Origin of the sequence: Chryseobacterium sp., from assembly GCF_008831505.1 — a bacterium.
Taxonomy (GTDB): Bacteria; Bacteroidota; Bacteroidia; order Flavobacteriales; family Weeksellaceae; genus Marnyiella.
Map to the genome: position 1 here is coordinate 1,902,867 of NZ_CP044507.1, position 114,673 is coordinate 2,017,539.

Sequence of the window (114,673 nt, forward strand, 5' to 3'; positions counted from 1 at the left end):
AGGACACAAAGCACGGATCCAACTCTAAAGAACAGGCATCGCAGAAACTTCTTTCTAAACTGGTTCTTGCCGATATGGCAATGGTTGAAATGTACATGAATACGAAGGTAATGCCGGCGCTTGCACGCATCGGCGTTGTTCCGGCAGATTATGTATTTCAGTGGGAAATTTCTGAGGATCTCGGTACACTGTGGGAAAGAACTGTTCAGGCTTTACAGCATTTTGATGTCGATCCGGAATGGGTGAAAGACAAATTCGGTATCCAGGTAACCGGCATAAAACAGAATCCTACACCGGTACCGGGAACCAATCTTAATGTAGCTGAAAGTTTTTTCGTTTAAGGGCTGCTGGACATCGGCCTGTCAGCCCTAAACAATATTTTAACGGACTTCATTCCCGGTTAGGATATATTTATGACTGTAGTTGCGAAAGCTGTCTGAAAATCAATCTTGCTGCGAAGTCGGACGGACCGGTTTTTAAATCTGTTTTAAAGGCTGCTGAAAAAGCGTTTAAGTTCCTGCACGAAAAAGGATCATACAGCCCTGAAGATCTTACCGCCAAACCATACCAGAAACTGATTGAGGAAACCAACAAGGTTTTTAACTCGGCAATAACTGATAACGATATCCCGGCTGAAATGCTGGCGAAGCTTGAAAATGACACCTTTGTTTTTTCCGGACTGCGGACCCATGCACAACTTTTAGAAGCCTCAACCATGCTTATGGAAGACGGTAAGATCCGCGGATTTGATGCTTTTGCCAAAGATTTCAACCAGGTTAATACAAAGTACAATCAGAACTATTTGGAAGCCGAATGGCAGTTCGCCCTGTCCAGTTCCCAAAGTGCCGGAAAATGGGCCGCGATAGACCAGGAAGGCCGGTATAATTTACAGTATCGGACTGCAAATGATGACCGGGTACGTGCGGATCATGCCGCCTTACAGGATATTACACTACCAGTAGAAGATCCGTTTTGGCTGACTTATTATCCCCCGAACGGTTGGCGGTGCCGCTGCGTGGCCGTGGAAGTACTGAAGACAAAGTATGAGGTATCTGATTCTGATAAAGCCAATGCAGCGGGTGATCGTGCAACGACTAAAATAGGCCCTGACGGTAAAAACAAAAGTGAAATTTTCAGGTTTAATCCGGGAGCGGAACAGAAGGTGTTTCCGCCGAAACATCCATACAATAAAGTGAAGGGTGCGGATGATGTGAAAACCATTTTACAGCCTGAATTTACGCCTGAGAAGCTGAAGGATTACGAGAAGAAATTAGGCATAAATGTCAATACGGAGATATTTGAATTCCTTAAGAAAAGTACTCCATTGACATTGACCAATCCGCCGGAACTTAAGGGTACTACCGGTGCCTATTTCCAGCCTGACTTAAACATCGTACGAATACCAATAGATGAGAGGAGAAAGCAAAGTAAATGGAAAGCTGAATCGGTTGTTTATCATGAATTCGGTCATGCAGCCGACTGGCATTCCGATTTGAAGAAAAGAAAAGAGGTAACGGACCTGATGGATAAATACCGTAAAGAACTGGACTTTGCAGCCATTGAAAAGCGTCTGGAAAAGATGGGATACTGGGCGTTTACAAAGGGGAAATTTGACCTTCTGGAGAAGGTAGGCGCAGCGGAAGACACTATAATGTCACTGGATCCAAACTACGGCAGCGGACATTCTGCAAACTACTGGAAAAGGGAAGGAAATAAAGAAGCGGAATTCATCGCTCATGCATTTGAAAACAAATTTGCAGGGAATGAAGTGTTTAAAAAGATAATGCCGGATTTGTACCGCGAATCGGTAGAGCTGATAGATAAACTTAAACCAAAACCAAAGAAGTAATGTCATACTCTTCTAAGGAATGGTCTTTAAGGTCAATTTTCTTGCCCTGTTCATCAGCTTGCTTCAAGAGTTCAAAGAACTCATTTCGCTGTCCCGAAAGTGTGAGCGACCTGTACAGTGTACGAAGAAACTGAGCATACTGATCCTTTTCACTGCCTGAGTGATCACGTATGGAAAGCCTGTTGTATATTTCTTCGCCAGTCATTATGGAACTATATTCCACAAAGTTACAAACATTTTTAAATTGACAATGGATTTACAAATTTTTCATCAAAACATCATCAAAGACGTAAAAACTGAAATGATGGATGAGTTCGACCGGAACTTTGAGCGCAAAGCATTCTTTGACCAGGCGTGGCCGAAAACCTCGCTGATTAACCGGAAAGGCTCCATGATGGCCAGAACCAACAATCTGCGACGTGGATACCAGGCAAAGATCCAGGGCGAAAAGATTGCTTTCACGAACTCAATGCCTTACGCTTCAATCCACAATGAAGGTGGTGAAATTACGGTTACAGCCAAAATGAAACGGTATTTCTGGGCAATGTACTACCAAAGCATTGGTTCTGTGAAAACCAGTCAATCCAAGACAATGGGCCTGCATGTAAAACTAAATGACAAAAACAGAGGTATTGTTATTGAAGCGCAGCAGTTCAAAGCTTTGGCCATGATGCCGATCGGGAAAAAGATAAAGATTCCTTCCCGGCGGGTGATCGGGAACCACCCACGAATTAAGGAAGTTATTTCCGGTGTGGTAGACAATCACCTGAAGGAGCTTAATGATATTATACTGAACAAACTACAACCATAATGGATACACTATTACAGGCCATACAGGCCAAAATAGCCGAAACAGTGACGGCAATAAAGTATGTAGATGAGAATTGGGGTCAGCTGGACCTATACGGTAATGAGATCCCGGTACAATGGCCATGCGCGCTGATTAGCCTCAGTTCTGCGGTATTCAGCAACCTCGCAACCGATTTCCGCGCGGTACCGGTGAACCGGCAGGAAGGAACAGCAACTGTGGAAGTGACCTTTGCTAAACTGAAGCTCTCCAACAGCAGTTATAAAGCACCGGCAGCGCAAAAGGCAAAAGCCTGGGAAATTTGGGATATTGTAAACGATGCGCATAAGGTACTGCATGGATGGAACCCAGTATCCGGAACCGGCAAACTGATAAGAACCGGTATTTCTCAGGTTAGGCGGGATGACGGTGTGCAGGAAATAAGGGTGGTATACACTATTGGACTTCACAATTGTTAGCCTCCAGTTCGGCCAGCTGCTTATCAATTGGAGTGCTCAGTATGGTATTAAGTGTTGTGCGGGAAATGGGATATTTAGGGTAGATGTACCGCTTTAAAATACGAGTATCCGGAATATCTTCTGTTTTATGTTGCAGATAGATGTCCCGGATATTTTTATATCGTAAAAGAGTGTTACGCTGTAAACGTTTGGTCATTCGGTTATTAGTAATACAAATATATGGAAGTAAATTCCATATTTACAATAGTTTATAAAGTTTTCGCACAGAAAACATTATCAATATACCAATAACCTTCATCCAAATTTACAAATTTCACTAACATTTGACCCTTTCGCAGTTCTCGCATCTGATAATCTTTGTAATTTTCGGTGGTAGCCTCAGGTACATAATACTTTTGCCAGAAGGGGAATATATTAAGAAACTGACCGTGAACCCTTTCCATTCTGTACGTTTTCACACCAGGAATTTTCAGATCAGCGTTTTTCCCATCCATAAAAGTCTTATAAACAACTTCTACTGTTTCAAAATTCATATAATTATGACCGGTACCTATGTCCGCATCTGTTACTTGTGCGGGGACGTAAATATAATGGTCTGTGTCCTGCCTGTTTTCAATCGTAAAAAACCTGAACTTGTCTTTTGATAAAGCAACGACTTCGTCAGCATACTTCCGCGCTTCATTTTGACTTAAAGCACAGGTTTTGTCAATATTTATCTGTGTAAATGCCAAAAAAGGAAACAGCAGAAATAATAATAGTTTTTTCATCAGATTAAAATTTGGTGTTCTTCAAGTTCCTTTAGAAATTCAGAGGCTTTGTGCGCAACCTCCATAAGCTTTTCCAACGCTTTCTCATCCATAACATCATCTATTTTATATAGTTCATGATCCTCATTATAGTAGCCTGAAGCTATAAGCTTTCCATATTGTTCATCGCCAAATAAAGTTCTCAATGTCCTACTAGCATTATTATTCACTTCGGATAGTTTTGATTTTCCAGTAATATGAGAAATTTCCCGAGCCTTATCCCAAGAGTACCTAACCAATTTTCCATCTTTTTGGGCTATAATAATTCGATCCAAAGCCTTTCTTCCCTCTGTCTTGAGTTTTACGTAACCAAAAATCTTTTCGCCTGTAAAGTTCATCAGCGGATCAAACGGCCATTCTGATTTGAATTGATCTATCAAACTTTTTGTAAGTTTTCTACCGTTAACTTTCATAACATTGATCTGGATCGTGCTTTGATCCTGAAAATAATCTTCGTATTTCATTTATTAATTTTTTTTATAAAACTACAAAAAAAACCGCACGCTTATACAAGCGGCGGTTTTACAATCGGTTTTTCAAATTCTTTTTTAGCTACTTCAGCCCAGTAGGTTTCTTCTGTTGGTTCCTGGTCTCCTTTCACTGCACATTCCAATTCATAGGGATGCTTAATGAAACGGCTCCCATGTATATGCTCCTCATGGTAAAAGGAATGGGAAACTATGCGGTAGCCTACTTTCTTCAGTGCTGCCACAACCTCTTCTTTGGGATACTCAAAGCCGTTAATCTCCATCGTTTAAAAGTTTTTCCAGCTCATTTTCTAAGCACTCAATTTTATAATTAAGACTTTCCAAATATTGCGATCTTAAATCACTGAAGGGAATTAAATTAAGATCAACATTACTGTATTTAGGATTCATTCCAAAAACTTCATCTTTAATCTGAATTTTAGAAGATCCGTTAAACGCTTTTGCAGTTTCCCAGCTATTCAGTTCCTTGGTAAGTTCTTCTATTTTAGTTTCCAATTCCGCAGCCTTCTTTAAATTTTTTCTTTTCATTATTTCCAGTATTTAATATTAAAACCAACGCCATATGCGTGGCATGAATGCGATTAATAGACCTGATAATGCACATGCTAATATCTGGTCCGGGGTTTCAATATTGTATTTTATAATAAAAGGCAATGCTATGACCGTACCCAACAAACCTCCAATTTCCCAGCCACTTAATTTTATTGATCTTTTCATTGTTTCCAGTGTTTTTTAATTAAATAGGCCTCCAGTGTGTTGGTTCAATATTGTTTTTAATTTGCTCACTAAACGCATCGTTATCGTCACATTCACTGTGTGATATCGTCATGTAACAGTCTTTATACCACCAATAGTGGGCTGTTACAAAATCATCTTCGTTTTTAAATCCGATCCGTACACCTTTAGGATTCACATCTTCGTCTATCCACTTGGGGTTAAAACAAATTACTTCCACGCCGTCCGCGGGCTTTTGTTCGTTATAGTCAATATATCCTTCCATTATTTCCAATATTTTTTGTTTAAATAAGTTGCCGGGTAAGGGAACGCGGTTCCGTCCGACTTTAGTTTCACGAGCTCCGGAATGGAAAGTATGGCTTCCATCTTATCCACGTTGCCCAATTTGTTCCAGGCTTTTTCGGTGACTTCTTTAGGGCCCACTTTACGCGGGTACTGTTTATAGAAGTTTTCAAAACTCACATCACTAAGCTCAGCGAATATCCAACCGGATTTCATATCCTGGGTTTTAATTCTTTCCAACATGTGGGTAGTGTCACTGGGTAGATTGGCCGTTACTTTTTTCACCTTCTCACTTTCCCAGTCGCCTTCAAATTCAATCAGCTGTAAAACGCCGTTTAAACTGTATTTAAAAGTGATTTTAAGACCGGTCTTTTGGTGTTTTGCTATAAAGGTTCTCATAACAGTTTTTGGTGTAATTCGTTCTTCAGCATTTCAATTTTGTTAGCTTCATACACTCCGAAGTTTCCGGCACTGCAAAGAACTTCATACAGCAGGTTTGCGAGGTGGTATTTCAGAGTGAGGGATATTTGCTTACCATTAGGATTACAGCTGTAATTAAGGCACCGCTGGCTTAACTGGCTGAAGAGTTCAATGCGCATGGATTTGCCGGATCTCCTTACTCTGTCAGTTGCCAGTTCCTGGCACCGGTCACGTATGATCCGGTGGATCAGGAACAGGGTTTCAGGATCTGTTTTTACGTTTATTTTCATTGGTCTTTTGTTTTTGATAGTCGCGGATCACTTTTTCTGCGGCAATGCTTCTGGCAATATGATCGGGTGTAAATGATTTGTAACCGGTCAGGAAATCATTGATCACTTTCCTTTCAATATTCAGCCGGAACTCCTGGACAAGATCCAGCGCGTCCAGGCTGCTTTTGCATTTGCCGCTGCTGTCCGGAACCCGGCACTCTGCCAGTTCCCGTTTTAGCAGCTGTAGAAATTGCAGATCTGTCATTGCTTAATATTCACTGTAATCTATGAAGTGAGAAGTTTCACAGTTGAGATAGAATCTTCTTAAAATGTCTTCATCGGATGAAGACGGGCCAATATTCAAACTTTCAGAAATTCCTGGTAAAATTACCGGTAATCCAAAACTGTTCAGGCTAAAGAAACCAGCGGAATACAGTTCCAAGCTACCTTCCCATTCGATTTTTACCTGTGAATGTGTAATGTGATCAGGGAAAGTTACTGGCAGAAATAGACCGTTACGCTTGTAGATGACATATTTCATGACAGAAGGTTTCTCTTACTATTGGTTACCTGCGTATGAAATTCACCGCCTTTCACATTGCCCAGGATCTGACCCTGTTTGTATGTAGCTTCACGCTCTTTATTGCTCATGCCGGAATAGTCAATTTCTTTAATCTGATCCGGATGGTAAATTTTAGAGGCTATTACATATTTGGAAAAGAAAGCATTTTGCAACTCAGCCCGTTTGGCGTTTTTGGTTTTGGCAGATCTGCATCGCTTTACATGCGGTAAACAGAACTCTGTAAATTGTGCAGCTGCGTGCCGTCTGAAATACTCATAAGCGCTGTCCAGTGTCACCCAGTCCAAATATTCCAGATCAACCGAAAGATTCCGGCCATTAACCGTACTTAAATAGATCTGCAATCCTTTTTCGTTAAAAAAGTATTGTACCAGCTGACAGAACAGTTTTTTATCCAGTTCGGTTTTGTATTTGAAATAATACCGGGTGAGGTTTATTCTGCTAAGATCTTCGTCAGACAGATCATATTTTTTCACCAGGCGGTTCAGTGCTATCTGTGCGGCTTCCTTTTCTCCGTCAACACCACGGTTGGCCAGTTCCAGCACTTTGGCGATTTTGTCTCTGATTTCTGTGTTCATATCAATCTTCAATAATTGTTGAAATTGTAAGCAACTGATCCATTTCCCTGCGCATTGCAGCCTTACTGGCAAAGTCTTTTTGCAGTGTATGCCATTCGCGCCGCGTTGCTGTTTTGCATTTTATTGCAAGGCGTTCCCTGTCTTCCCGGATAATTGTAAATCCGGCTTTTAAAATTTTTTGTACGTCTCTTGTGTGTAGTCCCATTTCATTCTTTTATTTAATTCCTGTTCCCCTGGCAGGGGTCGAACCTGCGCCCACCATTTGCGGCTGGATCCAATCTTCAGGGGATATCCAACAAACTATTTCCTGAGGTGCTTTTTAAACTCTCTTTGAGCGATCCAAAAGATGACAGCCTGTACAAGTAGCATTACCAGCCCAACTAAGGCAAAGATGACAATGGGAAGCCACAAGGGCATTAATACGTACCACCAGGACCAGTCTATGACCTGAGTCAGTTTAAGAGTTATAAAAACGATGGCTAAAAGCCCGAGGAAACTGATTCCTCCATACTCACTTTTCTGCATAAAGTATAATTTTAGGTTAATGATTTCTTGAATTTTTCTGGAATCCGGAACTTATTACCAGGGCACCGAGCAGGCCCATAAAAAGTCCCATGATGAAAGTGGATATACCCACTGCAATTGCTAATTCTTCCATATTATTTGTACTGTTTTTGGATAATGTTCTGAAGTGCTGAAATTATTTTAGACAGCTCAGCCCTGGTCATTTCCTTTAGCGGCGTTTTCACAGGGCTTCTGTCGGATTTAAGCCAACCACCCAAACGGTGTAGATCCACAAACTCCGGTTTTTCTTCCTGCACCCAGCCCAGCTGATGGCATAAGGACAGAACTGTGCGGTGCTGTGAATTGTTCCGGTCGAACAAGGCCCACGTAGAGTGATTAAGCGGTTTGCCAGTGTTGAAAAAGTGTATCAGCTCATCTGCCTGCAACCGGCTTAAATCTTTAATGGAATTAAGTTCCACGCCCATCATTTCAGATAAGGCTTCTAAGCGCTCTTCGCGGTTCCGGAACTTACCGCTGCATATTGTTTGCAACTGCGTTATTTGGGTGGTGGTAATGGTGCTCAATTTAATCTTCTTTAGGCAGTAAAAAAGTAAGGTCTACATCTTCCGGTAGGTTTACTGCGGTAATGGAAAGCGGAAGGCTTTTTTCCACGCCTGTGCTGTCCACTTGCCAGGCTTCAACAAACCATTTTGAAAGTTTGGGGCTGTAGTTGTTCTGGATGATCTCAACACCTCGCTGCAAATCAGTATCCGGATAATCACGGTCTGCGATTTGCCTAAGCTCCAGTACTTTTTTGCTGTCCAGGTCACCCTTTCCGTTTTTCTGTAGCAGACGGTTCAGGGCACCGATCAGTTTTTTAGAATTGTCATCTTTGGCCAGCGTGCCCAGGAAGCGGTGAACCATTGCCAGTCCGTAGCCGGCATCATCATTATAACCGTCGGTTATGCGGTAACCCAGCTTAACAGACTGATTGTTGAAACTGACTGTGTGTGTTTGCTGATTGCTTTTTACGCCCATGGTTTCAATCTTAAGCAGCAGATAATCGCGGAAATCCCGAAACACCTGCGCTTTCGCTTTGGCCAGATTGTCGGATGCTTCCTGAAGTAATGCAAATGAGGCGGGAACCACTTCTTTTGCGATGTCCTCCAAAGCCTGCATATCCTTTGCCCGCTGTTCCTTTTCCTGTTTTTCCAGCTCGCGCGCCTGTGCGATAAATTCTTTTTTTTCGGTTGGTGAAAGGTTGGTAATGTCTATAGTCATTGGTATTAATGCTTATAAATTAAACTGGGTGAACTAAAATGGTGTGAACAATTGTTTTGTTGCCAATCCGCTGAAATACTTTCTTGTATTTGTAGTTGCCCACCACAACCATTTGAATTCCTTTTTTGTTGTTGAATTCTCTTTGTGGTTTCTGACGGCGTTGGCGTCTGTTCATTGTTGGATTAAGGTTTCCATAACCGTAGTTTCCTGAATTGTGCATTTTTAATAGTGTTTATTTAGGTTTGATCTTGTGTTAAAAACTGAATGGCGGGAAAAGCCATAGTTTAATGGTCTCAATTAGTTTTTTCACTTTGTGCTGTTTCAATTTCCCGCGCTGCTAAAGCTTCCAGTTCCTCTACAAATACTTCTTTCATGCTGTCAGTGCTTTCAACCTGGTTTATAATCAGCTGTGCGGTTTGCTGATCAGAGCAGTTTCTAAGGCTGATCACTTTCTCTTCAGAAAAGGCCAGGAAGATTCCCGGAATGTTTGCTGAGCTCATTTTTTGTAATACCGATTTTACTTCGGCTTTTAATTCTTCTGTCATAATTTTTAATTTAGGTCGAAATGATATTTAGGTTTTGTTTTCACTTTGGGTTTAGACTTATTCAGCAGTGAGGCCGGATAATAATTTTCGAGCTCCATGGCAAATTCATACAGGTACTTGTAGTACGTTTGTTCCGCATCCGGCAGGTGGTTCATCATGTAACCGCCGTACTCAGAAATCATTCTGGTTTCAACCAGGATCTGCCATTGCTTTTTATAGTAAGCGAACAGGCTTTCATTCGTAATCAGGTTCCGGTCCTGGTGGTAGAACTTCAGGGCCATTGCTTCGCACCAGGTAACGAAAAACTGATGTATCAGGTTGTCGTAACCCCAGTCATTGTAACCCAGTGCCTTTTTTACCAGCAGGCGGTTCGGGTTTTGGTTAACTTTCTTCATTGTTGTGAATTGTTGTGTTACTTTATTATTTCAGATCCGTGAAGGATCATTGCTTTCTCCTGGTCTATGATGAACTGTCCGCCGGTGGTTCGGCCGCCTACTGTGGCTACCAACCCCTGAACCCTGACTATTCTGTCTGCCATTCGTTTGATCATCTTTGCAGTAGCGGTGTACGGTTCGCCGCGTTCTTCATGAGCTAAAAAGAAAAACATCTTATCCGGATTTTCTTTTATCAGTTCCTGAAACCCGCCGTTCTTCAGTTCGTCACTGTAAAAAGTCACGTTATCTATGAAAACCAGTTTCGGTGCATAACGCTTTTTTAGGGCCTCCCGAAGTTCAGCCAGTGGTAAGTACCCGTAGGCTTTAAACTTCTTGTTTTTAGGGTCGAAATTGGCCCGCTGGATCACTTCCTGAAAGGTGAGGCCCAGACCCTCTTCAGCTGATATGTACAGGACCGCTTCAAGTGTGCTCAGGTACTGAGCGAACAGCATTGCAAACCATGTTTTTCCCTGCTTTTCTTCACCATAGATAATCCAGACCTTGCCTGTGCGTTCCGGCTCCCCGAATATGGTAAGCCAGATTCCTGTAAGCACCAGCGTTTTCATTTTCCTGTTCAGGATGTTGCTTACTGTGTAGGTCCTCATACTTATGCAGAAATTTTAATGAGCGTTTCCAGGTGCCGCAGCGTAGCTTCTTTTTTAAGGCATTGTTTCACCAAAGTTTCAACCGGTTGGGATCCGGTGTGGTTTGCGGTTGCAACCTGCGTAAGCAATTCGTTATAGAATGCCTGTCTGTCCAGTACACCATTAGGTGTAAGCTGTATGAATTCATCAGAAAAGCGGCTGAAGATCTCAGCAAAGCCTACCTTTTTATTATTGATTCCCTTTTGGATCTTGTTTCTTAATCCATCAGCTCCCATCATTAACCATCCCGCAGTTCCATCGGCCGCGTTCCACAGTTCTTTCAGTTCCAGAAAGGCAGTGTATTCCAAGTCTCCAACTTCATCCAGGATAAACACCGGGTTTTCGAGCTGATTGATGTAATACTTCAGGTTTTCCTTTACGTCGATGTATTTGCCTTTGTTATCAATACCTAGTGTTTTAGCAAAATGGCGCACAAACAGCTGCTTACTTTTGGACTGGGAACAGTCGATATAAAAGGCATTGCGCATGGTTTTCACGATGTTTTTCGCGCTGAAAGTCTTACCGATACCACAGGCATCCACCAGCACCATGGAGCGCGCAAAAGTCTGGCAGAACTGGATGCTGCTTTCTATTTCTGTATACACTTTTGTGCGCACGACCTTCCAGCTGCTTTTTTTATTGTTTATACCCAGTTCGCGACCGATCTGAAGCCACTGAGACGGTGAAATAAGACCTTCAATTTCGCCTTTGTTCAGCCTGCTGAAGACCGCACCGTTAATTCCGTAGATCTTAGCAAACTGTCCGTCCGTTCCGCCAAAGTTGGGGCGGCGTTCCAGTAGTGCTGTTCTTACCTGCTGCTTATATTCAATTGATAATTCCATTGTTGTGAGTTTTAATGATTATTTAAAAATGAGTTTTTCCAACTGGTGGACGGCACCACAGCCATTTTCTCCTGTTCATCTGTATCAATGACTTCCACCGTTTCAGGCTCCGGTCTGAACCCTTTTAAGTTCATTCCAGGGATAAAAAATCCGTTTTGCGGTACCGGCTTTGGCTGTTGGTAAATGCTAACTTTCATCAGTGCTTTTTCCTGTTTTCTGATGAAAGCCTCAACCGTTGCTACATAGCTGCTTTGGATCTCACGCGCCTTTTCAGATTCGGGGGTACGCTCTATGACCGCTCTATTATATTTCGGCATTTCCTGAACTTCACAGATAAACCTCCCTTCGCAGAATGCCAGTGCTTTCAGTACATTCCCGGCATGGTCATCGAGCCAGTAAACGTCGATATCTCTGCCCTCAATAGCCTTCATAGCTGTAATTAAACTTTCACCGGTGCAGATTTCGCCGTTCTGTGCAATTGCACGAGGTTTGCCCTGAAGTTTGATGTATCCGGCGTTACATGAAGTCTGTGTGTGATATCCAAGGTGTGGCAGGATCGCTTTCCAATTGGTAGGCTTCAGTTCCGGATGCTGGTTCTGTAAGAAATATTCCCAACGCGTTACAGACGGATCCTGCGAGTGCGGACTGTTGTTCCAGTCGAACAAATCCTGAATCGCATTTTCAACAATCTGATCATATGGAATCTGAGGAACTTTGGCAGCGCCGGACTGATTAGATTCTGATTTGGCGTGCGGTCTGGCCAACCATCCTTCACGCTGTTTTTCCACTTCGTATCGCAGCGAACCGAAATAACGTTCAATCCGCTTACCGCGCGCGTTATTGGCTTCAATTCTTACGTTTTGGAACATATATCCTTCCTGAAGGAATGTGTTGGTAAAACTGCTGTTTAACGCGCTTTCCGCTTCCAGTCCGTCCGGAAGATTGAAACCCCATTCGGTGTAGTTCCTGACCATCTGGCGGTAGAACTCAGTAATAATTCCGTCTTTGGTCTTTCCGTGTACGAATACTGTAAAACACTCACTGGCCAGATCAATTCCGTTGTAAAACCAAACCCTGTTTCCGTCCAGATCTTTGAAAGGTGGGTTCCGGTCATCAATTGATATGAGGGATCCGGCAAATTTTGGCCTTTCGAGCTGATGATATGGTTTGAATTTCTGCATGTACTTCTGGCGGTCCCCGGAACGCTGCTTGTGCGTTGCCGCCTGATTTTCCCATTTCGTGAGGAAGTTGCGAACCGTGCTTTCCGAAAGCTTTTTAAAATCTTTAGGATTGAAAATTTCGCCTGTATCCTCATTATAAACCTGTATATAACCGCTTAAAAATGCTTCATAAGATCTGTGAATCTCTGTAACCGTAGGCTTATGGCTGATGTTAGCGAATAGACCGTTCAGAACGGATTCTGTAACATCATCCACTTTCCGAGGGTTCAGTTTGCGTTTCCCTGCAACGTCTTTGATGATCGACAGGAAATTGTACGGCCACTCCCGTTTATTATGATTAAATGACGTTTCAAACTCGTTTAAAGCTTCTTTAAATCGGGTCGGATGCGTGGGCAGATTGTGCGTTGGCAGGTTTTTGCTTTCCAAATAGCGGCTGAATGAATTGCTTTCATCACAAAGGAAATTGTTCAGACCTTTTAAAGACATTCCTACTTTAATTCTTTCAGCCTGGTGCTTTTGCCTCAGCTGTAAAACACTGATCAGTACACTTGCATTGGTGATATACCTTTGCTGTTCATCAGGATTAAGGTAAGACCCATCCGGACGGCAGAATGAGGTGTAAAAGTCCACAGCCACTGAATCTGTTTTGTAGAAATAAAGCAGGTTATGTTCTACATTCCGGGGGTCACCCAACTGCTGCTGTATGTGGTTAGGAAGTGAATCGAAATCAATCAGTAATTTGCGATTTTTCCCACCTCCGCGTTGAAGTGCCTTTATGCCATAATTTCTTTCTCTATTACGGCTGATCTCCATGGAAAGTGTGTTTTGACTACTCCAGAATTCCGGAACGAGTTCCGAAACCTCTACAGCGACTTTATTTGTATGTTCCCAAAAATGAGGCATATTAGTTTAAGTTTTTTATTGTTCCGGCTGCGGTTACGAACCGCACCAGTGAGAATACTGGGAGCGTATCGCCGGAAAAAAACTAAATTTGAAGTGCTAACAAAAAAATTCAGTTTATGGAAGATGATTATGCTTTAGAACATGATTTTGCCGTTACAGAGATTGTTCTGCTTCGCGCTCAGGTAGAGGCTTTAGAATCTGCTGTAATGCTACTTGCAAATCATTCACTTTCTGCTCAAGATGAAGCAACTCTGAGAAAGGAATATCTCGAACGTTTCGCAAAGGTTGTAAACGATCTTTCACACCGTATGCGAGTTTATGATGCACAAGTTGGTCGTAATAAGATTCGGGAAGCTGTTCGGCTGAAATCTTTGGAGTTCCAGTAGTCTCAACTTTGTATCCAAGTTTTTTTAGTGTGTGGAAGATTCTTTCACTTTCGGAGGCTTTAGCACTACCTACCTCCCTGGGATCTTCAATTAATATAATTCTCATGCTTAGGCAGTTTTTTGGGTTACAATTTTGAAGGTCCCGAAAAAGATCCATTCCTCCTGTATCATCTTTTCGCTGTAGATGAAGGATACTGTGCGTCTGAACCTCAGGACTTTGTTTATAAGCTTTTTCATGTTAATATTTGTTTATTGTTTCTTAAAGTTTTCCACTGCTTTGGTTTTAGCGTCATCCAGCTGCTTGCAGATTTCTTTATACTCCTTGCGGATCTTATCCGGTACCACACCATTGCGGTTACCGTTCACGCTTTGCCGTATATAATAGGCGGACAATCCAAATTTTTCAACCAGTGCTGTAATCGCATCTACATTGTGCTGGTTGTATTCTGCTTTTTTTGTTCCTTTGTTCATTGCTCTTTTTGTTTCAATTATTGAGCAAATATAGAAGATAATTTTCAACTTCACCAAAAGTAATGGTGATAATTTTCATCGCTCATGGAGAATATTTTAAATAGAATCAAGCAAGTGGCTGAATATGAGAATGTAACGATTACATTTTTGGAGGCCAAAATCGGAGCCAGTAAGGGCGTTTTATCCCGTGCTATCAAAAACAACACGGATATACAAGCCAAATGGCTTACTAAAATAGTTGAAAATTATCCCCGTTTAAACTCTTGTTGGTTGTTAACTGGTAAAGGTGAAATGCTTAATGATCGGAAATCTGAAGCACTACAGGATGCAGCCTCAACAAATTTACATGCATTAGGCACACGCTTTTCTGAATTCTTGTTACATAAAGGCCTAAGCGAGAAAAAGGCGGGTAACTTATTAGGAGAAACCGACAGCCAGATCAGCAATATCATTAACGGCCATAATTTCGGATGCGATAAAATGTATAACATCCTAAATGTCTTTAAAGATCTGGATGCGAATTTTTTGTTTAGGGGATCCAATCCTATGATTATTGGCAATTCTGGTAATATAGATTATCAAAGTAACGCCACGCACACGATTAGTGAAAGCCTGCTGAATGCGCAGCAGGAATTGTTAAAATACAAAGACACAGAAATTAAAAACCTTAGAAAAGAAATTTCTGAATTAAAAAAAGACTACAAACAGGGCATTCCTTATACAAGAGTTGCTGAAGAAAGAACAAAACTGAAGTAGTACACATGTTTTTTTGTGACCAACTGACGCATCACCGTGCAAAAGCACTGTTTTACAGTATTTTATATATATTATTACTTTGTAGCAGGATGCAATTAAGACGGTTATTCAGGGGTTTTTATGCTGTTTTAGTGGGGTTTTTTGCCCTTCAATGCTCATTTCAACCACATATTTTACTGTCAATTGATAATCCAAATGATAATCCAAATGATAATCCATTACTTATTAAAGGATTTTTTGAAAGCAGTGCTGCCCACAGGAAAAGTAATCAAGAGCTGAGACCATTGGAGCATGCAAAAAGCCCTATAACGTAGGTTATAAGGCTTAAATGGTAATAATTGACCTGTTGAACAGGCTGTATTTGGAAAGTGATTTAAACGAGCTTTAAAAGATGTTTAAAATAGTAGTATAATGGTAGTAAGCGGTGATAAATTTACATTTCGATTCATCCAATCCAAACCGCTTAAAAGACCGCAAACGCCTTCTATTATTGGCTTTTTTGGCTTTTTTGTTTATATTCTATTTATTACATTTAGTTAAGAGGGGTATATAGAAGATATGAAAAGAAATAAAAATAAATATATTTTCGTTTCATTCGGCAAATCATCCAGAGAAGATATTATCCCGACGGCATTGTTTGGAACCGATGTTTTAGATTTAAAAAGAGATCAGGACAAGAACGCATTTAATGCACTTTTTTCCAAAATTAAAGAAGAAAATATTATAGAATTTTCAGAAGTCAGCAAAGATGAAATTCAAGTTCAGAAAATTGAAATAAAGCCTTTCAAATTGTAAAGGCCTAGAATAAGACCATTACTGCACGGCAAACGGCGTATGAATTTTTTTTTCCTTAAAGAATCTCAGAAAAAAGAACTAAGCGAAGCTCAAAAAGCGTCCGACACCCGCGATACTGCTCTTGATCAGCTTCATCCATTCTCTGAAGTCTCCCGACCACGGTGCTTTCTTTTCAATCGCTGAAAAAAGTTACCTCCTCAACCTTATTGATTCTCCATTCCCCTCCACCGGAGGGGTGTCCGAAGGACGGGGGGCAGCAAAGTGAAAACGCGTAGTTTGTTATCGCTGTAAAATTTTATATTGAAATCATTTATTATAATATTTATCATGCCTCGGATTTTAATTACTGGAAACGGTTTCGACCTTCATCATAACCTTCCTACTTGGTATGAAGATTTTATGAAAATAATAAAGTTTGTTTCGGAAAATAAGGAAATAGACTTTGAGTCTTTGTATCAAAATGCCAAAAATTATGAGGGTATAAAGCAAGCATTTACCAATGCGATTTCTATTAGTCCTAAAACTATCGATGAAATAAGAGAAATTACTGGAAAAAATCTTTTATATCAGTATTTTCAAAAAGAATACAATATTGACACGTGGATTGACTTCGAAAGTAAATTAGAATATTTGCTGAATTGTGTGTATAATTCGACAAAGCTGCTCCGCATGAATATTTTTAGTGCCGGTACTCTCCCACATAGTGCTCGTATATCTGTTAAAGAGAAGCTTGACGGGAAAGTGGAGTATGCAAGCGTTTTAAATGTATTAAATGTTGTTCAAACTAATTTTGAATTTATTATTATAAACGAAAAATTTTTGATTAAGAAAGAAAATTTCGTTGTTGATATTGATGAACAAAAAATCTTGGATTTAATATTCTCACAATTAATGGAGTTCAAAAAACTTTTTCATATTTACCTTTCAACCTTTGTCACACCTTTGCTTGATCAGCGTACCGACACGATAACAAACATAGATTTTTACAACTTATTTGATTATCATTTTACATTTAATTATACTGCTACGGCAAACAAAATATATGAGGGTAGGGCAAAGCTATTTTATTTGCACGGAAAGTCGGAAGAAGGTACGGAAAACATTGTTTTTGGTATTAATGAGTTGTTTAATAAAGAGGAAAACGCTGATGACTATTTAAGATTTACGAAATATTATCAAAAATATGCGTATCGAACTGATTATCATTTCTTAAATGATATACAATTTAATAGATCATCAGATTATCAAATCTTTTTTTGGGGACATTCCCTCGATAAATCAGATGCATATTATATCAACGAAATATTTGATTATTTAAAAGATATTAGAAATTTAAAGAAAAAAATTATTGTTATCTATCACAGTGACGAAGCCTATAAGCGACTTCTAAAAAATTTATTCTTTATTAGAGGCCGCACCGATATTGAAAAACGAATGCAAGAACGTTCTCTAATTTTCTGTGTATTAGACTCGCCAGAATTGAAGAAAGAGTTAGCCGTAAAAATAACTCATCCTACATCAGATCCAACGGTTTTTTAATACTACTAACTGTAAATAATTAGACCATGTTCTCCGAAGTCTCCCACTTCGGACTTTTTTTCCCCAACCAACAAAAAAAAGATCTCACCCATTCCGAAATAATTTCTAAATTCACTTCTCAACAGCCTAAAAAACAACAAGATGGCATCACAATCACAAGTAGGGCACGCGCGCAATGTCGCGAACCTGCAGAAACTCATCTAGCAGATCACCACCTACACACTCTACAATCCGCCCGTACCCAACACTATCGACCACATTCCCGGTACCCACAAAAAAACCACCGAATCATCGGTGGTTTCATTATTATTTATCTGTTAGATTAGAATCCTTCCGGCTTCACATCGTCAGTATTTTCACTTTCGTTCAGTGGCTTGAAGGTATGTTCGCCCGCTGGTTTCTCGGTCTGGCGGCCGCTGTGCTCCGGTCTGCCATTACCACCGCGGTTGTTCCCTCCCTGTCTTCTGTCGCCACCGTCTCTGCGGTCGTTTCTTGGGCCACGGTTATCGCCATCGCCTTCCTTACGTTCCGGTCTTGGAGGTCTTTCAAGTAGTACTTTACGCGAAAGTTTCATTTTCTTACGGTCATCGTAACCCATGAATTTCACTTCCACCATATCACCTTCGCTGTATGGGACTTTATCCAAACGGCTCCATTCAATCTCAGAGATGTGAAGCAAACCTTCAGTACCTTTAGCAATCGCTACGAAAGCACCGAAATCCATTACTTTCACCACTTTACCGTTGTAAACCTCGCCTACAGTAGGTACGAAAGTAATTTCGTTAATCGCAGCGATGGTCGCGTTGATGTTTTCTCTGCTAACACCTGAAATCTCAATTCTGCCGATCTCGCCGATCTCTTCAATCGCGATAACCGTATCGAAATCTTTCTGCATCTGCTGGATAATTTTTCCGCCAGGTCCGATAACCGCACCAATGAAGTCTTTGGGAATTTCAAGCACTTCCATTTTCGGCGCGTGCGGTTTAACGTCAGTTCTCGGTGCATCGATGGTCTTCAGCATTTCCCCAAGGATATGCAGACGGCCTTCTCTGGCTTGTTTCAGTGCAGTTTCCATGATGTCCATAGAAAGTCCCTGAATTTTGATATCCATTTGGCAAGCTGTGATACCCTCTGCAGTTCCTGTTACTTTGAAGTCCATATCACCCAGGTGATCCTCGTCCCCTAAGATATCCGAAAGTACGGTAAACTTACCTGACTCTGGATCTGTTACCAATCCCATTGCAATTCCGGAAACCGGTTTTGTAATCTGTACACCTGCATCCATCAGAGCCAATGTTCCGGCGCAAACCGTTGCCATTGAAGATGAACCGTTGGATTCCAGGATATCCGAAACGATACGGATGGTATACGGGTTTTCTGCGGGAATTATTTTTGAAAGTGCACGCTGTGCCAGGTTCCCGTGCCCCACTTCTCTTCTGGAGGTTCCTCTTAATGGTCTTGCCTCACCCGTAGAGAACGGCGGGAAGTTATAATGAAGGAAAAATTTCTCGTCGTAATTAATCGCAACGGAATCTACCATGTTGGCATCTTTAACAGAACCTAAGGTCACCGCTGTTAGAGACTGCGTTTCACCTCTGGTGAATACCGCAGATCCGTGCGCACCCGGCAGATAATCCACCTCTGACCAGATCGGACGGATGGTTTCCGGTGTACGGCCATCCAGACGGATCTTTTCGTTCAGAATCATCTGACGCATTGCCTCTTTTTCCACATCATGAAAATAGATCTTCGCAAAAGGCTTCACTGTTTCCAGTTCTTCCTCTGAATATTGAGCCAAGAACTCCTCAAGAACTGCCTTGAAGTTTTCATGTCTTTCTTCTTTTGCCGATGGTGTTTTGGCCACCTCATAAACTTTGTCGTAAGTTTCTTTCCACACCTTCTCACGAATTTCCTCGTCATGTGTTTCGTGGCTGTATTCTCTTTTTGGCAAGGACTTGCCTACTCTTTCAGCAAGTCTTTCCTGAGCTTCAACCTGAACTTTAATTTCTTCGTGGCCGAATTTTATTGCTTCAATCATTTCCTCTTCGGTAATCTCGTCCATAACACCTTCCACCATTACGATAGAATCTTTGGTGGCACCTACAAGGATATTCAGGTCAGCTTTTTCCAGGTTTTCTCTGCTTGGGTTTATCACCAACTGCCCATCGATTCTGGCTACTGTCACTTCAGACATAGGACCGTTGAAAGGGATATCGGTAATGGCGATGGCAGCAGAAGCGGCTAATCCAGCCAATGCTTCAGGCATACATTCTTTATCATAAGAAATCAGGGAAATCATCACCTGAACCTCAGCATGGAAATCATCCGGGAAAAGCGGACGCAATACCCGGTCTACCAGTCTCATTGTTAAAATTTCCTCGTCAGACGGTCTTGCCTCTCTTCTGAAAAAGTTTCCGGGAATCTTACCGCCTGAATAGAATTTCTCTCTGTAATCTACGGTAAGCGGAAGGAAATCCACACCCGGGCTAGCATCTTTATTGGCTACAACGGTGGCAAGAAGCATCGTCCCGCCCATTCTTACTACTACAGATCCGTTGGCCTGCTTGGCCAGTTTCCCTGTCTCAATGGTAATCTCTCTACCATCCTTTAATTGAATTTTTTCAATAATTGCTTGTGGAGCATTCATAAAATCTGTTCGTCTTTGGCACTCCGTATTGAGTGCGGTTACTGTATTTAATCTATTTAAATTTTCGGCAACAAAGATACATGTTTTGGATTAAATATATCCTGCAGCAACTTCATATCGTAACACATATAGGCCCATGCCGACAAATCCCGCAAAACTTAACCTATGAAAACTGTCTTACAACTGGAGTATGCTGCACTGCTGCTTCTGGGAACCTTCGCATTTGCCGCCACAGGCTGGTCCTGGTGGTGGTTTTTAGGCCTCTTCTTTCTGCCAGACCTATCTATGTTTGGCTATATCTTTAGTCAAAAAGCCGGCGCCTGGACCTATAATCTTTTCCATCATCTCGGACTGGCCGTGATTGTTTATTTTGCAGGAAAATACTTTTCTTCAACAGAACTTGAACTGGCAGGCATCATCCTTTTTTCGCATTCGGCGTTTGACAGGCTGCTGGGATATGGCCTAAAATATTCGGACAGCTTTCAGAATACGCATTTGGGTAGAATTGGAAAGAACCGGGCATAAAAAAAGCAACTCTTTTCGGAGTTGCTTAATTGCTTTGGCAGAAAGATTATTTTCTGATTCCCAGTTCAGCGATAATCGCTCTGTATCTCGTAATATCTTTAGCTTTCAGATAATCAAGAAGTCTTTTTCTTTTACCTACCAGCTTCACCAGTGATCTCTCTGTGTTGAAATCTTTGTGGTTAGCCTTCAGGTGACCTGTAAGGTGGTTAATTCTAAAGGTAAAAAGTGCAATCTGACCTTCTGCAGAACCTGTGTTCTCTGCTTTTCCTCCGTGCTTAGCGAAGATTTCTGCTTTTTTCTCTGATGTTAAGTACATGCAAATATTATTTAATGATTATTATGTATCGAGGTGCAAAAATACATCTTTTTTGTTAAATATCAATCACCCTCAGCAGCCTTTTACAAGAGAAAGACAAAAAATGTTAAAATTATCTTAAAAAAAATAATTTCTATGTAGAGGTTGGCTGTATATTTGCACAGTTTACCGTATGTATTACAAATTTACACTTTCCACCTTTATATTCATACTCTTTTCCGGTTTCACCGAAGTGGCGGCACAGGATATTGTAAAAATTACTGAACAGCGCGCCGGCAGCAGGGAAAGCCAGAATATTATCTATTTCACACCCTCAATTTACCCGGATGTTGCCGAAATCAAGGATGCTACCAATGAAGCTTTCTTCTCTGCGGTGTCCGACAGCTACGTAAATAACCGCAACCGCCGCATGGTTCGCGTAGACATGCCAGTGACCTATGAGGATGCCGACCGCAATACCATTCGTGAAATCTGTATAAATAACAATGCTACCCATGCAGTGATTCCGCACGTGAAGTTCTTTAAGGTGGGTTTGGGACAGTTCGTTTTTTCCAGCCAGGTGGTGGTGAGTATGAAACTGTATGATGCCGATGGAAATTTTATTTCTGAAAGCTCTTATGACACTTTCCGCAAGAATGCCCGCATAATGGGTTCAGCCCAAAACTCGATACGAATTGGCACCAATGGCGTCCTGAAACAGCTTACTCAGAATATGAAACGGAAGAAGTAAATTTTCGGTATTTCCTGATAACACACCCTTTAGACCAGTATACTTTATCGGATTTTTTCAGCTATTTTTGCAGCAGTGAATACGACTGCGAACGAAACTGAAATTTTAATAAACCCCGCGGATATCGCCGAAAGGTTGAGTAACCTGCGCGCGGACGAACGTTTGCTGGAATTCCTGAAGGTGCCCAAGAAATTTAAGGCCGCTGTTTTCTCTCATCTGGACGCTGATTTTCAGGAAGAAACCATCCGCAGTATCGGAAACGAAGAAGTATCCGAGATTCTGAACGGCATGACGCCCGACGACAGGACCGAACTTTTTGAAGATTTCCCCGACGAACTTATCAAGTATTCCATTAACCTCCTGAATCCGCAGGAAAGACGTATCGCACTGAAGCTGTTAGGCTATCATGAAGACAGCATCGCAAGGATGATGACGCCGTACTACATCCAGATACGGAATGAGTGGACTGTCAGGAAATGTTTTGAGCAAATTAAAAAGGTGGGCAAGAAGGTAGAGACACTTAACTACCTCTATGTGGTGGATGAGCGCAACCATCTTATTGATGACCTCGACATCCGCAACCTTCTTCTGGCCGATGAAGATCAGCTGGTTTCCGAACTTACCGACCATCATTTCGTAGCCATCAAAACAACTACATCGCGTGAAGATGCTGTACAGTACTTTGAAAAGTATGACCGCAATGCTCTTCCCATCATTACTGAGGCAGGTGTACTGGTGGGCATTGTAACCATTGACGACATCCTGGATCAGGTAGAGCAACAGAATACGGAGGACATCCAGAAATTCGGGGGTATGGACGCTTTGGACGATCCTTATATCCAGACCCACTGGTTTGAGATGATCAAGAAAAGAGGTCTGTGGCTGATCGTACTTTTCTTTCTTCAGCTTATTACAGCTACTGTGATGGGCTTTTATGAAAATGAAATTGAAAAAGCGGTGGTCCTGGCACTATTCATTCCATTGATTATTTCAAGCGGCGGAAACTCGGGTTCTCAGGCTGCTACGCTTATCATACGGGCAATGGCGCTCCAGGAAATCACACTGAAAGACTGGTGGACTGTTATGAAAAAGGAAGTTACCACCGGCCTGGTGCTGGGTACCTTCCTGGGCATCATCGGCTTTTTCAGAATAATGCTCTGGCATAAATGGGGTTGGTTCGATTACGGCGAGCACTGGCTTTTTGTAGGAATAAGCGCCGGGATCTCTCTGGCAATGATTGTCCTTTGGGGAACGCTTTCGGGTTCCATGGTTCCGTTTATCCTGAAAAAGTTTAAACTTGATCCCGCCACTTCGTCGGCACCTTTTGTAGCCACGCTTGTGGACGTCACCGGACTGATCATCTACTTTTCCATCGCAGGACTCTTCCTTACAGGTAAAATTCTTTAAAACCAGTTTATGCGGATTGTTTCACTGGTTCCGTCAATTACCCAAACGCTTTTTGACTTCGGACTGGATCATAGTGAAATTGTGGGCAGAACCAAATTCTGTATCCACCCTTATGACAGGGTGAAAAATATTCCCATCGTAGGCGGCACCAAAACCCTGAAGCTGGACAAAATAACAGCGCTGAAACCCGATCTCATCATCGCAAATAAGGAAGAAAACGTGAGGGAGCAGGTGCTTGAACTGGAAAAAGTTTGTAAGGTATGGGTCACAGATATCAGTACTCTGGAGGATCAGGTGACTTTTCTGTTCCAGTTGGGACAGCGGCTGAACAAATCAGAGCAGGCCACCGGCTTCATAAACAGGACTAGGGCTGTTTTTACAGGATTGCACCCTGCACTGACAGTTCCAACAGTATATCTGATCTGGAGGAATCCTTATATGACGGTTGGTGGAGATACCTTCATCCACAATATAATGAAATGTTTAGGCTTCAGAAATATCTTTCAGGATCAAACAAGATATCCAACTGTTGAAATTTCCGAACTTAAAGGAGCCAGACTCATACTGCTGTCGTCCGAACCCTACCCTTTCCGGGAAAAACATATCGCTGAACTGCAGGAACACCTTCCGGACTGCACAATAAGGCTTGCTGACGGAGAAGCTTTTTCCTGGTACGGCACGCGTATACTGGAATATGAGGCATATTTGCGTCAGCTGATGGGCGAAGTACATGACTCCCTGCACTGAAACAAGATTACTACAGAATTTTGGCCACTTCAGCACACAGCCACTCAAGCATTTCCCGGTCTTCAGCAGTGAAGGGGTCCAAACTGTGGGAATCAATATCAATCTGGCCCACGTTTTCACCATCTTTAAAGATAGGAACCACGATCTCAGCTTTGGTATCAATGGAACAGGAAAGATAATTGTCCTGCTCATGGACATCAGGAACAACAAATGTTTCTCCGGAAACAGCCACCTGACCGCAGATTCCTTTTCCGAAAGGAATAACGGTGTGATCGGTGTCTGCACCTGCATAAGGGCCCAGGATAAGCTCCTCCTTATCGCCATTCCGGAAATAGAACCCCGTCCAGTTGAAATACGGAATTTCCTGATCCAGCAGATGACAGACTTTCTGAAGTTTTTCTTCAGTTGGGAAATGTGGGCTTTCCAGAATAGTGGAGAGACGTTTCTTTATTTCAGACATGGCAGTTTTATTAAGTAAATTCTTTTAGTTCTACTTCGTTCTTGTATCCAAACATTCCGCGGTCTTTTATAAGATCGGCCACGCCGTCCGGCACCTGATCTTCCCAGCCGCTTTCGTTTTCAGTAATCATCCGCAATATCTCACGGGAATAAATCTCCGCATATTGGGGCTGATAGGTTACAATATCCTTAATCCGGTTATTGTGCTTGAAGAACTTGTAAAGCTGCTTCAGGTTTTCATTAACCCGCAGGTTATTGGAAGTCAGGATCTCATGGTTTTCCGGATCTTTATAAGGATAAAGATAAACGGTCATATCATTCCTGAAGAATTTGCCGAAGGCTTCCAGGATTCCGCCTGACAGATTTTTGTAATAATTTTCATCAAAAACCATCAGAAGGTTATTCACCCCCATTCCGATACCGATTTTCAGTCCGGTATAACCTGCAAAATAATCGATAAGGCGGTAATATTCAGAGAAATTGGAGATGATTACAGTATAACCCAGATTGGCCAGGACATCTACCCTGTCCAGGAAATCGCGTTCATCAATATCGCCGTCTCCTTTCAGGTTAGAAATTGTGATCTCAAACAGCACTTCGGTTTCCTTTTCAGTACAGTCGGCATCCTTCATAAACATTTTGAGTCCGCTTTCGAACATGTCGATATTCACCTTCGTAACAGGCCGGAAACTGCCGCGTACTGCAAAAATATTTTTACGGTAAAGCAAATCTGCGGGCAGCATATTTTTACCACCTGGCGTAAAGATCACGGCATCGGTCATTCCGTTCTTTACCAGCTGCAGACTCATCAAACGGTTATCTACATAGGCAAAGGCAGGACCCATAAAGTCGATCATATCGATCTCCAGGTCGTCCAGAGCAATGTCATCATATAAAGAAGAAATCAGTCTCCGCGGATTGTCATTATAAAAAAACGCACCATAAATAAGGTTAACTCCCAGATTTCCCAGGGTTTCCTGCTGCAGTGTGGTGTTATTCTCCTTGAATTTTACATGAAGTACAACTTCACTGTAACCTTCTGTCTCATCACGCTGAAAACGTACACCTACCCACCCGTGACCTTTCAGGGTTTTGTCGAAATTAATAGTGGTAACCGTATTGGCATAGGAAAAAAAGCGGCGGCCGGGATTATCTTCGCGTGAGAGCCTCTCCTCAATAAGAGAGACCTCATACCTCAGCATTTTTCTGAGACGGTGCTGGGTAACATAGCGGTTATGTGCTTCCTTGCCGTAAATAGCGTCCGAAAAATCCTTGTCATATGCCGACATGGCCTTCGCAATGGTTTTGGAGGCACCACCGGCCCTGAAAAAGTGGCGCACAGTTTCCTGACCTGCACCTATTTCCGCAAAAGTACCGTATATATTGGAATCCAGATTAATGGCTAATGCTTTCTGCTTTGGAGTTAGTTTTTGCTGGATTAAAGACATCGTAATTTTTTCGCAAAATTACATATAATTAAGGCATTCTGCAAACCGGTTACGCCCGCCGCTGATAAGTCTCGTAGCCATGTCAGAATACACTTAAATTAAACATTTTCAGCAAGTTTAACCATCTAGCACGCAATTTTTCAGATGAGTACCGGCTAAGTCGGGGAAACTTCAGTATCACTTAAGTTTTTTTCGGTCCGGAGCTTGCGATCGGTTCCACAGCATCACCGCCCCTGCTGCCAGCAATCCGGACAGCATAATCAGTTTTGATGTTTTGGAGGGTGGCGGAAGCATCGTCTCGCCATAAATACGATGCGGTTCCGCGGAAGGTGTAAGGATATTTCCGTTTGTACCTTCTGGCGCATCTTTCTTCATCATCATCATCCGCATAGCTGCCGAAGCGGTATTCACGACTGTTTTGGGGAACATCCCGTATACCGTTTTGAAAAGTACGGACGACCAGTCTGTGTACACTTCCTTACGCGGGTATTTAGCAGTTTTAACCATGGCAGCCGCCAGTACGCGCGGGTCAAATGATAGTGGTGGGATTTTGGAACTGAAGCCGGAATACTTTGCAGAATGCATATTGCCGGTAGACCGTTGGATAGCCGGATACATGGCACATACGTGGATGTTCGGAAAGTGCGATACTTCACCCTGCAGACTTTCCACCATACCGCGTACACCGTACTTTGAGGCAGAATAAGCAGTTCCGTAAGGAGCCGGCATCCATCCGCCAATGGAAATATTATTAATCAGTACCCCATCCTGCTGCTTCTTGAAAATCGGCAGGACGGTATGAGCGCCATGCAGGTAGCCCAGAAGGTTCGTTTTAATAATTTGGTCCACCGCCTCAATGGGCATATCTTCCAGCATTCCTGTAGCCATTACACCTGCATTATTCACCCATACATCAATCCTGCCGTTAAACTGCAGGGCGGTCTGCGCAAGTTGCTGCACATCGCCAGCCACGGATACATCGGTGGGCACAACCAGAGCCACCGCACCCAGGTCACGGCATAACTGTGCGGTTTCATCCAGTGCTTCACGACCCCGTGCAGCCAAAACAATATTGCAGCCTTCGCGTGCAAAAGCCTCTGCCGCTGCTCGCCCGATACCGCTGCTCGCCCCTGTGATTACAACGGTTCTGCCGTTGAGTGTTGAAGTGTACGTTTCTTTCATAATTCCTTTTTTTAGTTAATGCGGTCCGGCCAGATATCGGGTCTTTCTCCACTAAACCCTTGTGGCTGCATATTTGTAACAGCGGACATTTCATCCCTTGAAAGTTCAAAATCAAAAATGTCTATATTCTCTTTGATACGCTGCGGTCGTGAAGATTTTGGAAGCGGCAGAAGACCTTGCTGAACGGTCCACCTTAAAATGATCTGGGATACAGTTTTGCCATGTTTCCCTGCAATTTCATTTAACAATGGATGATCATGAAACCGTCCTCTTGCCAGTGGCGACCACGCCTGAAGCGCAATATTCTGGCTTTGACAATAATCCACTACCGTAGTTTGCTGGTAACCGGGATGATACTCAATCTGGTTCACAGTCGGTGGCACTTTGGCGGTATTTAACAATTCTTCCAGATGTTCCGGCCAGAAATTACTGACACCGATGGATCGGATAAGTCCCTCATACTGCAGCTCTTCCATTGCACGCCAGGTTTCAGCATTTACTTTTACCCAGTCTTTATAGTTTTTTGAATTCGCAGGCCAGTGAATCAGGTAAAGATCAAGATACTCCAGTGACAACCGTTTCAAAGTATTTCTAAAAGCCTTTCTGGTGGCATCATAACCCAGGTCGGTACGCCAAACTTTTGCCGTGATATAAAGATGCTGCCTGGGCACTCTGGTCCGCTTTACCGCCTCTCCCACTTCCTTTTCATTTCCATATATGGAAGCGCTATCTATAAGTCTGTAGCCGGATTCAATAGCAGCTTGAACTGACATTAGCGTATCTTCAGTTTTATAGGTTCCAAAACCGATCAGCGGTAATGAATATCCGTCATTCAAAATTATGTTTTCCATAAAATCAAAAACCCATTATGACTACCCGAATCTGTTCCGGTGCCCCGCTGGCCGTTGTAATCCGAACCGAATTCTCGTCTACAATGGTTATTCCGCTGTTCAGTTCGTTGCCGGTAGCCGGATTACACAGAGCGACAATAATATCGGTGGTTCCCAGTTATGATTAATGGTCGTGCTCTCCCCCGGTATGGTGGCACACATACCACGTGGCGTTCTAATTTCTGAATTATCCATAGTCCAGGTTATAGTTGTTTCAAATTTTCCTGAGCAGGAATTGTTAAGACTGTACCATCAGTTCCGAAGCGTGATCCGTGACACGGACAGTCCCAACTCTTTTCCGTTTTGTTAAACTTCACCACACAACCCATGTGCGGACAATGTGCATCAAGAAGGGTAAGAGCACCCAGTTCATCACGGTAGGCAGCTACTTTCTTACCGTTATAATCTATTATATGGCCATCCCCTTTCTCAATGCTATCCAGTTCGGCTTTTTTATCGCTGCTGAACTGATCTTTGATAAGGTGGAATACAGCATCCACGTTTTCCTTAACAAATTCCTTCGCACTTGCTGCGATTTCAATGCGGGATGGCGAAACAATATCCGCGAGTTCATTTTCTTTCTCCATGACCAAGTCAGCGAGAATGTTACCCGCCAGCGTTCCCCAGGTCATACCATTTCCATTATAACCGGTGGCCACATATTCATGGTCGGTGCCCGGCATCTTCCCTATATAGGGCAACCCGTCCGAGGGTGCATAAAATTGAGATGACCAGGTTTTGGAAATCTCGGTTACCCGGAAGTGCTCTTTGGTATACGCAATAAGATCTTCCATAGGTTTTTGAGTATCGGCTTCATGTCCTGTCTTGTGGTCGAAACCTCCGACAATCAAATAGAAATCATGCCCGATTTTGTGATACCGCATATAATGATAAGGATCATAAAGATCAGCCGCCTGGGCAAAAGATGACACCTCATAAGGCAGTTTAGCTGCAAGTGCATAGCTTCTGTATGGTGCACAAAGTGCATTGAAGCGGTTAATTCCGGGTGGTATATGTGTAGCCCAAACCAAATCCGCAGCTGTAAAGGTTCCTGCATTGGTCAGCACCTTTACGGAGCCGTCCTCCGCAGTGTGTTGACTGACGTGAACACCGGTAAGTAACGTACCTCCCATTCCCTCAAAAACCTTTGCAAGCCCGGCGATATATTTTAACGGGTGAAACTGTGCCTGCCCTTTAATTTCAAGCGCTTTCCGGAAAGACACACTGAACGGAATCTCATCTACTTCACTGGTTGGGATTTCTAAGGCATCATGCGCTTTAGCAATCTGATCCAGCTGACGGTCCTGTTTTTTTTCGGCACTGAAAAGATAGAAACTGCACTCCTCATATTCGCACTCAATACCGAACCGGTCAATGTTTTCTTTTATAGTTGCGGATACACGGCCGGCATTATCTGCCACAGTCTGGGCACGGGCTTCACCAAATTTGCTGATGATACGGTCATAGGATTCATCCAGGAAATTATTGATATGTGCCGTGGTGCCACCCGTAGTTCCGAAGCCAATATTATGCTGCTCAAGTACCAGGCAGTTTTTGCCCCGCTGCTGAAGTTCGGTTGCCAGCGTTAGTCCGGTGATTCCGGCACCAACAATCACAACATCATAATGATTATTTTCTGCAGGTGAATTTTCGTGGATGTAGAGCCCATTCACCCAAAGGCTTTCGTTATGACCGTCTCTTTTCATTTGGAATTATATTTGTTTTTGACTTTCGCAATCGCATGCAGCGAAACCAGCCATTTCCGTTAAAACTTATTATTTGCTTTTCGTATGGAAAACGACCTCTTTGACAACAAGAATCTTGCCCAACTTGCTGATCATATGTTAAAAAACAAGTTAACACTGGCAGTAGCAGAAAGCTGTACCGCAGGTCTTATCCAGAATGTTATTTCGCAGGCAGACAATGCCATGGGATTTTTTCAGGGCGGTATCACAGCCTACAACAGCGCTCAGAAAGCGATACATCTGCAGGTTAATCCAATAGCTGCTGAGGCATGTAACGCCGTTTCCAAAGAGATAGCAGAGCAGATGGCGCTCGCGGTGGCGTCCGGATTCAATGCAGAACTGGGTGCAGCCATTACCGGCTACGCACGCACAGTACCGGAAGAAGGCATTGATTCATGTTTTGCCTATATCGCCATTGCAACCCGTGGGAAGGTGGTGCTCTCCAAAAAAATTACGGGTAAGTCCGGGGAAGATCTGGCAGAAAATCAAAAAATATATACTAAAAAGATGCTTGATCATTTATATTCAGTAGTTAGAAAGGGATAAATTAACCGGATAATTCAAACTGCTTTTTCTTTACATTTGTGCCTTAGCGCCAAGTTCAATATGATGACACTGAAATTTTTAGGCACGGGCACCTCGCAGGGTGTCCCGGTAATCGGATGCACCTGCGCGGTTTGCCGTTCGGCCAACCCAAAAGATTCGCGTTTCCGGTCCTCGGCCATGATCACCACGGAAAGCGGTGGGAAAATACTGATAGACTGCGGTCCCGACTTCAGACAGCAGATGTTGCAAAATAACGAAGATCACCTGGATGCCATCCTGCTTACGCATGAACACAATGACCATGTGATTGGCCTGGACGATGTACGTCCCCTCATCTTCAAAAGCCGGAAGAACATGCCGCTTTTTTGCCAGTCACGTGTGGGGAAGGAAGTGAAGACGAGGTTTCCCTATGCTTTTGCTGAAATAAAATATCCTGGCGCACCCTCTTTTGACCTGCATGAAATTGACGCTGATTTTCATTTATTTGATACCAACATCACGACCGTCCAGGTACTGCATCATGAGCTCGAGATTCTGGGATTTAAGATGAAGAATCTTGCCTACATTACAGACGCCAGCTTTATCAGCCCGGAGGAAAAAGTAAAACTCACCGGGCTGGATTACCTTATCCTAAACTGCATCCGTAAAACGCACGCTCATCCTGCCCATTTCATACTGGAAGACATCATAGACCTCTACGCCGAACTGAGGCCGCGGAAACTGTACCTGACGCACATCAGCCATATGTTTGGACTGCATGAGATTGAAGAAGCGTCGTTGCCCGAAGGTATCAGTTTAGCTTATGATGGTTTGGTATTGGAATTTTAAAACAAAATGCTGCTATTATATTTTAAGAATTTAATTTTTATCCTATATTTGCACACCCAATTGATGCCCAGCTGGCGGAATTGGTAGACGCGCTAGACTCAAACTCTAGTACCGCAAGGTGTGCCGGTTCGATTCCGGCGCTGGGTACAAAAAAGCAATCTGTTTTCAGGTTGCTTTTTTTATGTCTCATCCTGATAGAACTTTCGCCTCAATAACACTGGTTGAATTCTACTCTTAATTTCAATTATTCTCATAATAGTGATATTTATTGATAATTATTAAAACTTTTAGCTGATTTTGCTCATGATGACATTCGTCATGTTTATTAATTATACATTATTTGCAATAATATGTTAGCATAATAATTTAAACAGCTAAACAAATTCATCAATTACAAAATCAAAGCACACTATTATTAACATAATAGTAATTTATTAAGACTATTTGACATAAATCATGTAAAATTAAGGGTGATACATTGTTAAATTAAAAATACTCCTTTTACATTTGTATAAGAAATTCAAAGGAGGAAATAACAATTTAATATAGAAATCATGAGAAATTCAGCAACATTCAAGATTCTTGTCCTGGCCTTCGGACTTTTCACAGGTTTAGCAAACGCGCAGGCCATAACAGGAAAAAGTACTAAAGTTAGTGTAGACGGAACCTCACCTATGCATGACTGGACGATGACTTCAAATGCAGCTACCTTTAGCGGAACAGTAAGCGGAACTGCGATCACCAACGTAAAGTTTGTGATGCCCGCAAAAAATCTGAAAAGTACAAAAGGGAAGATGATGGACAATAAGGCATACAACGCCCTGCAGGCAGCCAAACATCCCAATATTACTTTCACTGCCACATCGATGAATATCGGTAAGGGAACCGTAACCGGCAAGATGACCATTGCAGGGGTAACCAAGAATGCATCAATTCCTGTAACAGTGGTTAAGAATGGTGCTTCTTACAGCATTACTGGTACCGAAAAAATGAACCTGTCCGATTTTGGAATGGAAAGACCCGGGTTTATGGGAGTAAAAACCGGCGATGCAATTACAGTAACTGTAAACATCACTGCCAACTAATCAATTAATAAACATTAAAATACCAAAGAAATGAGAACTTCAGTTTTAAAAACATCAGTATTGGCTTTACTCATGTCAAGCGGAGCGTTATTCGCTCAGGAAGATACCAACACCTCAATGCGTGATTATCTGGCACCGGAAAAAGCTCAGCGTAACGTATTTGAAGACCCAAAAGGAGTTTCACCGGCCTATGATGGCGTGAAGGTTTCTGTAGGCGGCGATTTTGCACTTCAGTTCCAGTCTCTGGACCACAGCACTAAAGCACCCTCATTGGGTAATGTGGGTACCACAGCGGTTCCGAATACACTTCAGGTGATGGGAAGCGACTTCAACCTGCCAACAGCCAACCTGGATATCAATGCTTATTTGGGAAAAGGGATTAAAATGCATCTTAGAACCTACCTTTCTGCAAGGCACCATAACGAAGCCTGGGTAAAAGGCGGATACCTGCAGGTGGATGATCTGGATTTTATCTCCGAAGGTTTTGCGGCGAACATTATGAAGCATGCTCGTGTTAAAGTAGGTATGGACGAGATAAACTACGGTGATTATCATTTCAGAAGGACGGATAATGCCGAAGCCATCAACAACCCGTTCATAGGGAACTTCATTATGGACAATTTCTCTACCGAAGCATTTGGTGAAGGTTACCTTTTCTATGACAACTTCATCGGTATGCTTGGTGTATCCAACGGCAAACTGAACCAAACGGCTGTAAAAGGAACCAATTATAACTCACCGTCAGTCTATGCGAAGATTGGATGGGACAAGCAAATCAATACAGACCTGCGCGTAAGGCTTACAGGATCCTTCATCCAGACAAACGGACTGAGCACAGGAGGCTACCTTTACAGTTCAGACCGAGCAGGATCCAGATACTATTACGTCCTCCTTACCCAAAACGACCTTATGGGAACCAATAATTACGCAACAGGACGCTTCAACCCCGGTTTCAAGAAAATGAAAGCGGTACAGGTGAACCCCTTCGTAAAATACCAGGGCCTTGAGTTCTTCGGCGCTTACGAATATGTAACCGGCAACAAAGCAAGTGGTATGAATATGAGACCTACTGACGGCGACTATACCCAACTGGCGGCGGAGTTACTTTACAGATTTGGCGGGAAAGAACAATTCTACGTAGGTGGACGTTATAACACCATCAGCGGTAAAGACGACGAGGTTTCCGACGAAAGAAAGATTGACAGGTTCAACCTGGGTGCAGGCTACTTTATGACCAAGAACATTCTGGCAAAAGTGGAATATGTACAGCAAAATTACAACGACAGCCCGGTTTGGGGTGCAACAAGCGCTCTTAGAGGCGGCGAATTCAAAGGAATGATGGTTGAAGCAACCATTGGTTTCTAATATTAAATTCAATTTCAGTGAAGGGACATTAATTTGTCCCTTTTTTATACCTTTAAAGTGATGAAAAATACGGTAATCCTTATTCTGCTCCTGATTTACAGCCTGGTACCGGCTCAGGAAAACACGGTGGAAATCCTGGGAAAGACCAACGTGAACACTTTTAAATGTACCAATTCCAACATTGCCAAACCGGCTGGCAGTTTCAGCTCAGAGGCGCGGCTTCCGGTACTGCAGCTGAAGGTACAGGACTTTGACTGCAGGAATAAGATGATGACCAACGACTTCCGTAAAATTTTAAATGCCGAGCAGCATCCGCATTTTACCGTACGGTTTATTGAATTCAAAAAAAACGCAAACAGTTACTACAGTGCCATTGTGGAAGTGAAGATCCTGAACAGGAAACGCTTTTATACTGTATCTTTCTTCGAGAACAAGAATATGCTGACAGGCAATGAAACGGTACGTTTCAGCGATTTTGGAATCGTACCGCCTACCAAAATGGGTGGCACCATCGTTGTGAAGGATCATTTGGAACTGACTATGAGATTAAAAAATCTATAGTACTTGATTTGCTTCCCGGCCTGGTTTCATTCATAATGGTAGAAGATACCGAAATCTGAAGCCGTCCACAAGGCCGCCTTTTGTCCGGCAATTTTAAGCCCTCTGTTGGTCCAGGTATTACAGGTATCCAGAAAACTGTAACTTCCTTTTGCATCGTAGAAAGCATCATTACTGCCATAAACCGCATCGGTCCTGATGAGAATCGGTTTTCCGTTTGGGTCACGGTCAAATTTATTTTGGATAAAACCAACAAGCTTCCTGTACTGCGTTTCTGTAAGCAGGATTCGCTTACAATCCTTCCCTACCACCATTTTGTTATAGAAAGTACAGTGCATAGCCGATTCGCTGAGCCAAAACGCTGCCTTCAGCGCGGTTGAAACCTTCAGTTCAGCCCAGGTGGGTGTATCCAGATAAAAACCTTTGTCGCCCCAGCCCACGGACAGGTATTTAAAGTTGCCGGAACCTGCTTTAGTATCACGAACAGGTATTTCAGTGCGCCAGTCCATATATTGGTTGGTCACCGGTACCACTATATCGGTATGTACTCCGTTAGTCAGCAGGAATACCTCCACTGTCTTTGGTTCGGACACATCATCGGCAGCCACAGGAATCAGAGGCAGGGTTAGAGCCAGAACGACATACAAAAGCACAACTGCGACAATGGAGCCGATTATTTTAAGTGCGGTGAATAAGATTTTTTTCATAGTTTGGACTGTTAGTGTAAAGAGTCAAGATTTCAGATTTCAGACATCAGACATCAGACATCAGACATCTGAATGTGTTTCAATAACAATTCAGCAATTTAACAAAATTTACGTCTTTACGGTCTTTAGGTCCGTAACCAATAGCCAAGATTTCAGATTTCAGATTTCAGACTTTGTAATAATTTACCAATCTAAGGCTTTTCAGAGTAGAGAAAAGAGAGGAAAGAACAAAGAACAAAGAGAAAAGAATAATGATTAAGAAGCCGGCTACTCTTGTAAATTCCTAACTTTCTAACCATCTAACCTTCTAACTTCCAAACCTCCTAACCTTCTAACCTCCTTACCTTTTAACCTTCTATCGTTCTCACCCCACTCAAAAAAGAGATATTCCTTTTCAAACCCGCAAACTTGGTCCTTTTCACCGGAGATTTACGGAAAACCTCTGAAAAAAGTTCCTGGTCCAGCTCCTGCCAGTCTTCCTTTGTAAAATGCTTAAGTTTTTCATTTGGCCGGAATTTCTCCTGCGTGTGTGGCGCCGAAAACCGGTTCCAGGGGCAAACGTCCTGGCAGATATCGCAGCCAAACATCCAGTCCTGCATCCGGTCGCGGAAGTGTTCCGGAATGGCTTCTTTAAGTTCAATGGTCGCATAAGAGATACATTTACTGCCGTCAATGATTTTCTCCGAAACGATCGCTTCCGTAGGACAGGCATCGATGCATTTCCTGCAGGTGCCGCAATGGTCAGTCGTGGGCTGATCTGCGGCCAGGTCCAAATCGCAGATAATTTCTGCCAGGAAATAGAATGAACCGCTTTGTTTGGTAATCAGGTTGGCATTTTTCCCTACCCAGCCAATACCGGACTTCCTGGCCCAGCTTCGCTCCAGCACCGGTGCCGAATCAGTAAACACCCGGCAGTCAAAACCGCCGATCTCATCGCGGAGTTCGGCTACCATTTCCACCAAAATTCCTTTAATGATCTCATGGTAATCCTGCCCGTACGCATATTTCGAAATCTTGAAGTTATTTAGACTGGGAATCGTCTCCGCCGGAAAATAGTTATAGGACAGCGATATCACCGATTTCGCACCGGGCACCAGAAGCCGCGGGTCCAGTCTTTTATTGAAATGGTTCTCCATATAACGCATTTCCCCATGGTAATCCTTTTTCAGCCAGTCTTCCAGGGGTCGCGCATCTTCCTCCAGAAATCCGGCGTGTGAGATGCCGCAGTCCTGGAATCCGAAGGCCTTTGCCTTGGATTTGATCAGTTGTGAAAGTTTTTCTTGTTTTGAGGAGTACATGGGAAGGCAAATTTAACATAATTTGCTACATTTGTGAGATTACAAACAGTTTAAAATTATTAAAATGGATTCAATAAACGAAATTTTAAGCTCCGGCGACTACCACCTTATAGATGTGCGCGAACCTATGGAACTGGAGATGGACGGCAAAATAGAAGATGCCCGCAACATACCCTTGGGCGAGCTGGAAGAGCGTAAACAGGAGGTAACCAATCTGAACGGAAACATCATCTTCTTCTGCAGAAGCGGAAACCGCAGTGGTAAGGCTGTAGACTATTTTAAATCGCAGGGCATGACTAATGTCTATAACGGTGGCGGCTACGGTGATATGAAGAATGCGCTGGAGCAGAACTGATAAGATACGTTTCGGACAATTGCCGCACCATTAGTTTTTTTTAGAAAATGCGCCATACAAACTAAAAACCTGCCTACGATCATGGCAGGTTTTATCCATTTAAAATTGTTCCTACATCGACGGGTTCCCTGCAGCTTCAAACTCTTTCATCAGTTGCTCAAAAACTTCTGCTACCGGCAACACTTCTTCAATAAGCGCAGATACCTGGCCAATTTCAAGCTCACCCTCTTCCAGGTCTCCTTGAAACATACCTCTCTTTGCCCGCGCCCTGCCCAGAGCCGTCAACAGCACCTGAGGATTTCTGCCACTGTCATAAAGTTTTTCAATGTCCCGGAAGAACTTATTTTTAACCAAACGTACAGGCGCAAGTTCTTTTAGGGTCAGCTGGGTGTCACCTTCGTTTAAGGAAGTGATTTGCTCCTTCCATAACTCATGTCCACTGGCTTCCTGTGTGGCGGCAAACCTGGAGCCGATCTGCACCCCGTCTGCACCCAAAATCATGGCTGCTTTCATTTGCGTGCCCAGCCCTATTCCACCGGCAGCTATCAGAGGTATATCAATATGTTTGCGAACATTGGGGATAAGGCAGAATGTAGTAGTCTCATCGCGGCCGTTGTGCCCCCCGGCTTCAAATCCTTCAGCCACTACAGCATCTACACCTGCCACCTGGCACTTCTGTGCAAATTTGGTGGATGACACTACATGCGCCACTTTCAGACCTTCTTTCTTAAGCGTTTCTGTGTAGGTTTTCGGATTTCCGGCCGAGGTGAAGATGATCTTCACTCCTTCCTCCAGAATAATGCTGATCACCTCATCCAGATTCGGATAGAGCATAGGCACGTTAACGCCGAAAGGCTTGTCTGTAGCGGCTTTGCATTTTTGGATATGCTCACGCAGCACATCCGGATACATACTGCCGGCACCTATAAGCCCCAGACCGCCACAGTTGGAGACCGCTGAGGCCAGACGCCAGCCGGAATGCCAGATCATACCGCCCTGAACGATAGGGTATTTAATATTGAAAAGTGCTGAAACCCGGTTTTGTGATTTCTGATACATCTTGTCGGCAACGCCGAAATCAATAAAATTGCTCATGCAGCAAAAATAAAGGAAATATACGGTTTAAAGAAGTCCAGCCTCCCCTTACCGTTGCCTCGTCTTAACAAAAAAAATCTCCGAAAAAATTTCGGAGACCTTTATTATTTTGTCAGTACTGATTTCTGAAGTTCCGGCTGGAAGCTGCATTCCGCATAACGGTTATCAATGGAGATAAAGATATTGGGCAATCTCTGCTTAATCCATTTATCTACCATTTCATTACGCTTTCTGTTTAAAGCCAGTTGCTTGATACGGTCGTAATCGGTTTCAATGGTAAGCTGATGGGCAGGAATCACTTCCTCAATTTTCACGATGCTCACAGCTTTGCGGCGGTTCAGTTCATCTTCAAAAACATCGGTGATGTCGCCTTTGTTAAGTCCTGCGATCTGATATCCCAGCGTTGGTGAAAGCGAAAGCCTTTCCATACGGTCGGACCCGTTATTGTCTGTAAGAACACCGGCGTTGAATTTGGTTCGCTTATCGTCCGAATACTTGAATGCCGCATCTTTGAAGGTCATCTTACCCTCCTCAATAGAGGTCTTGATGGCATCCAGTTCCTTACGGGCTGCCTCTATCTCTTCTGCTGTTGGGGTGGCAGCAATCAGAATATGTCTCGCATCATAGATTTTTCCGGCTCTTCGCTCCAGTTTAATGATATGATAACCGAACTCCGATTCTACAGGATCCGAAATTTCACCTTCCTGAAGGTTTAAGGCTGCGGCTTCAAAGGGTTTTACCATCTGTCCTTTGGAAATATTCTTCATAAGACCGCCATTTGGTGCGGAACCCGGATCTTCAGAATATATTCTGGCCTGGCTGTCGAAGCTTTCACCGTTCAGGATGTCCTGCTTAATCTTCTTAAGCCTGTTGATGATTTCTTCTTTGTGAGCTTCTGTAAGTTTGGGATAAATGCTGATCTGAGCCAGAGTTACCTCATCCTTTACCTCGGGAAGCTGCAGTCTATAGGTATTATAAAAGTCCGTAACTTCGTTTGGCGTTACATCAGCCTTTTCAGTAATCCTCTGGTACTTTGCCTGACCGTAGTACTGGTCACTGTCTATCTTCTCGATCGCCGTCTTCATTTCATAGGCTGTCCGGAATTTGTAGGCGGCAAGCATTGTTTTTTCGTCCGGAAACTGCCCCAGGATCTGATTATATTTCAAACCGGCATTCTCCTTTATCGCAGCGCTGCGGTTTTCAATAAGGGTATCCCTTTTTGCTTCGTAAACAACAATCTTGTTGTTGATGATACTCTCCATCACCTGGCATTTATTGGCGGCGGCACTTCCCTGCTGGGCGGCATAGTTCATCTGCTCGTTAATATCCGATTCCAGTATGATTTCGTTACCGATCACAGCTGCGATACCGTCTACGAGTTTACCTTTCTCCAGCTGTGCGGAAGCAGAAGCCGATAAAAAAGTAAAGAAAATCCCCAGAAACAGGGAAAAATTTATTTTGTTTGTCATAAGTCGTAAATAATGAGTCTGCAAATTTAGAACTCTGGTTCAATTATGCTTAACTTTTAGTTATAATAATTTCTTAATATTTAAACCTCCGCTTCAAAAGTGGTGAGTTCCTTAAACTGCTGAATCCTTTCACCCAGTTCGGCTTCGGTGATTTCCTTCAGTCTTTCGGTGCCAAATTTCTCAACCGTGAAAGAAGCCAGCGCCGATCCCGCGATTAGAGCTGATTTCATGGTTTCAAAATCAAACTTCCCTTTCTTAACAAGATAAGAAGCAAATCCGCCCGCAAAGGTGTCGCCCGCACCGGTCGGATCAAATACTTCCTCCAGCGGCATGGCCGGGATAGCGAAGATACGTCCCTCATGGAAAAGCAGGGCGCCGTGCTCTCCTTTCTTGATGATCACGAACGCCGGACCCATAGCGTGGATTTTCTTGGCGGCCTTCACCAGCGAATATTCTCCTGAAAGCTGCCTGGCTTCTTCATCGTTAATCGTGATTACATCGGTTTTTGCAATCATCTGCGTCAGGACATCCATTGCTGAATCCATCCAGAAATTCATCGTATCCAGGATTACCAGTTTTGGCCTGTTCTTCATCTTTTCGAGCACAGACAGCTGTACACCCGGATGCAGGTTACCCAGCAGCAGAACCTCGGAATCTTCCATAGAGGCCGGTATTTTAGGGTCAAAATTCTCCAGCACGTTCACTTCCGTTACCAGAGTATCGCGGGAATTAAGGTCATTATGATATTTACCGCTCCAAAAAAAGGTTTTACCGCTTTCAATCATTTCAATGCCGTCGGTGTTTACGCCGCGTGATTCCAGCAGGTTCATATACTCATCGGGAAAATCACCTCCCACTACGGAAACAATGCCGGATTTTACATTCATTAAAGAGGCTGCCAGACCAATATAAGTGGCGGCACCACCCAGGATTTTATCTGTTTTTCCGAATGGAGTTTCTATAGCGTCAAAAGCTACGCTGCCTACTACGAGTAATTTCATTATCTCTTGATTTATTTTTTTAGGTAAGTTGGGGAATTTGTTATTTCCATTCAAAGGTATCGATAAGATGCAGCATATCGCGTTTTACATAATCAACCGCAGGCGCCAGAGAATCCGGTTTTGGGCGTGAATTGAAATACAGGTAAGCGGTTACGAAATGCCGGGTACTGTCTGTAATATAGAACTGAAGATTGGAGGCACTTTGTCCTTTCAGCTCATAAAAATTACCGAAAACCCTTTTCTCGGGGTACTGAAAAGACTTGGTTTCAATGGAACTGGCCTTCACGGTATGTTCATACACCATTTTCTCAGATTCTTTTACATGTGCTTCAAAGTCGTCTTTGATTGGATAGTAGGTAAGGAAAACCTTACCCTTCATTCCGTTATAATTGATATAGTACCAGCAGTTCCTCTGCTTCTTGGCATCTGTTATTACAGAAAAGTCTGAATATTCAAAAGTAAACGGACAGGGCTGTGTAAACTGAACATATTTAGGTTCCGGATACTCCAGACGAAGGTCTCCTTTAGGCTTCGGCACTGAATCTTTCCCGCATGAAAACAGGAAACCGGTTAATAAAATGAGAATGAGTTTTTTAAACATTTCGCAAAAATACCTATTTTATATGTAATCCGGAAGTTTCGGCCTTTAAGAAATTCAGGTCGCACACTATGACAAAGCTCTGCCTGCCTGCAATGCAATATAATTCTCCAGGGGCTTAGGAAAGGAGTGCAGTAAACTGCCCTGCAGGGAGACGATCTGATAGCCACCCGTAGAAGCTAATTCCTCAAACTCCTTTCGGTTTTCAGGGAATACATCCACAAAATCAATACTTAGGTTACGGTGTGAAAGTTTATGATAGACGGTATTGGCTTCCATTACAACCGTCCTATAGTTCGTTGGAAGTTCGTCCGGAAATTCGTAAAGTTTTTTCCATATATGATTTTCGGAGCGCCGACGGATAAGAATTTCATTTCCAAACCTTACGAAATAGTACTTAAGCTTAAGCTCTTTTACAACAGTCTTCTTTTTCCTCACAGGAAAATCCGCAATACGGCCAAGCTGGAACGCGCGGCAGTCCCTCTGCAGCGGACATTGATCACAAAGCGGATTTCGTGGACGGCATATTTCTGAACCCAGGTCCATTACGGCTTCATTAAAAGTTCCGGCTTCACCCGGGGGCATCATCCTTAAAGCAAGTTCCGAAAAGTAGGTAAAGGAGCTGCTGTGTGAAATATCTGTCCCGTCTGCAAAGACTCTGGACAATACCCTGTAAAAATTACCGTCCACCGCCGGGATATGCATTCCGAAGCAAATACTGGACACTGCAGCCGCGGTATATGGGCCCACTCCCGATAAGGACAGTATATCTTGGTACTGACTGGGGAAAACGCCTCCAAAATCCGCCATAATCTGCCGGGCAGCTTTCTGCAAATTCAGCGCCCGGGAGTAGTATCCCAGGCCTTTCCAGTAAAGCATTACCTCGTCTGCTTCGGCCTCGGCAAGAGTACGCACATCGGGAAAACGTTCGGTGAACTTATAGTAATGATTTAAACCCTGCTGAATGCGTGTTTGCTGAAAGATAATTTCGCAGATCCAGACCTTATAGGGATCACTGGTTTTTCTGAATGGCAAATCGCGTCCGTGAATGTGGAACCAGGCCACCAGCGCCTTACCAAGGTAAAGAAAATCAGCGTTTTGTTTGTAGTTTTTCAAAAATTAGTTTTATATTTGCACACCAAAATTAAAAAGAAAAAAAGAAAATGACAAAGGCAGAATTGGTAAATACCATCTCAACTAAATTGGGGACAGAGAAAGGTGAGACTCAGAAAGTTGTAGAAGCTTTCATGCACGAGATCAGAAGTGCAATGTACAAAGGAGACAATGTATATTTAAGAGGTTTCGGTTCTTTCATCATCAAGACCAGAGCTGCAAAAACGGGAAGAAACATATCCAAGAACACGGCAATTGAAATTCCCGCTCATAATATCCCTGCTTTTAAGCCATCCAAGACTTTCACAGAAAAGGTAAAAACCAAAGTAGCTGTAAACAATAACTAAAAGAGTAATAATATTTAAAATTTATTCAATATGCCAAGCGGAAAAAAAAGAAAAAGACACAAGGTAGCCACACACAAAAGAAAGAAAAGAAGAAGAGCTAACAGACACAAGAAGAAGAAATAAGCTTTTCTGCTAAAAAATATAGGATATAGTTGGTGTTTTTATTTTTATAAACGTTCACCAGCTATATTTTTGTTTTACTACCCTTTTCCCTAACTGCCCGTACGAACTTTTCGCTCACAATCCGTATATATACGTATTACCGGGTATGGTAAAACGGTTTTTTGTTTAACGAAATACAAGTAGCTATGAAATGAAGAAAGAACTGATAATATCACATGAAGGCGGGCGCTCTAAAATAGCCCTGCTGGAAGATGGGCGTCTGTTTGAACTCCACGAAGAGGAGGACAAAAGCGACTTTGTGGTAGGCGATCTTTTTATTGGCAAGGTGAAGAAACTGGCTCCCAACCTCAATGCAGCCTTCGTAAGCATCGGTTATGAAAAAGATGCTTTTCTGCATTATCAGGACCTGGGTCCCCAGTACCTGACCTACAAAAAGTTCCTGAAAGACACCCTTGCACGTAAGCAGCAGGATTCCTCGCTCAAGAATTTCGAGATTCAGCCGGAGATCAATAAAAATGGTGTTGTAGATAAAGTTCTGAGCAAGGACGACAGTGTCATCCTGCAGATTACCAAAGAACCTATCTCTACCAAGGGACCGCGAATTTCCACCCAGATTTCCCTCACAGGCCGTTTCCTGGTCCTGATCCCTTTTGACAAAAGTGTTTCCATTTCCAAAAAAATTGAAAGTGCCGAAGAGCGCGACCGCCTCCGGACACTTATTGAAAGTATTAAACCGGAAGGTTTTGGTGTCATTATACGCACCGTAGCCGAAGGAAAGAAAGTGGCCGAACTCCACAACGATATGAACCAGCTGGTTCAGAAATGGGAAAACACATTCCGGAACATCCAGAAGAATAAGGTACCGAGCAAGATTCTGAGCGAAGAGGGAAAAGCCGCGGCCATCCTCCGGGACAATTTCAACTCTGATTTTGTGTCCATCATCTGCGATGACGAGGAAATGGTTACCGAAATGAAAGCCTACCTGGAAGTAATTGCTCCCGAAAGGAAGAACATTGTACAGTTTTACGACAAACCCACTCCACTGATGGAATATTATAACGTGGAGAAGCAACTGAAGCAAAGCTTTGGTAAACACGTAAACATTCCTTCGTCCAAAGGGGCTTACCTCGTTATTGAACATACCGAAGCTCTGCATGTTATTGATGTAAACTCCGGGAATAACATCAGCTCCGGGGCGGCAGGCAACCGCGAACACGCGCTGCATGTAAACCGGTTGGCAGCTACGGAGATAGCCCGCCAACTCCGCCTGCGCGACATGGGTGGAATAATTGTGGTGGATTTCATCGATATGGTGAATGCCGACCACCGCCGCGAACTTTTTGAGCATCTGAAAAATGAAATGAGCCGCGATAAAGCCAGGCACAAAATACTGCCGCCCAGCAAATTTGGCCTTATACAGATGACAAGGCAGAGAACCCGGCCCGAAAACCAGATCGAGACCAAGGAGGAGAATCCAAATGCCGCCGGCGAAATTCTGGCACCCATAGTGGTGGTGGAACGTATGGAGGAGATGATTCGGACACTGATGCAAACCGAAAAAGGAAAGATTTTCCTGCATGTGCATCCGTTTGTAGAGGCCTACCTTACCAAAGGCCTGATGAGCATACAAACCAAATGGTACCTGAAATACAAAAAATGGGTAACCATTATTCCGCGTGATTCATTCAAATACCTGGAATACAAACTGATCAATGCAAACAAGGAAGAGCTCATGAGCTACTCCAACTGATACAGTAAAACAAAATTGATCATTTTCACAACTTAGTCTCCCGTACGCGCGGGAGATTTTTTATTTGGAATTACAGAGTTAGAAAGTTAGAGGGTTAGAAAGTTGGGGGTACCAACGACCGGGCCCATCTTTTCTCTTTGTTCTTTCTTCTTTTTTGTCTTCCAAATTGAAGTCTGAAATCTGAAATCTTTACTCCTGGCTCCTGGTTCGTGCTCAGGAACCACAGAGAGCACAGAGACGGTTCAGAGAGCACGGAGCTGAAATTAATTGTGAATCTTAAATGTTGAATTTTGGATTCTGGATTTTAGATTATTTTGACTGGTCTTTTTAAAACCTTCTAAACTCCGATCTCTCAACCTCAACCTCAACCTCAACCTCAACCTTAACCTTAATTTTGCCTATCAGCTATCGGCAATAAGCTATAAGCACGCTTCACGCTATTTTTGTCTCAATCCCTGTACTGGACCCTCCAACCTTGCTGCCTCCTACCCTTTTAACCTCAAACTTAACCTTAACCTCAAACTTAATCTAAACCTTAACCTAATCCTGGCTCTAACCTTTTAACTTTCTAACCCTTTAACCTTCCTGCAACAGTCTGAAATCTGATGTCTGACATCTAACCTCTGCATCTGCATCCTAAATCACTGTCAATTTCTTAAATTTGTAAACATGGGAATATATGCAAGAGACCTCGTACTGAAAATTCAGCAGGCCGAACTGGAAGGCGAGAACGCACATGCGGTGTACTCGCCGCCCTACAGACCTTTATTTTCCTACGAAGAAATAATGAACCGGGCACCAAAATTTGCGGCAGTGAATATTGTGCTGTACCTGAAAGATAACGAGTGGTTTTTTCCGCTTATCGTACGAAGTAAAAACGAACGCGACCGGCACAGTGGCCAGATATCACTGCCCGGCGGCAAAAAAGAAGAGTCCGACCGTGATTTTGAACATACCGCCAGACGGGAGACCTCAGAAGAAATGGGTATAGAGCAGCATTATCTGCGAACCATCCGGGAACTTTCACCAATCTATATCCCACCCAGCAACTTCTATGTGCGCCCGTTTATCTCTTACACCCGTAAAAATCCCACCTTCGTACTTCAGGAAACTGAAGCAGTGGAACTGATTGAATTTCCGGTGTCATCATTACTGAGCCTCAGTGAGCAGCCGGCCATGGCGGTTTTGCCAGGCTCAAATGGTGTGGAAGTTCCTGTAATTTCTTTTAATGGCTACATGATTTGGGGCGCCACCTCTATGATCCTGAGCGAATTCAGCACATTGCTGAAAAAGTTGTAAATTCGCAGATTATGTTTAGTGATAATGGCGAAGAAAAATATTTTCACTGATGCCTTTGGCAATCTGTATATTATTAAAAGACTGATCGTCTTTATCGTAGGAATGATTTCCTACCGCCGTTTCAACGGTTTCAACAAATTAAAAATCACCGGCACAGAGCATCTGGCCACACTTCCGGACAGCAATGTGCTTTTTGTTTCCAACCATCAGACTTATTTTGCCGATGTCGCAGCCATGTACCATGTATTCTGCGCGGTAAACAACGGGTTTCACAACACCATTAAAAATCCGGTTTATCTGCTTAACCCCAAGGTGGATTTCTACTACGTTGCGGCCGAAGAAACAATGAAATCGGGAATTCTGGCCCGGATTTTCCGCATGGCAGGTGCCATCACCGTGAAGAGGACCTGGCGTGCCGAAGGACGCAACGTAAACCGCCATGTGGACCTGAAGGAAGTGGACAATATCATGAAGGCACTGGATAACGGTTGGGTAATCACCTTTCCGCAGGGTACGACCTCAGCATTCGCGCAGGGCCGTCGGGGAACAGCCAAACTGGTAAAAAATCAGAGGCCAATTGTTATCCCTATTAAAATAAATGGTTTCAGAAGAGCGTTTGACAAAAAAGGACTCCGTATTAAAGTGACGGGTGTAAAACCTACACTCGAATTTAAGCCACCGTTGGAAATAGATTATGACAACGATAATGCACAGCGAATCCTGGAAAAGATAATGACCGCTATTGAGCAGACCGAGGAGTTCAACCTGCTGCATCAGTATGAAGAGGAGCTGAAGGCACGAAAAAAGTCCGGTAACGAAATAAATCAACCGCAATGAATAAACTCAGACAGCTAATTCCAATTCTTGTACTGCTGCTTGTTACTTCATGTAACGCCCATAAAAAATATTCCGATTTTGATTACAGTTATTCGCGCAGCGGTGGCTTTGCTCCCATATATGAGAATTTCCTGATCAAAGGTACCGACGCCCATTACTCCTTTGAAGGTCAGGGCAGGAAGGTCAGAAAAGATTATAAACTGTCCGCTGCTGAAATACAGGTTTTGGAAGATGCCCTGGCGGCCAGTAATTTCCGGATGATTCAGGAAGACCGTAAAAAACTGTATGACAACATCACTACCTCCATCGTGGTGAAAAAAGGTGCCAATGCGGCCAGTAAATCCGATGCAAGTTTCATTATGCCGGCCGACCAGCACAGGTGGAACCAGGTAGTGAAGGCTTTTGAAGCGCTTATTGCGTCTAAAACCAATGGAACTGTTGCCAGGTAACATGTGGGAAGATTACAAAGACAAAACCCGGATTCTGATACTTGGAAAAGGCGCAGGCACGCTTTACACCTATATCCTCAATTTTCTAGGCCGAGAGATGGACCTGATAACACCCGAATCAGCACCAACATCCTCAAACGATTTTGCCCTTTTGATATCCGACGACCCGGAGTCCGCTTCGGGCTACAGTCCGAATATAGTACTGCAAACCTTACCCCAGCCCGTAAATACGGTGTTGGACCACCTGGTAGCCGGTGGCATCTATATCTTTCCGGAAGCCGTTGAAACGCCGGACAAAACGGAAGCGCCGGCCGTTTACTGCCGCCAGATACCATATCCTGCAAGTTCCTATACCTTAGCCCAAGGATCCGCGGTAGTAACTACAGACCTTGGACCGCTGCCGGTTGCGGTAAGTGACCCTTCGGTACTTGACCATCTGGAAGGAGTCCGCATACTTTGTCAGCACACCGGAATAATGGAAGAAGCCTTTTACGAAGCTCTGATGAACTACAGGTCATAATTAAGGCGACAGATTAATGAAATAAAAAAGCCAACCCGGAAGGGTTGGCTTCTTACGTGATCTTCAATTATTTAATCAAGTATTTCGTATTCTATAGGCATCGTACCGCGGTTCAGGTCTCCGATTTCATCAAATGCAGCTTTGGAAAGATCCAGGGCGCGTGAAGCTGTAAAAGGGCCTCTGTCATTAATTACTACAACTACGCTTTGATCTGTGCGCAAATTGGTAACTTTTACTTTAGTTCCGAAAGGAAGCGTGCGGTGCGCCGCTGTCATTTTTGAATTGTTGAACTTCTCACCGCTGGCGGTTTTCCGTCCGTTGAACTTGTCGTGGTAGTACGACGCATAACTTGTTTTCACCTCATCGTTATCATTGGTATCATTCTTGAAAGAATAAAGGCCAAGAGCTGAAATCATCATTATGATTACGAGAACTAATCTTTTCATCATTTTGAGGGTTTTATTGGTTTTGATGGGGCAAAGGTAAACCGAAACTGAAACCTGCAAGAACAGCAGTGTTAAACTGTAATAATACTATCTTAAAATTTTGTTAATAAACCCTGCCAGCTCCTATCTGTAGGGATTTCACAGCGGTTGTTAAAAAGTGTTAAAAAGAGGTCTGAAATGTTAATACTTTTAACTCTGCTGCTTAAATTTTGCCCCTACGTTTCAGCACAGTCCACTGATTACCAATTTTTTACATAGTAAATTGCACAAGTGTTCTTTAGGCTTAAACGCAGTCTAACCTTCTAACACTCTACCTTTTAAACTATATTGCAGCAGTCTCAAATCTGAAATCTTGGCTCTTGGCTCTTGGCTGTTGGCTCTCTTAACCACAGAGACACAGGGAATGCACAGAGGGCACGGGGATCATGGATTAGGGTTGTTGAATGTCGAATGTTGAATTTTTAATCTTGAATTTTGGATTCGGGATTATTTTCATTGGCCTCTTCATTACCTTCTACCTTTTCAACCTATTGAAGCAGTCTCAAATCTGATGTCTGAATTCTTACATCGTTGCTCCTGGCTCTTACCAAACCACAAAGCACACAAAAAGAATCATCAACGTACACAAAGCATAAGTTAAAATCTATACTCAAAATCCTGGCTCTTGATTTTTGCCTCTTGCTTCCCGAACCACACAGACACAGTGAAAGTTCTGAGAGCACGGAGGTACATTCGTAATTTTGTTAAACTGTCAGATTATTACAAAGTCTGAAATCTGAGGTCTGAAATCTGAAATCTGAAATCTTGGCTCTTGGCTCTTGGCTGTTTGGATCTCTTAACCACAGAGACACAGTGAAAGTTCTGAGAGCACGGGGTACATTCGTAATTTTGTTAAACTGTCAGATTATTACAAAGTCTGAAATCTGAGGTCTGAAATCTGAAATCTCAGTTCCTGGCTCTTACCAAACCACAAAGCACACAAAGCCTTCTCAAAGAACACAAAGAGAAAACCACAGAATACACAGTGGCTTTTAACAGGGCACGGAACTAATAAATTGTGAGTGCTGTATGTGATTTCTGGATTCAGGATTCAGAATTCAGGGTTCAGAAATATTTGAATAGCCTCTTCCTTACCTTATAACCTCTTACCCCCTCAACTTAACCCCAACCTAATCTGGGCTACTGGCTATTGGCTATTGGCAATTGGCTATAAGCTATAAGTTATTAACTATAAGTTTCCCGTTATTTCTGCCTGTACTGCATCCTCGACCTTCTAATCCCCAAACCTTTTAACCTCTTAACCTTAACCTTAATCTCAACTTCAACATTGGCTCTAATCAATTGTCTGAAATCTAATGTCTGAAATCTGAAATCTCAGTTCCTGGCTCCAGAACTAAAAACCGTTAAGCCGTAAATTTGTTAAACTGTTAGATTGCTAAATTGATAAATTCTGGCTTCTGATATCTGATATCTCGTATTTGGCCCTCCTAAACCAGCTTGCCGTACAGGTCGAATTCTTCAGCAGAGGTAATCAGAACATCTGCAAACTCACCTATGGAGATATAAACCTCATCCGTAGCTTCCACCAGTACGGTATTATCCACATCGGGCGAGTCAAATTCAGTGCGGCCTACAAAATAATTCCCTTCTTTCCTGTCGAAGATGCAGCGGTACACCTTGCCGATGCGTTCCTGGTTCTTTTCCCATGAAATCTGGGACTGGAGTTCCATGATTTCCTCTACACGGGATTCTTTTACCTCCTGCGGCACATCATCTTCCAGTGCATAAGCCGTAGTATTCTCTTCATGGGAATAGGTAAAGCAGCCCAGGCGGTCAAAACGCTGCGTGCGCACCCATTCCTTCAGTTCCTGAAAACGTTCCTCAGTTTCGCCGGGGAAACCTACGATCAAAGTGGTGCGAATGGCCATATCCGGCACCATCAGTCTGAATTTATCCAGCAGTGCATTGGTTTTCTCATGAGAGGTCCCGCGCTTCATGGCCTTAAGGATATCTGAGTTGATGTGCTGAAGCGGTATGTCTATATAATTACATACTTTAGGTTCATTTTTTATGATCTCCAATACATCTTCCGGAAAACCGGTTGGGAAAGCATAGTGCAGACGTATCCATTCAATACCTTCAACAGTTACAAGCCTGAGCAGTAAATCACCAAGCGCCCGCTTCTTATAAATATCCAGACCATAATAAGTGAGGTCCTGCGCAATCAGGATCAGTTCCTTCACTCCTTTTTTTGCCAGTTTTTCTGCCTCAATTACGAGATTTTCAATAGGTGTGGAAACGTTCTTACCCCTCATGAGCGGGATGGCACAGAAGGAGCAGGGCCTGTCGCAACCTTCAGCGATCTTCAGGTAGGCATAATGCCTGGGAGTGGTAGTCAGCCGCTCACCCACCAACTCCTGGCGGTAATCTGCGCCCAGGTGCTTTAGCAGCAGCGGTAAATCACGGGTGCCAAAATACTGGTCCACATCCGGAATCTCACGGATGAGATCCGGCTTATATCTTTCGGAAAGGCAGCCGGTAACAAAAACCTGTTCCACCTCTCCCCTTTTCTTAGCCTCTACAAAATCCAGGATGGTGTTTATGGATTCTTCCTTGGCATTGTCTATAAATCCGCAGGTGTTGATCACTACCACATCGCCGCGGTCTTCATGCACCACTTCCTTACCGCTGGCTTCCAGCTGGCCCATAAGCACTTCGGAGTCATACACGTTTTTGGAGCATCCAAGAGTAACGATATTGATTTTTTTTCTGCCTGTTGATTTTGTACGCATTGATTTCTGTTAAAATCCGGATATTCCGGGGTTAGAACCCAAGATCAGGAAAGTCTGAATACGGGCGTGCAAATTTAGCAATAAAAAAAAGAATCAGGTTGCTGATTCTTAGTGAGATGAATTTAAAAATTTCTTTCCGCGAAACGGGGCATTATACGGTCTTTATCCGACAGTACAACATCTTCGGCCGGCAGTTTCCAGTCTATGCCCAGGTCTTCATCATTCCACAGCACACCTCCTTCGGACGCTTTATCATAGAAGTTATCACATTTATAAGCAAAGACTGCCGTTTCAGACAGCACCGAAAACCCATGGCCAAAGCCGCGCGGAACGTAAAACTGCCTTTTATTTTCGCCCGTAAGCTCTACACCGTACCACTGACCAAAAGTGGCTGAACCCAGTCTCAGGTCTACCGCAACATCCCAAACACGGCCTTCCAGACATGATACAAGCTTAGCCTGGGCATGGTCTCCTTTCTGCAGATGCAGTCCGCGAAGTACACCGTAGGAAGATTTTGAAATATTGTCCTGCACGAAATGACCGTTCATGCCGGTAAGTTCTTCAAACCTTCTTTCGTTGAATTTCTCATAAAAATAGCCTCGTTCATCCTCAAATATAGTAGGTTCCAGGATATAGCAGTCTTTTAATGGCGTGGGATACATTTTCATGAGGCCTGTGATATTTGTTTCTTTACTTGCTTCTTAATGAACAGGTAAGCAAATGAACTGATCAGCAATACGACCGGAATAAGGATGGCATCCGATACATCAGTAAAAATAACCAGCGCATTGATGAGAATCTGGACAAGTGCGTAGGCGGAACTTACCGAAATATGCGAAAATCCTTTTTCATTGGCAAAAAGCTGATAAAGGTGCCTCCGGTGTGCCTTAAATATATTTTCGCCAAGTCGGAGTCTTTCTACAATGGTAAAAACACTGTCGGTACCGTAAACGCTAAGCAGCAGTATCCATTTCAGTTCCCCCGTGGCAATAATTAGCTGTCCTGTAATGGCCGCAATCCAGAATGCGACGCCCATACTGCCTACATCACCCATAAAGCAGACTGCCCTTTTTCGGAAATTAAAGAAAAGGAAGACCAAACTGGCCAAAGCAGGATAAAGGATGAAACCGCTATCCGTAAATGATAGCGATTGATTGACAATATAAAGACTGATAAGGGTCACCAGACTGTACAGTCCGGACATTCCGTTAATGCCGTCCATAAAATTAAAGGCATTAAGAACTCCTATGGTTAGGATTACCGCTATGGGGATTAAATAGACAGAAGTCGTATTTGCAGCTTCCACAAAATAGAAAAGAAAGAGTACGGCCATAAACTGGAAGATCAGTCTTACCTTGGAGCTGAGACCGCGCAGGTCATCCACAAAACTTACCGCACATAAAATGAACAGGCCTGAGCCAAAAAGCAGGTAATCTTCGGTCGCGCCTCCGGAAAACAGCTGCCCATACAAAACATACAGCAGGAAAACAAAAGGATATACCACGCCGCCTCCACGTATCGTAACCTCGCTGTGCGCACTGCGCCTGTTCGGTTTGTCAACGATATGATAATGATTGGCAATCCGAAAATATACAAGGCTGAACAGCAGTACTGCAGCCGCGATGATGATATACTCCATCTATTTATTAAAACTTTTCAGGGTCTTCAGCAGACCTTCTTCGGCCGTAACAGGCAGATTCGCTATACCCAGTACCTGCTTAATTCTGGCATTGCTTACTACATAACTTTCAGTCAGTTTTTTCAGTCGTTCCGTGTTTAGCGGCAGGGGCAGGATGTCTCCGCTTTGGGCTGCGAAAGATATTAATTTCTGCGGGATATTCCAAAGCTTCACCTTCTTTCCTGTAGCCGCGCCAATGAGCTGCACCAATTGGTTGGTAGGAATGGGCTGGTCATCAGCAAAATGATAAATCCCTGAAGGCAATTCTTTATGAATCATTTGCCATACAAGAAAATGAAGATTGTCAATACTTAAAAAACTGCGGCTGTTCTCATATGCTGCCAGTGGCCACGGCATATTGCGTGAAACCATTTTATAAAGCAGGTTAAGATTCCCTTTGTTACCGGGGCCGTGTATCATACAGGGGCGGATAATGAACAGCCGTTTGCCGGGAGGCAGTGGCTGCGAAAGCAAGTACTCCTCCGCCAGGCGCTTGGATTTTCCGTAGGCCGTTTGCGGATCGGGACTGTGTTCTTCCTCCAGGATACCTGTAACGGTGTCGGCAACAGCCTTTACACTGCTGAAATAGAAGAAGTCCCGGATTCCGGACCTCTGAAATTCTTTAAAAAGATCTTTGGTGAGTTCCGTATTGACATTATAATATTCCTCATCCGACGCAGCGTTTGCCGTATCATGTGCTTTCCCCGCCAGGTGTATTACGACATCCGAGGATCTGTCCAGTTGGTCGCGCCAGTCCTCACTCCGAAGCGACAGCAAAAGTAAATCGGCATGCTTCTCCTTCAAGAAAACTGATAAATTTGATCCAACAAAGCCGCTGGCGCCGGTGATGCTTATTTTCATACTGCTTTTTTTGAAAGAATGGATTCCAGATTAGTAATACATTGCTGAAGCCGGAAATTCCGCAAATAAAAATTTCTGCCATTCGTTCCCAGAGCCTCCAGTTCTGATGATGGCATAGCTGATAGCTGTAGTATGGTCTGCGCTAGTGTCCTGAAATCGCCGGCAGGTACTGTATAACCACACTTTGATTCCTGCACCAGTTCAGCGCCCTCACCGTTAATCATAGCCACAATTGGTTTTGCAGCGCTCATATAAGCCTGAACTTTAGCAGGCACGGTAAGATTAAATATGGGGTCATCTTTTAAACTGACCAGCATTACATCAGCTTCCCTGAAAAAAGCGGCCATGGCTTCCAGTGGATATCTGCCTAATGTAAAAACTGTCCCGTGCAGTTTATGGCTATCAATAAAATCCCTCACATAATGCATTTTTCGGCCGTCACCTACGATAATCCACTTAATATTATCATATCCCTTGATTTCCTGGGCTGCCTTCAGTATATTTTCCAAATCCTGGGCTTCACCTACATTACCTGCGAACATGACCTTAAAGCCTTCGGGGAGAGTGGGAATTAGAAACTCTGCACTGCATTCAGCCACAGCATCCTCGGCCCAGTTAGGGAAATATTCAATCTTTGAGTCAAAGTTTCCCTTCTCTAAGATGGATTTTCTAAAACCTTTAGATGAAATAAGAATCTTTTCGGCATTGTTATAAAAGCTGACGACCATTTTTCTGAAAACATCAAGAACAAATCTGCTCCTGATCCCGCCGGCGGTTTGTAAACTTTCCGGCCACAGATCCAGAACCCAAAAATATACAGGAGTTCCCCGAAGTTTATTCAATAACAGGGCAGGATAATATTGGGTGACAGGTGAAGGTTCATGAACAATTACGGCATCGTATCTTTTGGAAAAACTAAGAAAAAATGCCTTAACAGACGCAAAAAAAGCAAAACTGAAATAATTAAGGAAAAGTCTTGTCCCCCCACCTTTCCCTCTTGGCAACAGCAGACTTCTAATTACCTTCACTCCATTTACAGTTTGCCTCCTGTTTTTAAAAACACCATAACCTTCGTAGATTTCACCCTCAGGATAATTAGGTAACCCTGTAAGCACAGTGACCTCATGTCCTCTTCTCTGCAGTTCGAAAGCAAGGTCATTGCTTTTAAAGTTTTCCGGGTAAAAATATTGGGTTACGATTAAAATTTTCATGGTTTCTATTATGGTGCAGATTTAGAAAAAATGAAAAGTCATTTAATCAAATCCTGAAAATTAATTCATTTATTGTAAACACAGTTTATTTTGGATTACTGGAACCGAAATAGACCGTATATCATTTTTATTGACCGCAGACAATCCTTTTCTGCTGAACTGACGGGTAATTAATAAGAACGGCCTTATGAGGACCTTTAAAAACAAATAAACTTCCGGCGGCTACACCAATCACTTTATGACTGTCAATAACTTCTTTAATATGCTCCAGTGATCCCGCGCCTCCCAAAACCGTGATTGGAATACTTAATTTATCGGCAACACCTGCAATAAGTTCAAGATCAAACCCATTCATTAGACCATCCCTGTCTATTGAGTTGATGATAACCTCTCCAGCGCCGTAACTTTCGGCTATTTCGGCAAATTCAAGGGGACTGACACCTGTTCCGTTCGTACCGTTATGGGTAAAGACCTCATAGCCCATTGAAGCTGTTTTTTTAACATCCATGACCACGACCGTACTTTGTGAGCCGGACCGCTTTGAAATTTCAGTAATAACCGCGGGATTCTGCAGCGCCGCATTTCCAAGCGAAACCTTTTCCACGCCCAGATTCAATACCCGCTCCGCCTGATCTGCATTGCTGATACCCCCACCATAGCAGAGTGGCATCATTGACTGCCCAGCGAGTTTTTCTATTAAATGATAATTGGGCCCCGTTCTTTTCACCGTCGCATCAATATCAAAAACAGCAATTTCGTCCACTTCCTTCTCGCTAAAAATGCGCACGGCATTAATGGGATCACCCACATAAGTAGGATCCTGAAAATTAACAGTTTTCACCAGACCGTTTTTATGAAGCAGCAAACAGGGAATGATTCTAGGTCTGAGCATCTTTTAGTTTTGAAAAATTATATAGCAAAGCCGCTCCGCTGTGGTGGCTCTTCTCTGGGTGAAACAGGATTCCGTATATATTTTCGCGGTGTGTAGCGCAGGTAAAGGTACTCCCATAACTGGACGTCGCAAGAATATGGGAAGTGTCACCACAAACAAAATGATAGGAATGGAGAAAATAAAAAAGAGCATCATTCTCAATCCCTTCGAATAGTGGATGCTCCCGTGTCGGAAACACATCATTCCAGCCCATGTGCGGGAGTTTGGTCCTATGGGAAATCAATGATTCATCAAGCCTTTTTACCCTGCCATTGATCCATCCTAAACCCTCCACAGTACCCTCGTCGCTGGTATTGGCCATCATCTGCATACCGACACATATACCGATCACAGGTATTTTCTGCACCATCACCATATCGTCCAGCAGATTGCGCATCCCGGATTTATTAAGTTCTGTAATTGCATGATCAAAATGCCCTACACCCGGCAGCAGAAGTTTGCGGGCACCCCGGAGCTCCGAAGCATTCCTTGCTATTGTAACAGGCACATCCAACCGTCTGTACATGTTCACAAACGCATTTATGTTACCTACACCATAATCAATAATCGTAATCATCTGAATAACCGCTTTTCCAGGCCCAGTTTCTGCATCATAACGGCACCAAAATTAATAATCTTAATCTTATTTCTGTAATCGTGAAAAGTTTTGTTCTCACCATTAAATATCTCCCTCAGTTCTTCTGTGGTTAGGTCCAGTTTACATGCCACATACTCAAACTCGTGATTTAAACGGCTGGCGCTTAACTCAGTTGTGGATATACGGCTTAAGGCAGCCTCACGCGTCATTTGTCCGGTGAGAATAAGGCTCGAAAAGTGGGCCCGCCTCTTATGGAAACCAAATTTGGCCGGAAGCCAAAAATCTTCGTAAAACCTGGTAAAACGGGATTCATGGTGCTTATGGCGAAATGGCTCCCAGTTAAATTTCTCACTTAATAATTTTTCCGCATCTTTTTTAAGGTAAGGAATCATATCCAGAGGTTTCACCACCTTCATACCCAGGATATAACGGTAATATAGTTTGTACTGTAAAATATCAATCAATGGAAAGGTCTTTAGCGGATGTTTTCCGAACTTTGAGTGAATATCGCGCACAAGTACTGTGTCTATGCCGGGAAACCCGCCCCACTCCAGCGGCTCCCTGCAGCATTCGGTTGAATAATTACTTCCGGTAATAATATATTTAACCTTGTTTTTTCGGGCATATTGATAAAGAGCTGAAAAAAATGCATAATCCTGAGGGAGGTCCTGATCTGCAATCTGCGATTTCAGGAACGCGACCTGCAAATCCTTCATCTCTTCCCAGTCAATAACCTCGGTATACAGATCCAAATTAAGACCGTTACAGATTTTTTCAATATTAGACACTGCCCTATCGGTATTCCAGCCTGCATCTACATGAAAAAGAAGAGGTCGCAGCCCCATTATTTCCTTAGCTACATATGCCGCATAGGAACTGTCCAGCCCACCGCTAACACCTATGATACAGTCAAAATCTTTCCCTTTGCCGGCTTCCCGGATTCTGGCCGCATACCTCATGAGGGTTGCATTTCCTTTTTCACCCGTATCCCAGTTAGGAACGATTACTTTATGGAAATTATGATAATAGTCTGATATTCCGTTTTCATCAAAAACAATATTTGGATCGGACGTATCCATAATGGTTTTTGTGCATATCTGATATTTTCTGTTGGATTCCATTACCTTTTCTTTCCCTCGCCCTTTCATTTTGAGGATGATATAGCTGCCCTTTTAATAGGGGATATTAATTTATAATTATTTTTGATCACGCAATTCATATAGTACATAATTTCTAACAAAAATTCAGCGCTATATCAAAATTGCGCACTATACCCCTGTGCTGACTTTCTCATTCAGAAGAGTATTATAAAGTTCCATATAACAGCCGAACATTTTAATATTCTCAAAATTTGCCACCGCGCTTTCCCGGCAATTGTTCACATAATGGTTACTTCCCAGGTCCCTCATCTTTACAATTGCCTTAACAATCCCTTCAACGTCACCTTTCTCTAGCACTACACCTGTATCACTGCTAATTGATTCCGGACTCCCGCCTGATCTGTATGTAATGACGGGGGTTCCACATGCCAGTGCCTCCAGATTGACTGTGGGGAATGTATCATCCAGCGTGGTATTAACAAACACATCTGCGGCAGAATATAAATCTGCAAGGTCACTCACACTCTCAGTACGTTCCAATCCAACTATCCCCGGCGGCAGGCTTCGGATCTGACTGGGGCTCAGCCCTACCAACATCATGGAAAATCTTTGGGGATCCAGACAATTGTAAAGCTGAACAAAATGATCAAGTCCCTTCCTTCTGTCCCAGGTGCTCGCAACTCCCAAAATAATAAAACGATTTCCAACATGAAATAAGCTGTCAATTTTGCTTCTGGAATTCTTAGGATAAAATTCACTCAAATCAACACCGTTATGGATGACTTCCATAGGATAACCCGCCAGAAATGATTCACTTACTCTATTGCCAAGCCAATGGGAAACAGGAATGAGCGTCAGATTATCCAGTGAATTAAAAATTCTTTTTTTATCAGCATAATTTTTCACAGAGCGGTCGGCCCATAAACTTTTGGGGTATTCCTTTTTTTGCTCACACGCATAACACCCTGTTTTCCATTTTTCGCAACCTACATACTCAAAATAAGCGCAGTGACCGGTAAAAGCCCAGCAATCATGGAAAGTCCACACCACAGGAATGCCGGACTCCTTCAAAAATCTGAACAGAATCTCAATATTGATAAAATAGCCGTGTAGGTGATGCAAATGTATTATATCCGGGTTTATTTCCCTTATGCGTTCGGTTAAGGCGATCGTAGCAGACCGTGAACCGAAGCCGTGGTTATCAAAAAGGCGTGTTTCCAGTCCATGACTGTAGACGTCCCACTTTGTTCCAATCTTAATAATATTCGAGCTGCTGGGATTATGATTTCGGGCGTAGGTAATATAGCTTGACCACCCACTTCGGATTGCCTGTTCACCAATTTGCTCAGCGATCCTGCCTACAGACCCACTGTTGACTTCAATACTGATCTGTAGGAGGATGGGCATTATTTGTTAAGTAAGATTTGAAGCCGTGAGTTGCGTATATATAAATATAATTAATTGAGGATCTTTCCTTTAAAGTTCCCTTTATTGAGCACACATTTGGAATTTGAAACTTTTATTGAAGAAGTGGACGGGCCATCAATCTTAAGTCCCCCAACATTATCGCACCAGACATTATCGAAAATGACATTATCAAAATTACCGGAAATATCCAGTGAGGAATTTTTATTTTGTTCAAAATGTATATTGCGGAAGGAAACATTGTAAATATTGCCTTTAAGTACCAATCCTGTCTTGTTATATTCAAATATGGAATTGGAAATATTGGACGTAGTGATTGCGTGGCTGCCCCCACTGCTGCCGTTCATAGTCATACCAATATTACTGTGGCTTACAAGGACGTTATCGAACAGCACCGTGGTTGAAGGACCACTACCCGCCGTATCTTCAAATAAGATTCCACTGCCGGAGGCATTGAATATCTTGGTATCGGAAATTTTGAGGCCAACGCTCAGCCGGATGATAATTCCGTTAGGTGCTTTTCCAAATAAATTCATTATCGTACAGTATTGCACTTCCGAATGGTAGGCTCCCTGCAGTTCCAGACTTCCCTGAGAAATAAGGAAATTCCGGATGGAAAAAGAATTACTCATAAGGGTATCCTGACCCCGCTGACCAACAATATTGGATATGGCAATTATTGGACTTACACAATGGATCTGCGTAGCAGAACGGCTTTCACCTGTTAAAGATATACAGTCTCTTATAAGCAGAGTACGGCTGATGATATACTTGCCCTTTGGAAAGAAAATCGCACCTCCACCCTGCCAGTTTCCGCCTGATATATTCTGTAAAGGGTACAGGTTACTTACTACATCAATGGCCTTTTGAATTGCCTGAGTATCATCTGTAACGCCGTCTCCTTTGGCCCCGAACCAGCGAACATTGATTATTCCGTCATAAACCCTGGAATAATAGGATGAGCCGTTTTTTATTACAAGTACACCATCCACATCTTTATCAGTGATGGGAATTCCGTTGAGTTTTTTTACAATTCTTTCATACGAAAAGGTCTGATTGCTGTGCAAATCCTTTTTCTCCAAAAATTGTTGAGAAAAAAGGAAGGAATTTTGAACCAGATAGAACAGGAAGATCAGCTTATACTTCATTGGGGGAATCCAGGATGTTTAAAATACAAAAATGAGGGTGGCTATTAATATTTCACAGTCCCATTTCTGTTGCCCTGCGGTTACAAATTTAAATCTTTTCTTTTTTATACTCTCTCAGCGGTTCGTCGGATAATTTCCAGATACTGTAAGGTGCGCTCACGGCTGTTTGTAAAACGTTTAAGGTTGACCTTTGCCTTACGCACAAGTTCCGTTTTAAGATTTTCATCAGTATGCAGCTTATGCAGCGCATGGGCAAAATCCCTGGCGGAGGTCGCATTACAGAAGAGGGCCCCGTTGCCGCAGATGTCATGGGCAAAGCTCAGATCGGAAGTTACGATGGGCACCTCCATAAACATCGCTTCCAGGTAGGTAGTTGAAAAAACTTCTAACAGTGTCGGAAAGAACAGCGCATCCATCTGACGGAAAAGAGAGGGCAACTGCTCAATTCTTACATATCCCATATAATTGATGTACTGATTATAGTAATCTGAAAAATTAAGGTCTTCCTTATTCAGTGAAATATGAAACCTGAAATCAAGTTTAGGTTGCAGTTTCAACATTTCATCAATTACTTTAGGAATAATCGTCAAATTTTTATGTGGATAATTCGCCGACAATGAAAGGATGTTGAATTCAGCTTTGTCAACACCCATTTCTACCCAATTACTCTCCTTTTGGAAAATTCCGTTAAGTGTATTGCCAACCGTATAGGTAGGAACTGCACTGCTGATTTTTCTGTCAAATTTTGCGCGTGCCACTTCGGATTCAAAAATCAGCGAATCTGAATTTTTATGGAAATGATAGCTTTTAATTTGGTCAAGTAATCTGAATCTGGACCGTGCAACGGAATTCAGTCTTTTGAGGAAAGGAGATTCCGGATAAATAATATAGGGAATGGCAAATCCCACCACTTTTGGTGCGGTACTTTTATGATAGGAAGGTCCAAAGGTTGTAAAAATACAGTCTGGCTTAAATTTTCTTTCCAGCCGCTTCACGGCCCAAACTCTTTTCAGCACACAGGAGTGTTCAGACCCGGAAAGATTTTCAAACTGAAAGTTCGAACTGAATTTGGATGTGTCAGTCTGTTTGCTGGTCCCGGGCGACTGAATAACAAAATATTCATTTGGAATCTGCAGTATATTTAAATCTTCAAGAAAAGATACCGCGACCTGTATTCCGCCACCAGCCGCCAGATTTGAATTATCTATTAATATCTTCATATTTCAACATTAGAAGCGGTTTAAGCACTGCTGTTTAAATTCTTAAGTCTCATAACGCCTTTTAAGGTAATTAATTGCGATTACCTATTGTCTTAAATAAACCATCCCACTGCCGCATGATAACCTCCTTACTGAACTCAGCAGCTTTTTTCTTCGCATTGCTGCCCATTATCCTTCTTAAATCCTCTCTGTCCGCAAGACGCGTAATCGCTTTTCCAAAGCTTTCAACATCCTCAGCAGGTACCAAAATTCCATTTTTATCGTTTTCAATCAGTTCAGCAGGTCCTTCGGGACAGTCGAAACTTACCACGGGCAAGCCACACGTCATCGCTTCTACGAAAACAAGTGCAAATCCTTCAAATCTTGATGAGAAGAGGAACATTGAACTGTTGAGCATTTCTTCCTGTATATTTTCAGATACTCCCATTAATTTAATTTTACCCTCTAATTCATGAAAACTTATTTTTTGTGAAAGTTTCTCTTTCCATTCACCCTGTCCGTAAATATCTAATGTCCAGTTGTGAAGTTCTTCTTTATGCTGAGCCCAAGCATCTATCAGTAAATCAAAACCTTTTTGTGCATCAAGTTTGCCCACTGCTATCGCTCGCTTACGTGTAACGTCTGCGCTGTGCGTGGCGGCGAAGGAGGAAAAGTTGTAGATATGGTAAATATTTTTGTGAGTTCGTTGCCATTGCTCCAAATCCTTTTTTGTAAGCACTACTAACGCATCAAGTTGCTTTGTTTGGCGAAGGAGCTGCGACGTTCTGTATTGGCCAACGAGCCGGCTAAGCAAACCTGCATTCTGCGCCATGAGAAACTGTTGACGGAAATTTTGTGAAAAATGCATTTCCAAGACCTTTTTGCAATTTACTCTTATTGACTGCAAAAACTCCAGTTCTTTTCCACCGGTAGACACCATGATTTCAGGCTGCTCCTCAGCCAAAAAAGCCTCCAGTTTTTTTCTGTAAGCTGCAATTTTGCTTAAGGTGAAAATTATCCTGCTGCCCAAAGACCTTTTAAAGTCCAGATCAAAATTGTAACCGAAATCTACAACTTTAACATCCTCATCCAAAGGAAAAAACAGCGGCCGTGCGCGCTGGTCTGTAGTTAGGACGGTGACATTATAGCCATATACCTGCACCAGATAATTAATTTTTTCAGAGAGGATCCTTTCCATACCGCCGGGATTTTGTAAAGAAGGGATGCAGTATAGGATTTTCATTTCTTTGTTTGTTCCTGTATTTGCACAAATCTAAGCTTTTCGGCGGTATAGGCATCAGACTTTTCATTAACTCCAATAATCCGGTAGATCATAGACAAAATGCGTAATGACAATTTTTTCTGCCAAATAAAGCGTTGAAAGTTTAAATTGTATTTTGCAAAGTAATAACGGGTCGCTTTATATGCTTCGGCGAAGGAAAAATCTGACATCTCTTCGCGCCCGTCGATCAAATGTTTATAGGGCATACCATAATCCACGTCAATTTTATATCCTCTTTTTATAAAGCGCCGGCAGATATCTGCCTCTTCACAGTACATAAAAATATTTTCATCAAATTCTGAGATTTCTTCAAATGCTTTCTTTCTAATCAATAGAAAAGCCCCGGACGGGAACATAAAAGAAGCTGAAAATAAATTCAGTTTATTCAGCAGTAACATCAAAGGGGTTGTGAACAGATGAAATTCATACTCGGGACGGAGATAAAATGAAATATCACGTCCACCCAACTGCCTTCCGCCTAGCAAAGCAAGCTGGCTTTCATTCACCATACGGCGCAGCCCTGCTGAAAAAATGGGTTCTACTAAAAGGACATCAGGGTTCATAATAAGGACATTCTTCCCCGAGGCTGCTTTCAAGCCAACATTGTTGCCCTGCCCATATCCATTATTCTCATTCTTAATGAACATGATAGTGGTTCCAAATTTGGAATGCAGCAACTGCTTCATCCTCACTCCCTCTGCCGCAGCACTGTTATCTACCACAATGATTTCCAATGCGTCTTCAGGCAAATCATTATGCTCAAGCAGCGAGCTGATACAACCTTCAATTAAATCCAGTGAATTATAGGTAAGAATAATAACTGAAAGATCTGGTCCTGTTGTGTTTATCTGTCCCATAGCTCAATCATAAAACGTTCTCTTTCCGGATTTTTCTTCTTTTCAAAAACTGATGTATAAGGGAAGAATATAGAGTTATACCGGGCGCGGCCTACAACGGACAAATCCATTATGATCTTGATGTTGATGACAAATATAATATTTATTAATGTAGCAAAGACAGCAATTTTCTTAAGACGTACATGCGATTTAGAAAGTCTGAATACCAAGTCGATAAAAATAATAAAGAATGGAATGAAAAGATAATTAAGCAACCGCTCAAAACCAACCATGACCTGCGAAAATATAGAAACAATAAGGAACCCTGCCAGCAGCCAGTCATGCTTCCGGTGCTCCGGCTTTTGCCTTATGTAGAATAACATGAGCGGTAATAATGTAAGAACCCGGCCGGCATAAAAGAATAAACTTCCGGCAACGCTGAACTCCATCTCGGAATATACTTCGGCCTTATCCTGCATTGCGGAGGTAAACAAAAATATACTCAGAATACTTACGATACTGGATTTCAGTAAAATAAGAGGAATGCCTGCAAAAACCAGTATATATATCAGTTTATGAGTAAGTTTAACAAGTCTGAACAGCGGCAGCAACAGCAGTATCACAGCTGAGATATGAAAAAAGAATCCTGTAACTGCAAACAGATAATAAATGACGTAATTTTTCTTTTCAAAATACCGGTAGCCCAGTAAAAAGCAGCAAATGGCCAGTGCTTCCCTTTGTATATCAAAGAAAAAATAAAAGTAGATGCAGGACACAAAAAAGACTGAAAGAACAGAGAACGGGTGGACAGAACGTTTGAAAACAAAGCGGAAAACGATCAGATTAAAAATTACAGCATGCACAGCCTGATAAAAATAGTAGTCGGTATTTATGGTCTTACAGACTGCGACAAAAAGAAGATAGAGGGGCTGGTAACCAAAGGACAGATTAACCTTTCTTAAAAAGTAAAAATAATCACCCAGGTCGGGCATGTGCTTAAAATAATCTTCATAAAGTAAAGCATCTCCTCCCACCCTGTAGCGCAGCGCGGTCATGGAGGTCATCACCAGGAACACAAGCACATAATAGGCTTTCTTCAGAAATACATTTTTTCTGTAATCATAATGGAATGCGCCGAAGAGCAGCAGAAGAAAGACTATACTATATACCAGCATCAGATTTTACTAATTTGGATTTTATAAACAAATAAACTGAATGGCTGTTTTTTTCCCTGAACAATGCGAGCAATCCAAAGTAAAGCATAAAATAAACCGCCGAAACAGCAGCGAGAACAAGCGTGCTGTATAATTTACCAAATACCGCCGTAAAAGAAACTGCAAACACGAGCAAGCTTGCGAACACAATTTTTTTCAGGTTACTGTCCCAAAGCGCTGGCAGCAAACCGTTCTTACGGCACGCAAGATACATCACCGCTACCGCAAGAAGTTCGGCAATAACGGAAACAGTTGCTGCGCCATCCTGCTGATAGCGCGAAATTGCGAAATAATTGATCATCAGGCTCACTGCTGCGGCTATGATTACAGCCCGGGTATACACTTTCTCCCGGCTTTGGGGATACAAGATAAGAAAACCCATATAATAGGCCAGACAGACAACTATGCACAGCGGCGAGAGCAGGCGCATGGTAAGCACAGACGGAGTAAACTCCGGGCCGGCCATAATGCCAATTACTGCATCGGCAAAAACATAGAAATAAATGGAGAATGGAACCGCAAACAGCATGATGAGGTCAAAACTTTTCACCAGATATCTCTGATACTGTTCTCTGTCATTGTGGTAAAGGTAAGACAGCCTGGGCAAAAGGACAGCTCCCAGTATGGTAATGAAGGAGATCACATACCTTATAAGTTTGCTTGCCACCGTATAATATCCCACATTTTCGTCACCGGACAGGAAACCGATAAGGAAAACATCAAGCTGCAGGTAAATGTTAACCGCAACAGTAGCCATAAAGATCGTGGCAACCGGCTTCAGGTGCCGGCGCAGGTTCAGTTCCCGGTAACGGATCCTGTTCCTCATCAGTTTACTGAACAGAATGCCAAAGTTGATGATATTGGCACCGAAATTTAAAATAACCAGCAGTACCGCGTACAGGATATAATCATCCGGAGACTTGATCAGTATAAAATAAAGTCCGAATATCAGGAGCCTAACCGTAACATACCGGACGGTAATAAAAAGTTGGTCTTCCAGTCCCTGAAAATACCATTCCGCTCCTATATTGCTCAGCAGGATCATGGCACTCATCACAATCAGCAAGCTTCGGTAATCGGCAAATAGATCGAGTTGAATCAGTACTCCGAACAGTACAGCATAAGAAATAAAGGTGGTGACTGCCACGAGGATATAGAGCTCCGCTACGAGCTTATAAAGTTCCCTGGGTTTGTCGCGGCAGCGCGCGACCTCGCGGATACCGTACATGGGAATTCCCAAAGCAGAAAATAACACAAAGTAGGTAATGACTGCGTTAATGTACTCCACCTTACCCATACTTTCAGCACCCAGGACGCGGGCCAGGTAAGGCATCGTAAAGATCACCACCATTGCTGCCGACAAAACACGAAGCAGGTTTAAGACATAATTAACCTTAATACTTCTGCTCCCCGCCAGACCGGCAATTTTCTGTTTTATCATCTCAGTTCAACTCCTCACCTTTGTGGCAGCTCGGTGAATATTTCCTTCCGAAAGAATGCCTGTAACACCTACTGTCCGGTTAATTTCTGCCACCAGGTGCGTGTTTCTGCCGTATACCCATAGCCATACTTATTGCCGTATCCAAAATAGGATTTCTCCACATCATTCAGCACAAAAGCAACATTCTTTATTTTCTTGGCGTCTATCTGTTTGTTGGCGAAATCTATAAGTCCTTTCTCAGTATATCCGGATCGGGTAACATACAGAGTGGCATCCGCCATCTCCGCGAAAAGGAAGGTATCAGTCACGAGCATCAGCGGCGCGGTATCAAGGATCACGTAATCATAATAAGGTTTTACCTGCTCAATAAGCAGTTCATAACGCCCGCTGGACAGCAGTTCTGTCGGGTTGGGAGGGATACTGCCGGAGTAGATAACGTCGCAATACTCGTTGAAGCTGCTTTGATGGATAATGTCTTTCAGCTGCGTATCCTCATCATGCAGAAACTCAGTGAGACCTGCCAGTCCTTTGCGCGCAGGATTGTAGCGCTGAAGTTGTGGATTACGGATATCCGAACCGATAATAAGAACCTTGTGCTTCGGCGTTGCCAGGGTGAGCGCCAGGTTAACGGATACGAAAGTTTTCCCTTCCCCTTTTACGGACGAGGATACAAATACAACCTTACCTTTATCCTTCCTCGGAAGCATGAAGTTCATATTGGTAATAATAATCCGGAAAGCCTCCGCCATGGGCGACAGGTCATTCTGACCCACCAGTTCACTCTGGCCTTTCTCCACCTGTGGCAGTTCGCCCAGGATAGGCGCGTGCGAAAGTTTCTCCAGATCGTGTTTGGAGCGGATCTTATTGTTAAGCAGCTCGCGTATATAGATGAATGCGAAGGGCAGCAGAACACCCAGCAGAAGTGCAACGGCCAGGAGCACTAATTTCTTCGGTGATACCGGTTTCTCAGACGGATAGGCTTTGTCTATGATTCTCGCCTTCGGAGCCGTAATGGCCAGTGAGATCGCTGCCTCTTCCCTTTTCTCCAATAACAGTAGATAAAGGTTTTCCTTGGTTTGCTGCTTCCTTTCAATGCTGCGGAAGAGTTTTTCCTGAGCTGGTATTTTACGGATCTTTGAGTCCAGAACATTCTGTTCTCCGGCAATCTGATCTCTTGTAGCCTGTAAGGCGGTCCGGTTTTTAATCAGGTTATCCATTACTGAAGACCGCAGCACCGCTAACTGACGGTTAAGGTCGGTAATAAGCGGGTTTTGGGGCGTGGCATTTTCCAGAAGGCTGTTGCGTTCCAGGATGAGCTGATTGTAAGCCTGGATATTGGCTGAAGCTGTAGGGTTGCTTAAACCTACACTGGAAGGGAGCGTTTGGTTGCTGCCCAGCCTGGACATATATGAGATAAGGTCACTGGTAAGTTCTAACTGCGTTTCTGTCTCAAGCAACCTGGCCCGCGCGCTGGCGGAACTTCCTAATGTAAGTCCGGCCTCGGTGGGAATGTCAGTAATTTTGTTGGCTACCTTAAACTGCTCTTTCTGGCTTTCTACTTCTTCGAGTTCATTGGCAATGATTCTGATCCGGTCATCTATAAAGTCCTTCGTTTTCTTCGACTCGGAGTTTTTGTCATTTATAGCATCAGCATTGTAGGATTCTACAAGCTTGTTGATGATCTGTTTTCCTTTACCGATATGCGGATAATCCATAGACAGTTCCACTACCGTAGCGTCTTTATCTACCAGGTCTATCTGGGTCATTTTCTGGAAGTCATTAACGGTTTTCGCCGTAGAACGGTAATGGATTTGTAGTTCACCAATATCTTCCTTTTTGGAAGGGTCATAATCAGGATTTCGCAGCAGAATGAAATTTGCGTAAGGCAGGCTCACTGTTTTTCCGAAAGTAGTGGTAACCGGTTTTGGAAGATCCTCGGATTCCAGTTCGATCCGGTCTCCGTTTATCTTTACAGTAAGTGGTGCCCATGAGGGTTTTCCGGTATTCTTTTCACTGATAAGCTTCACGAGCAGCGGCGCTGAATCGCCATACAGCTCCGTTGTAATAAGACCGTCCTTATTAACCAGTTTGGTTTGCAGACCCAGTTGAGTAACTACATCCTGCATCAGTTTTTTGGATTTCAGGACTTCAATCTCATTTTCAATACTGTTGGTACCCATAGATCCCATGCCGCTAAGGTCCGAAAGCATAGCCATGTCTGCGGAAGGCGCCTTCTTACTGTCTTTAATCAATACGGTTGAGGTGATACTGTAAACCGGCGTAGCGATCTTAATATAAAAAATGGCCAATGCCAGTAAAATTAAGACGGAAAGCACAAACCACCACCATTTGCGGAGGTACGGCTTTATTATTTCATTAATGTTTACCTCCTCAGAAGCATGCACTCCTGGATTTGATGTTTCGCTCATCTAATTCAGACTAATAAAGTTAATTCTTGAAAATGGTAATGAAGATACCTGCCAGGCCGATCAGCGTACCTGCAATGGCGATATAGGTGCCGGTGTTGGGATCCAGCCTTGCTGCTTTTTCCTTGGTTGGATTTGCTGAAACATAGATCACATCACCCTGTTTGAGCTGGAAATAGGGCGAGTTGATGAAATTGGCATCCAGCAGATTAATTCTTTCCTCAGTAATAACGCCGTTTACGTTTCGCACCATCAGTATATCATCGCGTTTACCGTAGATCGTTAGGTCTCCTGCCAGCCCCAGCGCATGGAGGAGTGTAGCTTGACCTTCGGGTATGGTATATTGGTTGGGACGCGTTACCTCGCCCAGCACCGTCACTTTAAAATTAGCCAGTCTCACCGTTACAACGGGTTCTTTCACATACTTCGAAATAAGCTCATGCATCTCCGACTTCAATGCTTCAACCGTTTTGCCTGTGGTACTTATTTTTCCCAAAATCGGAAAGTCAATATTTCCTTCTGAATCTACAAGATAGCTGCGCTCTACATTCGGTGCGGCGTTTGGCGCAGTGTTCTGTGCGGTATAATATCCCTGGTTGAAGGGGCGAACGACTTCCATATTTTTGGCAGATACAAAAATAACCAGCTGGTCGCCTTTCTGTATGGTTGACGCAGCATTATCCAGTGCTGCCTGTGTTACGGTTTGCTTTACATTCTGCAGATAATTCAGTTCGCTCTGCTTCTCATCTTTGCGTGCCGTGCAGGATTGCAGGACAGCAAGAAACAGCAATATACCAATGAGTCTCTTCATATTTTTACTTAAGCCACAAATATACGATATTGATTTATTTAATAGCTGGTTTATCCTGTTGTGAATGAATTGAAGCCGGTAAATCCAGATGGTCTTCTGTGGTGTAAGGCGCATTCCCGGCAGCCTCATAAATCCTCCCAATAAGATCGATCACCTTCAAACCGTCGGTGGGGTCCATGGCCGGCTGAGAATGCCGCCGGAGCACCTCCACAATATTTTCAAAAATAAAATGATGGTTTAAGGCCGAACCCTTGTAGGAACCGTAGTCATTCTCGGGACCGGTAGGCGCAAGTTCCGGCATATCATAATCCTTTATATGGCACACCTCCACTTTGTCCATATACTGCCCCCCAATTTTTACCGATCCGTTTTCGGCAATCACGGTGAGCGAACTTTCCAGATTCCGGTTCCACACCGAAGTAGAGAAGTTCAGGCATCCAACGGCACCGTTTTCAAATTTAAACCGTATCATGCCGCTGTCTTCAAATTCGGTAAGATGACTGTGGTTAAAGTCCGCGAGCCAGGAATCAATAAAATTCACATCACCGAACAGCCAGTACATGATATCAATGAAATGGGAGAACTGCGTGAACAGCGTACCGCCGTCAAGTTCTTTGGTGCCGCGCCATGATCCTGGCGTATAATATCTTTCATCACGGTTCCAGTAACAGTTAAGCTGAATCATAAAAAGTTGGCCCAGTTTGCCGCTGGAAATCATTTCCTTTAGCCAAACCGCAGGCGGTGAATAGCGGTTCTGCATTACTAAAAAAAGCCTTCTGTCCCTTTCTTTAGCTACATTAATAAGTTCGGCGGCCTCATCCCGGTTCAGGGTTACGGGTTTCTCTACCACCACGTGACGTCCGGATTCCAGAATCTGCAGTGCCTGCTTAAAATGTAGTCCATTAGGTGTTGCCACCGTGATAACATCGACATTCACGTATGAGCACAGCAACTGGTCCAGCGACGAGAAAAAAGGTACTCCATATTGCGTAAGCCCAAGTTCGGCTTCCGGCTTTACATCCACCAGTGCCACCAGCTCACAGTCTTCGTTACGGCTGATCATCTCCGCATGTCTCTTGCCTATATGGCCGCATCCAACCACGGCAAACCTTATCTTCTCCGACATTTTTTCCAATTATTCTTTCCCTGTCATCGGGGCTTTAAATATAAATAAAAATGTGGGATGCAACGCAATGTGGATCAGGAAATAGATACCAGATTTAGCTTATTGCTGATAGCCAATAGCCGAGAGCCAAGGCAAAGGACAAGCATAAAGCGTAAAACTTATAGCCGGTAGCCCAGGTTGAGGGAAAGGTTGAAGTTAAGGCTAAGGTTGAGATTGAGGCAGGGGTTGGGTCATATGTAGCTTACAGTGTAAAGCTTACAGCATATAGCTTATTGCCAGGAGCCCAGACCAAATGCCCGGATGGCAGGCAGCCGAGATTTTGGATTAAACTCTGTGTCTCGGAGACAACTCTGTTCCCTCTGTGGTTTGGGTAGACATCAGATTTCAGATTTCAGACCTTTAAAAATGATATCAAAAGGTATCGCAGCCGAAATAATGCGCTTCTCTCTTTGTGCTCCTTGTAATAGACCTTTGTGAACTTTGTGGTTAGTTTAGAACTTAGAGCGGGGAGCCGGGAGCGGAGATTTTGGATTAAACTCTGTGTCCTCTGAGAAAACTCTGTTCCCTCTGTGGTTTGGGTAGACATCAGATTTCAGATTTCAGACCTTAAAATGATATCAAAAGGTATCGCAGCTGAATAATGCGCTTCTCTCTTTGTGCTTCTTGTGAAAGACCTTTGTGAACTTTGTGGTTAGTTGAGAGCTGAATGCAGAGAGCCAAGAGCTAAGGCAAAAGTAAAAAGTAAAAAGTTTCCGGGAGCTTAGATATCAGATATCAGACTGTCTAGATGAAATAAAAAAACGAAAGAGCCAGGATTTAGGTTATGATTAAGGAGGATTAAAGCCCACGGCAAAGGCAAGCATAAAGCCTATAGCTTAAAGCTTATTGCTGATAGCCAATGCCAATATCCAAAATGGAGGTTACGATTAAGGTTGATACTTCACCAGCCTAAGTACATGGTTTGAGGCAAACCGGGCTTATTGAATTTAGCTTACAGCTTAAAGCTTATAGCCCATTGCCAGCAGCCATATCTAGTCCAGTGCCTCGTATACAGAATTATTACTGATGAATTCCGGCACAATATCCTTCAGGTTCCGCACCACATCAACCTTATCCCGCCGCAATGCCGCCTTGATCACAAGATTGGTAAGACTGTCAATCTGATTAAAAGGCAAACAAGGATCTTTTGAAATAAGTATTTTCTCGTGATGTGTGGTCAATGTCTTAGTACCGTCTGTAAGCAGTTCCTCGTAGAGTTTCTCTCCTGGTCTTAGTCCGGTGAATACAATTTTAATATCCAGGTCGGGTTCAAAGCCCGAAAGCTTGATCATACGTTCGGCCAAATCCAGGATCTTCACCGGCTCACCCATGTCGAAAACGAAGATTTCACCACCTTCTCCCATGGTACCTGCCTCCAGCACAAGTTCACAGGCCTCGGGAATCGTCATGAAATACCGTACAATATCGGGATGGGTAATAGTAATTGGACCTCCTTTTTCAATTTGCTTCTTGAAGTGGGGAATCACGGAACCGTTGGACCCTAATACATTTCCAAAACGGGTAGTGATAAATTTCGTTTTATTGTTTTCCACCTCCTGCAGGGCCTGTACATACAGTTCTGCCGTCCTCTTGGACGCTCCCATTACATTGGTGGGATTTACAGCCTTATCGGTAGAGATCATCACAAACCGGTTCACGCCGTAACGGCTGGAAAGGAAGGCGAGGTTTTTGGAACCAAGCACATTCACAAGAATGGATTCATGCGGATTTTCCTCAATAAGAGGCACATGCTTGTAGGCAGCCGCATGATAGACCATGGAAAAACTGTACTTCTGGAACAGGGGCTCAATACGGTGACGGTTGGAGATATCAGCCAGTACAAACTTAAAGTTAACCTTCGGAAAACTGGCCCGAAGCTCCAGCTCAATTTCGTAAAGCGGCGTCTCTGCCTGGTCCAGTACCACGATCTGCGCGGGCTCATACTGTGCTACCTGTCTTACGATCTCACTGCCGATAGAGCCAGCGCCCCCCGTCACCAGGATGGTTTTCCCGTAGTGCCGGCTTTTTATTTCGTCATTCTGTAATTTGATGGTCTTCCTGTTCAGCAGGTCTTCAATCTGAAGCGACTTGATGGAGGCATCAGGATCGTTGTTACGTAACTGCTGAAGCGTGGGTGCTTTATATACCTGCAGGTCTTTTTCCAGAAAAAAGGCAACCCACTGATTAAGCTCCTCTTTACTCATCATCTCCTTCACTACCAGAATACCGTCAAGCATCAGGTCTTCTTTGGTGGAATGTTCAATCTTGTCTTTGCTGTAGATGGGTTTCCCCAGCAGGCTGGCCCTGGCCGAATCATTTCGTTGCGTCAGGAAGCCTGCGATATGATAAGGAAGGTTGGGGTTGTCCAGTACTGCCCTGGCCACAGCTACGGCCTGTTCATCTATCCCGAGTACCCAAATCCGGGTACGCTGTGCACTGCGCCGGTATTCCCTGGCAAAATAAAAAAACTCTTTAACAGCCAGCCTGAAGATGAAAAGGAAAATGAAGGAAGTAGTAAAAAATATGGCAGAGAAAGGGATGGACATATAGATCAGCCGTTCACCTGTAACGAGCTTAAATAGAAAGCTGCCTGCACCTATTGTAAAAGTGGTACAGAAAGTGGCCATAAACAGCTTAAACAGGTCAATAAATGTGGAATGGCGTATGATTCCGGTAAAAGTCCGGAACAGAAACATATAGAAAACACTGATTCCCAGAATCAGGAAATACATATAATCCCGCCCGTAAAAGACCGACTGTACGCTGTAAGTCAGTTTTTCAATAACGTAGCATGAGAAGTATATGGCTAAAGCCACGAAACACAGATCAAGGATCAACACGACCCATCGTGGTAAATAGCGGATATCAGTAAGGTTCATCAGGGTATCCCCACCGTAAATTTTGTTGCCGACTTTATGAAGCTTCATATACGTGCATTTGCGTGAGGGTTAGAGAGTAGTTTTTCATCAATAATTCGGTGTTTTTTTTGTGGATTTACGCGGTTGGAGACCAGGCTGCATTGGGAACTAAGCACTGTACGCCCTCAGCGATACGCTCGTGCTCTTCAGGTCCCAGATTGGAGCCCGACGGCATACAGAGACCGTCGCGAAACAATTCCTCCGAGACTCCGCTACCGAAGAAATCGCTACCCTGAAATACAGGTTGCATATGCATAGGCTTCCACAGGGGCCGCGATTCAATTCCGCGGTTCAGCAGCTTCAGCCTCATATCTTCGCGTGTAAAACCAGCTTTTGCAGGGTCCACCAGGATAGAGGTAAGCCAGTGATTGGAGAAGAAATCGTCGTTTGGTTCCGTAAACACTTCAATACCATCTACATCCTTAAAAAGTTCTGAATAAAAGGCCTGATTCCTTCTTCGTGCCGCTACACGCTCATCCAGTACTTCCATCTGTCCCCTGCCTATACCGGCCGAAATATTACTGAGGCGGTAATTATAACCGATTTGTGAATGTTCGTAGTGAGCCGCCGCATCCCGGGCCTGCGTGCTCAGGAAAATACATTTCTTTTTAAGTGCCTGATCTTTGGTTACCAGGGCGCCGCCGCCGGAGGTGGTAATAATTTTATTTCCGTTAAAGCTTAAGATCGCCATCTTTCCGAAAGTTCCGCATTTCACACCTTTGTAAGTACTGCCCAGGGCCTCCGCAGCATCTTCCAACAGGGGAACGTTATATTCCTCACAAAGCGCAGTGAGCTCATCCATCTTTGCGGGCATACCGTACAGATGTACAACAATTACAGCTTTTGGCAGCCTGCCCGATTTGGCCCGGCTTTCCAGCGCTTCCCGCAGTGCTTCAGGGCACATATTCCAGGTTTCCTTTTCGCTGTCGATGAAAACTGGCCTGGCCCCTACATAAGCAATAGGATTTGCTGAAGCGGCAAATGTCATAGACTGGCAGAATACTTCGTCACCTGCGCCAATATTCAGCATAACCAGCGCCAGATGAAGAGCTGCCGTACCTGCACTCATCACTGCTACATGGGAGCCGTTACCGAGGTATTCTTCAAGATCCGACTCAAAACCGTTTACATTGGCTCCAAGTGGCGCCACCCAGTTGTCCGTAAAGGCTTTCTGTATAAATTTCAGCTCATTCCCGCCCATATGCGGTGTGGAAAGTAAAATTTTTGGATTCATCAAGTGTGTTTTTTAAGGGTCACCGGTTCAGCAAAAAGTACCGGATTAAGAATAGGTTTTACAGTATAAGGGTAAGATTTGCAAAACACCACCCGATTGATTGCGGATTCATTAACAAATTCATATTTCCCGACGGATTTCACCATACTGACTATCTAAGATGACTGTAAGAGCACAAAAATACATCTTTTAGGCTAATTAATAATAAAATGTGCTGAGATAAATCTCACCTGCCTCAGCACCTGCCTTAATAAATCGGACCCACACCATGGACCTGGCACCAAGCGTCAAAAAAAAGGGCATTCCGAAAAATGCCCTGAGAAACAATTATAATACAGTAATTTCCTTACCTACCAACAAAAGGGGGTTGCGGGTAGGACAGCAAATTAAGGTTCCCTGTGCCTCTTAGGCAGTTATTCTTAGTTTTGCGGTTCTGTGGGTTTCCACATTGGTACCGGCACTCATAAAGCCGTTCAGGTCCAGTCGGCCGTTAGGCCCCTCCTTTACACCTCTGCTTTCAAGATATTGTCTGCCGCTACCGGCTTTTCCTGTATTTTCAAAGAGGATGTTCAGTTCTCTTTCCAGCCCGGCTCTAGTATCACGTCTTCTGTCTTTATTATTCATCATAACTTAATCATTAATTATTTCGTAAACTGATTCAATATTCTTCTTTGTTATCCTGTGGGCAACTGCGTTGTTAAGCGCATGTTTTACAAAATGCTCATAATTCCCCGTCATCCACTGTTCCCTGTTAAAACTTCTGCGTACATACCAGTCCGACATTTTCACCATATTTTGGGTAAGCGGAAAACAGTACTCTGCCATCAGACTGCGGATTTTATCAGAAAACTCCTGATCCAGAAACTGTCCGGACTGCAGGTCGTCCAGGACATCCTGAAGCGATGCCAGCGCCAGATGGGGTACATACGGCAGGCTGTTGGCAGCCACATCATCACGCAGACTCTGGGATACAGCGGCATACAGTTCAGGATAGCCTGCCTTCTCCAGTTCTGTCCCCGCATCAAGCAGGTTTTTACGGATGCTTACGTGCTGTATCAGCGCTGCCGCAGCAATCGCTGAAGGTTGCAGTTGGCTTCCAATTGCAGAAGGATTTCTTCTGCATACCTGGTAAAGCACCGCACTGCACAGTTCCGAAGCATACTCCGGTTGGTCTCCTGTACACTGCAACAGCAGTTCATTTGCAACCTCCGGAACCTGCGGTGCCAGCTTCACTAAAGTTTCTTCCGCTCTTATACTTACCGAATTGTCCGGATGATTCAGGTGCCAGATCAGCAGTTGTACCGCAAGCTGGTTGGCGGTGAAACCGGCATTTGCGTCATTCAGCCATTTGTATTTATTAACTGAGCTCTTATCAGGACAGACAAGATAGGCGAAATGCCTGCTGATGATATCCAGTAAATCACCGGCTGGTAATGTGGAGGCCTCAACATCCAGCAGTTGGGCCAGAGCCGTACCAAGTTTTTTGGTACTGAACCCATAATTTTCCGAAGGATGCAGTACATGTTTGATCCAGCTGGAGCTTAGCTTTTCGCCTGCCTGAGCAATTCCGTTACCGGAACCGTTAAGCCTGTTCATTTCATATAGATTCCCGCAATCGGCTTCCGTTACGGACTCAGCACATACGGGGTCAAGTTCATTCAGCAACCGTTCAAATCTGATACAGTTGGATGGGGTAAGTTCCATTGCCAGGACCCCTGCAATCAGGCGTCGTGTTTTCAAACTTAACTGCCGCGTGATCAGTTGCGTCCAGTCAGCGGCAAAGAGATCCGCATGTACTTTGCTGCGTACTTCCGCTTCATTCATGATCTGCGCCATCCTTTTACCGTACTGTTTTGCCGACTTGGCTGAAGTATCCGAAGGAGCAAACAGACTGCACAGTGCCAGTTTCAGTACGGGATCACAATTCAGATGAATCAGGATTTCCGGTAATGTCTCGCTTTCACGCAGGTTAGCTGCACCCAGATGGTATCCTGCCCCACGTGTGGGAGCATCAAATGTGGACTTCTCAGCATTCATCAGTACTGTTTCAGGTGCCGGCAGAACTTCAAAACGGTAGTAAGATAGAGCCTTCTCAGCCTGACCGGTTGCCGTAAGGACACCCGCAAATTCTTCCTTAATGCTTTTCACAGCATTTGGGTAGGACATTTCACCGGAAGCATAATCGAGCAGGGACGCAAACTTTTGCAGTGTGTGACCCGGCGCACTGCCAAAATGAATGAGTGCATCATTGATCAGGCAGAACTGAGATTCGTTGCGCCAGAAAGGACCCATCGAACTTTCCAGCATTTGCTGCCAGCAAACGGCAGCTTTAGTTTTTTCATTGTAAGTTCCAAAGCATACGACTAGGTGCAGCAGCTCTTCACAGCGCTCCCAACGGTTCATCATCCCGGAAATTACATGTTCCTGCCATGTTTCTGCAAGTTTCAGCACATATTTAATGCTGGATTCACTGTCCGCCAGGGTTTCAGCAGTTACACGGATAACTTTTCTGAATCCTTCACTGTAAAGTCCCAGTTGCCCGCGGCTGCCTGCAAGCATTGATTTGAGCAGATATTCGAGTTCCCGAGGTAAAGCGTCGCTCGTCAGCACAACAAGTGTTTGATAAAGTTGCGGGAATACCTGCTCCGGTAAAAGATAGCTTCTTTGCCACTGACTCCTGGACTCCAGACTGAATTTCATCGACTTTATCAGGAGCTGCAGCCTGTGCTGCAGACGTGCCGGTACTGTTGTACCCGATGCTTTATGGCGAAGCACCATTCCATGGAGGAAATACAGCTCCTCAATTAAATTCTGAAGGTCAGTTTCCCAGGTTTTCTGAAACCATTTTTTGGCACTGATCTCCGGAATGTCCTCATTACTTAGATACCCACGGCAGGTAGCTGCCAGACGCATCTGTTCAAAGGCTTGAAGATCAGGGTCTACACGGTTGGAGGCCCAGAGAGATACGGGAGAGTCGGCCGCTAGGTGCTTGGTCATCAGTACCGTAAGTACTTCAGCTCCCGGTTGGCTGGCCAAAAATAGCTTAATAATGGCTTTAGTCTCTGTAGCGGTTTCAGGAAGCCCGTGAATTCCGAGCATCGCCTCCAGATTGGCAGCCATGCTGCGCAGTAGTCTGCGTACAGGCAGGCGCGGCTTAAGTACCTCACCGAATACGCGGTGAAATTCCAGCGCGGATTCCGCATAAGCTACAATCCTGTCAGGATCTTCTTCGCAGTCAAGCAAGTCCTCCAGCTGCTCCCCAGTGCTCAACAGTTCATTGTAAGTAAGCAGAACAGGGTTGTTCCACGCTGCACAGTGGTCCCAGATCAGCCTTACCGTATCTTCCTTGCTCCATTCCATATCAGGATAGATACACGGGTCCGGGGCGAACACGGGTGCAGACCAGGGGGTTTTGGCTTCCATCGCGGCATAATACAGTGCTGACCTTAAACTGTCGTCGAGTTCACTTCGGTACTGTTTGTCTATGCAGGTACGGAGTTGTGCCGCTTCCGCCCAGGCTTCATACGCATAAAATTGTCCCAGGTATACAAATGCCCTGTCTGCGCAGATTTTTAAACCGTCATCATGGGTGATATACTGCAGGACTTCCCCAAATTGCTTCTGTGCAATTAAACTGTCTGCAATTTCTTCCCTGAATTCAGTAAACGCGGTACGGTAACGTACATTTAGTCTTTTTAGCAGTAGTGCAAGTCTAAGTGATTCCGCCGGGAGCTGCATCTCCACAGCCAGTTCTGCAGCACGCTTCACATCTTCCATCACCCATTCCGGTTTTACATGTACCCGCGCGGCTTTGTCTGCCCAGTCCTGCGTGCAGTCCAGTACTGCATTCAGCGGATAGGCCGACTGTGCGTCGTGATACAGCGTATTGGCTACAGAATAAGGATGGTCCGGATACTGGCGGCAAAACTGCAGCAGCAGGTCGTTGCCCTGCTCCATATAAGCGGCATGCAGTTTCAGAAGAAACCCTTTCAGCGTATCATGTCCTATTTCCAGCGTCTCCAGTGAGCGGTAAAGATGGCGGATGGCCGACATGGCATAAGCCCTGTCCTCACGCACCTCCAGTGGGAGCATATCCAGAAGGTCATTGGGCGGGATCGGGCCCCGGGCCTGCGAAAGAAGTACGGAAATCCACAGTCTCGTGCGGTCTTCCAGCAACTCTTCGCCTACGCCCGGATCATAATTCCGGAGTTTTTGGTTATTAAATTTCATCGCTCAGTTTTCAAGGGGATTGATGGGACTTACATAAACATACCGGGATTATTTTCTTGGCGGGATTGGTGGATCTGTTTCGTCAATTGATGAAGTTTGCGAAGTGGTAGCTGAATCCTTAGCAGTTGACGCGGCTGAATCACCACCATCCAGGAAAACATTGCCGGTAGGGTTCGTTTCTTCAAAAATTTCTTCGGCCTGATCGTTACGGCAGGAAGATAATACCATTAGACTTACACACGCTGAGATTGCAATTAATTTTTTCATTTCAATTATTTTTTGTCAAATGTATAGCACATTTCCATTAATTAAAAACCGTTAGCCTTTTTCAGCGGTATTATTATAAAAAATAACGGTATTTTCTTAAAAAATGCAGGTATTTCAATAAAACTCAATTTTAAATATTTACCGTAAAGTACTGTAAATCCGAAGTTTTTTATATATTTACCGATAGTAATAAGCACCCCCTGCTTGAAAACATCGCTGTACAACCGTAAATTCCTGATTAAAATAGTCATTAGTATGATTATGGCTGTCTCTGTGCATTTAAGTGGCCAGAATACCTTAGCTGATGAGACGCTATATTCCGAACTGGAAAAACAGATTTCAGCAGTTCAGAAAGACCCTTTAAAAACCCAAAAATTCATCCACCTTTTCGCTAAAAAAGCAAAGTCTGAGAAAAATGAGGAAAAACTTTATCGGGCATATGCGTTAGGGACTATATATGCTGAAAATCGGCGGAAATCGGCATATGCCGACAGCATGCTGCATACAGCTGCCCAAATCAACCGGCCTGACATATTGGGTGATGCACATATGATGAATGGCATGCTGCATCAGTTAAATGAAGATTATAATGTTTCATTACAGAGTTATGTTCAGGCCCAGAACTTTATAGATGTTGACCAGGACCCCTATATGGCTCATGTTCTGTATCTCAATATTGCACGTATCAGAACATACTTAGGTCAGAATAGTGAGGCAAAGGAGGAACTTTTAAAAGCAGTCTCATTTTTCCGGAACAACTATAAGATGGTTGACGATACAGATTATAGAAACTATTACATGCACTCTCTTATCGCCCTGTTGGATACCCAGTCCAAACTGGGAGAGTTCGCAGATAATGAAAAACTCGTTGCGGAAGGGGTCTCCTTTATTGAAAAAGAAAAGCTGCCGCAGTTCAGGCCCTACTTCGTGGGCTCAGAAGGTATCGATGCTTATTACCGTAAAAATTACCCCCTGGCCATCAGCAAACTGAACCATGCCCTTAGCCTCTACAATGACAACTGGAAGCACCTTACCGAGAAATTCTACCTCGGTATGAGCTATTACAAGGCCGGCAAACATCCGGAGGCGCTTAAATACCTAAATATGCTGGACGAGGAATTCCAGAAAACCGGTAAGATAGACCCCCAGTTTAGGCCCGCCTTCGAGACCCTCTATGAATATCACAAGAACACCGGGAATGTTCAGAAACAATTGGAATATGTAAATAAACTGCTCCAAATCAACACCCTCTACGAAAAAAACTATAAGGAACTGTTCCAGCAGCTCAGCAGCCGCTACGACAATAAGGTCCTGCAGGAGGAAAAGGAACAGCTGCAGAACCGGCTGGTCACAGACCGCATACAGTCGGGGATTATAAGTGGGGCTTCCCTTTTAATTGCCTTCGTCTCCCTGTTCATTGCCCTGCGCTACTACCGCCGCCGAAACTATTATAAGAAACTCTACGAAGCGTTTTCAGCCATACCGCAATCCGGGCCGGAGGCCGATGGGGATACAGACAGCGAAAGAGAGTGTTTTCAGGAAGAAAAGTTACACGCAAATCAGGAACTACTGTCGGAAAATGAAATTTTTGTATCTCCGGCGTCAACTGAAGAAATTCTGCCGGAAAACGAAGCGGAGGCGGTGAATTCCGAATCCGTGCAGCAGGGCATGCGCAACGGCGGTGGCCTTAATCCGCTGCTTGTAGATCAGATTATGGACCGACTCCGGCAGTTCGAGCACGATAAGGGGTATATGAAAAGGAATCTTACCCTCACTGCCCTGGCTTCGTACTGCGGCACCAACAGCACATATTTGTCCAAGGTCCTGAACCAGAACATGGGCCTGGGCTTCAATGGCTATCTCAATTCTCTCCGTCTGAATGAAGTGATACAGATGTGGAAAACCAAGCCCCGGACACGGCAGCTCAGTATACAGGACACCGCCAACAAACTCGGTTACAGTACAGCCCAGAGTTTCTCCAAGAACTTCCAGGAACGCTACCACATCTCCCCTACTTACTTCCTGAAAAGGCTGAATGATGACGAACCGATTTAAATTGGGGATTGTGGATTTTGAATTTTGAATTTTGAATTCCGGAAATAGACGCCGGCAGCACGCTCTAACCGTTAAAGCTAAATTTATGTTATAAGAATTAGAGACGGTAAAGGGGGAAGAAGTCTGCACTCTCTTTCCCAGCACTTAGTTTTTGATATACTTCTTCATTTACAATATAATTCCAGATAGAAAACTGTTTGAATTTCTTAGAGAAACCGGATTTAAACCTAAACAAAGAGTCATCGTCCTGACCGCCAACACCTCCACCTAAGTGCATCGTGGTTGCCGCTGAATCATTTCCTATCAATCTTGCCTCGTCCAGAATCAGTTTCATCGGTGTGTCACTAATATATTTATTAGAAGTACCCGCTAAATGGTATTGCATTATTTTTCCCGCAAACGTGAAAATTGCACCGGCAATAACTTTTTCCCCATCTAAAGCGACTAATAATCGTGCATCAAATGAGGGATTATTAAGAAACTTCAGGAAATAATCGTTATTAAAATAATAGTTTCTACCGGCTTCAACGCGGTCCATCGTTTCATAGTAAACCGAAATAAAATGCTCAATCTCTTCCTTCGATTCCGTATGTTGAACTCTATACGACTTTCGGCGTAACTGATTTAATTCGCTTTTGAGAGATTTGCGATACGCGCGCCGCTGTTCCTCCGGTGAGATTGTTAAATCTATAGCAACAGTTTTGTTTAAATCAATTACTTTTCCTAAACCTGTTAACAAATCAGCTTGGGAAATAAGCGGATGCAGACGGCTGAATACTGATACAATATTTAAATCCCGGCAGAACTCAATAAATTTTTCCCTGAAAAACCGCTTCAATGAATCACGTGCACCGTCATTTTGAAATTTATATATCGGTCCAGCGTATCCATAAACGGAAGTTATATCGAAATAATCTGTATCAGGAATAGGACGTATAACAATAGGCAACGCTATGAAACTTTCGCCTTGTTTAAAATAAAGCAATTTAGACTGAAAATCATTATCTATCTGATGAAAATACGAAGTGTGGTGAAAATCAAACTGCTCAGCTTGCCGGACTACAGAATCCCAGTCCGGGGAATCTGTATCCATTACTATGAACTCAAACATGTATATTAAAATTGTTGATGATGGTACTAATAACCCTTATATCTGCTTCGCTGTATCTGAAATCAATATGAATCATAAGTATTGTATCCTCCACTAATTTTGCAGCATCACTTTTCTGGCCAGGCCAGAGGACCATCGGATAAATAGTATTCGCAACCAGGTGAGATTTGAAAAAATCTCTATTGTTCCTATTGGCAAAAGTGAATATTAAGGCAAACTCTTCGTGTCTGTCATGCACAATCAGTCTGAAATGACTGCTGGGATTGAGAAGCGATTTTATCAACTGACTATTCCTTTTCTTTTTCAGCTTTATACTTTCTACGTCTAAGGTATGTGCGTACTTAGCCACAGATGATGGCATACTTCCATGCGTACTTCTGTCTTCAAAATTGCTTTCAGCCGTGGTTAACAGATCACGGAAAACCTGCTTCTCTGCAAATTTCCCTTCCAGGTAATCACGTTTCAGTGTCATTCCGCAAAACTTTCGTAATGCAACATCCTCGGCCTTAGCGGATACACTATAATCCGACATATTCAGTCTTTTCACAAAACCACCTACAGGTAAAGGAAGTTCCTTACGCAGCGATCCAAATACAAAGTCTGCCTTATTGCGGTGTAATAAGGATAAATTATGGGTAATATCTTCAATCACAGAACAGTTTGTGGTCTGTACAGATAAATCAAAATCCCACCCAAAATAGTTGACTTTAAGCACAGCCGTAGTGGCGACATCTTCAATGTCCAGCGCAACAGATCCCTCCAGCGGATGAATCTGATAATATATAAACTGGACCGGCAAATCTTCTAAAAAGTTATAAACCTCGTGACAATAATAATCTGGGATGTACAGACGGTTCCATTGAAACTTTTCTATACCAAACTGAAGTATGGCACGTAAGGCGGATCGACCTGAAAAAAAAGGTGTAATCTGATCCCAGAAGGTACTGCCGGAACCATACGTACGAAGGGTATCATCAGTCAGGAGATGAAAGTCTGAACCATACTCTTTATTCATGCGACCAATAATCATTTTGCTTCAGATGACTGATATAATCTTCATGGGTAATACCTACTACGACCTGATCCCACCATTGATTTTTACGAAAATAATGATCCTTTTTGGTACCCTCTATTATCCAGCCACACTTTTTTGTGTAAACATGAATAGACGCGGTGTTGTAGGAGATCATTGAGCCATTTAAACGCCTTAGTCCGAGTTCTTCGAAGGCGTACTTATTAATTGCCATAATGGTATCCACACCATAACCTTTCCCGCGCATATCCTTGTCACCGAGAAGCATCCCATGAAATGCATTTTTGTCCTTCCAGTTAATGTCCACTAAATTTGCCATGCCTATCAAACCGAGCTCATCTGTATCAATTGCAAATCTCTGGTTAGTACTTCCCACAGACAAACTGTTATACCATTTCTCCTGGTCCTGAGAACTGGAGGGGAAATGCCATCCGCCTAACATATAGTTTATGTCCGGATCATTAGACCAGATTTGCAGCAGTTCGAGGTCTGCTTTTTCAATTGCACGCAGGGTTACTTTTTTACCTTTAATATTCATGACTTTTTGTTTTTAAAGTGGTTACTTGACAATGTACGGCTAATACCAAGATCATCTACATCGTCTACGGTCTGGCCTAAAATTATGGTTTCAGATTTAAAAAGTACAGATTTAACCGTCATCAGAAGAATCTTCAGGTCCAAAGCGAAACTTACATTCTCCACATAATATACATCATTATCAAATCTTTCTGAGAACCTCATTACGTTTCTACCCTTTACCTGGGCAAGACCTGTAATCCCGGGCCGAACTTCGTGTCTTCTCCTGTGTTTTGCAGTATACAGAGGCAGATATTCCGGCAGCAGCGGGCGCGGCCCGATTAAGGACATATCACCTTTCATGACATTGAGTAGCTGGGGAATCTCATCCAGTGAGGTCTTTCGAACAAAACTTCCGGTTTTTGTAAGCCTGTCCATGTCCGGCAACAGCGTTCCGTCTGTATCCTTCTGGTCCGTCATTGTTTTAAATTTGATGATGCTGAATATTTTTTCGCCTTTTCCGGGACGCCTCTGAAAAAAGAAAGGATTTCCACTGTTCGCCAAGGCTAATGCAATGGTGACCAATAAAAAGACCGGACTTAGGATTATTAACCCTGTAAGTGCGGCAGTGAAGTCGATGAGACGCTTGATGTAATTTTTGTACACTTCCGTGGTGTTTGTAACATTATTTTTTATCATGAACGGCAATTGCCATTTACTGTTTTCTATTGTAACTGGCCGATGTCTCTATAAAATCATTTTCTGAGCTTTGCTCCAATCAGTGCGCTCATCTGCTTCTGCAAGATCAATAAACTCTTCGTTCCTTATAAGCTGGATTAGTTTATTCAAAGCATCTTTCTTACCTAAATTAGTCTTAATGTGCCGCTTATATCGGTTGAGGAGGTTTCCGCTTTCCTTAAAATAATCCTCATACTCATCTCTGGTCAATACCCGGTTCATCTCAGGAATCAAATCACCTATGTGAAAATAGGTCATAGAATAAGACTGTTTTTTCATCTGCTTCCTGATAAAAGATAAAGGAAAAAACCTGAAATACCCTCCACCGGAATAGGCTACTTCACCTCCCAGGAGTTTAATTGTGGAAACCGGAAACTCTTTTAAAACGCAGCCATTATAAGTGATTAAAGTGGGCATTTTATGCTCAAATGCCGCAAAACCGCCAAAGTCACGCACTGCAGGAAAAACCGAGGCATCCCGCTTTATGCCACATTGAGAGAGGATTTCGAATGCCCATTTATTATGTTCACCTATTGAGAATGCTGGTGCTCTGTAACTGATTACCTTTTTACCTATACATTCTTCTAAAGAACTTACGGCACTGTAAGTATCCTCTATCGCTTCTTCTCTAGTCAATTTTGTTAGCCATAGATGTTTATCCGAATGACAGCCAATCTCATGACCTCTCTCAGCAATCTTTCTGATAACATGCGGAAACTCCACAGCCATTTTCCCTACACAGAAGAACGTAGCCTTTGTTTTAACTTCATCCAACAGGTCCAGGATGATGTTCAGGATTTGATCAAACTCCGCATATTTCTCGTTACGGCCACCCTGATATGCTTTTTCCACATACCACTCTTCAATGTCAAAGGACAGAATATTCATTATTTGCTGTTTTTCAATTAAAGATCGTCAGTATCTATAAACATCAGGTGCCAGGCTTCCTCATTTAATAATTCTTCCTGAGGTATTTTTCCTGACAAATTCTTAAAGATAAAATGGAATTTGAAAGGGCTTTTCATGAATCCGTGGGCCAATATACGGTATTTTCCGGCAGAAGATTTACTCATCATCGTCATTATGGCTTCAATTCCATTTGCTTTTGCACGGGCTTCCATTGCATTGTAGAGATTAGACAGGCAAATATTTTCGGTATACATAAAGTCGACGATTCCATAAGAAGGTACCCCTTCACGAACTATAGCCCGCAGTGAAACAAAACCGATAAGCCGGTCCGCTCTGTAAGCGCAAACGAAGAGATATTCGGCGCCCGGCGCACCATAACGCCACTTGCTGAACGCAGCATCTTTTTTAAGTGTATTAGGTGTAATCTGCTCATAAGTTTTAATAAACTCACCGTACCCACTGATCTCTTCAAACTTTTTATACGTAACAACTTTAATATCCGCATTGCTTTTTTTCCTGAATGCTGTGCTGTACAGTGCAGCACCTATATTAAAAACGGGAGCCAACACCCCTAATTTCTTACGCTGCAACAGCGAGTTCAGTTTCAGGAACTTGATGTACAGAGGCATTTCAAAACCCACTTCCCAACCCATCCTCATAAAACCGGGCATCACCGCTTTCCGGATTGGAAAGGTAAGGTTGAAATCCACACCGGATTTCGTTTGTTCTTCAGCTGCAAAGTTACCAAGTTTGGTGAATATACCTGCTTTTCTCTGCTTTGGGCTAGTCATGACCCCACAAACCATCCCTGACCTGTAGGTCTGCCCGCCTATTTTATAAACAAAGGGCAGCGCGGCATAATAGCCTACCAAGTCGTCCTTTATCATTGCGCCGTACTCATAAGATTTGGTGGCAGCGGGATAGGACTGGAAAAGCCATTTATACTTATCTGCAGAATAAGAAATACTGGTGTGCGCGTCATCAAATACCTCGGGGAAACATTCAGCAAACAGCTTTTGCTGCCGGTCCAGTGACACTTTGTAATCAAACTTCTGAAATTCTAGCATACTCATATCTGTTATTTACTTTGAAGCACCTCCAGCATATGGGGCCAGATAACCTCATGATCAAAATGCTGCTGCACCCACTGGCGACCTGATTTTCCTATAGTTGCAGCCAATTCCTGATCAAAATACATTTCAATCTTTGACGCAATGTCTGCCGGTTCAATAACTATATAATGCCCGCTCACATTTTCCTTTATGGCATCCCTGCAACCCGTAATGTCACTCGCTAAAACCGGAACTTCCATGGCTGATGCCTCAATTAAGCTCAGACCAAATCCGTCACGGTACGAAGGAAGGACAAGTACGGACATCAGTGGGTAGTAATATTCCATACCTTCTTTTATGAACCCGGTTTTAATAATATTAGGATCGTCGTTTATAATATCAATATAGCTGTCTTCTACAGAATCCCTATCTTCCAGATCTCCCACAAGAAGAAGCTTAATAGATTTATGGGGATGTTTCTTCACTAAAATTTGATAGGCATCCACCAGTTCCATAATTCCCTTATCGCGTACCATGCGACCGGAAAAGCCAATAATAAATTCCTCCGGCTGTATGGACAGGGATTTTCTGATTTCTGTCAGTTTATCAATATCAATCAACTCCGGGTTATATTTATGCCTGGTGTCTATCCCTCCACAGGTGCCACTGCCCAGAATTACACGTTTACCGGGCAGGTCAATTTTCAGTTCCTCACGAATCTGCATCACAAAAGGACTTACACAGACAATTTTGTGCGAAAAAAAGGACAGGAAACGTTCGAGATTTATGAATATTGCCTTCCTTATTCCGGTTTCAGTTTCATAAAAAGTTCCGTGAGCGAAGAGTATGATTTTTGGTACGCCCATAATGCGGCCAGCCAAAACGGTCAGTAGTGTTCCTTTGGGCTGATGTCCGATCAGCACATTTACTTTATTACGTTTAATAAACTTACAGATCCGGTAAAGTGCGGCCAGATCTTTCATCGGGCTGAGCTGGCGGTTCAGCTCTATTGCCTCATAGCTTTTAATCTGCTGCACCTTTGCGAAATCATCCAGTTCAGGATCCGGACTGCAGATCAGATGCATATCCACACCATTTTCTTTAAAATAGCGGAACTGCCCGCCAATAAAAATTTTGGCAGAAGAAAACAGATTGATGATTTCCAATACTCTGAGTTTACCCTGTTCCGGGTAACCGTCCTTTTGTGTCATTATTTATTTATCTGTTGGAATATGGAAATAAATTCCCGAATAGATTAAAGCTTTGTGAATATTTAGTTTAATTTTTGCTGTATTAAGTCACACTTATCATTTACTGCGTTGTATACACATAAAAAGTCTATACACATTTGGCTTAGTTACGATCTTAAATGAACAATTATTGCCTTAATTATTTTTTCGTTTCAATATAGTATCCATTAATTTCATCATAGCGAAGACGCCGGCAGCATTTCCATATTTTGCCAACGTAAAAAGCACTTTCCAATGAGGTGGCATATAGTGAAAATCCAAACTTTTAATAGCTTTCTTAAATTCCGGATCCTGGATAATTTTAGAAATTTCTTTATAAATCTTAATATTCCCATCCTTTCTTGCCATTTCATTCAGGCCTAAACCAATTAAACTTAAGGCAATTCTACTGTGGTAAGCTTGCTGAAATATCAGATCTTTTCCTTCCGAAATTACTGCCATCCTCTTGTGCAGTTCTTTCCATTGGGACTGTAAATTCGGCTTAGATTTTGCCGTGAGGGAGTTTACATTAAAGCGGATATAATTATAATAAGGCTTGTCAATAATTTTTACGGTCCCCTTGCAGTATTCAAGATACTGAAGGTTAAAAAGGGCATCTTCTGTTCCTATTATTCGGGTGTCAACAAATTCTACATTATTGTCCTTAATGATGGCGGTTCTGTATATTTTCCCCCAGGCAGCAGCCAAAGAATTTGCCTGACTGGGATCCCTGAGTTCTTCGCCAATTAATCCAATCATTCTCCGCTGTATTTCACTCACAGGATAAACACCAGAGAGATTATAAGCACGCGGTTCTATAATATTTTTAAAGATGCGGTTATACGAGAAGATAATTAGGTCAAAGCCGGTTTCGAAGGTTTTTGCAAAAGTATCCGCGTCCAGCCAGTCATCACTGTCTATAAACATAATATACTCACCGGTAGCTGCCTTTATACCCACGTTACGGGATCCAGAAAGCCCTACATTTTTCTGATCTATAACTCTAACATTTTTTATTTCCTGCTGCAGTTGCCTAAGTATACTTAAAGTACTGTCTGTAGACCCATCGTTTATACAGATAATTTCCAGGTTATCGTAGTCCTGTTCGGCAATACTCCTTACACATTTTAAAACGTATTCCTCAACATTATAACAGGGAACAATTACACTAAATTTTGGATTTACCATATTAAAATATTGTTTACGTAATGATGTATCATAAGGTAGATTTCATACTTAGAATTTTAGAATCTTCAATCACTGAAGTAAATTTTTCCATAATCTGAGCCTGTATTTCCTTTGTACTGTGATGCTTTTTGCCGCACTTCCACGCTTTTTTCGCATACTCTTCAATAACGACGGGATTATGCGCAATCCTTCGTAGCACCGGTTCAATCTCATCCGTGGCCGGGATACAAAAAGCAGCATCATTCTTTTTCAGATACTGATAACCGGCGTGCTGATGCCAGCAAATCGCCATTATTGCACAAGACGAGGCCATTAAGTCTACAATTTTCGTTGAAAATGATACCCGTGTAGCATATTTGTATTTCTTTTCAAATGATTCTACATGCAGAGCGATATCGGACACAGCATAAATTTCCCTGAGTTCTGCCGGTGTTACCCTGCCCTTTATCTGTACATCTTCTGACAGACAAATTGCGGATCTCTGTTCATCTGTAACGGTGTCCGGCGTATAAACATCCATAATAATACGGACTCCAGCCGAATTAATATTTTTTATTGCCTTCGAAATCTGCCCAAGCGTTTTCCAGCGGCTGCAGTAGAAACGACCTGCATAAACCATTCGGATTGGTTCATGAACCTGTTTCGGTTTAAATTCAGTGTTAAAATTGCCGCCCTTATACAGGGTAGATGCAGGCACATTATACAGCCGGTGATACTCGTTTGCCTGCTCTTCAGAAAATGTATAATAATGTTTATATAATCCGATATGTTTTTTAAACTGTTTTCTGAACAAATGCCTTTTAATCCAAAATAAGGGAGAATAGCTCACCTGCATGAGCGATGCTTCATCATCTGCAGTAAATGCCACAAATGGAGCCTTAGTCATTGTTGAAACTATTTTCTCCAGTCGCAGAACCTTGGGCGTTAGTAATCGGGGACAGAATACAATATCCGGATTAAAATCTGTTACAAACTTTTTGAGTGCTACTGTATCGTATTTGCCTGCCTGCCATATCATTTCCCGGACTGTGCGAAGACCTTCACCCGTCATTGATTTCATTATCTGATAAAATTTCTCAGGCTTGGCCTCCGCCACGGATCCATTTTCCTGCTGCATATCTGAAACTGAAATCTTAAATGCTCGCCCAGCAGGTTTTCCCAAAATAGACTTCGCCATCATAATGTCAGTAACCTGGAAATAGTTGGTGCACGAGTTGTTTTTGGGACTTCCCGGACTGCCGTAAATGTGCGCAAACTCTGCATCAAAACCGCTGAACCAGTTGCTCAGTACATTGTTTCCATGCACCTCATCATTCCAAACTTCGTCCGCAATAATCAGTATCCTCATCCTTTATTAATATTGTATACAAAAGTACCGATTATGAACGGGAAAAGATTAAAGAGGAAAAATATGAACTTCAGTGAGCGTGGCAAAACCGGAGAATTTTTAACAATTCTCCAGTTTTCCGAAAACGTTTCCATTACAACCTTTTTCTGTTCAGTAGTAAGTCTGGGATTTCCTCTTCCAATTACCATAGCCCGGCAAACATGTCCGCGCGTTTGCGCTTCCAAATCATACTCCCCTTTATCATGGAAAAATGAGATACGCTCACGGTAAGCTTCCAGAAAATCCAGATTGGGCCTGGAATAATGGGCCGCCATGGTACTTTGTTGATTCGCATAGTAATAATACAATTTTTGAGAAGTAACTGCTATGGTATTAGCTTTATAATACCACCTCCACGTAGCCAAATCGTCCTCAAAATATCTCCCTTCTGGAATAGGAAGTCCCTCCAGGACCTTACGGTGATATAATTTTGCACATACAGTTACCTTGGCAAAACCTTTTAAAAAAACAGAATGCTTATCGAATATTTGAACGTTCACCTTTTGCTCGATATTGGGAAAACTTACTTCTGCTCCACGTATATGGCCACATTGAGCAATGTCTGCATTGTTTTTCTGTACTAAATCCAACAGCGTTTTCAAATAATCGTGATGCCAATAGTCATCACCGTCCAAAAAGGATACAAAAATGCCTTTGCTCAAATTAAAACCGGAATTACGTGCGGACGCTACTCCGCCGTTTTCCTTATTTAGAATCCGAATGCGGGAATCTTTCGCAGCAAATTCATTACAGATTTGGGCGCTTGCATCCGGCGAACCATCGTTCACCAGTATTAGTTCCCAATTGCTGTACGATTGGTTGAGTACACTGTTAATACAGTTAGGAAGGTATTTTTCTACATTATAAACAGGTACAATGACGCTGATGAGTGGATTTTCCATATTAGCTGCCCTTATTTATATACTTCAAATATTCGCTCCAGTCGCCAATGTCTGTCCACGATTTTTCGCTTACCGGGAAACAGCCTACCCTGCCACCATTTCCACGCGTTTTTTCAATAAGTTCAGTGATGTGGTAGAATTCATTTTCTGGAATATCATGTATAAGTTCAGGGTCCAGCAGGTACACTCCCGTATTGATCATATAACTGATATCCGGTTTCTCTGAAAGCCCTGTCAGGGAACCGTTCTCACCTGTCTCTACCACACCATAAGGAATGCGGTAGGTTTTCACGGCAGCTACAATGGTAATCTTATTTTTATTCCGTACATGATAATCATAGACGTCCCGGTAGTCCTGGTCGATAAGGATGTCACAGTTGGAGACAAAAAAGGGAGTTTTTATTTTGTCTTTAAGCAATGAAACACTTCCGATGGTCCCTAACGGAATATCTTCTTTAAAGAAATCCACATTGTATTTGGTTTCCAGATTATCCAGGTAGTATTTTAAAATCTCAAACTTATAGTTAACCGACATATAAAAACGGCTGCAGCCTATGGCGCAGAACTGATCCAGGATAAGCTCCAGAATAGTTTTCTCATTCAGCGGAATCAGCGGCTTCGGAATCACGTTGGTAAGCGGTCTTAATCGGGTACCCTGGCCGCCGGCCATAATCACTACAGGCAGGTCAATTTTTTCCCGCGCTTCACTCTGGTGCATCTCAAAGAGGTCCTGCCAGTAATAAACATCCAGCAGTTCACCTGAAGCAGAAACCAGGGGCATGAATTCGGCGCGCAGTTTTTGCATTTTGGCTTTTACGCCCTCTATATCATCATTTTCAGCTGCATATATTTTATGGGTATCTACGATCGGATCAATTGCTTGTGTGAGGCTATGGCCTTTTATAATGGCCCGCTGCAGGTCACCAATGGTAATCATACCCAGAAACTGACCATCCCTGTTTACAATAAGCGATTTCACTCCTTCATGATCCATTTTTTCCAGGACCTGAAGTATGGACCTGCCGGAATCAATACTGATGTTTGCCGTTTTACTGTGCATTTAATTTTATCATTTTTGTGTTAAGTAATTAAAATACCATTGCCATCCTGTAAGCCGGGCAGTTATTTATTCGTTTGCGTACATAAGGTGCGGTTCCTGCCAGTAAAAATGGTAAATAAGTCCGCCACCCCGCAGAGAAAGCACTATCAATACGATAATAATAAGACTGTAAGCAACAGTCCGTTCAAATCCATTAAAAAACCGGTTTATAGCCAGCGGTATAAGCAGCATCATGTAAAGGTGAAAGTACATACTTATCCGGATCATGGAACCGTTGGAATATATAAGAGGTCCAAGAACCGTAAACAGCGGCAACATAAGGTAGAGATTAGCTAAAGACCGTTTACTCACCAGTTCTTCCTTCTTAATTGCGAGATAACAAAAAACCGATACCAAAAGTAAAAGTCCAATAAATGTAGTGGCTCCCCCCTGAACCTCTTCTGTACCATAATCCGAATATTTATCCATCCCTACAGCCGCACCCATTAAAATAATAATTCTGTTGGTAAAAAGAAGCACCACAGGAACCAATGCCATAGAAACCAAATGAACAGTTTTCAGATATTTTGGATTTAGTCTGCTAAGCAGGATAGGTAACACAAAGAGTAAACACGACATGTGAATTGCAGCGCCAAGGAGCATACAGGCAATGCTCCATGCGTACCTGCCGCGGTCCATATACAAAAACGCAAAAATGGTGAGGCCAATCGCATACAGCTGCCGCCCGCCCGACAAAGAAATAATATGGAACATGGAAACGTACAGTACATAAGCAAAAACAAGCTGTTTCATACTGCTGCTGTAGCGATACATCAGTTTGCCCAATGGAATAAAGAAAATCAAATTACAAGCAAATACAAATATGGGCCAGCTGTCAGTAAATGCAGAGATAAAGCGCTGCATTATTGTGTATCCGATATCATCCTGACTGGTGCGGTAAAAATAACGACCTACAAATTCATCCCATATCTGCGACCAGCGCATGGACATTACATCGTAATAATGGATGTAATAGCTTTCAGTATCCGATCCGACACTTAAACTCCGAAGGGCCGTTTGCAGTATGAGTATGGCACTGACTATATAGATAAAAATCTTCCTGTTTCGGGGACTGTCTGCTGCCCCCAGGAAAATTCCCAGGAATATAATTAGTGGAAAAATAATTAAATTAATACTCATTTACTGTCACGTTTAATCCGCTTATAGGCTTCGGTCCATCTCAGCATCATCTCATAATTATTGGTTTGCCGCGCTTCCAGTTTTGCTGCATTTGTTTTCAGCCTGTCTGCCAGTCCCTCCTCCGTGAGCAAACGGTCGATATTAACCGCCATGGCGCCATAATCACCCTGCGCACTCAGAAGTACAGTTTCGCCTTCACTGTTCAGCTCTGTGGTTCCGCCTTCCGTGATTGTGGTAATTACCGGCAGCCCGTTGCTCATGGCTTCACGGATCGTATTGGGAACAAAATCCATCTTAAGCGGCAGCAGCGCATACCTGGCTTTACGTATTTCCAATATCACATCATCAAGGGTAGGTAATCTGCCTGCAAAGGTAACGTTTTCCTGAAGCCCATGAGCTTCAATAATTTTATCCAGTTCATTGCGGAAAGACTCATCATAACCACCAACGAAATGAAGTGAGATCTGGGGATGTTTCTTTTGGGCGATAGCAAAAGCTTTCAGCGCATCATCACCGGCTTTGCTGATTCCAGCTGCGAAATACACAAAGTCATAGCGCTTTTCTGTTTCACTTAGGTCAATATCTTTACCCATCGCTATAGATATACTAAGAAAACGGGCGTCCGGCTTAATTTCACGGCTGATGTATTCCTGAAACTCTTTTACCTCGGTACCGATATAATCAGCACGCTGTATGAGTTGCCTCTCCAGTTTTCCTTTATAAGCAAAGCTTACTTTTTCCAAAGGCACCTGAGTTACATTCACCAAACGTTCAAGCAGAGCCTGGAGCTGGAGGATGGTGGGTATGCCTTCAGGAACATCCAAAAGTCCCAGGGAATACTGTGGATTTTCCGCGCCGATCACATGCACAATATGCGGCTGTATCTTGCGGATATACTTCTTAATATAACTGCGGTTACCGGGAAACAGGGATTTATGCTTGCTGAAAACCTGATAGTAAATCTGGCTGAAGAGTCCGCTGTTTTCGTCGCGGAAAAAATGGTAATGTACACCATTTATGGTAAACTGCACTTCTTTTTCAGACAGATAGCGTACCGGAGTAATGACGTGAAGTTCCACCTCTTCAATTTTCTCAAACTCCCGTATAGCATTGGTATTCCAGACTGCCGAATCTACATTCTCATTGGTGGACTGCCCCTTTTTGTTCAGAATATACCGTAAGACCGGGTTGACTTTGGTCTTATAATGTTTCCTTACCATCGGGTTGGAAAAGGAACAGATCATGGCTACCTTAATCTTTTCCGCCATTCTACCTGTTTAACAGTTTTGCCGGATTACCGGTCCAAACCTCATCGGCAGGGACATCTTTCACCACCACTGAGCCCATGCCAAGAAGGGCGCCGGCACCCACTTTGCGATGGTCGCGGATGGAAGTATTGGGGCCTACCCAAACATCATCGCCCAGCACACAGGAGCCGGAGATTTCAGAACAGGCAATGACCATCACATTTTTACCCAGATCCACATTATGCGAGATATGACAGAGGTTATCGATTTTGGTATGATCGCCAATGACAGTATCGGACAACGCACCGCGGTCAATGCAGGTATTTCCGCCTACTTCCACAGAATTACCGATAATGACGCCGCCAATCTGCGGGAAACGGAAACGGTTGCCCTCGCTGTCTTTCTCGTAGCCAAAACCGGCGCCGCCTATCACAGCACCTTCCTTAAAGAAACAGTTTTTGCCAATGGTCACCTTATCATAAATCCTCACGAATGCAGAGATTACTGTACCCTTACCTATTTTGGCCTTACCGATATGAACATAAGGACCGATGTGTACGTCGGCACCAATTTCGGCTTCGGGATGGATGACCGCGGTGGGATGGATGCCCGCCTCTTCCTTTTCCACAAAAAAGGCGTTGGCTACCAGGGAAAAAGCCATCTTGGGATTAGGCACTGTAATAATGGTTTTTCCGGCAGCCTTCATAGCATCACTGTAGACCACTTCAGCGTCTGCCAGAATCACCTTTGCGGGCGTACCTTCGGCGATTTCCTGTTTATTGGTTTTTATGGAGTTAACCCAATCCAGTGTGGTGGCCGTTGTTTTTTTGGGATCTGCAATATGATCTGCGAAAACATTCTCTACCGGACCGTGAACGGTTGGACTGACTGCTTGAAGAGCTTTCAGTATTTGCTCCAGGCTTATTTTTTTTACTGTCATTTCTGTTTCTCTTTTTTACTCAGTCGTTACCGTTTATATCGCCCTCCCAGTCAATGTTTCGCTGACCGATGGACGCTAAGTGACTGTCATAGGTTTCCTTCATCCATTTTGCACGGTCGTCTATGACCTTAAATACACGCTGGCGCGGCGGCAGCACTTCCTCCTGCCACATGCCATCGTGAAACAGAAGTTGCAGTGCTTCTTCCTTAGCCTCTGTCAGGCGGTCTTCCATCCTTTCAAAACGCCAGTGACCAAGCGAGTCGGCATTATATGCATACTTGCCTCTAAAATAATCAGAATACACATTCAGCAGTCCACCATATTTCTCTTTACGGCAGGAAAGGGTAAAATCGGTATTGTTGTGAAATGAAAATGCTTTCAGTTCGGTGTCGAAATACTTCTCAAGAATATCTTTATCAAATTCAATAGCTTGGTCTAGTTGCGATTCATCGGTAATGTTCCAGAACCGGCTGTCAAAATGGAGACCTATTTGATGGCCCAAATCCTGGATCTTCTTAATACCTTCAAAACTTCTTCTTTCCAGCAGATTATACCATTCGCTATGCAGCTGAATAAAATAGGTAGATTTTATGCCCAGTTCCGCCTCAATTTCGGCCATTCGCACGGCTATTGGAATCGAAAATTCCAGATCATGCCGTAAAAGTATTGATCTTGGTACATATTCCTGATCAAATGACCGGAATTCATAATTTGCTAACCCAAGAGATAATAATCGGACGTAATTACTAAGGGTAAAATCACTGAATTTATATTTTTCACTATAATTCATCTCTATTACTTAATAAAATTCTAATTCAGATTAATCTCATATACTGCTGTTGTTCACGCCTTTGCTTTGACCAGGTCGTAGATTGAGGAAAAACTCATCAATTCCAGAGCTTCATCATCGTCAAACTCAATATCAAACTCCTCCTCCAACGCGACTACTAAATTTAAATGCTTTAGTGAATCCCAGATTTCAATATTATCCGGGGATGACTCAGCGGTTATTTGTTCTACAGGCATCTCAAACACTGAGGCCATTACATTTTTAATTCTTGTTTCCATTTTCTATTTTAATATAATTAATATTACTTTCCCTGTAGTTATCTAAGGTTAATTTGAACACTCCGTCAGTCACATTCTCCTTATGAAAAGAGCAGTTTTCATAAAATTCTGCAACCTGCATATTCTTTGGGGTGGCGATGTAAGTGGCTGAAATTGAACCGTAATTTGCATTTCTGAGATCACTTATGATGTGATCCATCACTTTATATTCAATATTTCGCCCTATTATTCTGCAACTCATCAGGAAGGTATCAATATATTTTTGTTCTCTTGTTAAATCCAGAATACAAAGGCCTGTAAGACCATTATCACCAAATTTATCCGAAACAGACCAGGCGTAAACCGCATAATCGGATGAAGAAACAAATCCTTGGATATCCGTATCAGTATAGCGCTTTGTAGTCAGGTTAAACTGGTTGGTCTTTTGGGTGAGTTGCGACATTCTTGGTATCAGTTCACTATTATCTTTAAAGATTTTAACACTTAAATTTAATGACGTTAGATAATCTTCGATTTTTGAGAAACTCTTTTTTGAATCTTCCCTTTCTGACTGTTCTTTATAAATTTTAGCTTTAAGTAAATCCTCCTGTGTTACATTGTTGTTAAAGAACAAGCCCAAATTAGAGCGCAGCATGTCCGGATATTCATAAATCTTCTGAGGCACCTGGAGTACTGTAATTTCAGGAATTTGCTCTTTTATTAAATTGGTTTCAAACGAGGAGTCATCTACAAATACAATACTGTCCAAACCGATATTAAGATCAGAAGCGATTTGCCGAAGATTCATGGCTTTATCAGTCCAATTGACTTTCTTAATTGTAATTATTTCCTCTCTTATCAACATGTCCGGATGTTCTTTCACGACCTGATCCACATCGCCAGGATTATTCTTACTGCATAAGCCTATTAGTACACCCTTTCGGCTAAGTGCTACTGCTAGACTCTGTATTTCGTGAAATATTACACCTGGACTCGAATAGGCAGACATTTGAATCTTATCAAAACCATCTTCACCAAGAATCCCTTTCCAAAGTGTGTTATCACAGTCAAAGATCAGTGCTTTCTTCGCTTTACCGTTTGCCGCTGAGAAAAAAGGTTTTATAAGTTGCGCGTAATTTTTAAAAAAATCAATACTATATAGCGCCTGCGATGAATAAAAATGCCTAAAATTAACACTTCTGTTCAGACCGATTTTATTAAATACCTTTTCAATATTGACAAGTATGACGTTATCCGGCTTATTTTCAACTACAAAACTGTTTAATCTATCCGCTAATACTTCCAAATTACTGTTTGGTACGGCTTGGAAAGAAAATACTGAAGGTGTAAACTTATGGAATATTACCAGGGAAGAACTTTTTAAGTTTCTGAATGTCAAATCTATTTCCAAACAGGTTTTCTGCACCAGTTCTTCAAGGCGCTCCTCAGGCAATTGTTCAATTTTCAGATATAAGCCTTCAACCAAATTACAGAGCTCCCAAAATATGACCACAGCATTTGAATCTTCTACTTTGGCACTGTCCTGAACAATATTATCGAAATCACCAAATTCAAGGGTAGCATTGATTTTTTCCAACCGTAAATCATACTCCATTATCTCCTTCAGTTGATGAACAATAATGTTTGAAAGGACAGAAATTTTATAAACTGGATTTGGTTCCAGATTTTTTCTAAGTGCCGCATTCTGTTGGAGTATTTCCGAATAGGTTAAATTTTCCATATAAATGTTTTTGCTCTGGTTCAGCTACAATTCTACGTATTGGATATTTATCGCAGCTATGAACCGGCAGCTTTATTAGTTGCTGTTAATATTTAAAGTCATTCCTCAATAAGGCCATAATAAACATGTCCTCATATTTCCCGTCTGCATATATATGCTCCTTAAACAGAGCTTCCTGCTTAAATCCCCCCATCAACTTGTGAAGTATAATTGAGGGTCTGTTAATAGCTATTATTTGTGCCTGAATTTTTCTGAGGTTCAGTACATTAAAGGCATATCTAAATAAGAGCTTAGCCGCCTCTTTAGTATAACCTTTGCCCTGCTTTTCATTATCACCCACAATTAAACCATATGTACAAGTCCCAGAAATCCAATCGATATTATTAAGTGATATAATTCCGGAAAATTCACCTGATTCAATTTCATCAATTCCCAGATAAATATTTCTGTTACTTTTATCATTAAGGACGTAATCAAACCATTCACGATCCATTTCCTTTGTTTTTGGAAAGCGGATTCCCTGCGTCAGCTTAACCAGTTCCAAATTATTACGCCACTCATGGGTTTTATCTAAATCCTCTATTTTTAGAGGTCGAAGTATTACTTTTTCTCCGTTTAACATAGTTTTGTTTTTTTTAATTGCCGAATAGGCACTGATCAATAATAACAGTTATTTTATCTTTCTGCTCCAAAAGATCATCACGATGAGCACCTATCAAAATCAGATGTCCATATCTGTTTAGACTGTCGGTAATCTTGTTAATCTGTTCCCCTACTTTCTTATCTAAATGCAGGGAGGTAATTTCTGGAAAATCCTTTAGAATCTGTTCCTTGTCCAGAGCATTTTTTACTGTAAATCCTTCTCCAAAATCAAAGAAAGACACCATTGCCGCCGCTTCTTTCCGCGTCAACTCAATTTCTCGTCCGGTGGCTATCTTCAGCAACTGATCTTCCATATTGATTCCGGTGGACAAAGGTACCAAATCTGAGGTGATAAAATCGCCGCCCAGGCGGGGTCCGATCTCGATCACCGTTATTTTGCCGTTATCAATTTTGAGTTCAGGATGTAAGGCACAGTGATCCAGACCGCTGGAATCAATGATTTTCTGGAGCAGCACCTCAATTTCAGGCTTTAAATCCATAAAGCGGGACGGCTGGATATGTCCCAGTTCCACGTTATAAGGCGGTGGAGTCACTATTTTGTCTGTGAGCTGCAGTACATGCAATTTACCGTGCTGAACCAGAGCCTCAACGCTGATCTCGTCACCTTCGATATATTCTTCTATAAGATAGTTTCCGTCGCGTGAGTGAAGCAAAGTTTCCTTGACAGCCTGAGCCAGCTCTACTTTATTGTGCGCTTTGATAACTCCACGGCTGCCGGAATTGACCACCGGTTTTGTAATTACAGGAAAGGTGAAGTCCAGCGGGGTCACATCTGCCTCGCCGGTAAACATCTGACCTTTGGCATGCGGCAGATTGTTTTCCTTAAGAAATTCCTTGAATTTAGACTTGTCCAGCACTGTGTCGCAGCTTTCGTAGGATGGAAAAGGCAGACCTAAATCCTTCGCGATACGGCACATCATCAGGATGGGTTTGTCCGTGGCCGCCGTAACAACTCCTTTTACACTGTATTTTTTTGCTACTTCCAGGGTGGCGTCGTAATCCTGGCCACCTACAGGTATAAATACATCTGCCAGTTCCTTACCGGGTGCATTGGGATCGGGATCGATAACCACACTGCCATATCCCGCCAGTTTAATGCGGTTGATAATGGAACACTGCAGGGTTCCGCCTCCAAAAACAAGGATATAATCCTTCATTAAACCAGTTTCTTTAGTGTTTCCGAAATATAGTTAACCTGCTCCACTGTCAGTTTGGAGTACATGGGCAGCGTTATCAGATGGTCCACCAGAAAGTCGGTTACCGGCAGCTCAGTGGCATATTCCTTATAGATGGAAAAATGGTGTACCGCAGGGTAATGCATACTTGTCTGGATACCGGCGTCGGCCAACTGCGCGCGGATGGCGTCTCTCCTTTCCGCATCACCGTCGGTAAGTACAATGGGGAAGATATAATTGGAGTTAAAGTCGCTGTAATCTGCAAATGGTATGATGATTCCCGGAACATCTTTCAGAGCTTTCAGGTATGCTGTCCTTACTTCCGCTCTTTTCTCCAGATCGGCCTGGATCTTATCCAGCTGTACAATACCTATTGAGGAATGGATGTCGTCCATCCTGTAGTTATATCCCAGTTCCACTACATCATAAGCTGTGGAGTGTCCTTTCGCTCTTTCATAAGACATGGAGGTCATGCCGTGCGACCTTAGCAGTTTGGTACGTGCTGCATAATCATCGTTATTGGTGATCAGCATACCGCCTTCACCGGTACTGATGTTCTTGTTGGAGAAGAAACTGAAACAGCCCACATCGCCGATGGTACCCAACTTACGGCCTTTATACTCGGCCAACGGTCCATGGCAGGCATCTTCAATCACCTTCAGGTCATGCTCTTTGGCAATAGCCATAATGGTGTCCATATCGCAGGCAAAACCGCCATAATGCATTACGATGATGGCTTTGGTTTTAGGGGAAATTTTTTTTCTGATGTCTTCGGCAGAAATCGTAGGATTTTCATAGCTCACCACATCGCCAAAAACGGGGATGGCATTTACATAGCGGATGGCATTTACAGTAGCCACGAAGGTAAGCGACGGACAGATCACCTCATCACCAGCCTCTACACCCACAAGTTTAAGGGCAAGATGCAGACTGACAGTACAGTTGGACAGGGCGATGGCATGTTTTACAGAAAGCATATCGGCAAACTTAGCCTCGAAGGCAGCAGTCTTTGGTCCGGTTGAGATCCATTTGGACTGGATGGTTTCCAGGGCAGCCTGTTCTTCTTTTTCATCGAAGTTAAGGTCGAAAAGCGGGATTTTGTACATACTAATTGAGTTTTAGTGTTCTTAGAATTTTACCTACAGCCCTCTGCAAGATGGTGGGACGCCGGTTAATATGATTATTAAAATGATAGTTGTCGTAATATAAGTTCCTCTTTACCTCCGATGGATGATTCTTTGCAGTAAAGTTAGCGTCAAAAGGTCTAAAATGCTCACCAGTCTTGCCCTTACTGTGTAAACCCTCAGCACCAATGTTGGACGACAGATGAACACGCGGGATTACAGATAAGCCGTTTTCTTTAAACCGGATATAGCTCCAGCAGATATCCCATGTATTATTGCCTGCACCTCTGTTTTTCATTTCTTTTAAGGTTGAGCGCCATAATTTTTTTTCAGCTTCATTCTGGGTCAGTTTAGATAGTTCTTCTTCAGGAGAATATTTATCGAAGTCATTAACATTTAAATCGAAACGGTTCCAGGCTCTTTTCCAGGTAGCCCAACCCCAAATATGTCCGTAAATCCCGAAGAGATAATCTTCATTATTGGGCATATCAATCGGGGTGGTCTGACAGCTGCTTATCATATAAACTTCATCGATGTTTCTGTAGCGGAGCAGCATATCCTGCGCAAACTTTAAAAATGACATGGGCGCGATAATGTCGTCTTCCAAAACGATAACGAATTCCTCATTTTCCAGAACCCAGGACACAGCAGAGGATATTGTTAATTCTGCACCACGGTTCTGATCATTAAACCTGTAATGGGTTTCACATTCCCAGTCCACTTTAGATACGATCTCCTTTACGGCAGTAACGAGTTGGTCCTCCCCCACTTTATGGTCTCTGGCACCATCGATTGCCACGTAAAGCTTCGCAGGCCGTGCATTACGAATATATTCAAACGACTGGCGCATTACATCCGGCCGGTTAAAGCCGATAAGTAATACAGGAGCATTAATAGCTGTGTCCATTATTGTATTTTTCTTTTAATCACGCCCACAATAAGTTCTTTTTCATAGGTATTAAGCGCTAAAAAATAAGCGGCCAGAACATAGACCAAACCCAGCACCGAAGATTTTATAATTAAAGTGGTCCACGTAACTGACGAAAATGCATAATTTAATGCGAGGCCACAAATTATAACCAAAATAAACGGCAGCGCCATACTGATCTGACATTTTCGGAAAAAATCCCAAATATCAATTTTAAGGACTTTTATGTATATAAAATTCATTACAATTACACCTCCGATTATATTCCCAATGAAAATCGCCATTCCGGCTCCCGTAGAACCAAACCGTAAGGAAAGCAGATAGGACAGTACCACTGAAACTGCCGCAATAATGATTTTGGAATAGGCATTAAACTTTACTTTGTTGGAAGCAACTAATGCAGTGGATGCAATTTCCTGCGGAATGGTTAGTAATCCCGGAAGTATGAGAAACACAGTTACAAAATATGATTTTTCAAAATCACTTCCCAGCCAGTTCAAAAAGAACCCTTTACCTGCCACAATAAAGATAGATACTATAGCGCCCAGCATAATGAACTGAATTCTGCCTACCTTGATCATAAGTTCCTGTATTGCTTCCGGACCGCCATCATCCTTGTAGATGATCTGCGCAACTTTAGGCAGGAACATACTGCCAAAGACGGTGGCGAAGGTCCAGACATAGCCCTCGACAGTCATAGCAGCTGAAAACATCGCTATTTCCTTACTTCCTGAAGTCATACCCAGCACACTTGGGGTAATATTCAGGATGAGTCTTTGTGCAATGGAAATCACCATTACCCATAGTGAAAAAGAGAATATTTCTTTCACTAATACGGAGTCAAAGCCCTTCCAGGTTATGGGTGTCCAGTCCTTTTTCTTCAGGAAATAAAGTTTCCAGATAATCAGCAATATCCCAAGACCTGCATTAACGACCACAAGTGAGTACAGTCCGTAGCCCAGGAGCAAAGCGCCCACCATCAGAACAATGTTCAAGACTTTATGTACAAGACCGGTTATTTTATGGAAAATAAACCATTCGCCGGAGAACAGTAAACCGTCCAAAGGCTGAAAAGGGAACGATATGACCGAATACAAGCCAGTAATTGCCAGGAGCACCTTAACCTTCTCCAGTTCCTCTGCATTAAGTTTGACAAAAATATGCTCTACATTAAAGTACATGACGGTAAGCAGCAAAAGGAAGATGACGGCCAGGCCGATAAAAATTTTGTAGGCAATACCCATGAATCTGGAAATTCCATCGGTATCATTCTGTGCCTTATATTTGGACACAAATCGTGTAACCGCCGCAGATAGTCCCAGATCAATAGTAACCATAGTAACCAGTGAACCCGCCAATGTATACAGCCCAAAATCTGCCTGCCCGATGATGGAGATCATCCAGGGTGTGTAGATAAGGCCGGCGATTATGGAAAAGGCAATGGTAAAGTAGGAGATGATGCCTCCGAGCTTTATTTGCCTGCTGCTGTTCTGCATGAAATAATTTTGGTTATTAGTTTTGGTAACAGAGGTTCCGGATTACATTTTAGAATCCAGGTACTTCCCTTTTTCCACATAACCAAAATCCGGGATCATGGTGAAGAACAGCTCAACGAGTTCATCTTTGGTCCAGGCACCTTTATCCTTCATATTTTTGATTGCAGAGGTAAAATGGTTGATAAGTTCGCGGTCGTAAAGCGGTTCGTTTTTCACAATGCCCAAATTAGGGAAACGCTCCATGTCCAGTTCCTCCCTTTCGGTGAAAAACTCTTCGAAATCCTTTTCACCGGTAGTATCGCTGGCGGTGAAGAGGCATGGCCACTGACCCTGGGCGGGAAGTGTATGCACCAGTTCCCGGGCTTCGTCTTCGGAACTGCACAGATACGGAGTATAACCCAACTCCGCCAGATAACGTGTCGCGATATCCGAGAAGGTGATCAGGTGCAGATTCTCACTGAGTTTAGGGAAGAAGATATCGCGGTTTTCACCAAAAATGGTGGACATCAGGCAAAGTTCGCCGGATTCCTGTGGGGTAACGAAATACCTCTTGATATCATTGGGAGCCACAATGGGCTGTTTTTTCTGTATGCGCTGGTTGAAACCGTGAAGAAGGGAACCGTCGGAGAAGGCCACATTGGCAAAACGGGCAGTCGAGATGTTGATTTCTTCACTCAGCTTCATCAGGTACATTTCCATAATCCGCTTGGAGGCACCCATCATATTGGCGGGATTGGCCGCTTTATCTGTGGACACGCAGAAATACTTCTTCACCCCTTTCTCCACCGACTGACGGATGGTCTTTTCGGTATTGAAAACATTCACGTCAATCATCCGCATCATGGTGTAAGGGTCCTTCTCACTCCTTACATGCTTCAGTGCAGAAAGGTTCAGGACATAATCATAGGCACCGTCGGCATTCCAGAAAGCATCATATTCCACAGATCCTATGTCCAGCGCAAAAGTCTGGAAATCTCCGTCAATATAACCGTGGGTACTGCGCAGGTCGCGCACCAGTTCCACCATATTGTTCTCACTGATGTCTACCACGTGAAGTTTCAGCGGATTTCTTTTGAAGATTTCTTTGGTAACGGCCTGACCTATGGATCCGGCGCCACCCAAAACCAAAAAGCGGCTGCCCGAAACGGCCTGCTCCAGTTCTGCGGAATGTGCGGCAATATCCTGTTTAAAAAGTTCGTGTTCCCTGCCTATTAACTGAAGTATATTCATTTTTTCTCTTGTTGTGTTTTATTACTGAATCTGCACTGAAGCGGACTATTTACTCCAAACCACCCTGTTCACATAATCGGTATAACTCAGGATAATCCTGACCATCTTCTCCGAAACATTCGGCATGGAATAATCGGCTACCGGACGGAAATTGGGAGTTGGTGACTGGTGATTGGTGATGGGGGACTGCTGACCGCTGACCGCTGACTGCTGACCGCTGATAGTATTTCTTGAACCCACCACCTGTGTCTGTAACTGTACGATACCCTGCATGATTCTTTCAGGTGACAGCCCCACCATCATCACGCTGGCCTCCTCCATAGCTTCCGGCCTTTCATGTGCCTGACGGATGTTCAGCGCACGGAAGTTCAGGATCGAGGATTCCTCGGAGATGGTTCCGGAATCGGAAAGTACAGCAAATGACCTTTTCTGAAGTGCGTTATAATCATGGAAACCTAATGGTTTCAGAAGCTGGATGAGCGGATGTATCTCCAGCTTCATTATATCGATCATGTTCCTGGTGCGCGGGTGGGTGGAAACGATTACCGGATAACCATACCTTTCAGCAATGGCATTCAGTGAATCCATCAGTCCGCGGAAGTTTTTTTCCGAATTGATGTTTTCTTCACGGTGCGAGGATACCACAAAATACTTACCCTCTTCCAGGTTCAGTTTTTCCAGCACTTTTGAAGCTTCGATCTGCGGCAGATAATGGTTAAGTACCTCAAACATGGGCGAGCCGGTCTTGATGATGCGGTCTGCCGGCAGGCCTTCCCTCAGAAGATATTCTCTGGCGATATCACTATAAGTAAGGTTGATGTCTGCGGTATGGTCTACGATCTTGCGGTTAGTCTCCTCCGGCACACGCTGGTCGAAGCAGCGGTTTCCGGCTTCCATGTGGAAGATTGGGATTTGTCTTTTCTTTGCAGGGATAGCACAGAGGCAGGAATTGGTATCACCCAGAACCAAAAATGCGTCCGGTGCGAGTTCTTCCAGCAGGGGATCGATCTTGATTAGTATATTGCCAATGGTTTCGGTGGCAGTCTTACCTGCAGCTTCCAGGAAATAGTCCGGTTTTCTTAAACCTAAATCTTCAAAAAATATCTGATTGAGCTCGTAGTCATAGTTCTGACCTGTATGGACGATGATATGATCGATGGCTTCAGAACTGTCCAGGGCCGTAAGCACACGTGATAATCTAATGATTTCCGGACGGGTACCTACCACCGTCATTACTTTAAGTTGGGTGGGTTGGTGACCGGTCGCTGGTGACTGGTGATTGGTTTCGACTGTTGGGATATTGCTGGCTGTCATTTCCGCACTATTGTTCATTTACTTTTCAAATATTTTATTAATGTAATCAGTTGCTTACCGATGGTTTCTACTTCATTTGCAACAGAACTATATTTATCAGTAGATAGATAATTTAGGTTTCTTGCTATCAGCATTTGAGTATCCAACTCCTGATTACTACCTAAGGATATATACAAAAAACGAATAAATTCTTTATCAGAGTTTCTTGCTGCTCCCTCAGCAATATTACTGGGTATAGAAACACTGGCTCTTCTAATCTGATTGGTTAATCCAAAAATTTCTTCTTTTGGGAATTCACTGGTTAAATAATAAACCGTGGTGACTAATTCAACACTTCTTTTCCATACATCAAGATCTTTATGTGTCCCCATTAGATCAGTTTTGACAAATTTACCAATTACCAGTCACTATTCACCAGTCACCCCTTAAACTTCCAAAAAATACGTATCCGCATCTTCCGGATCAAACGGTTCATTGATCCAGAAAATGGTATACAGTTCCTCTTCACCTATGTTCTTTATATTATGCGTGTACCAGATGGGCATATCTACATAGGCGGGTTGCGAACCGTCCAGATAGAAATCCGTCACCTCGTCTGAATCAATTTTTCTTAACTGAATTAAGGCCTTTCCCTTTATCACTGCAAACCTTTCGATTTTCCTGGTGTGGAAATGGTTACCGCGTGTGATTCCCGGCACAGTGGTCGAAAAAGAGCACTGTCCGCCAATTCCAAGCCTGATCACCTCTACAAAAGCGCCGCGCGGGTCGGTATGCTGAGTAAATTTCACAGGATAGTGGGTTTTGTGGTCTATATAGGAGCGGTAGGTATTGAAAAGCTGGTAATCAAAAGAGGTTTCCAGTTTTGGAATCTCACCACCTTCAAAATAGAGCGCCCTGTATTCCTCCAGTTTCTGAAGCACTTCCGAAACCTTAACAGTGTTTGTTGCCGCAACGGTATATTCATCAGTAGTAATGCCGGATTCAATCTGACCCAGTATTTCCTGAACAAGTTCGCCTACATAAATAAGATGCACCTCCCCGTCCACATCGATTGTGGGCGTTTCTCCATGGGTAAGTTTGTGGCAGAAGGTAGCAATGAAAGAGTTGTAGTTGGGCTTTCCGAAAGGTCCGAAGACATTGGGAATGATCATTCCAGTGAAAGTCCCGCCGTTTTCATTTGCCCGGTCTGCCAGTAACTTGCGGCCTTCTTTCTTCGATTTCCCGTACAGGTTATCACGCTCCTCCTGAGATGAGGAAGAAAAAAGCACATGTGCCCCGGAGCCGGTGCGTTTCAGGGATTCAGCAAGTTTGGAGGCCAGGCGGACATTTGTTTCGTAGATGAATTCCTGACTTTCGTGACGGTTCATGGCCGCCAGATGTACAATGACATCACACTGACTTACAAAAGCGTCCAGTTTTGCCTCATCATCAAAAAAACCTTTCCCGAAATCCACCCTTGTGAACTCTTCGGGCCTCAGCCCTAAAGTATTGTAGAGGTGTGAACCTACAAATCCCTTTTGTCCTGTAATTCCTATTTTCTTCATCAATCTGTGTTTCTTAATTCTTAAAATAATCTGCCGGGAACCTGTACTCGTCCTGGCTTACGCCCAGTTCATAATCGGCAAAAACCAGCAGCACTGCATCTTCCCCGCGGGCCTGAATGGATGATATATAACCGGGAGGCACATGCAGGATATCCAGTGTATCTGATTCCAGCACAAAGTCCACGGACTTCAGGTCTCTGGAGGGATTGTCCCAATGGTCCACACGGATCAGCTTTATAATAAAACTGCCTGTCATGGCCGAGAACCAGCGCTGCTCCACCCTATGTCCCTGCCAGGCACGAATAAATTGGGTGTCTGCATTTTGAATGGTGTAAAATCTCTGCACACCGGGCAAAGAAAAATCATTGTTATACCGCAGAGTGCCACGCCCGTCCTGGTGCCGGTTCCCTTTCAGGAGGGTGGGTTGCCTAACGTCTGTCACTGGTTCCCCGATTGCTGCCGGAGTGTAACCGCTTATTGTTTGCGGTAGACCAGTTATTTGCTGCTCTTTACGGCTGTTCATTTATTCTTTAAATAATTTATCCATTTTTTCAATTGATTTTCAACTCCAATCACCATCCACCAATCACCATCCACCAATCACCAATCACCAATCACCAATCACCAATCACTAACTACACATAAAAAGCAGGGTCCTCCCCAAAAACTTCCTTACGGATAAGAGGCAGTGTAGAAATCAGCTTTTTAAGTCCTTCTACACCCTGCTGTTCCGTATTGTGAGAGTGGTAATCTTCTATTTTGCTAATATCCCTTTCGCCCTCAGAAAAATATTTGGCATAGTTAAGGTCGCGGTTATCAGCCGGGATTCGGTAGAAATCACCCATATCTTCGGCATGCAGCATTTCCTCGCGCGTACAGAGGGTTTCATAAAGTTTCTCACCGTGCCGTGTTCCGATCACTTTCACCGGTACATCCTTGCCGGTGAGTTCCATAAGCGCCTTCGCCAGGTCGCCTATCTTACCTGCCGGTGCCTTATTTACAAAAAGATCGCCCGGATTGGCATTTTCAAAGGCAAAAAGTACCAGATCTACGGCGTCTTCAAGAGACATGAAGAAGCGCGACATATTGGGATCGGTAACTGTAATCTTTTCACCTTTTTTGATCTGGTTCAGGAAAAGAGGAATCACAGAACCGCGGGAGCCCATAACGTTTCCGTAACGTGTAAGGCAGACCACTGTTTCGGTAAGGCTGCGTGACTCGGCCACGGCTACTTTCTCCATCATAGCTTTTGAGATTCCCATAGCGTTGATGGGATATGCTGCTTTATCAGTACTCAGACAGATCACTTTCTGGACCTTGTTCACCGCTGATGCCCTGATGACATTCTGCGTACCCTCAACATTGGTTTTTACAGCCTGCATGGGGAAAAACTCACAGGAAGGCACCTGCTTGAGTGCGGCTGCGTGGAATACATAATCAACACCGCGGGTAGCAGGCTCCACACTGGCATAATCGCGGACGTCACCTATATAATATTTGATTTTATCATTTTTATACTGGACGCGCATGTCATCCTGTTTCTTTTCGTCACGCGAAAAGATGCGTATCTCGCGGAAATGGTCGGTGTGAAGAAAGCGGTTAAGGACGGCGCTCCCAAAAGAGCCGGTACCGCCGGTGATAAGAAGAACTTTATTTTGAATTTTCATTTGTGTGTTTCAGTGCTTTTACTGTTAATTTATAATCTCGAATCACTTTCGTGAAGGGTTCCTTTTACATCATATATAACTCCATTTTCCCTGAGGTAAGCCCCAAGATCCATTTCCCGGAATTCACCATGCGCCACACCGTGGATTATTGCGTCATATTTACTGCCGGGCACCATTTCAGCTAGGCAGTCCAGTCCATATTCCCGGCGGACCTGTAAAGGATCTGCCCAGGGATCATAGACGGTCACCTCGGTACTGTAATCACGCAGGGCGGCAACTACATCAATAATCTTCGTATTACGTATATCCCTGCAGTTTTCTTTGAAAGTAAAGCCTAAAATCAATACTTCAGCGCCTTTTACCCTGATTCCCTTACGGATCATAAGTTTTACCACCTGGCTGCCTACAAACAGACCCATGGAGTCGTTTACCCTGCGGGCTGCCAGGATCAGCTCGGAATAATGACCAACGCTGTGTGCCTTCTCCACAAGATAAAAAGGATCCACACCAATGCAGTGCCCACCCACCAGTCCGGGTTTGAAGGGCAGGAAATTCCATTTGGTACCGGCCGCCGCCAACACCTCTTTGGTGTCAATCTCCATCAGCGAGAAAATCTTCGCAAGTTCGTTTACAAAAGCTATATTTACATCGCGCTGTGCGTTTTCGACCACCTTTGAAGCCTCAGCGACCTTAATGGAGGGCGCAGGGTGGGTGCCGGCCGTAATCACAGAGCGATAGAGACGGTCCACCACATCGCCAGCTTCGGGAGTGGAGCCCGACGTTACTTTCACAATTTTGTCAATGGTATTCTTCCGGTCGCCCGGATTCACTCTCTCCGGTGAATAACCGCAGAAGAAATCAGCATTAAACTTCAGTCCTGATACTCTTTCAAGTATGGGTACACATTCTTCCTCGGTCACACCGGGATAGACTGTAGATTCATAAATGACTAAATCGCCTTCTTTCAGGACACGGCCCACAGTTTCGGAAGCGCGGTACAGCGATCTCAGGTCCGGACGGTTACTCCTGTCAATGGGAGTGGGCACCGTAATAATATAAGTATTTGCACCCTCAATCTGTGTTTCCTCTGTAGTGCAGTATAATCCTTTCGTACCGGCAGGTGCCTGCACAGCAAGATAAGGATTATAAGTAACTAAGACTCCCTGCAGAACTGCTGCTGAAATTTCACCGGTTTGGTCCATGCCGGACATCAGCTCTTTTACACGTCCGCCGTCTGTGTCAAATCCTACTACAGGATAGCGGGTGGCAAGCAGCCGCGCCAATGGCAAGCCTACATAACCCAGTCCGATAACCGCAATTTGATGATTCATTAAGTTCTGATTTAGGTAAGAAACGCAGTATTAATTATACACCGGCTTACCATGCGGATATTAAAAGCTAAACCATTTTTTCTTTTTGGGTCCTTCTGTATAATATCCATACCCGTATTTATTTCCGTAACTTAAATGCAGGTTCTTTACATCATTAAGGATCACAGCAAACCTGCCCGGCGCGTTCTCACGACGGATCTGGTCGGCAAATTCAAGCATATCTCTTTCTGTGTGCTCGGCCCGCATTACATACAGCATCAGGTCCATATACTCCAGCAGGTTGAAGGTATCACTTACCATCAGCATAGGCGCAGTATCAATAACGATGTAATCGTAACGGTACTTGAAACCTTCCACCACGTCTCCAAACTTAGGATTGGCCAGCAATTCTGTTGGATTCGGGGCGATGCTTCCACTGGGGATAACATCCAGTTTCGGATTAAGGGCGGACTGCTCAATATAGCCGTCTGCACTTATATCATCTGAAGCCAGGAAATCGGTAAGTCCCACCGGAGACAAATTCATAAACCTTTTAAACTGTGGATTTCGGATATCTGCCCCAATAAGCAGAACCTTACGGTTCTGCGCTAAAGTAAGTGCCGTATTAACTGCAACCGTGGTCTTACCTTCACCTTTTACAGATGAGGAGATCATAATTACAGGTGCCTTACCCTGCTCGGGCTTACGCAGTACAAACTTCATGTTGGTAAGCATAATCCGGAAGGATTCCGCAAAAGAAGTGAAATCATTCTGTTTAACCAGCGCTCCTTCGCCGTCATCAGCATGCGGAATTTCACCTACTACAGGAATATCCGGCAACAGCTGGCGAATATCGCGGCGGCTGTGAATATAGGTATCGAGAGCAAACTTTGTGTAAAGGAATGCGGCCGGAACTACAAGAGCAATTAGTGCCGCCAGCAAATAAACCGTATTGGTTTTAGGTGCCACAGGTGCTGCGAGTGTGTAAGCGGGATTAACAACTTTAGCCTTAGGTGTATTGACAGAAAGTGCGATGGAGGTTTCCTCACGTTTCTGAAGCAAATAAAGGAATAAAGCCTCTTTCAGATTCTGCTGTCTCTCAATATCACGGAACACACGCTCCTGCTGTGGAAATTTACTGATAGCCACACCCGACTGATTGATCTGATTCTGAATCTGACCTCTGGCCACCTGCAGGCTCATACGCGACTTCCGCAGGTTATCACGGATCAGATTCCTCATGGAACTGATGTCCCTGTTGAACTGCTGTACTGCCGGGTTGGAAGGGGTTGCCTGTCTCAGTGTACGGTTACGGGTAAGCACCAGTTGATTATATTCCTCAATTACGCCGTCCAGACCGGAAGGCATGCCCACATTGGTAGGCAGCAACTGGTCGTTACTGGATGAATTGGCAATCCTAAGTACGGAATCCACCATTTCCAGTTGAGTCCCGATATCCATGAGCTTTTTTGTATTCTCACTCGCATTCTGCATACTCAGTTCGGCCTGCGCCTGGAGGTCGGCAATTTTATTGGCCGCTTTAAAATTTTCCTTACGGCTTTCGATACCGCCCAGTTCCTTGGTGATCAGGTCGAGCCTTTCGTCAATAAATCTGGCCGTTGCCACTGCCTCTGCATTTTTGTCCTTGATTGCGTCACCATTATACTGGCGGATAAGTTCGTTCAGGATATCTTCGGAGCGCAGCGGATTGATACCCACGCGGCTCAGTTCCATTATAGAAGACTTCTTTTGTGGAATAACAACTGATATTGAAGCTTCCAGTTGATCGGCTACTACCTTAGGATTGGTAATAACCAGCTTCAGCGGTCCGTCAAATTTAATACCGGGTCTCCGGGTCAGCGTAACTGAACCAAAATCAAGCGCCAGTGGTTTGCCAAAGGTGCCTGGATACTGTTTCTTATCAGTTTTCAGGACAAACCCCGTACCTGCAGGCTCAATGGAATAAGTGGCACTGCTGAATGAACGTGGATTTTTAAGTCCGTTAATCTCTCCCTCTATCGGACTGTTCTCATAGAGTTCAGCCTCTTTCACATTACCTTCATTAATGAGTCTGATTTCAAGCTTAAGCGCTTTCACTACATTATACAGCAACGGTTTCGATTTGATGACGGAAAGTTCGTTATCAACTTCATTACTCATAATTCCCGAAGGCAGGGTCATATTCTGGAATTCCTGAAGACCTGTCATCCCACCCTGCTTGCCGTTATCACTTTTCACATAAAGCGAAGCCTTGCTCATATACTGGGGTGTGGCATACCGGAGGTAGATCCATGCAAGGGTAAGACCCAATAGCACACTGATTACAAAAAGCGGCCACCAGCGTAAATAGCGTTGAATCTGTCTTTTGATTTCACCGCTGTCTTTACGCTGTTCTTTTTTTTCTGTTATATCCATTCAGTTATCGTAATAAAGTAATCAGTATAGAAGCAAGACCCAGCACTACACCACCAATCTGGAAGGCAAGATTTCGGTTGGGATCAACATTAGCAGATTTTTTCTTGATATCATCCGGCTCCACGTACAGCACATCATTTTGCTGCAGATAGTAATAAGGCGAAGAAGTAATGTTTTTATCAGTAAAATCCAGCACATAGGTAGCATCGCCGTTGGCTTCATGACGGATAAGTCTTACCTTGGTCCGGTCTCCATAATCAGTCATGTCCCCGGCCATCCCCAATGCCTGAAATACGGTAACCTTATCAGTAGCACTGGTATATTGCCCCGGACTTTTCACTTCGCCCAAAACAGTCACATTGAAGTTAAGCTGACGGATGGAAACCAAAGGATCAGAAAGATATTGTCTTAGCCTCTGCTCCAGATCTGTACGCAGCTGCGCCATCGTCATTCCTTTTACAAAAATGCGACCCAGAACGGGAAATGTCAGATAACCTTCATTATCGATTACATAGCCCTGAGGTGCAGTTTGTGCAGCCTGTGTATTTTGGGATTCGGCCGGTGTACTCACCTGATTCATGGAATGAAGATTGAAGGGACGGACAGCATACTCGTCAAATGCGGTGACTTTAATATCAAGCAAATCACCGGTCTGAAGGCGGGAACCTTCAAAAACAGCCTGCTGCACCTGCTGTTCTGCCAGAGCACGGTCGGTATCCATATAAACCATGTTTTCCTTGGGTTTGCAGGAAGATAAGGCAAGAAGCAGCAATAGAAAATAGATACTGTTTTTCATCATGAGCGTAAATTCTTGCAAAGATATACAATCTGCGGGAATGCGGATTGGTAGTATAAATATTTTTTTGGGAGTTTATGGCAGCAATTTCTAAACTTAAAATTTGCCGAACTCTGCTAAAAATGGTGCTTCCTTCCGCCTATGTGCAATTCTGCCGTCTGTCCATTATTTTATCAATACCTTACCTGTAAACGGGAAATGTGATGTATATTGTAATTTTGATCCCTGCACGACTTCGGAACCCTCTGAAAGGAAAACATATCGGCTTCCCTGCAGTACAAAAAGGAGAAAGCGGCTACTTTTTCGGATTTTTATTTTATTAAGGTCAATTGAGAGTACATAACTGTTCTTCGTTTCAGCTTTGGACCACTCCTTTTCGCCAAACTCAAACTCACGTTCCCGTGTGCGGAATAAATTCAATATCATCATTATTTGTTTACTACAAAAATAATGATTTTTTGTGAATATTTATGTAAAAAATAGTTAACATCATATATAATTGGGCAAAATTGGGCTAACGCAACGCAAATTGATAAATATTAATATATGGGTGCAAACTAGCTTGAAATCAAGCTGTATGAAGTAAATATCAGCAAAGTCTGATAATTATTCTGTATCTGGGTTTAAGGCTATAAGCTATAGATTATCAGCTATAGGCGATAGGTCAATTGCCTGAAGCTCAAACAACACCAGGCATCAGCCAAGATGCTCTTCGACACTTCCCAGCGCGTGGGCGCGGCAGGCGGCATGGCGCTCGTACTGCTCGTCCAGATCGAAAGTTCAGAAATACTGAAGACCGTGATTCTGGCAGCCGTTGGCGGCACCTCCAGCTACCTGGTCACCCTGGCAGTAAAATTTCTTCTGCACCGCCTCAGAAAGAAAAACCACAACCCCTAGCGGATCGGCCTCCTTCACCGGAGGCCTTTCTTTTTACTTCACTTCTAATTTTTTCCATGCACGTATCAATAACCACTCACCACTCACCTACAACCAATAACCAATAACCAATCAGCGGCATCGGTAGAAATTGAAAATGAGGAAGCAAAACTCCCCGGTCTCATTGAATGTTTTTTAGTTTGTCTGTGTAACCGTCATGCTGTTCAGCCAGCCTGTCTGTGTACCCATATGTGAATGGTGCTGTCCCGCTTGAGAAACATCTGAAAAATTGAGGTTTCCGTTTTGAATGTCGGTGGCACTGTGGTTCAGACCATCCTGGTACTGTTCCATACGGTTAAGGTTACCGCTTTGTCCGCCTGCAGCCATATGGTCATCTCCATACTGCTCGGCCTCCGCCCTGTTTCCACTTCCCAGTTGAAGATGCAGTGCAAAGTTAGAAATGCCGTCCTGCGCCTGATAAATGGTATTGACCGAACCGTTAGAACCGGCAAAAGCTTCGTTTTCAATACCCGTCTGGTCCTGGAAAGTTCTGTTGAAGCTGCCGTTCAGCTGGTTGGAGTAGGCAGTGTTGTCA

At 43.3% G+C, this 114,673-nt stretch carries 121 protein-coding genes and 1 tRNA gene (2 of these 122 only partly in view); 28 read left to right on the forward strand and 94 right to left on the reverse strand.

Annotation, left to right across the window (positions count from 1 at the left end; all coding sequences use genetic code 11):
• Together F7R58_RS08815 and F7R58_RS08820 are read left to right on the forward strand one after the other, a co-directional pair.
• Nucleotides 1-341: the 3' portion of a DUF935 family protein gene (locus F7R58_RS08815; protein WP_158064564.1), read on the forward strand. Its footprint begins 901 nt before the window's first position; only the last 341 of its 1,242 coding nucleotides appear in the window; the start codon falls outside the window, past its left edge; its stop codon occupies nt 339-341.
• 296 nt (nt 342-637) lie between these two features.
• Entirely contained in the window at nt 638-1,849 is a 1,212-nt protein-coding gene (locus F7R58_RS08820) for a phage minor head protein (protein WP_158064565.1), read from the forward strand.
• Here F7R58_RS08820 and F7R58_RS08825 read toward each other — a convergent pair.
• Nucleotides 1,827-2,054, reverse strand: a complete 228-nt coding sequence (locus tag F7R58_RS08825; protein WP_158064566.1) for a hypothetical protein — start codon at nt 2,052-2,054, stop codon at nt 1,827-1,829. The genes F7R58_RS08820 and F7R58_RS08825 overlap by 23 nt on opposite strands.
• Before the next feature lie 45 nt (nt 2,055-2,099).
• Between F7R58_RS08825 and F7R58_RS08830 the strand changes: the two genes are divergently transcribed.
• Nucleotides 2,100-2,660: a phage virion morphogenesis protein gene (locus F7R58_RS08830; RefSeq protein ID WP_158064567.1), complete on the forward strand. Its 561-nt coding sequence runs from the start codon at nt 2,100-2,102 to the stop codon at nt 2,658-2,660.
• Nucleotides 2,660-3,115, forward strand: coding sequence for a hypothetical protein (locus F7R58_RS08835; RefSeq protein WP_229723800.1), 456 nt, complete (start codon nt 2,660-2,662; stop codon nt 3,113-3,115). Before F7R58_RS08830 ends, F7R58_RS08835 begins: the two co-directional genes overlap by 1 nt.
• Nucleotides 3,116-3,363: 248 nt before the next feature.
• Here F7R58_RS08835 and F7R58_RS08845 read toward each other — a convergent pair whose 3' ends face one another.
• The 20 genes from F7R58_RS08845 to F7R58_RS08940 form a co-directional block, all read right to left on the reverse strand.
• Nucleotides 3,364-3,882 carry a hypothetical protein gene (locus tag F7R58_RS08845; RefSeq protein WP_158064570.1) on the reverse strand — a complete coding sequence of 173 codons (519 nt, stop codon included), beginning with the start codon at nt 3,880-3,882 and terminating at the stop codon, nt 3,364-3,366.
• Nucleotides 3,882-4,385, reverse strand: coding sequence for a hypothetical protein (locus F7R58_RS08850; RefSeq protein ID WP_158064571.1), 504 nt, complete (start codon nt 4,383-4,385; stop codon nt 3,882-3,884). The genes F7R58_RS08845 and F7R58_RS08850 overlap by 1 nt, the downstream gene beginning before the upstream one ends.
• A 41-nt stretch (nt 4,386-4,426) precedes the next feature.
• Complete coding sequence (locus F7R58_RS08855; RefSeq protein ID WP_158064572.1) at nt 4,427-4,672, reverse strand: hypothetical protein; 246 nt, start codon at nt 4,670-4,672, stop codon at nt 4,427-4,429.
• Nucleotides 4,662-4,937 carry a hypothetical protein gene (locus F7R58_RS08860; protein WP_158064573.1) on the reverse strand — a complete coding sequence of 92 codons (276 nt, stop codon included), beginning with the start codon at nt 4,935-4,937 and terminating at the stop codon, nt 4,662-4,664. The genes F7R58_RS08855 and F7R58_RS08860 overlap by 11 nt, the downstream gene beginning before the upstream one ends.
• Nucleotides 4,938-5,145: 208 nt before the next feature.
• Nucleotides 5,146-5,409 carry a hypothetical protein gene (locus tag F7R58_RS08865; protein WP_158064574.1) on the reverse strand — a complete coding sequence of 88 codons (264 nt, stop codon included), beginning with the start codon at nt 5,407-5,409 and terminating at the stop codon, nt 5,146-5,148.
• Nucleotides 5,409-5,825, reverse strand: coding sequence for a hypothetical protein (locus tag F7R58_RS08870; RefSeq protein WP_158064575.1), 417 nt, complete (start codon nt 5,823-5,825; stop codon nt 5,409-5,411). Before F7R58_RS08870 ends, F7R58_RS08865 begins: the two co-directional genes overlap by 1 nt.
• Nucleotides 5,822-6,136, reverse strand: coding sequence for a hypothetical protein (locus tag F7R58_RS08875; protein WP_158064576.1), 315 nt, complete (start codon nt 6,134-6,136; stop codon nt 5,822-5,824). The genes F7R58_RS08870 and F7R58_RS08875 overlap by 4 nt, the downstream gene beginning before the upstream one ends.
• Complete coding sequence (locus tag F7R58_RS08880) at nt 6,108-6,380, reverse strand: hypothetical protein (RefSeq protein WP_158064577.1); 273 nt, start codon at nt 6,378-6,380, stop codon at nt 6,108-6,110. Before F7R58_RS08880 ends, F7R58_RS08875 begins: the two co-directional genes overlap by 29 nt.
• Nucleotides 6,381-6,383: 3 nt before the next feature.
• Nucleotides 6,384-6,656, reverse strand: coding sequence for a hypothetical protein (locus F7R58_RS08885; protein WP_158064578.1), 273 nt, complete (start codon nt 6,654-6,656; stop codon nt 6,384-6,386).
• A complete protein-coding gene (locus F7R58_RS08890; protein ID WP_158064579.1) occupies nt 6,653-7,273 on the reverse strand; it encodes a DUF2786 domain-containing protein in 621 nt (206 codons plus the stop codon). The genes F7R58_RS08885 and F7R58_RS08890 overlap by 4 nt, the downstream gene beginning before the upstream one ends.
• Before the next feature lies 1 nt (nt 7,274).
• Entirely contained in the window at nt 7,275-7,478 is a 204-nt protein-coding gene (locus F7R58_RS08895) for a hypothetical protein (protein WP_158064580.1), read from the reverse strand.
• A 95-nt stretch (nt 7,479-7,573) separates the two neighbouring features.
• On the reverse strand, nt 7,574-7,798 hold the full coding sequence (locus F7R58_RS08900) for a hypothetical protein (protein ID WP_158064581.1): 225 nt from the start codon (nt 7,796-7,798) through the stop codon (nt 7,574-7,576).
• 134 nt (nt 7,799-7,932) lie between these two features.
• Nucleotides 7,933-8,361, reverse strand: coding sequence for a hypothetical protein (locus tag F7R58_RS08905; protein ID WP_187695224.1), 429 nt, complete (start codon nt 8,359-8,361; stop codon nt 7,933-7,935).
• A gap of 1 nt (nt 8,362) precedes the next feature.
• The gene (locus F7R58_RS08910) at nt 8,363-9,058 is read right to left on the reverse strand and encodes a DUF3164 family protein (protein WP_158064583.1); all 696 of its coding nucleotides are present in this window, start codon (nt 9,056-9,058) and stop codon (nt 8,363-8,365) included.
• A 19-nt stretch (nt 9,059-9,077) separates the two neighbouring features.
• A complete protein-coding gene (locus F7R58_RS08915; RefSeq protein WP_158064584.1) occupies nt 9,078-9,278 on the reverse strand; it encodes a hypothetical protein in 201 nt (66 codons plus the stop codon).
• 73 nt (nt 9,279-9,351) lie between these two features.
• On the reverse strand, nt 9,352-9,603 hold the full coding sequence (locus F7R58_RS08920; protein WP_158064585.1) for a hypothetical protein: 252 nt from the start codon (nt 9,601-9,603) through the stop codon (nt 9,352-9,354).
• A 5-nt stretch (nt 9,604-9,608) separates the two neighbouring features.
• Nucleotides 9,609-9,998, reverse strand: a complete 390-nt coding sequence (locus tag F7R58_RS08925; RefSeq protein WP_158064586.1) for a hypothetical protein — start codon at nt 9,996-9,998, stop codon at nt 9,609-9,611.
• 17 nt (nt 9,999-10,015) lie between these two features.
• Nucleotides 10,016-10,642 (reverse strand): hypothetical protein, encoded by a 627-nt coding sequence (locus tag F7R58_RS08930; protein ID WP_158064587.1) that lies wholly within the window; start codon nt 10,640-10,642, stop codon nt 10,016-10,018.
• 2 nt (nt 10,643-10,644) lie between these two features.
• The gene (locus F7R58_RS08935; protein WP_158064588.1) at nt 10,645-11,523 is read right to left on the reverse strand and encodes an ATP-binding protein; all 879 of its coding nucleotides are present in this window, start codon (nt 11,521-11,523) and stop codon (nt 10,645-10,647) included.
• An 11-nt stretch (nt 11,524-11,534) separates the two neighbouring features.
• Nucleotides 11,535-13,607, reverse strand: a complete 2,073-nt coding sequence (locus F7R58_RS08940; protein ID WP_158064589.1) for a hypothetical protein — start codon at nt 13,605-13,607, stop codon at nt 11,535-11,537.
• A gap of 116 nt (nt 13,608-13,723) precedes the next feature.
• On the opposite strand from F7R58_RS08940, the gene F7R58_RS08945 reads away from it, so the two are divergent.
• A complete protein-coding gene (locus tag F7R58_RS08945) occupies nt 13,724-13,993 on the forward strand; it encodes a hypothetical protein (protein WP_158064590.1) in 270 nt (89 codons plus the stop codon).
• Between the two features lie 108 nt (nt 13,994-14,101).
• On the opposite strand, the gene F7R58_RS13090 is transcribed toward F7R58_RS08945, so the two are convergent.
• Both F7R58_RS13090 and F7R58_RS08950 read right to left on the reverse strand, forming a co-directional pair.
• On the reverse strand, nt 14,102-14,230 hold the full coding sequence (locus F7R58_RS13090; protein WP_262714086.1) for a hypothetical protein: 129 nt from the start codon (nt 14,228-14,230) through the stop codon (nt 14,102-14,104).
• 12 nt (nt 14,231-14,242) lie between these two features.
• On the reverse strand, nt 14,243-14,464 hold the full coding sequence (locus F7R58_RS08950; protein ID WP_158064591.1) for a hypothetical protein: 222 nt from the start codon (nt 14,462-14,464) through the stop codon (nt 14,243-14,245).
• 84 nt (nt 14,465-14,548) lie between these two features.
• Between F7R58_RS08950 and F7R58_RS08955 the strand changes: the two genes are divergently transcribed.
• From F7R58_RS08955 to F7R58_RS08965, 3 genes are all read left to right on the forward strand, one after another.
• Nucleotides 14,549-15,220, forward strand: a complete 672-nt coding sequence (locus F7R58_RS08955; RefSeq protein ID WP_158064592.1) for a hypothetical protein — start codon at nt 14,549-14,551, stop codon at nt 15,218-15,220.
• A gap of 558 nt (nt 15,221-15,778) precedes the next feature.
• Nucleotides 15,779-16,015 (forward strand): hypothetical protein, encoded by a 237-nt coding sequence (locus F7R58_RS08960; protein WP_158064593.1) that lies wholly within the window; start codon nt 15,779-15,781, stop codon nt 16,013-16,015.
• Nucleotides 16,016-16,315: 300 nt separating this feature from the next.
• The gene (locus F7R58_RS08965; RefSeq protein WP_158064594.1) at nt 16,316-17,554 is read left to right on the forward strand and encodes an AbiH family protein; all 1,239 of its coding nucleotides are present in this window, start codon (nt 16,316-16,318) and stop codon (nt 17,552-17,554) included.
• A 322-nt stretch (nt 17,555-17,876) separates the two neighbouring features.
• Here F7R58_RS08965 and F7R58_RS08970 read toward each other — a convergent pair whose 3' ends face one another.
• Nucleotides 17,877-20,201, reverse strand: coding sequence for a polyribonucleotide nucleotidyltransferase (locus tag F7R58_RS08970; protein ID WP_158064595.1), 2,325 nt, complete (start codon nt 20,199-20,201; stop codon nt 17,877-17,879).
• Between the two features lie 165 nt (nt 20,202-20,366).
• On the opposite strand from F7R58_RS08970, the gene F7R58_RS08975 reads away from it, so the two are divergent.
• Nucleotides 20,367-20,726, forward strand: a complete 360-nt coding sequence (locus tag F7R58_RS08975; RefSeq protein ID WP_158064596.1) for a DUF4260 domain-containing protein — start codon at nt 20,367-20,369, stop codon at nt 20,724-20,726.
• Between the two features lie 46 nt (nt 20,727-20,772).
• Here F7R58_RS08975 and rpsO read toward each other — a convergent pair whose 3' ends face one another.
• Nucleotides 20,773-21,042: a 30S ribosomal protein S15 gene (rpsO, locus tag F7R58_RS08980; protein WP_158064597.1), complete on the reverse strand. Its 270-nt coding sequence runs from the start codon at nt 21,040-21,042 to the stop codon at nt 20,773-20,775.
• A gap of 172 nt (nt 21,043-21,214) precedes the next feature.
• On the opposite strand from rpsO, the gene F7R58_RS08985 reads away from it, so the two are divergent.
• From F7R58_RS08985 to F7R58_RS08995, 3 genes are all read left to right on the forward strand, one after another.
• A complete protein-coding gene (locus tag F7R58_RS08985) occupies nt 21,215-21,772 on the forward strand; it encodes a pyruvate decarboxylase (protein ID WP_158064598.1) in 558 nt (185 codons plus the stop codon).
• 75 nt (nt 21,773-21,847) lie between these two features.
• Nucleotides 21,848-23,179, forward strand: a complete 1,332-nt coding sequence (gene mgtE / locus F7R58_RS08990; RefSeq protein WP_158064599.1) for a magnesium transporter — start codon at nt 21,848-21,850, stop codon at nt 23,177-23,179.
• Nucleotides 23,180-23,188: 9 nt separating this feature from the next.
• Complete coding sequence (locus F7R58_RS08995; protein WP_158064600.1) at nt 23,189-23,926, forward strand: helical backbone metal receptor; 738 nt, start codon at nt 23,189-23,191, stop codon at nt 23,924-23,926.
• A 10-nt stretch (nt 23,927-23,936) separates the two neighbouring features.
• Here the strand turns inward: F7R58_RS08995 and F7R58_RS09000 are convergent, their stop codons facing one another.
• From F7R58_RS09000 to F7R58_RS09015, 4 genes are all read right to left on the reverse strand, one after another.
• Nucleotides 23,937-24,386, reverse strand: coding sequence for a GAF domain-containing protein (locus F7R58_RS09000; protein ID WP_158064601.1), 450 nt, complete (start codon nt 24,384-24,386; stop codon nt 23,937-23,939).
• A 10-nt stretch (nt 24,387-24,396) separates the two neighbouring features.
• Nucleotides 24,397-25,833, reverse strand: a complete 1,437-nt coding sequence (locus tag F7R58_RS09005; protein WP_158064602.1) for a TonB-dependent receptor — start codon at nt 25,831-25,833, stop codon at nt 24,397-24,399.
• Between the two features lie 177 nt (nt 25,834-26,010).
• A complete protein-coding gene (locus F7R58_RS09010; RefSeq protein WP_158064603.1) occupies nt 26,011-27,015 on the reverse strand; it encodes an SDR family oxidoreductase in 1,005 nt (334 codons plus the stop codon).
• Nucleotides 27,016-27,026: 11 nt separating this feature from the next.
• Complete coding sequence (locus F7R58_RS09015) at nt 27,027-27,866, reverse strand: aldo/keto reductase (RefSeq protein ID WP_158064604.1); 840 nt, start codon at nt 27,864-27,866, stop codon at nt 27,027-27,029.
• Between the two features lie 17 nt (nt 27,867-27,883).
• Between F7R58_RS09015 and F7R58_RS12965 the strand changes: the two genes are divergently transcribed.
• The gene (locus F7R58_RS12965) at nt 27,884-28,033 is read left to right on the forward strand and encodes a hypothetical protein (protein ID WP_187695225.1); all 150 of its coding nucleotides are present in this window, start codon (nt 27,884-27,886) and stop codon (nt 28,031-28,033) included.
• 75 nt (nt 28,034-28,108) lie between these two features.
• Here F7R58_RS12965 and F7R58_RS09020 read toward each other — a convergent pair whose 3' ends face one another.
• On the reverse strand, nt 28,109-29,611 hold the full coding sequence (locus F7R58_RS09020) for an FAD-dependent oxidoreductase (protein WP_158064605.1): 1,503 nt from the start codon (nt 29,609-29,611) through the stop codon (nt 28,109-28,111).
• An 84-nt stretch (nt 29,612-29,695) separates the two neighbouring features.
• Here F7R58_RS09020 and F7R58_RS09025 point away from each other — a divergent pair, with 84 nt between their 5' ends.
• The 6 genes from F7R58_RS09025 (at nt 29,696) to F7R58_RS09050 (ending at nt 34,035) form a co-directional block, all read left to right on the forward strand.
• Complete coding sequence (locus F7R58_RS09025; protein WP_158064606.1) at nt 29,696-30,196, forward strand: CinA family protein; 501 nt, start codon at nt 29,696-29,698, stop codon at nt 30,194-30,196.
• Between the two features lie 63 nt (nt 30,197-30,259).
• A complete protein-coding gene (locus F7R58_RS09030) occupies nt 30,260-31,024 on the forward strand; it encodes an MBL fold metallo-hydrolase (protein WP_158065435.1) in 765 nt (254 codons plus the stop codon).
• Between the two features lie 65 nt (nt 31,025-31,089).
• Nucleotides 31,090-31,171: transfer RNA gene (locus F7R58_RS09035), tRNA-Leu, on the forward strand.
• A 407-nt stretch (nt 31,172-31,578) separates the two neighbouring features.
• On the forward strand, nt 31,579-32,109 hold the full coding sequence (locus F7R58_RS09040) for a YceI family protein (protein ID WP_158064607.1): 531 nt from the start codon (nt 31,579-31,581) through the stop codon (nt 32,107-32,109).
• 30 nt (nt 32,110-32,139) lie between these two features.
• Nucleotides 32,140-33,474, forward strand: a complete 1,335-nt coding sequence (locus F7R58_RS09045) for a hypothetical protein (RefSeq protein WP_158064608.1) — start codon at nt 32,140-32,142, stop codon at nt 33,472-33,474.
• A 60-nt stretch (nt 33,475-33,534) separates the two neighbouring features.
• Complete coding sequence (locus F7R58_RS09050; protein ID WP_158064609.1) at nt 33,535-34,035, forward strand: hypothetical protein; 501 nt, start codon at nt 33,535-33,537, stop codon at nt 34,033-34,035.
• Between the two features lie 26 nt (nt 34,036-34,061).
• On the opposite strand, the gene F7R58_RS09055 is transcribed toward F7R58_RS09050, so the two are convergent.
• Both F7R58_RS09055 and queG read right to left on the reverse strand, forming a co-directional pair.
• Nucleotides 34,062-34,739 carry a TIGR02117 family protein gene (locus tag F7R58_RS09055; RefSeq protein ID WP_158064610.1) on the reverse strand — a complete coding sequence of 226 codons (678 nt, stop codon included), beginning with the start codon at nt 34,737-34,739 and terminating at the stop codon, nt 34,062-34,064.
• Nucleotides 34,740-35,086: 347 nt separating this feature from the next.
• Nucleotides 35,087-36,037, reverse strand: a complete 951-nt coding sequence (gene queG, locus F7R58_RS09060) for a tRNA epoxyqueuosine(34) reductase QueG (RefSeq protein WP_158064611.1) — start codon at nt 36,035-36,037, stop codon at nt 35,087-35,089.
• 64 nt (nt 36,038-36,101) lie between these two features.
• On the opposite strand from queG, the gene F7R58_RS09065 reads away from it, so the two are divergent.
• The gene (locus F7R58_RS09065) at nt 36,102-36,392 is read left to right on the forward strand and encodes a rhodanese-like domain-containing protein (protein ID WP_158064612.1); all 291 of its coding nucleotides are present in this window, start codon (nt 36,102-36,104) and stop codon (nt 36,390-36,392) included.
• A 111-nt stretch (nt 36,393-36,503) separates the two neighbouring features.
• Here the strand turns inward: F7R58_RS09065 and F7R58_RS09070 are convergent, their stop codons facing one another.
• The 5 genes from F7R58_RS09070 to mutY form a co-directional block, all read right to left on the reverse strand.
• A complete protein-coding gene (locus tag F7R58_RS09070) occupies nt 36,504-37,487 on the reverse strand; it encodes an NAD(P)H-dependent flavin oxidoreductase (protein ID WP_187695226.1) in 984 nt (327 codons plus the stop codon).
• A 104-nt stretch (nt 37,488-37,591) separates the two neighbouring features.
• Nucleotides 37,592-38,956, reverse strand: coding sequence for a peptidylprolyl isomerase (locus F7R58_RS09075; protein WP_158064613.1), 1,365 nt, complete (start codon nt 38,954-38,956; stop codon nt 37,592-37,594).
• Between the two features lie 80 nt (nt 38,957-39,036).
• On the reverse strand, nt 39,037-39,957 hold the full coding sequence (locus F7R58_RS09080) for a PfkB family carbohydrate kinase (RefSeq protein ID WP_158064614.1): 921 nt from the start codon (nt 39,955-39,957) through the stop codon (nt 39,037-39,039).
• 40 nt (nt 39,958-39,997) lie between these two features.
• The gene (gldD, locus tag F7R58_RS09085) at nt 39,998-40,558 is read right to left on the reverse strand and encodes a gliding motility lipoprotein GldD (protein WP_158064615.1); all 561 of its coding nucleotides are present in this window, start codon (nt 40,556-40,558) and stop codon (nt 39,998-40,000) included.
• 66 nt (nt 40,559-40,624) lie between these two features.
• Nucleotides 40,625-41,671, reverse strand: a complete 1,047-nt coding sequence (gene mutY / locus F7R58_RS09090) for an A/G-specific adenine glycosylase (RefSeq protein WP_158064616.1) — start codon at nt 41,669-41,671, stop codon at nt 40,625-40,627.
• Between the two features lie 47 nt (nt 41,672-41,718).
• Here mutY and F7R58_RS09095 point away from each other — a divergent pair, with 47 nt between their 5' ends.
• The 6 genes from F7R58_RS09095 (at nt 41,719) to F7R58_RS09120 (ending at nt 46,993) form a co-directional block, all read left to right on the forward strand.
• Nucleotides 41,719-42,015: an HU family DNA-binding protein gene (locus F7R58_RS09095; protein ID WP_158064617.1), complete on the forward strand. Its 297-nt coding sequence runs from the start codon at nt 41,719-41,721 to the stop codon at nt 42,013-42,015.
• A 313-nt stretch (nt 42,016-42,328) separates the two neighbouring features.
• The gene (locus F7R58_RS09100; RefSeq protein ID WP_158064618.1) at nt 42,329-43,888 is read left to right on the forward strand and encodes a ribonuclease E/G; all 1,560 of its coding nucleotides are present in this window, start codon (nt 42,329-42,331) and stop codon (nt 43,886-43,888) included.
• A gap of 669 nt (nt 43,889-44,557) precedes the next feature.
• A complete protein-coding gene (locus F7R58_RS09105; RefSeq protein ID WP_158064619.1) occupies nt 44,558-45,187 on the forward strand; it encodes an NUDIX hydrolase in 630 nt (209 codons plus the stop codon).
• Between the two features lie 24 nt (nt 45,188-45,211).
• On the forward strand, nt 45,212-46,024 hold the full coding sequence (locus F7R58_RS09110; protein WP_158064620.1) for a lysophospholipid acyltransferase family protein: 813 nt from the start codon (nt 45,212-45,214) through the stop codon (nt 46,022-46,024).
• A complete protein-coding gene (locus tag F7R58_RS09115) occupies nt 46,021-46,473 on the forward strand; it encodes a hypothetical protein (protein WP_158064621.1) in 453 nt (150 codons plus the stop codon). The genes F7R58_RS09110 and F7R58_RS09115 overlap by 4 nt, the downstream gene beginning before the upstream one ends.
• A complete protein-coding gene (locus F7R58_RS09120) occupies nt 46,454-46,993 on the forward strand; it encodes a hypothetical protein (RefSeq protein ID WP_158064622.1) in 540 nt (179 codons plus the stop codon). The genes F7R58_RS09115 and F7R58_RS09120 overlap by 20 nt, the downstream gene beginning before the upstream one ends.
• 71 nt (nt 46,994-47,064) lie before the next feature.
• On the opposite strand, the gene F7R58_RS09125 is transcribed toward F7R58_RS09120, so the two are convergent.
• The 24 genes from F7R58_RS09125 to F7R58_RS09240 form a co-directional block, all read right to left on the reverse strand.
• Nucleotides 47,065-47,442: a septal ring lytic transglycosylase RlpA family protein gene (locus tag F7R58_RS09125; protein WP_158064623.1), complete on the reverse strand. Its 378-nt coding sequence runs from the start codon at nt 47,440-47,442 to the stop codon at nt 47,065-47,067.
• Nucleotides 47,443-48,926: 1,484 nt separating this feature from the next.
• The gene (rimO, locus tag F7R58_RS09130) at nt 48,927-50,231 is read right to left on the reverse strand and encodes a 30S ribosomal protein S12 methylthiotransferase RimO (protein ID WP_158064624.1); all 1,305 of its coding nucleotides are present in this window, start codon (nt 50,229-50,231) and stop codon (nt 48,927-48,929) included.
• Between the two features lie 122 nt (nt 50,232-50,353).
• On the reverse strand, nt 50,354-50,899 hold the full coding sequence (rfbC, locus tag F7R58_RS09135) for a dTDP-4-dehydrorhamnose 3,5-epimerase (protein WP_158064625.1): 546 nt from the start codon (nt 50,897-50,899) through the stop codon (nt 50,354-50,356).
• Nucleotides 50,896-51,870, reverse strand: coding sequence for an MraY family glycosyltransferase (locus F7R58_RS09140; RefSeq protein ID WP_158064626.1), 975 nt, complete (start codon nt 51,868-51,870; stop codon nt 50,896-50,898). The genes rfbC and F7R58_RS09140 overlap by 4 nt, the downstream gene beginning before the upstream one ends.
• Nucleotides 51,871-52,770, reverse strand: coding sequence for an NAD-dependent epimerase/dehydratase family protein (locus tag F7R58_RS09145; protein WP_158064627.1), 900 nt, complete (start codon nt 52,768-52,770; stop codon nt 51,871-51,873).
• On the reverse strand, nt 52,767-53,981 hold the full coding sequence (locus tag F7R58_RS09150; protein WP_158064628.1) for a glycosyltransferase family 4 protein: 1,215 nt from the start codon (nt 53,979-53,981) through the stop codon (nt 52,767-52,769). Before F7R58_RS09150 ends, F7R58_RS09145 begins: the two co-directional genes overlap by 4 nt.
• 127 nt (nt 53,982-54,108) lie before the next feature.
• On the reverse strand, nt 54,109-54,873 hold the full coding sequence (locus tag F7R58_RS09155; RefSeq protein ID WP_158064629.1) for an AglZ/HisF2 family acetamidino modification protein: 765 nt from the start codon (nt 54,871-54,873) through the stop codon (nt 54,109-54,111).
• Nucleotides 54,860-55,489 carry an imidazole glycerol phosphate synthase subunit HisH gene (hisH, locus tag F7R58_RS09160; protein ID WP_158064630.1) on the reverse strand — a complete coding sequence of 210 codons (630 nt, stop codon included), beginning with the start codon at nt 55,487-55,489 and terminating at the stop codon, nt 54,860-54,862. Before hisH ends, F7R58_RS09155 begins: the two co-directional genes overlap by 14 nt.
• A complete protein-coding gene (locus F7R58_RS09165) occupies nt 55,486-56,589 on the reverse strand; it encodes an N-acetyl sugar amidotransferase (RefSeq protein ID WP_229723801.1) in 1,104 nt (367 codons plus the stop codon). Before F7R58_RS09165 ends, hisH begins: the two co-directional genes overlap by 4 nt.
• 189 nt (nt 56,590-56,778) lie before the next feature.
• On the reverse strand, nt 56,779-58,017 hold the full coding sequence (locus F7R58_RS09170; RefSeq protein WP_158064631.1) for a glycosyltransferase: 1,239 nt from the start codon (nt 58,015-58,017) through the stop codon (nt 56,779-56,781).
• 50 nt (nt 58,018-58,067) lie between these two features.
• Complete coding sequence (locus F7R58_RS09175) at nt 58,068-59,183, reverse strand: glycosyl hydrolase family 28-related protein (RefSeq protein WP_158064632.1); 1,116 nt, start codon at nt 59,181-59,183, stop codon at nt 58,068-58,070.
• Nucleotides 59,184-59,287: 104 nt separating this feature from the next.
• Nucleotides 59,288-60,403 carry a glycosyltransferase gene (locus F7R58_RS09180; RefSeq protein ID WP_158064633.1) on the reverse strand — a complete coding sequence of 372 codons (1,116 nt, stop codon included), beginning with the start codon at nt 60,401-60,403 and terminating at the stop codon, nt 59,288-59,290.
• Between the two features lie 70 nt (nt 60,404-60,473).
• Complete coding sequence (locus tag F7R58_RS09185; RefSeq protein WP_187695227.1) at nt 60,474-61,580, reverse strand: glycosyltransferase family 4 protein; 1,107 nt, start codon at nt 61,578-61,580, stop codon at nt 60,474-60,476.
• A gap of 41 nt (nt 61,581-61,621) precedes the next feature.
• Nucleotides 61,622-62,521, reverse strand: a complete 900-nt coding sequence (locus F7R58_RS09190; RefSeq protein WP_158064635.1) for a glycosyltransferase family 2 protein — start codon at nt 62,519-62,521, stop codon at nt 61,622-61,624.
• Nucleotides 62,509-63,675, reverse strand: a complete 1,167-nt coding sequence (locus tag F7R58_RS09195) for an EpsG family protein (protein WP_229723802.1) — start codon at nt 63,673-63,675, stop codon at nt 62,509-62,511. The genes F7R58_RS09190 and F7R58_RS09195 overlap by 13 nt, the downstream gene beginning before the upstream one ends.
• The gene (locus F7R58_RS09200) at nt 63,662-65,155 is read right to left on the reverse strand and encodes a flippase (RefSeq protein ID WP_158064636.1); all 1,494 of its coding nucleotides are present in this window, start codon (nt 65,153-65,155) and stop codon (nt 63,662-63,664) included. The genes F7R58_RS09195 and F7R58_RS09200 overlap by 14 nt, the downstream gene beginning before the upstream one ends.
• Before the next feature lie 68 nt (nt 65,156-65,223).
• The gene (locus F7R58_RS09205) at nt 65,224-67,584 is read right to left on the reverse strand and encodes a GumC family protein (RefSeq protein ID WP_158064637.1); all 2,361 of its coding nucleotides are present in this window, start codon (nt 67,582-67,584) and stop codon (nt 65,224-65,226) included.
• Between the two features lie 19 nt (nt 67,585-67,603).
• Nucleotides 67,604-68,392, reverse strand: a complete 789-nt coding sequence (locus tag F7R58_RS09210) for a polysaccharide biosynthesis/export family protein (protein WP_158064638.1) — start codon at nt 68,390-68,392, stop codon at nt 67,604-67,606.
• A 34-nt stretch (nt 68,393-68,426) separates the two neighbouring features.
• Nucleotides 68,427-69,518: a Gfo/Idh/MocA family protein gene (locus F7R58_RS09215; RefSeq protein WP_158064639.1), complete on the reverse strand. Its 1,092-nt coding sequence runs from the start codon at nt 69,516-69,518 to the stop codon at nt 68,427-68,429.
• 1,031 nt (nt 69,519-70,549) lie between these two features.
• A complete protein-coding gene (locus F7R58_RS09220; RefSeq protein WP_158064640.1) occupies nt 70,550-72,484 on the reverse strand; it encodes a polysaccharide biosynthesis protein in 1,935 nt (644 codons plus the stop codon).
• A 67-nt stretch (nt 72,485-72,551) separates the two neighbouring features.
• Entirely contained in the window at nt 72,552-73,709 is a 1,158-nt protein-coding gene (locus tag F7R58_RS09225; protein ID WP_158064641.1) for an aminotransferase class I/II-fold pyridoxal phosphate-dependent enzyme, read from the reverse strand.
• Between the two features lie 405 nt (nt 73,710-74,114).
• The gene (locus F7R58_RS09230) at nt 74,115-74,336 is read right to left on the reverse strand and encodes a hypothetical protein (protein WP_158064642.1); all 222 of its coding nucleotides are present in this window, start codon (nt 74,334-74,336) and stop codon (nt 74,115-74,117) included.
• 3 nt (nt 74,337-74,339) lie between these two features.
• Nucleotides 74,340-77,939 (reverse strand): hypothetical protein, encoded by a 3,600-nt coding sequence (locus F7R58_RS09235; RefSeq protein WP_158064643.1) that lies wholly within the window; start codon nt 77,937-77,939, stop codon nt 74,340-74,342.
• Nucleotides 77,940-77,987: 48 nt separating this feature from the next.
• Entirely contained in the window at nt 77,988-78,206 is a 219-nt protein-coding gene (locus tag F7R58_RS09240; protein ID WP_158064644.1) for a hypothetical protein, read from the reverse strand.
• 255 nt (nt 78,207-78,461) lie between these two features.
• On the opposite strand from F7R58_RS09240, the gene F7R58_RS09245 reads away from it, so the two are divergent.
• Nucleotides 78,462-80,261: a helix-turn-helix transcriptional regulator gene (locus F7R58_RS09245; protein WP_158064645.1), complete on the forward strand. Its 1,800-nt coding sequence runs from the start codon at nt 78,462-78,464 to the stop codon at nt 80,259-80,261.
• Nucleotides 80,262-80,358: 97 nt separating this feature from the next.
• On the opposite strand, the gene F7R58_RS09250 is transcribed toward F7R58_RS09245, so the two are convergent.
• The 32 genes from F7R58_RS09250 to F7R58_RS09405 all read right to left on the reverse strand — a co-directional run bounded on the left by F7R58_RS09250 (nt 80,359) and on the right by F7R58_RS09405 (nt 113,631).
• The gene (locus F7R58_RS09250; protein ID WP_158064646.1) at nt 80,359-81,372 is read right to left on the reverse strand and encodes a GNAT family N-acetyltransferase; all 1,014 of its coding nucleotides are present in this window, start codon (nt 81,370-81,372) and stop codon (nt 80,359-80,361) included.
• The gene (locus F7R58_RS09255; protein WP_158064647.1) at nt 81,365-82,387 is read right to left on the reverse strand and encodes a hypothetical protein; all 1,023 of its coding nucleotides are present in this window, start codon (nt 82,385-82,387) and stop codon (nt 81,365-81,367) included. Before F7R58_RS09255 ends, F7R58_RS09250 begins: the two co-directional genes overlap by 8 nt.
• The gene (locus F7R58_RS09260) at nt 82,380-82,943 is read right to left on the reverse strand and encodes a GNAT family N-acetyltransferase (protein ID WP_158064648.1); all 564 of its coding nucleotides are present in this window, start codon (nt 82,941-82,943) and stop codon (nt 82,380-82,382) included. Before F7R58_RS09260 ends, F7R58_RS09255 begins: the two co-directional genes overlap by 8 nt.
• A complete protein-coding gene (locus tag F7R58_RS09265; protein ID WP_158065443.1) occupies nt 82,940-83,587 on the reverse strand; it encodes a sugar transferase in 648 nt (215 codons plus the stop codon). The genes F7R58_RS09260 and F7R58_RS09265 overlap by 4 nt, the downstream gene beginning before the upstream one ends.
• An 81-nt stretch (nt 83,588-83,668) precedes the next feature.
• The gene (locus F7R58_RS09270) at nt 83,669-84,547 is read right to left on the reverse strand and encodes a polysaccharide deacetylase family protein (RefSeq protein ID WP_158064649.1); all 879 of its coding nucleotides are present in this window, start codon (nt 84,545-84,547) and stop codon (nt 83,669-83,671) included.
• Nucleotides 84,548-84,564: 17 nt separating this feature from the next.
• Nucleotides 84,565-85,641 (reverse strand): GNAT family N-acetyltransferase, encoded by a 1,077-nt coding sequence (locus F7R58_RS09275; protein WP_158064650.1) that lies wholly within the window; start codon nt 85,639-85,641, stop codon nt 84,565-84,567.
• 5 nt (nt 85,642-85,646) lie between these two features.
• Nucleotides 85,647-86,831 (reverse strand): glycosyltransferase family 4 protein, encoded by a 1,185-nt coding sequence (locus F7R58_RS09280; protein WP_158064651.1) that lies wholly within the window; start codon nt 86,829-86,831, stop codon nt 85,647-85,649.
• Between the two features lie 174 nt (nt 86,832-87,005).
• Complete coding sequence (locus F7R58_RS09285) at nt 87,006-88,037, reverse strand: glycosyltransferase family 2 protein (RefSeq protein ID WP_158064652.1); 1,032 nt, start codon at nt 88,035-88,037, stop codon at nt 87,006-87,008.
• A gap of 28 nt (nt 88,038-88,065) precedes the next feature.
• The gene (locus tag F7R58_RS09290) at nt 88,066-89,385 is read right to left on the reverse strand and encodes a glycosyltransferase (RefSeq protein ID WP_158064653.1); all 1,320 of its coding nucleotides are present in this window, start codon (nt 89,383-89,385) and stop codon (nt 88,066-88,068) included.
• Nucleotides 89,382-90,326 (reverse strand): glycosyltransferase family 2 protein, encoded by a 945-nt coding sequence (locus F7R58_RS09295; RefSeq protein ID WP_158064654.1) that lies wholly within the window; start codon nt 90,324-90,326, stop codon nt 89,382-89,384. Before F7R58_RS09295 ends, F7R58_RS09290 begins: the two co-directional genes overlap by 4 nt.
• Before the next feature lies 1 nt (nt 90,327).
• Nucleotides 90,328-91,386 carry a nucleotidyltransferase family protein gene (locus F7R58_RS09300; RefSeq protein ID WP_158064655.1) on the reverse strand — a complete coding sequence of 353 codons (1,059 nt, stop codon included), beginning with the start codon at nt 91,384-91,386 and terminating at the stop codon, nt 90,328-90,330.
• Nucleotides 91,387-91,452: 66 nt separating this feature from the next.
• Nucleotides 91,453-92,565 (reverse strand): EpsG family protein, encoded by a 1,113-nt coding sequence (locus tag F7R58_RS09305; protein WP_158064656.1) that lies wholly within the window; start codon nt 92,563-92,565, stop codon nt 91,453-91,455.
• Complete coding sequence (locus tag F7R58_RS09310) at nt 92,562-93,833, reverse strand: glycosyltransferase (protein WP_158064657.1); 1,272 nt, start codon at nt 93,831-93,833, stop codon at nt 92,562-92,564. Before F7R58_RS09310 ends, F7R58_RS09305 begins: the two co-directional genes overlap by 4 nt.
• Nucleotide 93,834: 1 nt before the next feature.
• Nucleotides 93,835-94,752 (reverse strand): UDP-3-O-(3-hydroxymyristoyl)glucosamine N-acyltransferase, encoded by a 918-nt coding sequence (locus F7R58_RS09315; RefSeq protein ID WP_158064658.1) that lies wholly within the window; start codon nt 94,750-94,752, stop codon nt 93,835-93,837.
• A 19-nt stretch (nt 94,753-94,771) separates the two neighbouring features.
• A complete protein-coding gene (locus tag F7R58_RS09320; protein WP_158064659.1) occupies nt 94,772-95,371 on the reverse strand; it encodes a hypothetical protein in 600 nt (199 codons plus the stop codon).
• A gap of 224 nt (nt 95,372-95,595) precedes the next feature.
• On the reverse strand, nt 95,596-95,820 hold the full coding sequence (locus tag F7R58_RS09325; protein WP_158064660.1) for an acyl carrier protein: 225 nt from the start codon (nt 95,818-95,820) through the stop codon (nt 95,596-95,598).
• Nucleotides 95,804-97,540 carry an HAD-IIIC family phosphatase gene (locus tag F7R58_RS09330; protein ID WP_158064661.1) on the reverse strand — a complete coding sequence of 579 codons (1,737 nt, stop codon included), beginning with the start codon at nt 97,538-97,540 and terminating at the stop codon, nt 95,804-95,806. Before F7R58_RS09330 ends, F7R58_RS09325 begins: the two co-directional genes overlap by 17 nt.
• Nucleotides 97,541-97,625: 85 nt before the next feature.
• On the reverse strand, nt 97,626-98,162 hold the full coding sequence (locus F7R58_RS09335) for a GNAT family N-acetyltransferase (RefSeq protein ID WP_158064662.1): 537 nt from the start codon (nt 98,160-98,162) through the stop codon (nt 97,626-97,628).
• Nucleotides 98,163-98,175: 13 nt separating this feature from the next.
• Nucleotides 98,176-99,360 carry an ATP-grasp domain-containing protein gene (locus F7R58_RS09340; protein ID WP_158064663.1) on the reverse strand — a complete coding sequence of 395 codons (1,185 nt, stop codon included), beginning with the start codon at nt 99,358-99,360 and terminating at the stop codon, nt 98,176-98,178.
• Nucleotides 99,360-100,484, reverse strand: coding sequence for a DegT/DnrJ/EryC1/StrS family aminotransferase (locus tag F7R58_RS09345; RefSeq protein WP_158064664.1), 1,125 nt, complete (start codon nt 100,482-100,484; stop codon nt 99,360-99,362). Before F7R58_RS09345 ends, F7R58_RS09340 begins: the two co-directional genes overlap by 1 nt.
• 1 nt (nt 100,485) lies before the next feature.
• Entirely contained in the window at nt 100,486-101,409 is a 924-nt protein-coding gene (locus tag F7R58_RS09350) for a glycosyl transferase (protein ID WP_158064665.1), read from the reverse strand.
• Nucleotides 101,409-102,926 carry a lipopolysaccharide biosynthesis protein gene (locus F7R58_RS09355; protein WP_158064666.1) on the reverse strand — a complete coding sequence of 506 codons (1,518 nt, stop codon included), beginning with the start codon at nt 102,924-102,926 and terminating at the stop codon, nt 101,409-101,411. Before F7R58_RS09355 ends, F7R58_RS09350 begins: the two co-directional genes overlap by 1 nt.
• Before the next feature lie 42 nt (nt 102,927-102,968).
• Nucleotides 102,969-104,156: a UDP-N-acetylglucosamine 4,6-dehydratase gene (locus F7R58_RS09360; RefSeq protein WP_158064667.1), complete on the reverse strand. Its 1,188-nt coding sequence runs from the start codon at nt 104,154-104,156 to the stop codon at nt 102,969-102,971.
• Nucleotides 104,157-104,201: 45 nt separating this feature from the next.
• Nucleotides 104,202-105,389 (reverse strand): non-hydrolyzing UDP-N-acetylglucosamine 2-epimerase, encoded by a 1,188-nt coding sequence (gene wecB / locus F7R58_RS09365; RefSeq protein WP_229723874.1) that lies wholly within the window; start codon nt 105,387-105,389, stop codon nt 104,202-104,204.
• 95 nt (nt 105,390-105,484) lie between these two features.
• Nucleotides 105,485-105,841 carry a four helix bundle protein gene (locus F7R58_RS09370; protein WP_158064668.1) on the reverse strand — a complete coding sequence of 119 codons (357 nt, stop codon included), beginning with the start codon at nt 105,839-105,841 and terminating at the stop codon, nt 105,485-105,487.
• 54 nt (nt 105,842-105,895) lie between these two features.
• Entirely contained in the window at nt 105,896-107,014 is a 1,119-nt protein-coding gene (locus tag F7R58_RS09375; RefSeq protein WP_158064669.1) for an NAD-dependent epimerase/dehydratase family protein, read from the reverse strand.
• Between the two features lie 13 nt (nt 107,015-107,027).
• Nucleotides 107,028-107,537, reverse strand: a complete 510-nt coding sequence (locus F7R58_RS09380; RefSeq protein WP_229723803.1) for a sugar epimerase — start codon at nt 107,535-107,537, stop codon at nt 107,028-107,030.
• A 112-nt stretch (nt 107,538-107,649) separates the two neighbouring features.
• Nucleotides 107,650-108,681 carry a polysaccharide biosynthesis protein gene (locus F7R58_RS09385; RefSeq protein WP_158064670.1) on the reverse strand — a complete coding sequence of 344 codons (1,032 nt, stop codon included), beginning with the start codon at nt 108,679-108,681 and terminating at the stop codon, nt 107,650-107,652.
• Nucleotides 108,682-108,710: 29 nt separating this feature from the next.
• The gene (locus tag F7R58_RS09390; protein WP_158064671.1) at nt 108,711-110,012 is read right to left on the reverse strand and encodes a nucleotide sugar dehydrogenase; all 1,302 of its coding nucleotides are present in this window, start codon (nt 110,010-110,012) and stop codon (nt 108,711-108,713) included.
• Between the two features lie 60 nt (nt 110,013-110,072).
• Complete coding sequence (locus tag F7R58_RS09395; protein WP_158064672.1) at nt 110,073-112,406, reverse strand: GumC family protein; 2,334 nt, start codon at nt 112,404-112,406, stop codon at nt 110,073-110,075.
• Between the two features lie 4 nt (nt 112,407-112,410).
• Entirely contained in the window at nt 112,411-113,205 is a 795-nt protein-coding gene (locus F7R58_RS09400; RefSeq protein WP_158064673.1) for a polysaccharide biosynthesis/export family protein, read from the reverse strand.
• A 162-nt stretch (nt 113,206-113,367) separates the two neighbouring features.
• On the reverse strand, nt 113,368-113,631 hold the full coding sequence (locus F7R58_RS09405; RefSeq protein ID WP_158064674.1) for a hypothetical protein: 264 nt from the start codon (nt 113,629-113,631) through the stop codon (nt 113,368-113,370).
• 276 nt (nt 113,632-113,907) lie between these two features.
• Here F7R58_RS09405 and F7R58_RS09410 point away from each other — a divergent pair, with 276 nt between their 5' ends.
• On the forward strand, nt 113,908-114,099 hold the full coding sequence (locus F7R58_RS09410; RefSeq protein ID WP_158064675.1) for a hypothetical protein: 192 nt from the start codon (nt 113,908-113,910) through the stop codon (nt 114,097-114,099).
• Between the two features lie 174 nt (nt 114,100-114,273).
• Here F7R58_RS09410 and F7R58_RS09415 read toward each other — a convergent pair whose 3' ends face one another.
• Nucleotides 114,274-114,673 carry the 3' portion of a hypothetical protein gene (locus tag F7R58_RS09415; RefSeq protein WP_158064676.1) on the reverse strand. 422 nt of this gene lie beyond the right edge of the window, so only the last 400 of its 822 coding nucleotides appear in the window; the start codon falls outside the window, past its right edge; its stop codon occupies nt 114,274-114,276.

Excerpts from the sequence above, each read along its gene's own strand:
- F7R58_RS08820 (WP_158064565.1), top strand. The coding sequence starts at position 638 with ATGCTGGCGAAGCTTGAAAATGACACCTTTGTTTTTTCCGGACTGCGG.
- F7R58_RS08825 (WP_158064566.1), bottom strand. The coding sequence starts at position 2,054 with ATGACTGGCGAAGAAATATACAACAGGCTTTCCATACGTGATCACTCA.
- F7R58_RS08830 (WP_158064567.1), top strand. The coding sequence starts at position 2,100 with ATGGATTTACAAATTTTTCATCAAAACATCATCAAAGACGTAAAAACT.
- F7R58_RS08835 (WP_229723800.1), top strand. The coding sequence starts at position 2,660 with ATGGATACACTATTACAGGCCATACAGGCCAAAATAGCCGAAACAGTG.
- F7R58_RS08845 (WP_158064570.1), bottom strand. The coding sequence starts at position 3,882 with ATGAAAAAACTATTATTATTTCTGCTGTTTCCTTTTTTGGCATTTACA.
- F7R58_RS08850 (WP_158064571.1), bottom strand. The coding sequence starts at position 4,385 with ATGAAATACGAAGATTATTTTCAGGATCAAAGCACGATCCAGATCAAT.
- F7R58_RS08855 (WP_158064572.1), bottom strand. The coding sequence starts at position 4,672 with ATGGAGATTAACGGCTTTGAGTATCCCAAAGAAGAGGTTGTGGCAGCA.
- F7R58_RS08860 (WP_158064573.1), bottom strand. The coding sequence starts at position 4,937 with ATGAAAAGAAAAAATTTAAAGAAGGCTGCGGAATTGGAAACTAAAATA.
- F7R58_RS08865 (WP_158064574.1), bottom strand. The coding sequence starts at position 5,409 with ATGGAAGGATATATTGACTATAACGAACAAAAGCCCGCGGACGGCGTG.
- F7R58_RS08870 (WP_158064575.1), bottom strand. The coding sequence starts at position 5,825 with ATGAGAACCTTTATAGCAAAACACCAAAAGACCGGTCTTAAAATCACT.
- F7R58_RS08875 (WP_158064576.1), bottom strand. The coding sequence starts at position 6,136 with ATGAAAATAAACGTAAAAACAGATCCTGAAACCCTGTTCCTGATCCAC.
- F7R58_RS08880 (WP_158064577.1), bottom strand. The coding sequence starts at position 6,380 with ATGACAGATCTGCAATTTCTACAGCTGCTAAAACGGGAACTGGCAGAG.
- F7R58_RS08885 (WP_158064578.1), bottom strand. The coding sequence starts at position 6,656 with ATGAAATATGTCATCTACAAGCGTAACGGTCTATTTCTGCCAGTAACT.
- F7R58_RS08890 (WP_158064579.1), bottom strand. The coding sequence starts at position 7,273 with ATGAACACAGAAATCAGAGACAAAATCGCCAAAGTGCTGGAACTGGCC.
- F7R58_RS08895 (WP_158064580.1), bottom strand. The coding sequence starts at position 7,478 with ATGGGACTACACACAAGAGACGTACAAAAAATTTTAAAAGCCGGATTT.
- F7R58_RS08900 (WP_158064581.1), bottom strand. The coding sequence starts at position 7,798 with ATGCAGAAAAGTGAGTATGGAGGAATCAGTTTCCTCGGGCTTTTAGCC.
- F7R58_RS08910 (WP_158064583.1), bottom strand. The coding sequence starts at position 9,058 with ATGACTATAGACATTACCAACCTTTCACCAACCGAAAAAAAAGAATTT.
- F7R58_RS08915 (WP_158064584.1), bottom strand. The coding sequence starts at position 9,278 with ATGCACAATTCAGGAAACTACGGTTATGGAAACCTTAATCCAACAATG.
- F7R58_RS08920 (WP_158064585.1), bottom strand. The coding sequence starts at position 9,603 with ATGACAGAAGAATTAAAAGCCGAAGTAAAATCGGTATTACAAAAAATG.
- F7R58_RS08925 (WP_158064586.1), bottom strand. The coding sequence starts at position 9,998 with ATGAAGAAAGTTAACCAAAACCCGAACCGCCTGCTGGTAAAAAAGGCA.
- F7R58_RS08930 (WP_158064587.1), bottom strand. The coding sequence starts at position 10,642 with ATGAGGACCTACACAGTAAGCAACATCCTGAACAGGAAAATGAAAACG.
- F7R58_RS08935 (WP_158064588.1), bottom strand. The coding sequence starts at position 11,523 with ATGGAATTATCAATTGAATATAAGCAGCAGGTAAGAACAGCACTACTG.
- F7R58_RS08940 (WP_158064589.1), bottom strand. The coding sequence starts at position 13,607 with ATGCCTCATTTTTGGGAACATACAAATAAAGTCGCTGTAGAGGTTTCG.
- F7R58_RS08945 (WP_158064590.1), top strand. The coding sequence starts at position 13,724 with ATGGAAGATGATTATGCTTTAGAACATGATTTTGCCGTTACAGAGATT.
- F7R58_RS13090 (WP_262714086.1), bottom strand. The coding sequence starts at position 14,230 with ATGAAAAAGCTTATAAACAAAGTCCTGAGGTTCAGACGCACAGTATCC.
- F7R58_RS08950 (WP_158064591.1), bottom strand. The coding sequence starts at position 14,464 with ATGAACAAAGGAACAAAAAAAGCAGAATACAACCAGCACAATGTAGAT.
- F7R58_RS08955 (WP_158064592.1), top strand. The coding sequence starts at position 14,549 with ATGGAGAATATTTTAAATAGAATCAAGCAAGTGGCTGAATATGAGAAT.
- F7R58_RS08960 (WP_158064593.1), top strand. The coding sequence starts at position 15,779 with ATGAAAAGAAATAAAAATAAATATATTTTCGTTTCATTCGGCAAATCA.
- F7R58_RS08970 (WP_158064595.1), bottom strand. The coding sequence starts at position 20,201 with ATGAATGCTCCACAAGCAATTATTGAAAAAATTCAATTAAAGGATGGT.
- F7R58_RS08975 (WP_158064596.1), top strand. The coding sequence starts at position 20,367 with ATGAAAACTGTCTTACAACTGGAGTATGCTGCACTGCTGCTTCTGGGA.
- rpsO (WP_158064597.1), bottom strand. The coding sequence starts at position 21,042 with ATGTACTTAACATCAGAGAAAAAAGCAGAAATCTTCGCTAAGCACGGA.
- F7R58_RS08985 (WP_158064598.1), top strand. The coding sequence starts at position 21,215 with ATGTATTACAAATTTACACTTTCCACCTTTATATTCATACTCTTTTCC.
- F7R58_RS08995 (WP_158064600.1), top strand. The coding sequence starts at position 23,189 with ATGCGGATTGTTTCACTGGTTCCGTCAATTACCCAAACGCTTTTTGAC.
- F7R58_RS09000 (WP_158064601.1), bottom strand. The coding sequence starts at position 24,386 with ATGTCTGAAATAAAGAAACGTCTCTCCACTATTCTGGAAAGCCCACAT.
- F7R58_RS09005 (WP_158064602.1), bottom strand. The coding sequence starts at position 25,833 with ATGTCTTTAATCCAGCAAAAACTAACTCCAAAGCAGAAAGCATTAGCC.
- F7R58_RS09010 (WP_158064603.1), bottom strand. The coding sequence starts at position 27,015 with ATGAAAGAAACGTACACTTCAACACTCAACGGCAGAACCGTTGTAATC.
- F7R58_RS09015 (WP_158064604.1), bottom strand. The coding sequence starts at position 27,866 with ATGGAAAACATAATTTTGAATGACGGATATTCATTACCGCTGATCGGT.
- F7R58_RS12965 (WP_187695225.1), top strand. The coding sequence starts at position 27,884 with ATGACTACCCGAATCTGTTCCGGTGCCCCGCTGGCCGTTGTAATCCGA.
- F7R58_RS09020 (WP_158064605.1), bottom strand. The coding sequence starts at position 29,611 with ATGAAAAGAGACGGTCATAACGAAAGCCTTTGGGTGAATGGGCTCTAC.
- F7R58_RS09025 (WP_158064606.1), top strand. The coding sequence starts at position 29,696 with ATGGAAAACGACCTCTTTGACAACAAGAATCTTGCCCAACTTGCTGAT.
- F7R58_RS09030 (WP_158065435.1), top strand. The coding sequence starts at position 30,260 with ATGACACTGAAATTTTTAGGCACGGGCACCTCGCAGGGTGTCCCGGTA.
- F7R58_RS09040 (WP_158064607.1), top strand. The coding sequence starts at position 31,579 with ATGAGAAATTCAGCAACATTCAAGATTCTTGTCCTGGCCTTCGGACTT.
- F7R58_RS09045 (WP_158064608.1), top strand. The coding sequence starts at position 32,140 with ATGAGAACTTCAGTTTTAAAAACATCAGTATTGGCTTTACTCATGTCA.
- F7R58_RS09050 (WP_158064609.1), top strand. The coding sequence starts at position 33,535 with ATGAAAAATACGGTAATCCTTATTCTGCTCCTGATTTACAGCCTGGTA.
- F7R58_RS09055 (WP_158064610.1), bottom strand. The coding sequence starts at position 34,739 with ATGAAAAAAATCTTATTCACCGCACTTAAAATAATCGGCTCCATTGTC.
- queG (WP_158064611.1), bottom strand. The coding sequence starts at position 36,037 with ATGTACTCCTCAAAACAAGAAAAACTTTCACAACTGATCAAATCCAAG.
- F7R58_RS09065 (WP_158064612.1), top strand. The coding sequence starts at position 36,102 with ATGGATTCAATAAACGAAATTTTAAGCTCCGGCGACTACCACCTTATA.
- F7R58_RS09070 (WP_187695226.1), bottom strand. The coding sequence starts at position 37,487 with ATGAGCAATTTTATTGATTTCGGCGTTGCCGACAAGATGTATCAGAAA.
- F7R58_RS09075 (WP_158064613.1), bottom strand. The coding sequence starts at position 38,956 with ATGACAAACAAAATAAATTTTTCCCTGTTTCTGGGGATTTTCTTTACT.
- F7R58_RS09080 (WP_158064614.1), bottom strand. The coding sequence starts at position 39,957 with ATGAAATTACTCGTAGTAGGCAGCGTAGCTTTTGACGCTATAGAAACT.
- gldD (WP_158064615.1), bottom strand. The coding sequence starts at position 40,558 with ATGTTTAAAAAACTCATTCTCATTTTATTAACCGGTTTCCTGTTTTCA.
- F7R58_RS09095 (WP_158064617.1), top strand. The coding sequence starts at position 41,719 with ATGACAAAGGCAGAATTGGTAAATACCATCTCAACTAAATTGGGGACA.
- F7R58_RS09100 (WP_158064618.1), top strand. The coding sequence starts at position 42,329 with ATGAAGAAAGAACTGATAATATCACATGAAGGCGGGCGCTCTAAAATA.
- F7R58_RS09105 (WP_158064619.1), top strand. The coding sequence starts at position 44,558 with ATGGGAATATATGCAAGAGACCTCGTACTGAAAATTCAGCAGGCCGAA.
- F7R58_RS09110 (WP_158064620.1), top strand. The coding sequence starts at position 45,212 with ATGGCGAAGAAAAATATTTTCACTGATGCCTTTGGCAATCTGTATATT.
- F7R58_RS09115 (WP_158064621.1), top strand. The coding sequence starts at position 46,021 with ATGAATAAACTCAGACAGCTAATTCCAATTCTTGTACTGCTGCTTGTT.
- F7R58_RS09120 (WP_158064622.1), top strand. The coding sequence starts at position 46,454 with ATGGAACTGTTGCCAGGTAACATGTGGGAAGATTACAAAGACAAAACC.
- F7R58_RS09125 (WP_158064623.1), bottom strand. The coding sequence starts at position 47,442 with ATGATGAAAAGATTAGTTCTCGTAATCATAATGATGATTTCAGCTCTT.
- rimO (WP_158064624.1), bottom strand. The coding sequence starts at position 50,231 with ATGCGTACAAAATCAACAGGCAGAAAAAAAATCAATATCGTTACTCTT.
- rfbC (WP_158064625.1), bottom strand. The coding sequence starts at position 50,899 with ATGAAAATGTATCCCACGCCATTAAAAGACTGCTATATCCTGGAACCT.
- F7R58_RS09140 (WP_158064626.1), bottom strand. The coding sequence starts at position 51,870 with ATGGAGTATATCATCATCGCGGCTGCAGTACTGCTGTTCAGCCTTGTA.
- F7R58_RS09145 (WP_158064627.1), bottom strand. The coding sequence starts at position 52,770 with ATGAAAATAAGCATCACCGGCGCCAGCGGCTTTGTTGGATCAAATTTA.
- F7R58_RS09150 (WP_158064628.1), bottom strand. The coding sequence starts at position 53,981 with ATGAAAATTTTAATCGTAACCCAATATTTTTACCCGGAAAACTTTAAA.
- F7R58_RS09155 (WP_158064629.1), bottom strand. The coding sequence starts at position 54,873 with ATGCTCAGACCTAGAATCATTCCCTGTTTGCTGCTTCATAAAAACGGT.
- hisH (WP_158064630.1), bottom strand. The coding sequence starts at position 55,489 with ATGATTACGATTATTGATTATGGTGTAGGTAACATAAATGCGTTTGTG.
- F7R58_RS09165 (WP_229723801.1), bottom strand. The coding sequence starts at position 56,589 with ATGGATACGTCCGATCCAAATATTGTTTTTGATGAAAACGGAATATCA.
- F7R58_RS09170 (WP_158064631.1), bottom strand. The coding sequence starts at position 58,017 with ATGCCCATCCTCCTACAGATCAGTATTGAAGTCAACAGTGGGTCTGTA.
- F7R58_RS09175 (WP_158064632.1), bottom strand. The coding sequence starts at position 59,183 with ATGAAGTATAAGCTGATCTTCCTGTTCTATCTGGTTCAAAATTCCTTC.
- F7R58_RS09180 (WP_158064633.1), bottom strand. The coding sequence starts at position 60,403 with ATGAAGATATTAATAGATAATTCAAATCTGGCGGCTGGTGGCGGAATA.
- F7R58_RS09185 (WP_187695227.1), bottom strand. The coding sequence starts at position 61,580 with ATGGAAAGGATCCTCTCTGAAAAAATTAATTATCTGGTGCAGGTATAT.
- F7R58_RS09190 (WP_158064635.1), bottom strand. The coding sequence starts at position 62,521 with ATGGGACAGATAAACACAACAGGACCAGATCTTTCAGTTATTATTCTT.
- F7R58_RS09195 (WP_229723802.1), bottom strand. The coding sequence starts at position 63,675 with ATGCTGGTATATAGTATAGTCTTTCTTCTGCTGCTCTTCGGCGCATTC.
- F7R58_RS09200 (WP_158064636.1), bottom strand. The coding sequence starts at position 65,155 with ATGATAAAACAGAAAATTGCCGGTCTGGCGGGGAGCAGAAGTATTAAG.
- F7R58_RS09205 (WP_158064637.1), bottom strand. The coding sequence starts at position 67,584 with ATGAGCGAAACATCAAATCCAGGAGTGCATGCTTCTGAGGAGGTAAAC.
- F7R58_RS09210 (WP_158064638.1), bottom strand. The coding sequence starts at position 68,392 with ATGAAGAGACTCATTGGTATATTGCTGTTTCTTGCTGTCCTGCAATCC.
- F7R58_RS09215 (WP_158064639.1), bottom strand. The coding sequence starts at position 69,518 with ATGTCGGAGAAGATAAGGTTTGCCGTGGTTGGATGCGGCCATATAGGC.
- F7R58_RS09220 (WP_158064640.1), bottom strand. The coding sequence starts at position 72,484 with ATGAAGCTTCATAAAGTCGGCAACAAAATTTACGGTGGGGATACCCTG.
- F7R58_RS09225 (WP_158064641.1), bottom strand. The coding sequence starts at position 73,709 with ATGAATCCAAAAATTTTACTTTCCACACCGCATATGGGCGGGAATGAG.
- F7R58_RS09230 (WP_158064642.1), bottom strand. The coding sequence starts at position 74,336 with ATGATGAATAATAAAGACAGAAGACGTGATACTAGAGCCGGGCTGGAA.
- F7R58_RS09235 (WP_158064643.1), bottom strand. The coding sequence starts at position 77,939 with ATGAAATTTAATAACCAAAAACTCCGGAATTATGATCCGGGCGTAGGC.
- F7R58_RS09240 (WP_158064644.1), bottom strand. The coding sequence starts at position 78,206 with ATGAAAAAATTAATTGCAATCTCAGCGTGTGTAAGTCTAATGGTATTA.
- F7R58_RS09245 (WP_158064645.1), top strand. The coding sequence starts at position 78,462 with ATGATTATGGCTGTCTCTGTGCATTTAAGTGGCCAGAATACCTTAGCT.
- F7R58_RS09250 (WP_158064646.1), bottom strand. The coding sequence starts at position 81,372 with ATGTTTGAGTTCATAGTAATGGATACAGATTCCCCGGACTGGGATTCT.
- F7R58_RS09255 (WP_158064647.1), bottom strand. The coding sequence starts at position 82,387 with ATGAATAAAGAGTATGGTTCAGACTTTCATCTCCTGACTGATGATACC.
- F7R58_RS09260 (WP_158064648.1), bottom strand. The coding sequence starts at position 82,943 with ATGAATATTAAAGGTAAAAAAGTAACCCTGCGTGCAATTGAAAAAGCA.
- F7R58_RS09270 (WP_158064649.1), bottom strand. The coding sequence starts at position 84,547 with ATGAATATTCTGTCCTTTGACATTGAAGAGTGGTATGTGGAAAAAGCA.
- F7R58_RS09275 (WP_158064650.1), bottom strand. The coding sequence starts at position 85,641 with ATGAGTATGCTAGAATTTCAGAAGTTTGATTACAAAGTGTCACTGGAC.
- F7R58_RS09280 (WP_158064651.1), bottom strand. The coding sequence starts at position 86,831 with ATGACACAAAAGGACGGTTACCCGGAACAGGGTAAACTCAGAGTATTG.
- F7R58_RS09285 (WP_158064652.1), bottom strand. The coding sequence starts at position 88,037 with ATGGTAAATCCAAAATTTAGTGTAATTGTTCCCTGTTATAATGTTGAG.
- F7R58_RS09290 (WP_158064653.1), bottom strand. The coding sequence starts at position 89,385 with ATGAGGATACTGATTATTGCGGACGAAGTTTGGAATGATGAGGTGCAT.
- F7R58_RS09295 (WP_158064654.1), bottom strand. The coding sequence starts at position 90,326 with ATGGAAAATCCACTCATCAGCGTCATTGTACCTGTTTATAATGTAGAA.
- F7R58_RS09300 (WP_158064655.1), bottom strand. The coding sequence starts at position 91,386 with ATGCACAGTAAAACGGCAAACATCAGTATTGATTCCGGCAGGTCCATA.
- F7R58_RS09305 (WP_158064656.1), bottom strand. The coding sequence starts at position 92,565 with ATGAGTATTAATTTAATTATTTTTCCACTAATTATATTCCTGGGAATT.
- F7R58_RS09310 (WP_158064657.1), bottom strand. The coding sequence starts at position 93,833 with ATGGCGGAAAAGATTAAGGTAGCCATGATCTGTTCCTTTTCCAACCCG.
- F7R58_RS09315 (WP_158064658.1), bottom strand. The coding sequence starts at position 94,752 with ATGACAGTAAAAAAAATAAGCCTGGAGCAAATACTGAAAGCTCTTCAA.
- F7R58_RS09320 (WP_158064659.1), bottom strand. The coding sequence starts at position 95,371 with ATGGCCGAAATTGAGGCGGAACTGGGCATAAAATCTACCTATTTTATT.
- F7R58_RS09325 (WP_158064660.1), bottom strand. The coding sequence starts at position 95,820 with ATGGAAACAAGAATTAAAAATGTAATGGCCTCAGTGTTTGAGATGCCT.
- F7R58_RS09330 (WP_158064661.1), bottom strand. The coding sequence starts at position 97,540 with ATGGAAAATTTAACCTATTCGGAAATACTCCAACAGAATGCGGCACTT.
- F7R58_RS09335 (WP_158064662.1), bottom strand. The coding sequence starts at position 98,162 with ATGTTAAACGGAGAAAAAGTAATACTTCGACCTCTAAAAATAGAGGAT.
- F7R58_RS09340 (WP_158064663.1), bottom strand. The coding sequence starts at position 99,360 with ATGAAGGATTATATCCTTGTTTTTGGAGGCGGAACCCTGCAGTGTTCC.
- F7R58_RS09345 (WP_158064664.1), bottom strand. The coding sequence starts at position 100,484 with ATGTACAAAATCCCGCTTTTCGACCTTAACTTCGATGAAAAAGAAGAA.
- F7R58_RS09350 (WP_158064665.1), bottom strand. The coding sequence starts at position 101,409 with ATGGACACAGCTATTAATGCTCCTGTATTACTTATCGGCTTTAACCGG.
- F7R58_RS09355 (WP_158064666.1), bottom strand. The coding sequence starts at position 102,926 with ATGCAGAACAGCAGCAGGCAAATAAAGCTCGGAGGCATCATCTCCTAC.
- F7R58_RS09360 (WP_158064667.1), bottom strand. The coding sequence starts at position 104,156 with ATGAATATACTTCAGTTAATAGGCAGGGAACACGAACTTTTTAAACAG.
- wecB (WP_229723874.1), bottom strand. The coding sequence starts at position 105,389 with ATGACGGTGGTAGGTACCCGTCCGGAAATCATTAGATTATCACGTGTG.
- F7R58_RS09370 (WP_158064668.1), bottom strand. The coding sequence starts at position 105,841 with ATGGGGACACATAAAGATCTTGATGTATGGAAAAGAAGTGTTGAATTA.
- F7R58_RS09375 (WP_158064669.1), bottom strand. The coding sequence starts at position 107,014 with ATGAAGAAAATAGGAATTACAGGACAAAAGGGATTTGTAGGTTCACAC.
- F7R58_RS09380 (WP_229723803.1), bottom strand. The coding sequence starts at position 107,537 with ATGAACAGCCGTAAAGAGCAGCAAATAACTGGTCTACCGCAAACAATA.
- F7R58_RS09385 (WP_158064670.1), bottom strand. The coding sequence starts at position 108,681 with ATGAAAATTCAAAATAAAGTTCTTCTTATCACCGGCGGTACCGGCTCT.
- F7R58_RS09390 (WP_158064671.1), bottom strand. The coding sequence starts at position 110,012 with ATGAATCATCAAATTGCGGTTATCGGACTGGGTTATGTAGGCTTGCCA.
- F7R58_RS09395 (WP_158064672.1), bottom strand. The coding sequence starts at position 112,406 with ATGGATATAACAGAAAAAAAAGAACAGCGTAAAGACAGCGGTGAAATC.
- F7R58_RS09400 (WP_158064673.1), bottom strand. The coding sequence starts at position 113,205 with ATGATGAAAAACAGTATCTATTTTCTATTGCTGCTTCTTGCCTTATCT.
- F7R58_RS09405 (WP_158064674.1), bottom strand. The coding sequence starts at position 113,631 with ATGATGATATTGAATTTATTCCGCACACGGGAACGTGAGTTTGAGTTT.
- F7R58_RS09410 (WP_158064675.1), top strand. The coding sequence starts at position 113,908 with ATGCTCTTCGACACTTCCCAGCGCGTGGGCGCGGCAGGCGGCATGGCG.